Source organism: Thauera sedimentorum, assembly GCF_014489115.1.
GTDB lineage: Bacteria > Pseudomonadota > Gammaproteobacteria > Burkholderiales > Rhodocyclaceae > Pseudothauera > Pseudothauera sedimentorum.
This window is the reverse complement of sequence record NZ_JACTAH010000002.1, coordinates 275,829-387,847: the sequence shown is the minus strand read 5'-3', so window position 1 is coordinate 387,847 and position 112,019 is coordinate 275,829. Positions and strand designations below refer to the sequence as shown.

Annotated in this window: 106 protein-coding genes (2 of these 106 cut by a window edge); 51 read left to right on the top strand and 55 right to left on the bottom strand. The window is 69.0% G+C overall.

Features of this window, described 5'->3' with window-relative positions; genetic code table 11:
* The 9 genes from IAI53_RS11605 to IAI53_RS11565 form a co-directional block, all read left to right on the top strand.
* On the top strand, positions 1–754 hold the 3' portion of the coding sequence (locus IAI53_RS11605; RefSeq protein WP_187718360.1) for an acetyl-CoA C-acyltransferase. Its footprint begins 446 nt before the window's first position; 754 of the gene's 1,200 nt are visible here — the last part of the coding sequence; its start codon lies off the left edge, out of view; its stop codon occupies positions 752–754.
* A 7-nt stretch (positions 755–761) separates the two neighbouring features.
* Positions 762–1,274 (top strand): DUF4442 domain-containing protein, encoded by a 513-nt coding sequence (locus IAI53_RS11600; protein ID WP_187718359.1) that lies wholly within the window; start codon positions 762–764, stop codon positions 1,272–1,274.
* A gap of 270 nt (positions 1,275–1,544) precedes the next feature.
* Entirely contained in the window at positions 1,545–2,882 is a 1,338-nt protein-coding gene (locus IAI53_RS11595) for a Na(+)-translocating NADH-quinone reductase subunit A (RefSeq protein WP_187718358.1), read from the top strand.
* A 3-nt stretch (positions 2,883–2,885) separates the two neighbouring features.
* Positions 2,886–4,100, top strand: coding sequence for an NADH:ubiquinone reductase (Na(+)-transporting) subunit B (locus IAI53_RS11590; protein ID WP_187718357.1), 1,215 nt, complete (start codon positions 2,886–2,888; stop codon positions 4,098–4,100).
* Positions 4,090–4,881 carry a Na(+)-translocating NADH-quinone reductase subunit C gene (locus IAI53_RS11585; protein ID WP_187718356.1) on the top strand — a complete coding sequence of 264 codons (792 nt, stop codon included), beginning with the start codon at positions 4,090–4,092 and terminating at the stop codon, positions 4,879–4,881. The genes IAI53_RS11590 and IAI53_RS11585 overlap by 11 nt, the downstream gene beginning before the upstream one ends.
* Before the next feature lie 2 nt (positions 4,882–4,883).
* A complete protein-coding gene (locus IAI53_RS11580; RefSeq protein WP_222948283.1) occupies positions 4,884–5,552 on the top strand; it encodes an NADH:ubiquinone reductase (Na(+)-transporting) subunit D in 669 nt (222 codons plus the stop codon).
* A gap of 1 nt (position 5,553) precedes the next feature.
* Positions 5,554–6,162, top strand: coding sequence for an NADH:ubiquinone reductase (Na(+)-transporting) subunit E (nqrE, locus tag IAI53_RS11575; RefSeq protein ID WP_187718355.1), 609 nt, complete (start codon positions 5,554–5,556; stop codon positions 6,160–6,162).
* Between the two features lie 15 nt (positions 6,163–6,177).
* A complete protein-coding gene (gene nqrF / locus IAI53_RS11570; protein ID WP_187718354.1) occupies positions 6,178–7,401 on the top strand; it encodes an NADH:ubiquinone reductase (Na(+)-transporting) subunit F in 1,224 nt (407 codons plus the stop codon).
* 155 nt (positions 7,402–7,556) lie between these two features.
* Complete coding sequence (locus IAI53_RS11565; RefSeq protein ID WP_187718353.1) at positions 7,557–8,357, top strand: enoyl-CoA hydratase/isomerase family protein; 801 nt, start codon at positions 7,557–7,559, stop codon at positions 8,355–8,357.
* Positions 8,358–8,375: 18 nt separating this feature from the next.
* Here the strand turns inward: IAI53_RS11565 and IAI53_RS11560 are convergent, their stop codons facing one another.
* A complete protein-coding gene (locus tag IAI53_RS11560) occupies positions 8,376–9,149 on the bottom strand; it encodes a YdcF family protein (protein WP_187718352.1) in 774 nt (257 codons plus the stop codon).
* Between the two features lie 89 nt (positions 9,150–9,238).
* Between IAI53_RS11560 and IAI53_RS11555 the strand changes: the two genes are divergently transcribed.
* The 8 genes from IAI53_RS11555 (at position 9,239) to ubiA (ending at position 16,222) form a co-directional block, all read left to right on the top strand.
* Entirely contained in the window at positions 9,239–10,525 is a 1,287-nt protein-coding gene (locus IAI53_RS11555) for an O-acetylhomoserine aminocarboxypropyltransferase/cysteine synthase family protein (RefSeq protein ID WP_187718351.1), read from the top strand.
* A 7-nt stretch (positions 10,526–10,532) separates the two neighbouring features.
* Positions 10,533–11,108, top strand: coding sequence for a DUF2802 domain-containing protein (locus tag IAI53_RS11550; protein ID WP_187718350.1), 576 nt, complete (start codon positions 10,533–10,535; stop codon positions 11,106–11,108).
* On the top strand, positions 11,105–11,668 hold the full coding sequence (locus tag IAI53_RS11545) for an SPOR domain-containing protein (RefSeq protein WP_187718349.1): 564 nt from the start codon (positions 11,105–11,107) through the stop codon (positions 11,666–11,668). Before IAI53_RS11550 ends, IAI53_RS11545 begins: the two co-directional genes overlap by 4 nt.
* Before the next feature lie 73 nt (positions 11,669–11,741).
* Complete coding sequence (gene fliW / locus IAI53_RS11540; RefSeq protein ID WP_187718348.1) at positions 11,742–12,182, top strand: flagellar assembly protein FliW; 441 nt, start codon at positions 11,742–11,744, stop codon at positions 12,180–12,182.
* Positions 12,183–12,291: 109 nt separating this feature from the next.
* Complete coding sequence (locus tag IAI53_RS11535; RefSeq protein ID WP_187718347.1) at positions 12,292–12,672, top strand: RidA family protein; 381 nt, start codon at positions 12,292–12,294, stop codon at positions 12,670–12,672.
* Between the two features lie 15 nt (positions 12,673–12,687).
* Positions 12,688–14,742 carry an ATP-dependent DNA helicase RecG gene (gene recG, locus IAI53_RS11530; protein ID WP_187718346.1) on the top strand — a complete coding sequence of 685 codons (2,055 nt, stop codon included), beginning with the start codon at positions 12,688–12,690 and terminating at the stop codon, positions 14,740–14,742.
* A gap of 50 nt (positions 14,743–14,792) precedes the next feature.
* Positions 14,793–15,350, top strand: a complete 558-nt coding sequence (locus IAI53_RS11525) for a chorismate--pyruvate lyase family protein (RefSeq protein WP_187718345.1) — start codon at positions 14,793–14,795, stop codon at positions 15,348–15,350.
* 5 nt (positions 15,351–15,355) lie between these two features.
* Positions 15,356–16,222 (top strand): 4-hydroxybenzoate octaprenyltransferase, encoded by an 867-nt coding sequence (gene ubiA, locus IAI53_RS11520; RefSeq protein WP_187718344.1) that lies wholly within the window; start codon positions 15,356–15,358, stop codon positions 16,220–16,222.
* Between the two features lie 125 nt (positions 16,223–16,347).
* Here the strand turns inward: ubiA and IAI53_RS11515 are convergent, their stop codons facing one another.
* A complete protein-coding gene (locus IAI53_RS11515; protein ID WP_187718343.1) occupies positions 16,348–17,160 on the bottom strand; it encodes a hypothetical protein in 813 nt (270 codons plus the stop codon).
* A 245-nt stretch (positions 17,161–17,405) separates the two neighbouring features.
* On the opposite strand from IAI53_RS11515, the gene pyrF reads away from it, so the two are divergent.
* The 3 genes from pyrF (at position 17,406) to ubiD (ending at position 21,370) form a co-directional block, all read left to right on the top strand.
* Positions 17,406–18,230 (top strand): orotidine-5'-phosphate decarboxylase, encoded by an 825-nt coding sequence (gene pyrF, locus IAI53_RS11510; RefSeq protein ID WP_187718342.1) that lies wholly within the window; start codon positions 17,406–17,408, stop codon positions 18,228–18,230.
* A 125-nt stretch (positions 18,231–18,355) separates the two neighbouring features.
* On the top strand, positions 18,356–19,816 hold the full coding sequence (locus IAI53_RS18750; RefSeq protein WP_187718341.1) for an Ig domain-containing protein: 1,461 nt from the start codon (positions 18,356–18,358) through the stop codon (positions 19,814–19,816).
* Positions 19,817–19,879: 63 nt separating this feature from the next.
* Positions 19,880–21,370: a 4-hydroxy-3-polyprenylbenzoate decarboxylase gene (ubiD, locus tag IAI53_RS11500; protein WP_187718340.1), complete on the top strand. Its 1,491-nt coding sequence runs from the start codon at positions 19,880–19,882 to the stop codon at positions 21,368–21,370.
* A gap of 45 nt (positions 21,371–21,415) precedes the next feature.
* On the opposite strand, the gene dacB is transcribed toward ubiD, so the two are convergent.
* Positions 21,416–22,846, bottom strand: coding sequence for a D-alanyl-D-alanine carboxypeptidase/D-alanyl-D-alanine endopeptidase (gene dacB, locus IAI53_RS11495; protein ID WP_187718339.1), 1,431 nt, complete (start codon positions 22,844–22,846; stop codon positions 21,416–21,418).
* 111 nt (positions 22,847–22,957) lie between these two features.
* On the opposite strand from dacB, the gene rfbB reads away from it, so the two are divergent.
* The 3 genes from rfbB to IAI53_RS11480 are packed head-to-tail and all read left to right on the top strand — an operon-like array spanning position 22,958 to position 25,256.
* Complete coding sequence (rfbB, locus tag IAI53_RS11490; RefSeq protein ID WP_187718338.1) at positions 22,958–24,028, top strand: dTDP-glucose 4,6-dehydratase; 1,071 nt, start codon at positions 22,958–22,960, stop codon at positions 24,026–24,028.
* Positions 24,025–24,921, top strand: coding sequence for a dTDP-4-dehydrorhamnose reductase (rfbD, locus tag IAI53_RS11485; RefSeq protein ID WP_187718337.1), 897 nt, complete (start codon positions 24,025–24,027; stop codon positions 24,919–24,921). The genes rfbB and rfbD overlap by 4 nt, the downstream gene beginning before the upstream one ends.
* Positions 24,918–25,256: a hypothetical protein gene (locus IAI53_RS11480; RefSeq protein ID WP_187718336.1), complete on the top strand. Its 339-nt coding sequence runs from the start codon at positions 24,918–24,920 to the stop codon at positions 25,254–25,256. Before rfbD ends, IAI53_RS11480 begins: the two co-directional genes overlap by 4 nt.
* A gap of 40 nt (positions 25,257–25,296) precedes the next feature.
* On the opposite strand, the gene lysA is transcribed toward IAI53_RS11480, so the two are convergent.
* Both lysA and lptM read right to left on the bottom strand, forming a co-directional pair.
* Positions 25,297–26,559, bottom strand: a complete 1,263-nt coding sequence (gene lysA, locus IAI53_RS11475) for a diaminopimelate decarboxylase (RefSeq protein ID WP_187718335.1) — start codon at positions 26,557–26,559, stop codon at positions 25,297–25,299.
* Positions 26,556–26,711 carry an LPS translocon maturation chaperone LptM gene (gene lptM / locus IAI53_RS11470; protein ID WP_187718334.1) on the bottom strand — a complete coding sequence of 52 codons (156 nt, stop codon included), beginning with the start codon at positions 26,709–26,711 and terminating at the stop codon, positions 26,556–26,558. The genes lysA and lptM overlap by 4 nt, the downstream gene beginning before the upstream one ends.
* A 55-nt stretch (positions 26,712–26,766) precedes the next feature.
* Between lptM and cyaY the strand changes: the two genes are divergently transcribed.
* Positions 26,767–27,093 (top strand): iron donor protein CyaY, encoded by a 327-nt coding sequence (gene cyaY, locus IAI53_RS11465; RefSeq protein ID WP_187718333.1) that lies wholly within the window; start codon positions 26,767–26,769, stop codon positions 27,091–27,093.
* Here cyaY and IAI53_RS11460 read toward each other — a convergent pair whose 3' ends face one another.
* The gene (locus tag IAI53_RS11460) at positions 27,094–29,463 is read right to left on the bottom strand and encodes a penicillin-binding protein 1A (RefSeq protein WP_187718332.1); all 2,370 of its coding nucleotides are present in this window, start codon (positions 29,461–29,463) and stop codon (positions 27,094–27,096) included.
* 168 nt (positions 29,464–29,631) lie between these two features.
* Between IAI53_RS11460 and IAI53_RS11455 the strand changes: the two genes are divergently transcribed.
* The 11 genes from IAI53_RS11455 (at position 29,632) to IAI53_RS11405 (ending at position 44,631) form a co-directional block, all read left to right on the top strand.
* On the top strand, positions 29,632–30,708 hold the full coding sequence (locus IAI53_RS11455) for a pilus assembly protein PilM (RefSeq protein ID WP_349771923.1): 1,077 nt from the start codon (positions 29,632–29,634) through the stop codon (positions 30,706–30,708).
* Complete coding sequence (locus tag IAI53_RS11450; protein ID WP_187718331.1) at positions 30,705–31,286, top strand: PilN domain-containing protein; 582 nt, start codon at positions 30,705–30,707, stop codon at positions 31,284–31,286. Before IAI53_RS11455 ends, IAI53_RS11450 begins: the two co-directional genes overlap by 4 nt.
* Complete coding sequence (locus tag IAI53_RS11445; RefSeq protein ID WP_187718330.1) at positions 31,283–31,960, top strand: type IV pilus inner membrane component PilO; 678 nt, start codon at positions 31,283–31,285, stop codon at positions 31,958–31,960. The genes IAI53_RS11450 and IAI53_RS11445 overlap by 4 nt, the downstream gene beginning before the upstream one ends.
* Before the next feature lie 8 nt (positions 31,961–31,968).
* Positions 31,969–32,502 (top strand): pilus assembly protein PilP, encoded by a 534-nt coding sequence (locus tag IAI53_RS11440; protein ID WP_187718329.1) that lies wholly within the window; start codon positions 31,969–31,971, stop codon positions 32,500–32,502.
* The gene (locus IAI53_RS11435; protein WP_187718328.1) at positions 32,499–34,607 is read left to right on the top strand and encodes a type IV pilus secretin PilQ; all 2,109 of its coding nucleotides are present in this window, start codon (positions 32,499–32,501) and stop codon (positions 34,605–34,607) included. Before IAI53_RS11440 ends, IAI53_RS11435 begins: the two co-directional genes overlap by 4 nt.
* A 112-nt stretch (positions 34,608–34,719) precedes the next feature.
* On the top strand, positions 34,720–35,211 hold the full coding sequence (locus IAI53_RS11430; RefSeq protein ID WP_187719410.1) for a shikimate kinase: 492 nt from the start codon (positions 34,720–34,722) through the stop codon (positions 35,209–35,211).
* Positions 35,212–35,213: 2 nt separating this feature from the next.
* Entirely contained in the window at positions 35,214–36,296 is a 1,083-nt protein-coding gene (gene aroB / locus IAI53_RS11425) for a 3-dehydroquinate synthase (RefSeq protein WP_187718327.1), read from the top strand.
* The gene (locus IAI53_RS11420) at positions 36,293–37,417 is read left to right on the top strand and encodes a deoxyguanosinetriphosphate triphosphohydrolase (protein WP_187718326.1); all 1,125 of its coding nucleotides are present in this window, start codon (positions 36,293–36,295) and stop codon (positions 37,415–37,417) included. Before aroB ends, IAI53_RS11420 begins: the two co-directional genes overlap by 4 nt.
* Positions 37,418–37,664: 247 nt before the next feature.
* On the top strand, positions 37,665–42,338 hold the full coding sequence (locus IAI53_RS11415; protein WP_187718325.1) for a glutamate synthase-related protein: 4,674 nt from the start codon (positions 37,665–37,667) through the stop codon (positions 42,336–42,338).
* Between the two features lies 1 nt (position 42,339).
* On the top strand, positions 42,340–43,803 hold the full coding sequence (locus IAI53_RS11410; RefSeq protein WP_187718324.1) for a glutamate synthase subunit beta: 1,464 nt from the start codon (positions 42,340–42,342) through the stop codon (positions 43,801–43,803).
* Between the two features lie 72 nt (positions 43,804–43,875).
* Complete coding sequence (locus IAI53_RS11405) at positions 43,876–44,631, top strand: sulfite exporter TauE/SafE family protein (protein WP_187718323.1); 756 nt, start codon at positions 43,876–43,878, stop codon at positions 44,629–44,631.
* Positions 44,632–44,677: 46 nt separating this feature from the next.
* Here IAI53_RS11405 and IAI53_RS11400 read toward each other — a convergent pair whose 3' ends face one another.
* Positions 44,678–45,862, bottom strand: a complete 1,185-nt coding sequence (locus tag IAI53_RS11400; RefSeq protein WP_187718322.1) for an acetate/propionate family kinase — start codon at positions 45,860–45,862, stop codon at positions 44,678–44,680.
* Positions 45,859–47,271 (bottom strand): bifunctional enoyl-CoA hydratase/phosphate acetyltransferase, encoded by a 1,413-nt coding sequence (locus tag IAI53_RS11395; protein WP_187718321.1) that lies wholly within the window; start codon positions 47,269–47,271, stop codon positions 45,859–45,861. The genes IAI53_RS11400 and IAI53_RS11395 overlap by 4 nt, the downstream gene beginning before the upstream one ends.
* 183 nt (positions 47,272–47,454) lie before the next feature.
* Here IAI53_RS11395 and glmU point away from each other — a divergent pair, with 183 nt between their 5' ends.
* Positions 47,455–48,822, top strand: coding sequence for a bifunctional UDP-N-acetylglucosamine diphosphorylase/glucosamine-1-phosphate N-acetyltransferase GlmU (glmU, locus tag IAI53_RS11390; protein ID WP_187718320.1), 1,368 nt, complete (start codon positions 47,455–47,457; stop codon positions 48,820–48,822).
* 2 nt (positions 48,823–48,824) lie between these two features.
* On the top strand, positions 48,825–50,654 hold the full coding sequence (glmS, locus tag IAI53_RS11385; protein ID WP_187718319.1) for a glutamine--fructose-6-phosphate transaminase (isomerizing): 1,830 nt from the start codon (positions 48,825–48,827) through the stop codon (positions 50,652–50,654).
* Between the two features lie 132 nt (positions 50,655–50,786).
* Here glmS and IAI53_RS11380 read toward each other — a convergent pair whose 3' ends face one another.
* Positions 50,787–52,439 (bottom strand): isovaleryl-CoA dehydrogenase, encoded by a 1,653-nt coding sequence (locus IAI53_RS11380; RefSeq protein WP_187718318.1) that lies wholly within the window; start codon positions 52,437–52,439, stop codon positions 50,787–50,789.
* A 126-nt stretch (positions 52,440–52,565) separates the two neighbouring features.
* A complete protein-coding gene (locus IAI53_RS11375; RefSeq protein WP_187718317.1) occupies positions 52,566–53,468 on the bottom strand; it encodes a LysR family transcriptional regulator in 903 nt (300 codons plus the stop codon).
* Positions 53,469–53,568: 100 nt separating this feature from the next.
* Here IAI53_RS11375 and IAI53_RS11370 point away from each other — a divergent pair, with 100 nt between their 5' ends.
* Positions 53,569–54,213, top strand: a complete 645-nt coding sequence (locus tag IAI53_RS11370) for an NAD(P)-dependent oxidoreductase (RefSeq protein WP_187718316.1) — start codon at positions 53,569–53,571, stop codon at positions 54,211–54,213.
* A gap of 18 nt (positions 54,214–54,231) precedes the next feature.
* Here IAI53_RS11370 and IAI53_RS11365 read toward each other — a convergent pair whose 3' ends face one another.
* From IAI53_RS11365 to IAI53_RS11345, 5 genes are all read right to left on the bottom strand, one after another.
* A complete protein-coding gene (locus IAI53_RS11365) occupies positions 54,232–54,831 on the bottom strand; it encodes a DUF924 family protein (protein ID WP_187718315.1) in 600 nt (199 codons plus the stop codon).
* 178 nt (positions 54,832–55,009) lie between these two features.
* A complete protein-coding gene (locus IAI53_RS11360; protein ID WP_187718314.1) occupies positions 55,010–56,170 on the bottom strand; it encodes an ABC transporter substrate-binding protein in 1,161 nt (386 codons plus the stop codon).
* A gap of 92 nt (positions 56,171–56,262) precedes the next feature.
* Positions 56,263–57,219, bottom strand: coding sequence for a branched-chain amino acid ABC transporter permease (locus tag IAI53_RS11355; RefSeq protein ID WP_432813922.1), 957 nt, complete (start codon positions 57,217–57,219; stop codon positions 56,263–56,265).
* Positions 57,216–58,094, bottom strand: a complete 879-nt coding sequence (locus IAI53_RS11350) for a branched-chain amino acid ABC transporter permease (RefSeq protein ID WP_187718313.1) — start codon at positions 58,092–58,094, stop codon at positions 57,216–57,218. The genes IAI53_RS11355 and IAI53_RS11350 overlap by 4 nt, the downstream gene beginning before the upstream one ends.
* A 62-nt stretch (positions 58,095–58,156) precedes the next feature.
* Positions 58,157–59,125, bottom strand: a complete 969-nt coding sequence (locus IAI53_RS11345; RefSeq protein WP_187718312.1) for an NAD(P)H-dependent flavin oxidoreductase — start codon at positions 59,123–59,125, stop codon at positions 58,157–58,159.
* Between the two features lie 151 nt (positions 59,126–59,276).
* Between IAI53_RS11345 and IAI53_RS11340 the strand changes: the two genes are divergently transcribed.
* The gene (locus tag IAI53_RS11340; protein ID WP_187718311.1) at positions 59,277–59,900 is read left to right on the top strand and encodes a trimeric intracellular cation channel family protein; all 624 of its coding nucleotides are present in this window, start codon (positions 59,277–59,279) and stop codon (positions 59,898–59,900) included.
* A 253-nt stretch (positions 59,901–60,153) separates the two neighbouring features.
* Here the strand turns inward: IAI53_RS11340 and IAI53_RS11335 are convergent, their stop codons facing one another.
* The 4 genes from IAI53_RS11335 to IAI53_RS11320 all read right to left on the bottom strand — a co-directional run bounded on the left by IAI53_RS11335 (position 60,154) and on the right by IAI53_RS11320 (position 65,783).
* Positions 60,154–60,570 carry a hypothetical protein gene (locus IAI53_RS11335; RefSeq protein WP_187718310.1) on the bottom strand — a complete coding sequence of 139 codons (417 nt, stop codon included), beginning with the start codon at positions 60,568–60,570 and terminating at the stop codon, positions 60,154–60,156.
* Positions 60,571–60,581: 11 nt separating this feature from the next.
* Positions 60,582–61,790: a hypothetical protein gene (locus tag IAI53_RS11330; RefSeq protein WP_187718309.1), complete on the bottom strand. Its 1,209-nt coding sequence runs from the start codon at positions 61,788–61,790 to the stop codon at positions 60,582–60,584.
* Complete coding sequence (locus IAI53_RS11325) at positions 61,787–64,234, bottom strand: EAL domain-containing protein (RefSeq protein ID WP_225433301.1); 2,448 nt, start codon at positions 64,232–64,234, stop codon at positions 61,787–61,789. Before IAI53_RS11325 ends, IAI53_RS11330 begins: the two co-directional genes overlap by 4 nt.
* A 169-nt stretch (positions 64,235–64,403) precedes the next feature.
* Positions 64,404–65,783 carry a malonyl-CoA decarboxylase gene (locus tag IAI53_RS11320; RefSeq protein ID WP_187718308.1) on the bottom strand — a complete coding sequence of 460 codons (1,380 nt, stop codon included), beginning with the start codon at positions 65,781–65,783 and terminating at the stop codon, positions 64,404–64,406.
* A 122-nt stretch (positions 65,784–65,905) separates the two neighbouring features.
* Between IAI53_RS11320 and IAI53_RS11315 the strand changes: the two genes are divergently transcribed.
* The 3 genes from IAI53_RS11315 to IAI53_RS11305 all read left to right on the top strand — a co-directional run bounded on the left by IAI53_RS11315 (position 65,906) and on the right by IAI53_RS11305 (position 68,800).
* A complete protein-coding gene (locus tag IAI53_RS11315) occupies positions 65,906–67,603 on the top strand; it encodes a PAS domain-containing sensor histidine kinase (RefSeq protein WP_187718307.1) in 1,698 nt (565 codons plus the stop codon).
* The gene (locus tag IAI53_RS11310) at positions 67,603–68,247 is read left to right on the top strand and encodes a response regulator (protein ID WP_187718306.1); all 645 of its coding nucleotides are present in this window, start codon (positions 67,603–67,605) and stop codon (positions 68,245–68,247) included. Before IAI53_RS11315 ends, IAI53_RS11310 begins: the two co-directional genes overlap by 1 nt.
* Positions 68,248–68,365: 118 nt before the next feature.
* Positions 68,366–68,800 (top strand): two-component system response regulator, encoded by a 435-nt coding sequence (locus IAI53_RS11305; RefSeq protein ID WP_187718305.1) that lies wholly within the window; start codon positions 68,366–68,368, stop codon positions 68,798–68,800.
* Here IAI53_RS11305 and lgt read toward each other — a convergent pair.
* Both lgt and IAI53_RS11295 read right to left on the bottom strand, forming a co-directional pair.
* Entirely contained in the window at positions 68,797–69,585 is a 789-nt protein-coding gene (gene lgt / locus IAI53_RS11300; protein WP_187718304.1) for a prolipoprotein diacylglyceryl transferase, read from the bottom strand. The genes IAI53_RS11305 and lgt overlap by 4 nt on opposite strands.
* Before the next feature lie 27 nt (positions 69,586–69,612).
* The gene (locus IAI53_RS11295) at positions 69,613–70,299 is read right to left on the bottom strand and encodes a YceH family protein (protein ID WP_187718303.1); all 687 of its coding nucleotides are present in this window, start codon (positions 70,297–70,299) and stop codon (positions 69,613–69,615) included.
* A 138-nt stretch (positions 70,300–70,437) separates the two neighbouring features.
* Here IAI53_RS11295 and IAI53_RS18470 point away from each other — a divergent pair, with 138 nt between their 5' ends.
* The gene (locus tag IAI53_RS18470; protein WP_222948282.1) at positions 70,438–73,374 is read left to right on the top strand and encodes an HD domain-containing phosphohydrolase; all 2,937 of its coding nucleotides are present in this window, start codon (positions 70,438–70,440) and stop codon (positions 73,372–73,374) included.
* Between the two features lie 76 nt (positions 73,375–73,450).
* On the top strand, positions 73,451–75,301 hold the full coding sequence (ilvD, locus tag IAI53_RS11285) for a dihydroxy-acid dehydratase (RefSeq protein ID WP_187718302.1): 1,851 nt from the start codon (positions 73,451–73,453) through the stop codon (positions 75,299–75,301).
* On the opposite strand, the gene IAI53_RS11280 is transcribed toward ilvD, so the two are convergent.
* Complete coding sequence (locus tag IAI53_RS11280) at positions 75,298–76,266, bottom strand: ChaN family lipoprotein (RefSeq protein ID WP_187718301.1); 969 nt, start codon at positions 76,264–76,266, stop codon at positions 75,298–75,300. The genes ilvD and IAI53_RS11280 overlap by 4 nt on opposite strands.
* A gap of 228 nt (positions 76,267–76,494) precedes the next feature.
* Between IAI53_RS11280 and rhtB the strand changes: the two genes are divergently transcribed.
* Positions 76,495–77,118, top strand: coding sequence for a homoserine/homoserine lactone efflux protein (rhtB, locus tag IAI53_RS11275; RefSeq protein WP_187718300.1), 624 nt, complete (start codon positions 76,495–76,497; stop codon positions 77,116–77,118).
* A gap of 1 nt (position 77,119) precedes the next feature.
* Here rhtB and IAI53_RS11270 read toward each other — a convergent pair whose 3' ends face one another.
* The 5 genes from IAI53_RS11270 to IAI53_RS11255 form a co-directional block, all read right to left on the bottom strand.
* Positions 77,120–78,043 carry a metal ABC transporter solute-binding protein, Zn/Mn family gene (locus tag IAI53_RS11270; protein WP_187718299.1) on the bottom strand — a complete coding sequence of 308 codons (924 nt, stop codon included), beginning with the start codon at positions 78,041–78,043 and terminating at the stop codon, positions 77,120–77,122.
* A gap of 17 nt (positions 78,044–78,060) precedes the next feature.
* Positions 78,061–78,927: a metal ABC transporter permease gene (locus tag IAI53_RS11265; RefSeq protein ID WP_187718298.1), complete on the bottom strand. Its 867-nt coding sequence runs from the start codon at positions 78,925–78,927 to the stop codon at positions 78,061–78,063.
* Positions 78,924–79,682: a metal ABC transporter ATP-binding protein gene (locus tag IAI53_RS11260; RefSeq protein WP_187718297.1), complete on the bottom strand. Its 759-nt coding sequence runs from the start codon at positions 79,680–79,682 to the stop codon at positions 78,924–78,926. Before IAI53_RS11260 ends, IAI53_RS11265 begins: the two co-directional genes overlap by 4 nt.
* Before the next feature lie 8 nt (positions 79,683–79,690).
* Positions 79,691–79,816 carry a hypothetical protein gene (locus tag IAI53_RS18645; RefSeq protein ID WP_262407741.1) on the bottom strand — a complete coding sequence of 42 codons (126 nt, stop codon included), beginning with the start codon at positions 79,814–79,816 and terminating at the stop codon, positions 79,691–79,693.
* Positions 79,817–79,877: 61 nt separating this feature from the next.
* Positions 79,878–80,342, bottom strand: coding sequence for a Fur family transcriptional regulator (locus IAI53_RS11255; RefSeq protein WP_187718296.1), 465 nt, complete (start codon positions 80,340–80,342; stop codon positions 79,878–79,880).
* Positions 80,343–80,454: 112 nt separating this feature from the next.
* Here IAI53_RS11255 and IAI53_RS11250 point away from each other — a divergent pair, with 112 nt between their 5' ends.
* The 4 genes from IAI53_RS11250 to IAI53_RS11235 are packed head-to-tail and all read left to right on the top strand — an operon-like array spanning position 80,455 to position 83,645.
* Positions 80,455–81,042, top strand: coding sequence for a DUF2796 domain-containing protein (locus tag IAI53_RS11250; protein ID WP_187718295.1), 588 nt, complete (start codon positions 80,455–80,457; stop codon positions 81,040–81,042).
* Positions 81,039–81,770 carry an ABC transporter ATP-binding protein gene (locus IAI53_RS11245; protein ID WP_349771921.1) on the top strand — a complete coding sequence of 244 codons (732 nt, stop codon included), beginning with the start codon at positions 81,039–81,041 and terminating at the stop codon, positions 81,768–81,770. Before IAI53_RS11250 ends, IAI53_RS11245 begins: the two co-directional genes overlap by 4 nt.
* Positions 81,767–83,032, top strand: a complete 1,266-nt coding sequence (locus IAI53_RS11240; RefSeq protein WP_187718294.1) for an ABC transporter permease — start codon at positions 81,767–81,769, stop codon at positions 83,030–83,032. The genes IAI53_RS11245 and IAI53_RS11240 overlap by 4 nt, the downstream gene beginning before the upstream one ends.
* A 1-nt stretch (position 83,033) precedes the next feature.
* Complete coding sequence (locus tag IAI53_RS11235) at positions 83,034–83,645, top strand: DUF3299 domain-containing protein (protein WP_187718293.1); 612 nt, start codon at positions 83,034–83,036, stop codon at positions 83,643–83,645.
* Positions 83,646–83,793: 148 nt separating this feature from the next.
* On the opposite strand, the gene mutY is transcribed toward IAI53_RS11235, so the two are convergent.
* The gene (gene mutY / locus IAI53_RS11230; protein WP_225433300.1) at positions 83,794–84,834 is read right to left on the bottom strand and encodes an A/G-specific adenine glycosylase; all 1,041 of its coding nucleotides are present in this window, start codon (positions 84,832–84,834) and stop codon (positions 83,794–83,796) included.
* Positions 84,835–84,955: 121 nt separating this feature from the next.
* Between mutY and IAI53_RS11225 the strand changes: the two genes are divergently transcribed.
* Positions 84,956–85,456, top strand: coding sequence for a flavin reductase family protein (locus IAI53_RS11225; RefSeq protein ID WP_187718291.1), 501 nt, complete (start codon positions 84,956–84,958; stop codon positions 85,454–85,456).
* Positions 85,457–85,520: 64 nt separating this feature from the next.
* On the opposite strand, the gene IAI53_RS11220 is transcribed toward IAI53_RS11225, so the two are convergent.
* The 5 genes from IAI53_RS11220 to IAI53_RS11200 all read right to left on the bottom strand — a co-directional run bounded on the left by IAI53_RS11220 (position 85,521) and on the right by IAI53_RS11200 (position 91,136).
* Positions 85,521–86,096 carry a HupE/UreJ family protein gene (locus tag IAI53_RS11220; RefSeq protein ID WP_187718290.1) on the bottom strand — a complete coding sequence of 192 codons (576 nt, stop codon included), beginning with the start codon at positions 86,094–86,096 and terminating at the stop codon, positions 85,521–85,523.
* A 230-nt stretch (positions 86,097–86,326) separates the two neighbouring features.
* Entirely contained in the window at positions 86,327–87,676 is a 1,350-nt protein-coding gene (locus tag IAI53_RS11215) for a PAS domain-containing sensor histidine kinase (RefSeq protein WP_187718289.1), read from the bottom strand.
* Positions 87,677–87,699: 23 nt separating this feature from the next.
* Positions 87,700–89,151: a nickel-dependent hydrogenase large subunit gene (locus IAI53_RS11210; RefSeq protein ID WP_187718288.1), complete on the bottom strand. Its 1,452-nt coding sequence runs from the start codon at positions 89,149–89,151 to the stop codon at positions 87,700–87,702.
* 2 nt (positions 89,152–89,153) lie between these two features.
* Positions 89,154–90,149 carry an NADH-quinone oxidoreductase subunit B family protein gene (locus IAI53_RS11205; protein ID WP_187718287.1) on the bottom strand — a complete coding sequence of 332 codons (996 nt, stop codon included), beginning with the start codon at positions 90,147–90,149 and terminating at the stop codon, positions 89,154–89,156.
* 45 nt (positions 90,150–90,194) lie between these two features.
* Complete coding sequence (locus tag IAI53_RS11200) at positions 90,195–91,136, bottom strand: LysR family transcriptional regulator (RefSeq protein WP_187718286.1); 942 nt, start codon at positions 91,134–91,136, stop codon at positions 90,195–90,197.
* A gap of 116 nt (positions 91,137–91,252) precedes the next feature.
* On the opposite strand from IAI53_RS11200, the gene IAI53_RS11195 reads away from it, so the two are divergent.
* Positions 91,253–91,681: a TerB family tellurite resistance protein gene (locus IAI53_RS11195; protein ID WP_187718285.1), complete on the top strand. Its 429-nt coding sequence runs from the start codon at positions 91,253–91,255 to the stop codon at positions 91,679–91,681.
* 18 nt (positions 91,682–91,699) lie between these two features.
* Here the strand turns inward: IAI53_RS11195 and IAI53_RS11190 are convergent, their stop codons facing one another.
* The 22 genes from IAI53_RS11190 to IAI53_RS11085 form a co-directional block, all read right to left on the bottom strand.
* On the bottom strand, positions 91,700–92,680 hold the full coding sequence (locus IAI53_RS11190) for a sensor domain-containing diguanylate cyclase (protein ID WP_349771920.1): 981 nt from the start codon (positions 92,678–92,680) through the stop codon (positions 91,700–91,702).
* Positions 92,681–92,827: 147 nt separating this feature from the next.
* Positions 92,828–94,273, bottom strand: coding sequence for a sigma-54-dependent transcriptional regulator (locus IAI53_RS11185; protein WP_187718284.1), 1,446 nt, complete (start codon positions 94,271–94,273; stop codon positions 92,828–92,830).
* On the bottom strand, positions 94,270–95,997 hold the full coding sequence (locus IAI53_RS11180; protein WP_187718283.1) for a hydrogenase maturation protein: 1,728 nt from the start codon (positions 95,995–95,997) through the stop codon (positions 94,270–94,272). Before IAI53_RS11180 ends, IAI53_RS11185 begins: the two co-directional genes overlap by 4 nt.
* Positions 95,998–96,172: 175 nt before the next feature.
* The gene (hypE, locus tag IAI53_RS11175) at positions 96,173–97,219 is read right to left on the bottom strand and encodes a hydrogenase expression/formation protein HypE (RefSeq protein WP_187718282.1); all 1,047 of its coding nucleotides are present in this window, start codon (positions 97,217–97,219) and stop codon (positions 96,173–96,175) included.
* Positions 97,216–97,566: a hypothetical protein gene (locus IAI53_RS11170; RefSeq protein WP_187718281.1), complete on the bottom strand. Its 351-nt coding sequence runs from the start codon at positions 97,564–97,566 to the stop codon at positions 97,216–97,218. The genes hypE and IAI53_RS11170 overlap by 4 nt, the downstream gene beginning before the upstream one ends.
* Positions 97,567–97,744: 178 nt before the next feature.
* The gene (gene hypD / locus IAI53_RS11165) at positions 97,745–98,878 is read right to left on the bottom strand and encodes a hydrogenase formation protein HypD (protein ID WP_187718280.1); all 1,134 of its coding nucleotides are present in this window, start codon (positions 98,876–98,878) and stop codon (positions 97,745–97,747) included.
* On the bottom strand, positions 98,875–99,123 hold the full coding sequence (locus IAI53_RS11160; protein WP_187718279.1) for a HypC/HybG/HupF family hydrogenase formation chaperone: 249 nt from the start codon (positions 99,121–99,123) through the stop codon (positions 98,875–98,877). The genes hypD and IAI53_RS11160 overlap by 4 nt, the downstream gene beginning before the upstream one ends.
* 3 nt (positions 99,124–99,126) lie before the next feature.
* Entirely contained in the window at positions 99,127–100,251 is a 1,125-nt protein-coding gene (locus tag IAI53_RS11155) for a Kae1-like domain-containing protein (protein WP_187718278.1), read from the bottom strand.
* 7 nt (positions 100,252–100,258) lie between these two features.
* The gene (gene hypB, locus IAI53_RS11150) at positions 100,259–101,155 is read right to left on the bottom strand and encodes a hydrogenase nickel incorporation protein HypB (protein ID WP_187718277.1); all 897 of its coding nucleotides are present in this window, start codon (positions 101,153–101,155) and stop codon (positions 100,259–100,261) included.
* Positions 101,156–101,160: 5 nt separating this feature from the next.
* Complete coding sequence (gene hypA, locus IAI53_RS11145; protein ID WP_187718276.1) at positions 101,161–101,502, bottom strand: hydrogenase maturation nickel metallochaperone HypA; 342 nt, start codon at positions 101,500–101,502, stop codon at positions 101,161–101,163.
* Positions 101,495–102,625 (bottom strand): hypothetical protein, encoded by a 1,131-nt coding sequence (locus IAI53_RS11140; RefSeq protein WP_187718275.1) that lies wholly within the window; start codon positions 102,623–102,625, stop codon positions 101,495–101,497. The genes hypA and IAI53_RS11140 overlap by 8 nt, the downstream gene beginning before the upstream one ends.
* Positions 102,622–103,152 (bottom strand): [NiFe]-hydrogenase assembly chaperone HybE, encoded by a 531-nt coding sequence (hybE, locus tag IAI53_RS11135; RefSeq protein ID WP_187718274.1) that lies wholly within the window; start codon positions 103,150–103,152, stop codon positions 102,622–102,624. The genes IAI53_RS11140 and hybE overlap by 4 nt, the downstream gene beginning before the upstream one ends.
* A complete protein-coding gene (locus IAI53_RS11130; RefSeq protein WP_187718273.1) occupies positions 103,152–103,361 on the bottom strand; it encodes a rubredoxin in 210 nt (69 codons plus the stop codon). Before IAI53_RS11130 ends, hybE begins: the two co-directional genes overlap by 1 nt.
* Positions 103,354–104,262 carry a hydrogenase expression/formation protein gene (locus IAI53_RS11125; RefSeq protein WP_187718272.1) on the bottom strand — a complete coding sequence of 303 codons (909 nt, stop codon included), beginning with the start codon at positions 104,260–104,262 and terminating at the stop codon, positions 103,354–103,356. Before IAI53_RS11125 ends, IAI53_RS11130 begins: the two co-directional genes overlap by 8 nt.
* A gap of 14 nt (positions 104,263–104,276) precedes the next feature.
* Positions 104,277–104,711, bottom strand: coding sequence for a thioredoxin domain-containing protein (locus IAI53_RS11120; protein WP_187718271.1), 435 nt, complete (start codon positions 104,709–104,711; stop codon positions 104,277–104,279).
* Complete coding sequence (locus tag IAI53_RS11115) at positions 104,708–105,022, bottom strand: HypC/HybG/HupF family hydrogenase formation chaperone (RefSeq protein WP_187718270.1); 315 nt, start codon at positions 105,020–105,022, stop codon at positions 104,708–104,710. Before IAI53_RS11115 ends, IAI53_RS11120 begins: the two co-directional genes overlap by 4 nt.
* Positions 105,022–105,642 carry a HyaD/HybD family hydrogenase maturation endopeptidase gene (locus tag IAI53_RS11110; RefSeq protein ID WP_187718269.1) on the bottom strand — a complete coding sequence of 207 codons (621 nt, stop codon included), beginning with the start codon at positions 105,640–105,642 and terminating at the stop codon, positions 105,022–105,024. Before IAI53_RS11110 ends, IAI53_RS11115 begins: the two co-directional genes overlap by 1 nt.
* 351 nt (positions 105,643–105,993) lie before the next feature.
* Positions 105,994–106,701, bottom strand: coding sequence for a Ni/Fe-hydrogenase, b-type cytochrome subunit (gene cybH, locus IAI53_RS11105; RefSeq protein WP_187718268.1), 708 nt, complete (start codon positions 106,699–106,701; stop codon positions 105,994–105,996).
* Positions 106,702–106,957: 256 nt separating this feature from the next.
* Positions 106,958–108,754, bottom strand: a complete 1,797-nt coding sequence (locus IAI53_RS11100; RefSeq protein ID WP_187718267.1) for a nickel-dependent hydrogenase large subunit — start codon at positions 108,752–108,754, stop codon at positions 106,958–106,960.
* A gap of 2 nt (positions 108,755–108,756) precedes the next feature.
* Positions 108,757–109,896 (bottom strand): hydrogenase small subunit, encoded by a 1,140-nt coding sequence (locus IAI53_RS11095; protein WP_285891457.1) that lies wholly within the window; start codon positions 109,894–109,896, stop codon positions 108,757–108,759.
* A 162-nt stretch (positions 109,897–110,058) separates the two neighbouring features.
* Positions 110,059–111,693: a B12-binding domain-containing radical SAM protein gene (locus tag IAI53_RS11090; RefSeq protein WP_187718266.1), complete on the bottom strand. Its 1,635-nt coding sequence runs from the start codon at positions 111,691–111,693 to the stop codon at positions 110,059–110,061.
* A 103-nt stretch (positions 111,694–111,796) separates the two neighbouring features.
* A protein-coding gene (locus IAI53_RS11085) for a M48 family metallopeptidase (RefSeq protein ID WP_187718265.1) crosses the window boundary here: on the bottom strand, positions 111,797–112,019 show its end. Its footprint extends 302 nt past the window's final position; the window shows 223 of its 525 coding nt (coding positions 303–525); the start codon falls outside the window, past its right edge; it ends in the stop codon at positions 111,797–111,799.

The following is a 112,019-nucleotide window of genomic DNA, read 5'->3' as shown; positions in this document are numbered from 1 at the left end:
CATCGCCTACGGCATGGGTCTGACCGCCGAGAAGGTGGCCGCCAAGTGGCAGGTGAGCCGTGAGGACCAGGACGCCTTCGCGCTGGAGTCGCACCGCCGGGCCTGCGCGGCGATCGCCGGCGGACGCTTCCGCGACGAGATCTCGCCCTACGCCGTGAGCGCCCATCTGCCCGGCGAGGGCGGTACGGTGCGGGTGGTCGAGCGCGTCTGCGAGGACGACGAGGGTCCGCGCGCCGAAGCCACCGCCGAGGGGCTGGCCAAGCTGCGTCCGGTGTTCGCCGCACGCGGCTCGGTGACCGCGGGCAACAGTTCGCAGATGTCAGACGGTGCCGGTGCGGTGCTGCTGATGTCCGAGGCCGCACTCAAGCGCTACAACGCCACGCCGATTGCGCGTTTCGCCTCCTTCGCGGTGGCCGGCGTGCCGCCCGAGATCATGGGCATCGGCCCGGTGGAGGCCATCCCGCGCGCGCTGGCCGCGGCCGGGGTGAAGCTCGCCGACATCGGCTGGACCGAGCTCAACGAGGCCTTTGCCGCGCAGGCGCTGGCGGTGATGCGCCAGCTCGACATGGACCCGGCGCGGGTCAATCCGCTGGGCGGCGCGATCGCGCTCGGCCATCCGCTGGGCGCCACCGGGGCGATCCGTACCGCCACGCTGATGGCCGCCATGCAGCGCGACGCCGGCCTGCGGCACGGCATGATCAGCATGTGCATCGGCACCGGCATGGGCGCGGCCGGGGTATTCGAGCGCGTCTGAGCCGTCCGTGCGTCCCAAACTGCTGGACAGGGTGCCGCCGCGTTTCCGGGCGGCACTGCTGCGCCTGGGTTTCAACTTCTACCCGTCCTACCGCGCCACCGGTGGGCGGGTGATTCATGTCTCGCGCGACCTCACCACCATCCGGGTGATGCTGCGCCACTCCTGGCGCACGGTGAATCCGGCGGGAGCCCTGTTCGGCGGCGCGCTGTATGCCGCCGCTGATCCGATGTTCGCCATGCTGCTGGCCCTGCAGCTGGGCGACGACGTCATCGTGTGGGACAAGGCCGGGCAGATCCGCTACCGCCGCCCCGGGCGCAGCCACCTGTTCGCCGACTTTCACGTGGATGCCGCCACCGTTGAAGCGGTCCGCCGCGAACTGGCCGAGCACGGCGAGACCGAGCGGACTTTCCGTGCCGAGTTGCGCGACCGACAGGGCCGGGTGCACGTGGAGCTGGACAAGACCGTCTATTGCGCGACCAAGGCGCACTACGGCGACAAGCTGGCGCGCCTGTCCGGCTGAACGAATGACGCGCCGCCGCAAGGGCGGCGCCGGACGGAAAGCGCCGCCTGGCGCGGGCTTCCCCGGTTTTCGACGTTTCTGCACCAAGCGGGGGCGTGGAAAAAGGGTTTTTACGGGGTGGCAGCCCGTCTCATGTCTTTTATAATCCGCAGGTTTGTTCGTGCAGGGACGCCGTCCATGCACGGCCCGTCCGGGCCGTGACGGGGCGGTGCCGGCCGTCATTGGGGGACGGCCATCCTTCGGTATCCACCAGTGATTTGGGCTAGACGCATGATAAGAATCAAACGCGGACTGGATCTGCCCATCACCGGCGCACCCGCGCAGCGTATCGAGGCCGCCCGGCCGGTGCGCAGCGTGGCTGTCATCGGCTTCGACCATCACGGTATGAAGCCCACGATGGCGGTGCAGGTCGGTGATCGGGTCAAACTCGGCCAGGTGTTGTTCTCCGACAAGAAGACGCCCGGGGTTCACTACACCGCGCCCGGTGCAGGCGTGGTCAGCGCCATCAACCGCGGCGAGCGCCGCGTGCTGCAGTCGGTGGTGATCGATCTCGAAGGCGAGGAGGCCATCGACTTTACCCGCTATGACGACAGCGAGATCGACGGACTGTCCGACGAGCAGGTGCGCGAGAACCTCCAGCAGTCCGGCCTGTGGACGGCGCTGCGCAGCCGCCCCTTCAGCAAGGTGCCGGAGGTCGATGCCAAGCCGGCGTCGATCTTCGTGACCGCGGTGGATACCCATCCGCTGGCCGCCGATCCGGCGGTGATCGTCGCCGAGTACCGCGAGGACTTCGTCCGTGGCCTGAAGGTGCTCGCGCGCATTGCGCCGATCTTCGTGTGCGCCGGCGAGCAGGGCGAGGTGCCGGGCGAAGGCCTGCCGAAGGTGAAGGTCGAGCGCTTTGCCGGCCCGCATCCGGCCGGCCTGCCGGGTACCCACATCCATTTCCTCGATCCGGTCGACGCCCACAAGTTCGTCTGGCAGATCAACTACCAGGACGTGATCGCGGTCGGCAAGCTGTTCGCCACCGGCCAGCTGTGGGCCGAGCGCGTGGTCGCGCTGGGCGGCCCGGTGGTCGAGCAGCCGCGTCTGCTGCGCACCCGCCTGGGGGCCTGTCTGGACGAGCTGACCGCGGGCGAACTCAAGCCGGGCAAGAACCGGGTGATCTCCGGTTCGGTGTTCGGCGGGCGGACCGCCCGCGGCGCCTTTGCCTACCTGGGCCGCTACCACCTGCAGGTGTCCTGCCTGCAGGAAGGCGACCAGCGCGAGTTCATGCACTACCTGCGCGCCGGGGTGAACAAGCATTCGGTGCTGAACATCTTCATCTCCAAGCTCACCGGCGGACGCCTGTTCGATCTCACCACCACCACCAACGGCAGCCCGCGCGCCATGGTGCCGGTGGGCAACTACGAGGAAGTGATGCCGCTGGACATCCTGCCCACCCAGTTGCTGCGTTCCATCATCGTCGGCGACACCGAGATGGCGCAGAAGCTCGGTTGCCTGGAACTGGACGAGGAGGACCTGGCGCTGTGCACCTACGTGTGCGCCGGCAAGTACGAGTACGGCCCCATCCTGCGCGACAACCTGACCCGTATCGAGAAGGAGGGCTGATCGATGGGCGTGCGTGAATACCTCGACAGCGTCGAGCACCATTTCGACAAGGGCGGCAAGTACGAGAAGTGGTATGCCCTGTACGAAGCGGTCGATACCTTCTTCTACCGTCCGCCGAGCGTGACCCGGACCACCGCCCACGTGCGCGACGGCATCGACCTCAAGCGCATGATGATCACGGTGTGGCTGTGCACCTTCCCGGCCATGTTCTTCGGCATGTGGAACATCGGCCATCAGGCCAACAGCATCTACGCTGCCAACCCCGACCTGCTGGCGGCCCAGGACAACTGGCGCCTGGCCCTGATCTCGGTGTTCGCCGGCTTCGACCCGGGAAGCCTGTGGGACAACATGATCCACGGCGCAGCCTACTTCCTGCCGGTCTACCTGGTGACCTTCCTGGTCGGCGGCTTCTGGGAGGTGCTGTTCGCCTCGGTGCGCAAGCATGAGGTCAACGAAGGCTTCTTCGTCACCTCGGTGCTCTTCGCCCTGGCCTGCCCGCCGTCCATCCCCTTGTGGCAGGTGGCGCTGGGGATCAGCTTCGGCGTGGTGATCGGCAAGGAAGTGTTCGGCGGCACCGGCAAGAACTTCCTCAACCCGGCGCTGACCGGCCGTGCCTTCCTGTTCTTCGCCTACCCGGCGCAGATGTCGGGCGATGCGGTATGGACCGCGGTCGACGGCTACACCGGCGCCACCGCGCTGGGCCTGGGCGCCGCCGGCGGCATGGAAGCCATCGCCGCCGCAGGGCTGACCTGGTGGGACGCCTTCCTCGGCAACATGCACGGCTCCATCGGCGAGACCGGCACGCTGGCGATCTTCATCGGCGGCGCCTTCCTGCTGCTCACCAAGATCGCCTCCTGGCGCATCGTCTCCGGCGTGATGCTGGGCATGATCGCCATGAGCACGCTGTTCAACACCATCGGTTCGGACTCCAACCCGATGTTCGCCATGCCCTGGTACTGGCACATGGTGGTCGGCGGCTTCGCCTTCGGCATGATCTTCATGGCCACCGACCCGGTGTCCGCGTCGATGACCAATACCGGCAAGTGGATCTTCGGGGCACTCATCGGCGTCATGGTGGTCCTGATCCGTGTGGTGAACCCGGCCTTCCCCGAAGGAATGATGCTGGCGATCCTGTTCGCCAACCTGTGCGCGCCGCTGATCGACCACTTCGTGATCGCGGCCAACATCAAGCGGAGGCTCGCGCGCAATGTCCAGTAAGAAGGAATCGACGACCCGCACGCTGCTGGTGGCGCTTGCGGTCAGTCTCGTCAGTTCGGTCTTCGTGGCCGGGGCGGCGGTGTCGCTCAAGCCCATCCAGATCGAGAACCGCCAGCTCGACAAGCAGCGCAGCATCCTGTCCATCGCCGGACTGGGCGAAGGGCGGCTGCCTGCGCGCGAGGTGAAGTCGCTGTTCGCGGAACGCATCACCGCCCGGATCGTCGACCTGGAGACCGGCGAGTTCTCCGATGCGCACGACCCGGCCCTCTTCGATCCGCTCAAGGCGGCGCGCGATCCCGCGCTGTCCGAAGCCCTGCCGGGCGACCAGGACATCGCGCTGATCAAGCGCCGCGAGCGCTACACCACGGTGTACATGGTGGAGCAGGACGGCCGCCTGGAAACCCTGATCCTGCCGATCCGCGGCTACGGCCTGTGGTCCACGCTGCACGGTTTCATGGCGGTCAAGGGCGACCTGAACACCGTGGTCGGCATGGGTTTCTACCAGCATGCGGAGACGCCGGGCCTCGGCGGCGAGGTCGACAACCCGAACTGGAAGGCGCAGTGGGTGGGCAAGTCGCTGTTCGACGAGTCCGGCAAGCCGGTGATCGAGATCGTCAAGGGCGGCGTCGATCCGTCCAGTCCGCAGGCCGAACACCAGGTCGACGCGCTGGCCGGCGCCACGCTGACCAGCAACGGCGTCAATCGCCTGCTCCAATTCTGGCTCGGCGAGCAGGGCTTCGGCCCCTTCCTCGCCAAGCTGCGTAGCACTCAGGGGGTCTGAACATGTCCAAGCCCACGCCCAAGGAAGTCCTGCTCAATCCGGTCTTCAAGAACAACCCGATCGCACTGCAGATCCTCGGCATCTGTTCGGCGCTCGCGGTCACTTCCAACCTGCAGACCGCGCTGGTGATGTCGATCGCGCTCACCCTGGTGACCGGCTTCTCCAACCTGTTCATCTCGCTGATCCGCGCGCAGATCCCCAGCTCCATCCGCATGATCGTGCAGATGGTGATCATCGCCTCGCTGGTGATCGTGGTCGACCAGGTGCTCAAGGCCTATGCCTACAGCCTGTCCAAGCAGCTGTCGGTGTTCGTCGGCCTGATCATCACCAACTGCATCGTCATGGGCCGCGCCGAAGCCTTCGCCATGCAGAACCCGCCGTGGCTGTCCTTCCTCGACGGCATCGGCAACGGCCTGGGCTACAGCGCCATGCTGATCGCGCTGGGCATCGTGCGCGAGCTGTTCGGTGCCGGCAAGCTGTTCGGCGTGGCCATCCTGCCGCTGACCAAGGACGGCGGCTGGTACCTGCCCAACGGTCTGCTGCTGCTGCCGCCCTCGGCCTTCTTCCTGATCGGCCTGTTCATCTGGGCGCTGCGCACCTGGAAGAAGGAGCAGGTCGAGAAGCCGAGCTTCAAGATGGCGCCGCAGGTGATCGCCAAGGAGGTGTACTGATATGGAGCACTACATCAGTCTCTTCGTGCGCGCGGTGTTCATCGAGAACATGGCGCTGGCCTTCTTCCTGGGGATGTGCACCTTCATCGCCATCTCCAAGAAGGTAGAAACCGCGATCGGCCTGGGCGTTGCGGTGATCGTCGTACAGACGATCACCGTGCCGGCCAACAACCTGATCTACACCTGGCTGCTGCGCGACGGCGCGCTGGCGTGGGCCGGCCTGCCGGACGTCGATCTGTCCTTCCTCGGCCTGCTGTCCTACATCGGCGTGATCGCCGCGATGGTGCAGATCCTCGAGATGCTGCTCGACAAGTACGTGCCCGCGCTCTACAACGCGCTGGGCGTGTTCCTGCCGCTGATCACGGTGAACTGCGCCATCCTGGGCGGCACCCTGTTCATGGTCGAGCGCGACTACGGCCTGGGCGAGAGCGTGGTGTATGGCGTCGGCTCGGGCTTCTCCTGGGCGCTGGCGATCGCACTGCTGGCAGGCATCCGCGAGAAGCTCAAGTACAGCGACGTGCCCGAGGGCCTGCAGGGCCTGGGCATCACCTTCATCACCATCGGGCTGATGTCGCTGGGCTTCATGTCCTTCTCCGGTGTGCAGCTGTAAGGATGGAATGAACGCATGAATACGGAAATCGTACTCGGCATCGGGATGTTCACCGCGATCGTGCTCGCGCTGGCGGTGTTCATCATCTTTGCCCGCTCCAAGCTGGTGGCCAGCGGCGACGTCACCATCGACATCAACGGCGAACACAAGCTCACCGTGCCGGCCGGCGGCAAGCTGCTGCAGACCCTGTCCGAAAACGGCCTGTTCCTGCCCTCGGCCTGCGGCGGCGGCGGCACCTGCGCGCAGTGCAAGTGCAAGGTCTTCGAAGGCGGCGGCTCCATGCTGCCGGCGGAGGAGTCGCACTTCACCAAGCGCGACGCCAAGGAAGGCTGGCGCCTGTCCTGCCAGACTGCGGTCAAGCAGGACCTGAAGATCGAGGTGCCGGAAGAGGTCTTCGGGGTGAAAAAGTGGGAATGCACGGTGGAGTCCAACCCCAACGTCGCCACCTTCATCAAGGAACTCACCCTGCGCCTGCCGGAAGGCGAGAACGTGGATTTCCGCGCCGGCGGCTACGTGCAGCTCGAGTGCCCGCCGCACGTGGTCAAGTACCAGGATTTCGACATCCAGGAGAAATTCCGCGGCGACTGGGACAAGTTCAACATGTGGCGCTTCGTCTCCAAGGTGGACGAAACCACGATCCGCGCCTACTCGATGGCCAACTACCCGGAAGAGAAGGGCCTGGTGAAGTTCAACATCCGCGTGGCCTCGCCCCCGCCGGGACGCGACGACATCCCGCCGGGCAAGATGTCCTCCTGGGTGTTCAACCTCAAGCCGGGTGACAAGGTCACGGTGTACGGCCCCTTCGGCGAGTTCTTCGCGCGCGAGACCGACAACGAGATGGTCTTCATCGGCGGCGGTGCCGGCATGGCGCCGATGCGCTCGCACATCTTCGACCAGCTCAAGCGCCTGCACAGCAAGCGCAAGATCACCTTCTGGTACGGTGCGCGCTCGATGCGCGAGGCCTTCTACGTCGACGAGTTCAACAAGCTGCAGGAAGAGAACCCGAACTTCACCTGGCACCTGGCGCTCTCCGACCCGCTGCCGGAGGACAACTGGACCGGCTACACCGGCTTCATCCACAACGTGCTGTACGAGAACTACCTCAAGGACCACCCGGCCCCCGAGGACTGCGAGTTCTACATGTGCGGCCCCCCGATGATGAACGCGGCGGTGATCAAGATGCTGCTGGACCTCGGCGTCGAACGCGAGAACATCATGCTCGACGACTTCGGCGGCTGAGCTTCCCGCCTGCCGGCTCGCCGGCTGCACCACCCGACCCCCGGCCGGTGCGCGCCTTGCGCGTGCCCGCGCCGGGGGTTTATGTTCAGGCCTTGTCCGCGGCAGGCGCGCATGACGAAGACGCGCCGCCCGCAAGGATTCCCGGAGGAGACAGCATGGCCAATACCGTATTGCTCGAGATGCGCGACAAGGTCGCCACCCTCACCCTGAATCGTCCCGAAGCGCTCAATGCGCTGTCCGTGGAGATGATGCAGGACCTCGCCGCCGCGGTGCGCGAACTGTCCGCGACGCCGGATGTGGGCGTGGTGGTGGTCACCGGCGCTGGCGACCATTTCATGGCCGGCGGCGACCTGAAGGACTTTGCCCGCAACCTGCATCTGTCGCCCGAGGCGCGCCTGACCACCTTCCGCGCGATGATCGCGCAGTACATCAATCCCACGGTGGAAATGCTGCAGGCCCTGCCGCAGCCGGTGGTGGCCCGGGTGCGCGGCGCCTGCGCAGGCTTCGGCCTGTCGCTGATGCTGGGCAGCGACCTCGCGGTGTGTGCCGACAATGCGGTGTTCACCACCGCCTATTCGGCGATCGCCCTGTCCGGCGACGGCGGCGCGTCCTACTTTCTGCCGCGCCAGGTCGGTCGGCGCAAGGCCGCCGAGCTGCTGTTGCTGGCCGACCGCTTCGATGCGCAGGAGGCGCTGCGCCTTTCGCTGGTCAGCAAGGTGGTGCCGGTGGATGAGCTCGATGCGGAAACCGACAAGCTGGTCCGTCGCCTGATGGGCGGCCCGCGCCACGCCTACACCGAGATCAAGCGCCTGCTCGCCGCCTCGCACGACAATCCGCTGGAGTCGCAACTGCAGAGCGAGGCCGAGGCCTTCGCGCGCTGCGCCGCGACCGGCGACTTCGGCGAGGGCGTCAACGCCTTCCTCGAGAAGCGCAAGCCGGCCTTCCGCGGCGACTGATCCGTCCGCTCCTGCGGCTCAGCGGCTGAGCCGGTAGGCCAGTCGCCCCAGCCACTCGTGGGTGGCGAACCAGCCCGCGTAGGCCGCATTGGCGCTCGGCAGGAAGTCCAGTGCCTCCAGGCCGGTATCCGGCCCGCTCAGCCAGGCGGTCGGCGCGGGGATCACCGCCAGGCCGGCGGCCTCGAACTCCGCGCGGCTGCGCGGCATGTGGGCAGCGTGGGTGACCAGTGCGATGCGCCGTACGCCGGACGCCTGCAGCAGCGCTGCGGAGAAGCGCGCGTTCTCGCGCGTGTCGCGCGAAGCGCCTTCGGTCCACCGCACGGTCACGCCGTATTCGCGTTCGAGCGCCTCGGCCATCAGCGACGCCTCGGGCACTGCGCCGGTGGGCGCACCGCCGGTAACCAGCAACGGCAGGCCGGTGCGGCGCGCAAGCAGCGCCGCATAGCGCACCCGCTCCAGCGCCAGGCGGTTCAGCGTTTCGCCGCCGAACTCCGGCGCATGCTCGCGCTTGCCGGCACCGAGCACCACGATGGCCTGAACGTCACCGAGCGCCGCGGCGCTCACTGGCGGGCTGTCTTCCAGCCCGCGGGCCAGCCATCCCACGCTCGCCGGCGTGATCAGCAACAGCGCGATCGCCAGCCCGCTCCAGGCCAGTGCCCGTCCGGCGCGCGGCCGGTGCCGCAGCAGGAGCAGCCCGAGGGCGATCAGCAGCAGCGGGCCCAGCGGCGGCAGGATGGCCGCGGCCAGCAGTTTCTTGCTCCAGAACAGCACGAGCGCAAGGTCGAGGTCCATCTTCGTTGTCCTCACCGGAGGGCGCCAGTATTATCCCAGCAATTCAATGTTGCGGCCCGCACCTGAGCGCGCGCTGCCGGACGGAGCTCATGCCAGACCATCGCTACGGCCTCGAATCCCTCTGCCTGCACGCCGGGCAGCAACCCGATCCGGTCACCGGCGCGCGCGCCGTGCCGATCCACCAGACCACCTCCTTCGTCTTCGATTCGCCGGAGCACGCCGCGGCGCTGTTCAACCTGCAGACCTTCGGCAACGTCTATTCGCGCATCTCCAACCCGACCGTGGCGGTGTTCGAGGAGCGCATGGCCGCCCTCGAAGGCGGGCGCGCGGCGCTCGCCACCTCGTCCGGGCTGGCCGCGCAGATGACCGCCCTGCTGACCCTGTGCCAGGCCGGCGACGAGATCGTCGCCGCGCGTACGCTGTACGGCGGCAGCTATTCGCAACTCGATGTCAGCCTGCGCCGCCTGGGCATCAACACCCGCTTCGTCGACCCCTCGGACCCGGCCAACTTCCGCGCCGCGATCAGCGAGCGCACCAAGGCGGTCTATGGCGAGACCATCGGCAACCCCAGCCTCAACGTGTTCGACATCGCCGGCGTGGCCTCAGTGTGCCGCGAGGCCGGCGTGCCGTTGGTGATCGACAACACCCTGGCCTCGCCCTACCTGTGCCGGCCGATCGAGCATGGCGCGGACATCGTGGTGCATTCGGCCACCAAGTTCATCGGCGGGCACGGCACCACCATGGGCGGGGTGATGATCGAATCCGGTACCTTCCCGTGGGACAACGGGCGCTTCCCGCAGATGACCGAACCGTCCGACGGCTACCACGGCGTGCGCTTTTTCGAGACCTTCGGCAACTTCGGCTTCAGCATGAAGGCGCGCATGGAAACCCTGCGCACCTTCGGCCAGGCACTGTCGCCCTTCAACGCCTTCATGCTGCTGCAGGGCCTGGAGACCCTGCATGTGCGCATGGACCGCCACGTGGCCAATGCGCGGGCGGTGGCCGAGTTCCTCGCCGAGCATCCCGGAGTGGCCTGGGTGAACTACCCCGGCCTGCAGGCCAGCCCGGACTACGCGCTGGCGCGCCGCTATCTGCCCAAGGGGGCCGGCGCGGTGCTCTCCTTCGGCATCCGCGGCGGCCAGCCGGCGGGCGAGCGCTTCATCGCCGCGCTGCAGATGTTCAGCCACCTGGCCAACATCGGCGATGCGCGCAGCCTGGTGATCCATCCGGCCTCGACCACCCATCGCCAGCTTTCCGAGGACGAGCAGCGCGCCGCCGGCGTGCCGCCCGACATGGTGCGCCTGTCCATCGGCATCGAGAGCCTGGAGGACATCTTCTGGGATCTCGACCAGGCGCTGGCCAAGGCCGCGGGCTGAGGGGAACATGGTCCGCGTACTGCTCCTGCTGCTCGTTGCCGTCCTGCTGGCCTACGCGTTGTGGCAGCTGCTGCACGCCCTGCGCAACCGCCGCCGAGAGGCTCGGCCGCCGACGCCGGCGGTCGTGGCGACCGATGAAGACGCCGAGGCCGACGATGGTGACGAGCTCGACGACGGCGACGAAGTGGACGAATCCGCCTTCAACTACGCACCCGTACCGCGCCCCGACGCCCCGGTCGCCGCCGCCGCCGTCGCGGCGTCCGAGGGCGAGCAAGAGCGCTTCCAGCAGGAACTCGAACTGCAGCAACTGCGCCGCGACATCGCCCGCCTGCAGGCCCAGCACGCGGTGCAGCAGCGCGAGATCGCCGACCTCAACGACGCCCTGACCGCCCTGCGCGAACAGTTCGAGGCCAATCTGGCCGGGCAGGGCGTGTCGCCCGAGTACAACGAGGCGCTGGTGTTCGCCCGCCGCGGGCTGGAAGCCGACGCGATCGCCGAACGCTGCGGCATCTCGGTGGCCGAGGCCGAACTGGTGCGCTCGATGACCCGCCGCGGCGACACGGAACAGGAAGACCCCGCATGAAACGACGTCCTGCCGCCTTCGGCACCGTGAAGGACCCCGCGCAGGCCGGGGTGCGCCGGCCGCTGCGCCGCGCGTCGATCGCCGCGGGCGTGGCCCTGCTGATCGCCGCGGGATTGTGGCTGGTGCCGGCGGAGCGACCCGCAGCAGTGCAAGGCACGCCGATCGCGGCGCCCACCCCGGCCGCAGCACCGCTCCCCAGCCCGCCGCCGGCAAGCCCGGTGCAGGATCTGCCGCAGGACGCGGTGGCGACCGTTCAGGCCGGCGCGGCACAGCCGCAGCTGCCGGCGGACGCGGCGTCCGCCGACAAGCCGGCGGTGCCGGAGCCTGTCGTGCTGGTGAGCAAGCCGGCCGGTCCGGTGCTGCAACTGGGGGTGTTTGGCGCGCAGGACAACGCGGAGCGCCTGCGCGAGGAACTGGCCCGCCAGGGTTTCCCGGCCCGCGTCGAGAGCCGGGTGGTGCTGGGCCCCTTCCCGGACCGCGCGGCGGCAGAGGCCGCGCAGGCCGCGCTCAAGCGCGCCGGGCAGGGTGGCGGCATCGTCGTACCGCCGCGCACGCCCTGAGGAGCGGCGGTGCGCAGCGGGGCGGAACTGTTATAGTTCGCCATCAATCCAGAACGCATGGGAGGAGCGAAGGATGAAGATCGAGAGCGCGCAGTTCGGCACCTTCGAGGTCGCCGAGGACAAGTTGATCGAGTTTCCCGCCGGCCTGCCCGGCTTCGAGGACTGCAAGCGTTTCGCGCTGGTGCACGAGGAAGGTGCCGACGCGGTCGAACTGCTGCAGAGCGTCGACGACCCTGAAGTCGTGTTTGCGCTGGCCGACCCGGCCTCCTTCGGCATCCACTACGAATTCAAGCTCACCGACGATGAACAGGCGGCGCTCGGCCTGAACAGTCCCGAGCAGGCGCTGGTCGCGGTGATCGTGCGCAAGGACGAGGCGGGCGAGGGTTCGCCGGCCAGCGCCGGCCTGCGCGCCAACTTCATGGCTCCGCTGGTGATCAACGTCGAGGCCCGCCGCGGCCTGCAGAAGGTGATCAACAAGATGGAGTGCGACATCACCATGCGCGCCAAGGACTGAAGCGGCGGCGCAGCACAGGCGTTCCGTCGAGAGTCGCCCGCCGCGCGCGGGCGATTTCATTTTCGCCCTGGCTTAGAATTCCTACTCGATTTCCTCGCAGAGAACCGACATGACCCGCACGATCATCTCCACCCCCAACGCGCCCGCCGCCATCGGCACCTACTCGCAGGCCGTGCGCGCCGGCGACACCGTGTACGTGTCCGGCCAGATCGGCCTGGACCCGGCCAGCATGCAGATGGTCGAAGGCTTCGAAGCCCAGACCGTGCGCGTGTTCGACAACCTCAAGGCGGTGGCCGAGGCCGCCGGCGGCTCGCTGGCCGACGCGGTCAAGCTCAACATCTACCTCACCGACCTGTCCAACTTCGCCAAGGTCAACGAGATCATGGCGCGCTACTTCAGCGAGCCCTATCCGGCGCGTGCCGCGGTGGGCGTCAAGGAGTTGCCGCGCGGCGCGCTGGTCGAAGCCGACGCCGTGCTGGTGCTCGGCTGAGACCGTCCCCAGGGCATGGCGCGTGAAGCGGCCAGCGGCTGGCCGGGCGTCAATGCGGCGCTCGCCGGCCGGCTGGCCAAGCTCGACCTGCGCGGTCCGCGCGACCTGCTGCTGCACCTGCCGCTGCGCTACGAGGACGAGACCCGGCTGACGCCGATCGCCGCCGCGCGCGCGGGTTTCCCGGCGCAGATCGAGGGCGAGGTGACGAGCTGCGAGGTCAGTCTGCGCCCGCGCCGTCAGCTGGTGGCGCGGGTGCGCGACGCCTCCGGCACGCTGGTGGCGCGCTGGCTGCACTTCTACCCCTCGCAGCAGAAGCAGCTCGCGGTCGGCCGCCGGGTGCGCCTGTTCGGCGAGGTGCGCGGCGGCTTCTTCGGCGACGAGATGGTGCACCCGCGGGTGCACCCGGTGGCCGAGGGCGAAGGCCTGCCCGAGGCGCTCACCCCGGTCTATCCGACCACCGCCGGGGTCGGCCAGGCGACCTTGCGCAAGCTCATCGATCGCGCGCTTGCCAGCGAGCCGCTCGACGACGGGCTGCCCGAGGCCCTGCGCCGCCGCTTCGACCTGCCCGCCTTCGCCGACGCGCTGCGCCTGCTGCACCACCCGCCGCCGGAGGTTCCGGCCAGCGTGCTGGAAGACCGCCAGCACCCGGCCTGGCGACGGATCAAGTTCGAGGAACTGCTCGCCCAGCAGATCTCCCTGCGCCGCGCCTATCTGGCGCGTCGCGCCAAGTCGGCCCCGCGGCTGGCCGGCGGCGGCCGGCTGGCGCAGGCGCTGGTCGATGGCCTGCCTTTCGCGCTCACCGGCGCGCAGCGCCGTGCGGTGGCCGAGATCGGCGCCGACCTCGCCGTGCCGCACCCGATGCAGCGCCTGCTGATGGGTGACGTGGGCAGCGGCAAGACCATCGTCGCCGCGCTCGCCATGTTGCAGGCGGTCGATGCCGGCTGGCAGGCGGCGCTGATGGCGCCCACCGAGATCCTCGCCGAGCAGCACTGGCAGAAGATGTCCGCCTGGCTGGCGCCGCTCGGGCTGGAAGTCACCTGGCTCTCCGGCAGCCGCGGCAAGCGCGCGCGCGAAGCCGAGCTTGCCCGCCTGGCAAGCGGCGAGCTGCGGCTGGCGGTCGGCACCCACGCCTTGATCGAGGACCCGGTCGCCCTGCCGCAACTGGGGCTGGCGGTGGTGGACGAGCAGCACCGCTTCGGCGTGCGCCAGCGTCTCGCGTTGCGTGAGAAAGGTGGGGCGGGGGCGATGAGCCCCCACCTGCTGATGATGTCCGCCACGCCGATCCCGCGCACGCTGGCGATGAGCCATTACGCCGATCTCGACGTCTCGGTGCTCGACGAACTGCCGCCCGGGCGCAGCCCGGTGCTCACCAAGCTGGTGTCGGATGCGCGCCGCGAGGAGGTCGTCGCCCGGGTGCGCGACGGCTGCCTGGCCGGCCGCCAGGCCTACTGGGTGTGCCCGCTGATCGAGGAATCCGAGGCGCTGCAGCTGCAGACCGCGCAGGACACCTACGCCACCTTGTGCGAGGCCCTGCCGGAGCTGCGTATCGGCCTGGTGCACGGGCGCCTCAAGCCGGCGGAGAAATCCGCCACCATGGCGGCCTTCGCCGCCGGCGAGCTGCACCTGCTGGTCGCCACCACGGTGATCGAGGTCGGCGTGGACGTGCCCAACGCCAGCCTGATGGTGATCGAACACGCCGAACGCTTCGGTCTCGCCCAGCTGCATCAGCTGCGCGGCCGGGTGGGGCGCGGCACCGCGGAGTCGGTGTGCATCCTGCTCTACGCCCAGCCGCTGTCGCAGACCGGCCGCGCCCGGCTGAAGGTGATCTTCGAGAACAGCGACGGCTTCGCCATCGCCCGCGAGGACCTGCACATCCGCGGTCCGGGCGAGTTCGTCGGCGCGCGCCAGAGCGGCCTGCCCTTGTTGCGCTACGCGGACCTGGAGAGCGACGCCGATCTGCTGGAGGCCGCGCGGGATGCGGCCGAAACCCTGCTGCGCGAGGATCCACCGGCCGCCGCCGCGCTGATGGCACGCTGGCTCGGCGGCCGCGAGGGCCTGCTGCGCGCCTGAGGGACGCAGCGGCGCTGGTATCATGCGCCCGCCGCCCGAACGACCCATTCATGTACACCCGACTCCAACGCGAAACCTGGCTGCGCCATCCGCCGCGCGCCACCGTTCCCGCCGCGCTGCGCCCCTGGCTGACCGACCCCGGCTCGCTCACCGCACGCATCCGTGCGCGCTGTACGGACTTCCGCGTGCGGGTGATCTCGCAAAGGCTGAAGCGGCCGAATCGGGACGAGGCCTGGCTGCTCGGCCTGCGTGCCGGCGAACTGGCCTGGGTGCGCGAGGTGTTGCTGGTGGCCGACGGCCGGGCGGTGGTGTTCGCAAGGTCGGTGCTGCCCCGCCACAACCTGCGCGGCGCCTGGAACCTGTTCCACGGCATCGGCGCGCGCCCGCTGGGTGCGGCGCTGTTCGCCGATCCGCGCATCGAACGCCAGCCGCTGGCCTGCATCGGCCTGGACCGGCGCGATGCGCGCTATCATCGCATCGCCGCCGCCCTGGCCGGGCAAGGCCTGCCGTCCCGCGTGTGGGCACGCCGTTCGGTCTTCCTGCTCAACGGACGCGCCTTGCTGGTCAGCGAAGCCTTTGCGCCGGCGATCCTCGATCTGCCCGCCTGAACACCATGACGCTCACCGAACGCTTTCCCCTCTACTGGCGCCTGATGCGCCTGGACAAGCCGATCGGCATCCTGCTGCTGCTGTGGCCCACGCTGTGGGGGCTGTGGGTGGCCGCCGAGGGCTTTCCGCCGCTGCATGTGCTGGCCATCTTCGTGCTCGGCACCGTGCTGATGCGCTCGGCCGGCTGCGTGATCAACGACTACGCTGACCGCGATTTCGACGGCCATGTCGAGCGTACCCGGACGCGGCCGCTGGCCACTGGCGCGGTGGGTACGCGCGAGGCGCTGTGGCTGGCGGCCGGGCTGTCGCTGGCGGCCTTCGTGCTGATCCTGCCGCTGCCCGCGCTGGTGCTGTGGCTGTCGGTGCCCGCCCTGTTCCTGGCCGGCAGCTACCCGTTCACCAAGCGCTTCCTCGCCATTCCCCAGGCTTACCTCGGCGTCGCCTTCGGCTTCGGCATCCCGATGGCCTTTGCCGCGGTGCGCGGCGAAGTGCCGGCCATCGCCTGGCTGATGCTCGCCGCCAATGTGTTCTGGGCGGTGGCCTACGACACCGAGTACGCCATGGTCGACCGCCCGGACGACCTCAAGATCGGTATCCGCACCTCGGCGATCACCTTCGGCCGCTTCGACGTGGCGGCAGTCATGCTGTGCTACGCGGCAGCCTTCGCGCTGCTCGCCGTGTCCGGTACGGCTGCGGGGCGCGGGCCGGTCTTCTTCGCCGGCCTGGCGGTGGCCGGCGGGATCGCGCTCTACCATTACACGCTGATCCGCGGACGCGAGCGCGCCCCGTGCTTCAAGGCCTTCCTGCACAACAACTGGGTCGGTGCGGCGATCTTTGTAGGCCTGGTGGCGGATTACCTGTTATTCGGTTGAGCGGAACGGCTCAAGTCTCTGCACGACTCCGCTCCACCGGTGAGTTCTCTGTCGCCCCCGCGCGCGCCTGTGGATATGCGGGCCATAAGGAATGGATACTGCGCAAACCGCGGCAGTAATGATTACTATCTTTTCACCCAGTAGTCTATTTCATTGAAATACCCAAGCACGGGGCTCCATGAGAGAAGCGACATGATCAGGCGTGCCCCCCTGTCTACGACGACGACCTTGTTGCCGTTACGGTCGTCATATAAATAATGGCCGCGATCCGAAAGATACCCATTAACGGTGTCGCTGGCTGTCTGGCCGTACACGCGAACCGACATTGTTTGTCGATAGCTGGCTCCATTGACGTACATTGTTCCTGAGGCATAGAAGCCGTCGCGCCCTTCCGTATCAAGCAAGGTTCCGTCCTGCATCTGAATGGTTGCTCTTTGCAGGGAGTACTCTCCATCAAGCGTGGTAATGTCGGCAGAGCCAACGACGACGAACGTCTGTTTTGCCTGGCTCCATTCAAGAATCGTAGATGAGTCGCCATTTGGAAAGTCAGGTACGACAACAGTTTTCTGCTGGTCTCTGAGAAAAGGTACGCCCCCCGACCTGACTGTGTTGAACAGACGCTTTTCCAGAAGGGCCCCGTCGGCATAAACCGCAATTTCGTGCACACCTTCGTTCGGCTTGCTGTAGTTGTACAGCAGCGAGAACCCTGTACTCGTGTGACCGCATATCGACCCTGTGTCGCTTCTCAGGCTACCGACCCCGGATTTTCCCTGGGAAACACCGTCGATAAATACCGTTATCTCCTTGGCCGTGCAGTGCCAGCCAGAGATTACCCCGATTCCGGATTCCGTAGAGTTCGCCACGGGATTCTCAAGGTAGCCTTGGGCGAAGGAGAGCATTGGGGCAAACAATAGAACGGACAGTAGATTTTTCGGCATGCGTTTCTCCGCATCAGTGGAATATGAGGTTCGATTTCAGAAAATCGTATGTGATATGTCATTATAATCTAGGGTCTTTCGCCGTGGAAGCTGGCGTGGATGAGGCTGGCTGGCCGTCATCGACCGCTCGAAGCGATTGTTTCAGCAGCGGGCCGCCTGCTTGGCGCTGCCCCCACTCCTTTCGATGCCTCCCAGGCGAGTGATCGGGCTATCATTCGCCCCGGACCAACAAGGAACTCCCCCGCATGCACTTCATGACCGCCCTGAAGGCCGCCTGGCAGCAGCGCAACAGCCTGCTGTGCGTGGGCCTCGATCCCGATCCGGCCAAATTCCCGGCCCACCTCGCCGGCCGCCCGCAGGCCATCTTCGAGTTCTGCCGCGACATCGTCGACGCCACTGCGGATCTGGCCTGTGCCTTCAAGCCGCAGATCGCCTATTTCGCCGCACACCGCGCCGAGGACCAGCTCGAGGCGCTGATCGAACACATCCACACGCATCACCCGGCGGTGCCGGTGATCCTCGACGCCAAGCGCGGCGACATCGGCAGCACCGCCGAGCAATACGCGGTGGAGGCCTTCGAGCGCTTCAAGGCCGATGCCATCACGGTCAATCCCTACATGGGGCGCGACTCGGTCGAGCCCTACCTCGCCTATGGCGACAAGGGCGTGATCCTGCTGTGCCGCACCTCCAACCCGGGCGGCTCGGACCTGCAGTTTCTCGACGTCGGTGGCGAGAAACTGTTCGAGCGCGTCGCCCGCCTGGTGGCCGAGGAGTGGAACGCCAGCGGCAACTGCGGCCTGGTGGTCGGCGCCACCTTCCCGGCCGAGATCGCGCGGGTGCGCGAGCTCACCGGCGAGCTGCCGCTGCTGGTGCCGGGGATCGGCGCGCAGGGCGGCGACATCGCCGCCACCGTGCAGGCCGGGCGCACCATGGATGGCTGCGGGCTGATGATCAACTCCTCGCGCGCCATCCTCTACGCCGGAGTCGACGTAAATGAGGGCGAGGACTTCGCCGCCGCCGCGCGCCGCGTGGCGCAGGACACGCGCGACGCCATCAACGCATGCCGCTAGCTTGCTGAGGATCCCGACTGTTGCATTCGAGTTGCAATGGCGCAGGATATGCGGTTGAATTTGGTCCGCGTCTATCCCGGTGGGTGTGATCACTCTCCAGTAGTGAAATTTTCAGGGAGTTCATTGTGCATTTTTCGAGCATACGGGTTGTCAAGGGGCTTGCGCTGGCCGGTGTGGCAGGTGCGCTGGTTGCGTGTGGTGGCGGTGGTGGCGGCAGCAGCAGCGGCGGTCCGGGTGCATATGTGGTCACTCTGACAGCGGCGAAGACCGAACTGCCGACCAATATCATGGGTGTTCAGCCCGGCATCGGTGTGAATTCGCCCTATACGACAACGATGTACGTCTCGGCCAAACGCGCGAATTCCGGCGATCCCATTCCGGGGGGCGATGACGTCTTCGCCTGCAATGTGGTCGGCGGTCTGGATTCGGCTGTGCTGTACAAGCTCGATGGTACCGACGAGGAGGATGACGACGGCAACCCGATAGCCTCCCGTTCGCTGGTGCTTGGCGCCAATGCAGGTGCAGCGAGCTTCCACCTGCATGCAACCAACACGCCGGGAACCGCTACCGTGCGCTGCGCGGTGGATGACAACGGTACCCAGAGGGACACAACGATCAACATCGCGGTCGGACTCTCGACCGGCAAACCGTCGCAGGTGGTTGTGAATGCGGCTGCGCCGGAGTATGTCTTCGTGCAGGGTATCGGCCAGACGACCCAGATTCTGCTGCAGGCGCAGATCCTTGACGATGCCGGCGCCATTGTTCCGAATCCTGCTTCGGGCGTTAACAACCTGTACGCACGCATCGTGCCGACCGTTGGTACGGCCGACGATGACGCCAAGCTGCGCGGCACCGGCGCCGACAATACTTGGGTGAAAGCGCGCTCTGTCAGCGGTCAGGCGTCTTTCACTCTGGTGAGCGGCGCCACTACCGGTTCTGTGCTGGTCGAGGTGTTGTCCGATCGCGCTGACAATGATGTTGACAATGGTGTCAGCCAGGTAGTGTCGAACATCGTTTCCGTGCCGGTGGTTGCTGCTGTCGGGATGGAGGCGTTGGCGATTCAGGGGGCTGGGGCTTTGCCCGCGGCTACCGAAGGCAAGTCCTACGCCGCCATTGTTCAGGCCTCTGGCGGGGTGCCGCCTTACGTCTGGTCTCTGGTTCCCGGCACCAGCCTGCCTGCCGGTCTGAGCCTGTCGTCCGACGGCGTGATCTATGGAACGCCTTCCGTCGATGGCCCCTTCAGCTTCGCGCTGCGGGTCCGGGACTCGGCAACGTTGCAGCAGACCGCAGAGGCTGTCTACACGATCTCGATTGGTGCCGCGCCAGATCCCGAGCCTGCCGCACTGCAGATTGCAACCAGCTCCTTGCCGAACGGTACGGTGGGCGATCCTTACGCTGCGATACTCGTTGCGACGGGCGGCTCCGGCACGTATTCCTGGTCGGCGGCCAACCTGCCTCCGGGGCTGGCGATCAGTGCGGCTGGTGTGATCACCGGAACGCCGACCTTGGCAGGCACCTATCCGGTTGCCTTTACGGTGAGCGGCGGCGGAACGGCCTCTAGGATCGTGAATATCGTCATCAACTGATCGCATGCGTTAGCCATGTGACAGGCCCGCCGGTTTCGGCGGGCCTGTTTGTCTTCTAGAGCCATGAAATATTCCGACCTTCGCGACTTCATCGCCCAGCTCGAGGCGCGCGGCGAGCTCAAGCGCATCAAGGTGCCGGTGGACACCCACCTGGAGATGACCGAGATCGCCGACCGCGTGTTGCGCGCCGGCGGGCCGGCCTTGTTGTTCGAGCAGCCGGTGACCCGCGGCGTGCCCCAGGCCATCCCGGTGCTGGCCAATTTGTTCGGCACCCCACAGCGGGTGGCGATGGGCATGGGCGAGGACGTGAGTGATGGCGACTGGAGCACCCCGCTGCGCGAGGTCGGCAAGCTGCTGTCCTTCCTCAAGGAGCCCGAGCCGCCCAAGGGCCTGAAGGACGCTTGGGAGAAGTGGCCGGTGTTGAAGCAGGTGCTCAACATGGCGCCCAAGGAGGTACGTTCCGCGCCCTGTCAGGAAGTGGTGTGGGAGGGCGACGAAGTCGACCTGGGCAAGCTGCCCATCCAGCACTGCTGGCCGGGCGACGCCGCGCCGCTGATCACCTGGGGCCTGGTGGTGACCCGCGGGCCGCACAAGAAGCGCCAGAACCTGGGCATCTACCGCCAGCAGGTGCTGGGGCCGAACCGGGTGATCATGCGCTGGCTGGCGCATCGCGGCGGTGCGCTCGATTTCCGCGAGCACCAGCAGGCTCACCCCGGCGAACCCTTCCCGGTGGCGGTGGTGCTGGGCTGCGACCCGGCCACCATCCTGGGGGCGGTGACGCCGGTGCCGGACACCATCTCCGAATACCAGTTTGCCGGTCTGCTGCGCGGTGCCAAGACCGAGCTGGTCAAATGCCTCGGCTCCGACCTGCAGGTGCCGGCCTCCGCCGAGATCGTGCTGGAAGGCGTGATCCACCCGGACGACATGGCGCCGGAAGGCCCTTACGGCGACCACACCGGCTACTACAACGAGGTCTCCGACTTTCCGGTGTTCACCGTCGAGCGCATCACCATGCGCCGCCAGCCGATCTACCACTCCACCTATACCGGCAAGCCGCCCGACGAGCCGGCCATGCTGGGCGTGGCGCTCAACGAGGTCTTCGTGCCGCTGCTGCAGAAGCAGTTTCCGGAGATCGTCGACTTCTACCTGCCGCCGGAAGGCTGCTCCTACCGCCTGGCGGTGGTCAGCATCAAGAAGCAGTACCCGGGGCATGCCAAGCGGGTGATGTTCGGCATCTGGAGCTTCCTGCGCCAGTTCATGTACACCAAGTTCATCATCGTGGTGGACGACGACGTGGACATCCGCGAGTGGAAGGAAGTGATCTGGGCGATGACCACCCGGGTCGACGCCACCCGCGACACCACGCTGGTGGACAACACGCCGATCGACTACCTCGACTTTGCCAGCCCGGTGGCCGGCCTGGGCTCCAAGATGGGTCTGGACGCCACCAACAAGTGGCCGGGCGAGACCAGCCGCGAGTGGGGTACGCCCATCGTCATGGACGCCGCGGTAAAGGCGAAGGTCGACGCAATGTGGGACGAGTTGGGCCTGTAGGCGCGGCCTCGGCCGCGATCCGGTAGGTTCGCGCCGGGCGACGGCTCAGTGCCCCTCCCACACCCATTCGAGCAGCGCATCCTGCGCCGCCTGGCTGGCCGGCGCCTGGGGGTGGTTGACCATCATCACCACCGCGTGGCGGCGGCCGTGGCGGTCGAGCACATAGCCTGCCATCGCGCGCACGCCGTTGAGCGTGCCGGTCTTGATGTGGGCGTGGCCGCTGGCCGGGCTGCCGTTGAGACGCTTGCGTGCGGTGCCGTCCACCCCCGCCATCGGCAGCGCAGCGACGAACTCCGGCATCCACGGGCGCTGCCAGGCGGCGAGCAGCAACTGGCCGAGCGCGTCCGCGCGGATGCGTTCGATGCGCGACAGGCCTGAGCCGTTCTCGACTATCAGGCCGTCGGTGGCGATGCCGGCCGCAGCCAGCTGCGCGCGTGCGACCAGTGCACCGCCGCTCACCATGTCGGGTGCGCCGGTGGCCGAGGCGCCAAGCGTGGCCAACAGCTGGCGGGCGATGACGTTGCTCGACCACTTGTTCATGTTGCGTACCACGTCGCCGAGCGGGTCCGAATCCTCGGCCAGCAGGGTGTCCATCTGCGCTGGCGCCAGACCTGTCCGCACCCGGCCGCCCAGCCGTCCGCCGACCTCGGACCACAGCGCGGCCACCAGCGCCACACCGTAGGTCTCCGCCGCAAGGGGGGCGGCGCTCCAGTCGCGCCGTCCGCAGCTGGCCGGCAGGCGCCCGTCCAGCTCCAGGCGGGTGCCGCCGGGCGTGCTCGCCAGACGGGCTTCCAGGGCGTGGTACCACACCCCGCAGCCGCCGCCCGCGGTGAGGATGCGGTTGTCGATCGTGAGGCCGGCCAGCGGCGGATCGGCGGCCAGCGTCACCGGTTCACCGGGCCTTGCGCCCGGCACCAGCGTGAGGCGCAGGGTGTTGTAATGCAGCAGCAGGCCGTGCGGGCCGGCGTTGTACGGGCGCAGGCCGCGCCCATCGAAGGCGTCGGGGTCGTGCGGCGGCAAGGTCAGCGCCGAGCCGTCGAGCACGATGTCGCCGGCGATGCGCTCGATGCCCAGCGCGCGCAACTGGCGCAGCATCTTCCACAGCCGTTCGTAGCTGAGCATGGGGTCGCCGCCGCCGACCAGGTAGAGATTCCCCTGCAGCACGCCGCCCTGTAGCGCGCCATCGGTGCCCGCGCGGGTGGTCCAGGTATAGGCCGGGCCGAGGCGCTCCAGCGCGGCGAAGGCGGTCACCAGCTTCATCACCGAGGCGGGGTTCATCGGCCGTTCGGCATTCAGCGTCAGCGCGGGAGTCCGTGCATCCACGCCCTGCACCCAGATGGCGGTGTCCTCCAGCGGCACGCCCGCGCCTTCCAGCGCCTGGCGCACGTTGCGCGGCAGGCCGGCCGCGTTGGCGGCCGCGGTGGCCATTGTCAGCAGCAGGCAGAAGATGAGCAGGAAACGGTGGGCAAGGGACATGTGGAAGGGCAAGCGTGACGGGGCGGAGTAGAATCCCGGCATTCGCCGCCGGGCGACCGGGAGTTATTTTACGCATCCCGCGCGGCAGAACCTTCTTCGACGGATTCCGACATGATTCTCGTGACAGGCGGCGCCGGCTTCATCGGTGCCAATTTCGTGCTCGACTGGCTCGCCACTGCTGACGAACCGGTGGTCAACCTCGATGCGCTGACCTACGCCGGCAACCTGGAGAACCTCGCCCGCCTGCAGGGCGATGCGCGCCATGTGTTCGTTCAGGGCGACATCTGCGACCGCGCGCTGGTGGACCGCCTGCTCGCCAGTCACCGCCCGCGCGCCATCGTGCATTTCGCCGCGGAAAGCCATGTGGACCGCTCCATCCATGGTCCGGCCGCCTTCGTGCGCACCAACGTGGAGGGCACCTTCACCCTGCTGGAGGCGGCGCGCGCCTACTGGGGAGCGCTGGATGCGGACGCGCGGGCAGCCTTCCGCTTCCTGCACGTATCCACCGACGAGGTGTACGGCTCGCTCGGGCCACAGGATCCTCCGTTTGCCGAAACCAAGGCCTATGAACCCAACAGCCCGTACTCGGCCAGCAAGGCGGCTTCTGACCACCTGGTGCGCGCCTGGCACCACACCTATGGGCTGCCGGTGCTCACCACCAACTGCTCGAACAACTACGGGCCGTACCAGTTTCCCGAGAAGCTGATCCCGCTGGTGATCGCCAACGCCCTTGCGGCCAAGCCGCTGCCGATCTACGGCGACGGCATGAACGTGCGCGACTGGCTGTACGTGGGCGACCACTGCGCGGCGATCCGCGAGGTGCTGGCGCGCGGCCGGCTGGGCGAGACCTACAACGTCGGCGGCTGGAACGAGATGCCCAACATCGAGATCGTGCGTACCATCTGCGCGCTGCTCGACGAATTGCGTCCGGACCCCGCCGGCCCGCACGAGCGCCTGATCACCTACGTGCAGGATCGGCCGGGGCACGACCGCCGCTACGCCATCGACGCGCGCAAGATCGAGCGCGAACTGGGCTGGCGGCCGGCCGAAACCTTCGCCACCGGCATCCGCAAGACCGTCGAGTGGTACCTGGGCAACCAGGACTGGGTGGCCCATGTGCAGAGTGGCGCCTACCGCGACTGGATCGCTGCCAACTACGCGGCGCGCGGGGAAAAGGCATGAGGATCCTGCTCACCGGCGCGCGCGGCCAGGTCGGCTGGGAACTGGCCCGCAGCCTGATGCCCTTGGGCGAGGTGATCGCGCCCGGGCGGGAGCGCTGCGACTTGGCTCGCCCCGAGACGCTGGCCGCGCTGGTCGCCGAGCTGGCGCCCCAGGTGATCGTCAATGCCGCGGCCTACACCGCAGTCGACCGGGCGGAAACTGAGGAGACGCTCGCGCACCGCGTCAATGCCGAGGCGGTGGGCGAACTGGCCGTGGCAGCGCGTCGCGCCGGCGCCCTGCTGGTGCATTACTCCACCGACTACGTATTCGACGGCAGCAAAGCCGGCGCCTACCTGGAGGACGATCCGGTCGCGCCGCTCAACGCCTACGGACGCGGCAAGCTTGCCGGCGAGCAGGCGGTGGCGGCCGCCGGCTGCGACTACCTGATCTTCCGCACCACCTGGGTGTATGCGGCGCGCGGGGCCAACTTCCTGCTCACCATGCTGCGCCTGGGTGCCGAGCGCGAGGTGCTGCGCGTGGTCGCCGATCAGTTCGGTGCGCCGACCTGGGCGCGCAACATCGCGGATGCCAGCGCCCAGGCCGTCGCCCAGGCCTGCCGCGAGCGCGCCGCCGGCAACTTCCGCTCCGGGCTGTTCCACATGGCCGGAGGCGGCGAGACCAGCTGGCACGGCTTTGCCGAGGCGATTTTCGCGCACGCGCGCCGGGTGCTGCCGGACCGGGTGCTGAAGGTGGCGGAAGTGGTGCCTATCGGTAGCGCCGATTACCCGACGCCGGCCGCCCGGCCATCGAATTCCCGCCTTGACCAGCAGGCGCTGGCGGCGCGCTTCGGCCTGCGCCTGCCGCACTGGGAGCAGGCACTGCTGCGCTGTCTGGAGGAGTTGGGCGGGCGATGAGCGGTTTTGGCCATTTCGACCGTGACGCCCAGGAGTTGGAGCGCGAGATCATCCGGCGCGGCATCGCGCTGGGGATAGACTGGGACGACGCGGCGGCAGTGCGGGCCCTGGCGCGCGAGGCGCTGGATTGCGATCCGGCGTGCAACCTGGAGGCACTGCGCAGCCCGGACCGCCAGCGGCGTGCACGCGCCGAACTGTTCGCGCTGGCCGAGCTGATGCTCAGGACGATGAAGCAGAGCGCCGAGTTCGGCGTGCATACTCACGGCGGGCCGGTATGGAAGGCCTTCGGCCGTGCGTTGATCGAGGAAGCGGAGCGCGGAGCAGGGGAGCCCTGAGCGACGGCCCCGGCCTTTCGGCCGGGGAGGGGGGGCGGGCTCAGTCCAGCGGGCGTTCGCCGGCGTACAGCTGCTCGACCGCCTCGCGCGCGCGCGCCAGATGGACGCGCTCGCCATCGACGATCAGCTCCGCGGCCCGCGGGCGGGTGTTGTAGTTGGAACTCATCGCCATGCCGTAGGCGCCGGCCGACAGCAGGGCCAGCAGGTCGCCGGGTTCGACCGCCAGTTCGCGGTCGTGGGCGAGGAAGTCGCCGCTCTCGCAGATCGGGCCGACGATTTCATAAGGCCGCGACGCCGCCGCGCGCGGCGCGACCTCGACCACGTCGTGCCAGGCGTCGTAGAGCGCCGGACGGGCGAGATCGTTCATCGCCGCATCCACCACGGCGAAGTTCTTTTCCACGCCCGGCTTCAGGTACTCGATGCGGGTCAGCAGCAGGCCGGCGTTGCCGACCAGCGAGCGCCCGGGTTCGAGCAGCAGTTCCTCGCGCCGGCCTTCGAGCAGCGACAGCAGCGGGGCGAGGTATTCGGCCACCGCCGGCGGGTTCTCGTCGCGGTAGCGGATGCCCAGGCCGCCGCCCAGATCGATGTGCTCGAGCACGATGCCTTCCGCCGCCAGGCGGTCGACCAGGCCGAGTACCTTCTCGGCGGCTTCCACCACCGGGGCGCCGTCGAGCAGCTGCGAGCCGATGTGGCAGCCGATGCCGGCCACCCGCAGCCCTGGCAGGGCGGCGGCGCGGCGATACAGCGTGAGCGCTTCGTCGAAGGCCACGCCGAACTTGTTGCTGCGCAGGCCGGTGGAGATGTAGGGATGGGTCTTGGGGTCGACGTCCGGGTTGACGCGCAGGGCGATCGGCGCGACCTTGCCCATCTGCTGCGCGACCGCGGACAGCCGGTCCAGTTCGGCGGCGGATTCGACGTTGAAGCAGCGGATGCCGGCATCCAGCGCCTGGCGCATTTCGGCCTCGCTCTTGCCTACACCGGAGAACACCACCCGCGCCGCATTCCCGCCGGCTGCCAGCACGCGCGCCAGTTCGCCGCCGGAGACGATGTCGAAGCCTGCGCCCAGGCGGGCGAAGGCCGACAGCACGCCGAGGTTGGAGTTGGCCTTGACCGCGTAACACACCAGCGCCGGACGGCCGGCGAGCGCGTCGCGATAGGCTTCGAAGGCAGCGCTCAGCGCAGCCAGCGAGTACACATAGGTCGGGGTGCCGTGTGCGGCGGCAATGTCAGCCAGCGCCACGCCTTCCAGACGCAGTCCGCGCTCGTCGCGCGACAGGGTGGGAACGGGGAATTCTTGCTTCATTGGGTCGGCGCCTGCTTGGGGTCGTCTTTGCTATGATCGGCGCCCGCAGCCGGCGCGGCCGGTGGCTCGGGCAGGTAGAGCGAGCCCTTGATGCCGCAGGCGGAGAGGATGAGCGTGCTGGCGAGCGCTGCGAGAAGAGTCGTGTTGCGCATGGCTGTAAGGCCGTCGGGCCGCTAAAAGACGGGAATGCTAACAGAAGGAGGCAGCATGGAAGAGTCGATGTTCAATGCACTCGCCGAGGCGGAACTGACCCGCATCGAGGCGGCGCTGGAGGCCTGCGGGGCGGAGATCGATGTCGATGCCCGGCCCGGCGGCATTCTCGAAGTGGAGTTCGAGGACGGCAGCAAGATCGTCATCAACCGCCATAGCGCGGCGCGCGAGATCTGGGTGGCGGCCCGCTCGGGCGGCTTCCACTTTCGCCCCCAGGACGGGCGCTGGATCGCCGGCCGCGACGGCGCTGAACTCTACGAGCTGCTGTCGCGGGTGGTCGGCGAGCAGGCCGGCGAGGCGGTCAGCCTGCGCCCGACCCGCTGATCAGGGCGAACCGAAGGAGCGTTCGACGACGGGTGCCGGCGCGACCGGTGCGCTTGGCGGCGGCGCGGGCGGCACCGGCGGCAGCGCTTCCTCGGGCGATTCGGTGGCCGGAGACAGGTCGAACGGCAGCGACGGATAAACCGGCGGCTCGGGCGGCATGTTCTCGCGGTAGACGAATTCGGCGCGGGTGCTGTCGGGCAGGTGGATCTCCAGCAGTCCGTCCGGGCGCGGCCGGGGCTGCTCCGGGATGTCCTTGAGCGCGGTACGCATGTAGTCCACCCAGATCGGCAGCGCGGCAGAACCGCCGGTTTCGCCGCGTCCGAGGTTGCGCGGCTGGCTGTGTCCGAGCCAGGTCACCGCGACCAGGTCGGGGTTGTAGCCGCAGAACCAGGCGTCCACGTAGTCGTTGGTGGTGCCGGTCTTGCCGGCAAGGTCGCCGCGCTTGAGCGCGCGCGCGCGGGTTGCGGTGCCGCGCTGCACGACGTCCTGCATCATCGAATCCATCAACCAGGCATTGCGCGGGTCGATCACCCTCGGGGCGCTCTGGCCGGCCACCGGGGGATCGACCTTTGCCACCACATTGCCTTCGCCATCGATGATCTGCGAGACCACGTAGGGCTCCACCCGGTAGCCGCCGTTTGCGAACACCGCGTAGGCCGAGGCCATCTCCCACGGCGTCGCGCTGCCGGCGCCCAGCGCGAGCGTGAGATAGGGCGGATGCTTGGCCGCCTCGAATCCGAAGCGGGTGATGTAGTCCTGCGCGTACTGCGGCGTGATCGACTGCAGCATGCGGATCGACACCATGTTCTTCGAGCGCGCCAGCGCGTCGCGCACGGTCATCAGGCCGTCGAACTTGCCGTCGTAGTTGCGCGGCGTCCAGTCCTGCGAGCCGGTGACGCCGGCGGGGAAGAACAGGGGTTCGTCCTCGACCAGGCTGCTGGGCGAAAAGCCTCGTTCCAGCGCGGCGGAAAAGATGAAGGGCTTGAAGCTGGAGCCGGGCTGGCGCAGCGCCTGGGTAACGTGGTTGTACTTGTTGCGGTTGAAGTCGAAGCCGCCGACCAGCGCCCGCACCGCACCGGTCTTGGCGTCGAGGGAGACGAGCGCCGCCTGGACCTCGGGCAGTTGCAGGATCTCCCAGCCCTGGTCGCCGTTCTCCCTGATGCGGATGATCGCGCCGGGACGGATGCGCCGCGCCTGCGGCGCATTGGCGGCCAGCATCGGGGCGGCAAAGCGCAGGCCCTTGCCTTCGATGGTCAGCGTCTGTCCGCGGCGATATACCCGCACCGCCTTGGGCGAGGCCTCCAGCACCACCGCGGCGAGCAGGTCGCCGACGTCATCGACGTCCGACAGCAGCTCGTCGAGCTGCTCGCCCTTGGTCTTGTCGATGCCATTGAGGTCGGTGAAAGTCTCCGGGCCGCGATAGCCGCGACGCCGGTCGTAGGCCAGCACCCCGTCCTGCAGGGCGCGCCGCGCCGCCATCTGGTCTTCGCGCCTCACCGTGGTGATGATGCGGATGCCGAGATGGTAGGCCTCCTCGCCGAACTGTTCGACGGCAATCTGGCGGGCCATCTCGGCGACGTAGTCGCCCTGGGCCACACTGTCGCCGCGTTGTGGTCGCGCGGTCTGAAGCGGCGTGTCGGCCGCGGCGCGATATGCTGTCTGGTCGATGAATCCGGCCTCCAGCATGCGGCGCAGCACATACTGTTTGCGCAGGTCCGCGCGAGCCGGGTTGACCACCGGGTTGTAAGCGGACGGGGCCTTGGGCAGCCCGGCGAGCACTGCGGCCTCGGCCAGCGTGACCTGCCCGAGGGGCTTGCCGAAATAGGTCCGCGCCGCAGCCGAGAAGCCGTAGGCTCGCTGGCCGAGATAGATCTGGTTGATGTACAGCTCAAGGATCTGATCCTTGCTGAGATTCTGCTCGATCTTCAGCGCGAGCAGGATTTCGTACAGCTTGCGGTTGTACGTCTTTTCCCGGGTCAGGAAGAAATTGCGCGCCACCTGCATGGTGATGGTGGACGCGCCCTGTCCGCGCCCGCCGGAGGTCAGGTTGGCCAATGCGGCACGTAGAATGCCGATGGGATCGATGCCGGGGTGCTCGTAGAAGCGCTCGTCCTCGGCGGCGAGGATCGCCTGCTTGAGCACTGCAGGCACCTCGCCGATGCGTACGACCGAGCGGCGCTCCTCGCCGAACTCGCCAAGCAGGTGGCCGTCCGCCGTGTATACTCGGAGCGGGATTCTGGGGCGGTAGTCGGTGAGCGTTTCCAGCGACGGCAGGTTCGGCCACGCCAGCGTGGCGGCTGCAGCGAGGGTGGCGAGGCCGATGACGATCAGTACGAGGATGAAGGCCAGGGGGTAAAGGACCCAGCGCATTGGCAGTCCGTCCGGAGGTTCGAGGGCGCGATTATACGGGCGCGCAAAGGGGTGCTCCACTCCGGTTTGTCAAGGGATGTTGCTTTACACTTGACAATGTTGTTGCTAGGATCTCAGAAGCTTATTCAGCAAGTAAGCCTAACATAAAGAAATTTAAGGACTTTCTTTGTGATCGACTTCGCGATGTTCAGTCCTAAAGCGCGACAGTTGGCCGGTCTGGATATTTCATCTTCATCGGTCAAGCTGGTCGAGTTGTCGGGCTCCGAAAAGGAGGGGTTCCGGGTCGAGCGCTATGCGATCGAGCCCATGCCCCGTGATGCGGTGGTCGATGGCAACATCGCCAACCTGGAAGCGGTAGGCGAGTCGGTCCGACGTGCGGTTCGCCGCATGGGCGCGGGGCTGAAGAATGTCGCCGTCGCGCTTCCAGCCTCCGCGGTCATTACCAAGAAGATCATCCTGCCCGCGGGATTGCGCGAGCAGGAGATGGAAGTTCAGGTCGAGTCGGAGGCGAACCAGTACATTCCGTTCGCGCTCGATGAGGTGAACCTGGATTTCCAGGTCATCGGGCCACTGGGCGACAGCCCCGACGAGGTCGAGGTGCTGATCGCCGCCTCGCGCAAGGAGAAGGTCGAGGATCGCGTGGCTGCGGTCGAGTCGGCCGGTCTCAAGGCACTCATCATGGATGTCGACTCCTTGGCTGCGCAGTCGGCTTTCGAGTTGATCAGCCGCCGCCTGCCCGAGCAGGGGCGCGACAAGATCATTGCGCTGATCAGTATCGGCGCAAGCGTGACGACGGTTACCGTGTTGCGCAACGGCCAGCAGATTTACAGCCGGGAACAGGCGTTCGGCGGCAATCAACTGACCCAGGACATCGCCCGCCAGTACGGGATGAGCGTGGAGGAGGCGGAGGCAGCGAAGCGCAGCGGAAGCCTGCCGCAGGACTATGAGGGCGACCTTCTCCGCCCCTTCCTCGACAGCCTCGCTCTCGAGGTGTCGCGGGCCCTGCAGTTCTTCTTTACTTCCACGCAGTACAACCAGGTCGATCACATCGTCCTCGCCGGAGGGTGTGCGGTGTTGCCCGGTCTGGCTGACATGGTCGGTGGACGAACCCAGATCCCGACGGTTATCGCCAATCCGTTCGAAGGCATGACACTGTCTTCGCAGGTACGGCCGAAGGCTCTGCTGGCAGACGCGCCGGCCATGATCGTTGCGTGCGGGCTGGCCATGCGGAGGTTCGACACATGATCCGTATCAACCTGTTGCCGCACCGCGAGATCAAGCGGAAGGAACGCCGCCAGCAGTTCTACGTCCTTTCCGGGCTGATGATCGTACTGGGCCTGGCGATCGCCTTCGTGGTGCACACCGTGATCGCCGGCTATATCGAGGGCCAGGAGCGCAAGAATCAGATATTCAAGACGGAGATCGCCAAGCTCGACAAGGAGATCGCCGAGATCAAGCGCCTGCGGGAGCAGATCGACGCCTTGTTGGCGCGCAAGCAGGTGATCGAGTCGCTGCAGAGCGATCGTGCTCAAACGGTGCATTTGCTCAATGAAACGGCCAAGCAGATTCCCGAGGGGATCTATCTCAAGTCCATCAAGCAGTCGTCCAAGCGTGTCACCCTGGTCGGCTACGCACAGTCGAACGCGCGCGTTTCCCACTTGATGCGGGCGCTCGATGAGTCGCCCTACCTGACCCAGCCCCAACTGGTCGAAATCAAGGCGGCAACGGTCGATGGTCGCCGTGTCGGCGAGTTCACCCTCAATATCACCATCGAACAGCCGAAGGCGGAAGAAGAGGGTGGCGGCAAGGAGGTGCGGGGATGAAGCCGAATCGAACCCACCGTGGTGCGAAGGGTATCGACTTCAATCGCCTGGCTCAGGATTTCAAGGGGCTGGATACGAATGACCCGGGACAGTGGCCGACCGCGCCGAAGGTCGCTGTGTTCATCGGACTGCTTGTCGCCACTGTGGCGGCGGCATGGTGGTTCGATTGGCGTGAGCAGATCGAGACGCTCGGCCAGCGTGAGGCCGAAGAGGTCACCTTGCGCGAGCAATGGACTTCGAAGAAGCGCCAGGCGGTGAACCTCGACGAGCACAAGCGCCAGTTGGAGGAGATCGACCGGCAGTTCGGTGCCCTGCTGCGGCAGTTGCCCAACCGGGCCGAGATGGACTCGCTGCTCGCCGAGATCAACCAGGCCGGTCTTGGGCGCGGCCTTCAGTTCGAGCTATTCAAGCCCGGCTCGGACGTGGTCAAGGATTTCTACGCCGAAATGCCGATCGATATCCGCGTGCTCGGCGGCTATCACGACCTGGGCGCCTTCGCCGGTGACGTTGCCAAGATGTCGCGTATCGTCACGCTCAACAACATCGCCGTAGAGGGGACGCGGGACGGGCGCTTGAAGCTCGAAGCCAAGGCGGTGACGTATCGCTATCTCGACGAGGCTGAGCTCGCTGCCCGCAGGCAGGCAGAGCAGAAGAAGCCCAGGGGACGCAGATGAGGGGCCGAATGAAACTCACGTCGTCAGTGATTGCGTTGGCTGTCGTGATGCTCGGCGGGTGCACGAGCGAAGAAGAGAACATCCAGGCGTGGATGGCTCAGCAGGCCAAGGGAATGAGGGGCTCGGTCAAACCGCTGCCCGAGATCAAGCCTTTCCCCGTCGTCGAATATGACGCCGAAGCCTTGCTGACTCCGTTCAGCAGCGAGCGCATCGTGCCCGAACAACGCTCCGCGACTGGAGGCGGGAGTGGGATCAAGCCGGATCTGGATCGGCGCCGCGAGCCGCTCGAGGCCTATCCGCTCGAGTCCCTGACGATGGTCGGTGTGATCACGCAGAACAAGCAGGCCGAGGCGCTCATCAAGGTGGACAATGTCATTCATCAGGTGCGGGTCGGCAACTATATGGGTCAGGATTTCGGTGTAGTGACCGCGATTTCCGAAACGGAAGTGACGTTGCGCGAACTCGTCGAAGACGTGAACGGCGACTGGACAGAACGAAGCAGTTCGCTGCTATTGCAGGAGCAGCAGGGGGGTAGGAAATGAAAGGCAGAATCGCGACGCTGCTGCTCGCAGCCATCTTCACAGGGCCGGGCTACTGGGCTGTAGCACATGCACAGAATGCCGCCGAGCAGGCACAGGTGCCAGCCAACAGTATTGAAAACCTGGAGGTTGCGCAGCAAGGCGGGGCCGTTTACGTCAAGCTGACCATGCAACAGCCGCTGGCCGCTGCGCCCGCGAGTTTCAGTGTGGCAAACCCCGCGCGTATCGCCTTCGACTTTCCGGCGACAGCGAATGCGCTTGGACGCAGCGCGCAGGCTATCAATGCCGGCGACTTGGTTAGTGCGAACATCGTTCAGGCCGGGGACCGTACGCGTCTGGTGCTGAATCTGTCACGCATGGCCCCGTACGAAACCCGTTTGGACGGAAACGCTCTGATCATCACCCTCAGTCCGATTCCGCAAGAGGCTGTCGTTCAGGCGACGGCGGAGCAGCCCATCGCCAACTTCGCGGCATCGTCTTCTGCTGCGGCACTGGCAAGCAAGAGCATCCGCGATGTCAATTTCCGAAGAGGAAAGGAAGGCGAAGGGCGAGTCATGGTCGAGTTGTCGAGCCCGGACACGCCGATCGACATCCGCAAGCAGGGTCCGAACCTGATCGTGGAGTTCATCAAGACGTCGTTGCCCGAGCATCTTCGCCGCCGCTCCGACGTGGTGGATTTCGGCACGCCGGTCAGTGCCATCACTGCGCAGCAGCAGGGTGACAATGTTCGTCTCGTGGTAACGCCCTCGGGCCTCTGGGAGCACAACGCCTATCAAAGCGACAACATGTTCGTGCTCGAGGTCAAGCGTGTCACCGAAGATCCGAACAAACTGGTGCAAGGTACTCCGCGTGGCCAGTACGGGGGCGAGCGGCTTTCGCTCAACTTCCAGAACATTGACGTAAGGGCGGTGCTGCAGGTCATCGCCGATTTCACTGACTTCAACATCATTACCAGTGATTCGGTGAGCGGAAACCTCACGCTACGGCTGAAGGATGTGCCCTGGGATCAGGCGCTCGACATCATCCTGCAGTCGAAGGGTCTGGACATGCGCAAGAATGGCAACGTGATCTGGATCGCCCCAAGTGACGAGTTGGCCACCCGCGAGAAGCTGCAACTCGAAGCGCTTGCGCAGATTGGTGACCTCGAGCCGCTGCAAACCGAGAGCTTCCAGATCAACTACCACCGGGCCAAGGAAATCTATGATTTCCTCAAGAGCAAGGATCAGACAATCCTCTCCAAGCGCGGCAGCGTGGTGGTGGACGACCGGAGCAACAAGATCTTCGTGACGGATGTTGCGAGTCGCCTGGGGGATCTGCGTCGATTGATTGGTGAGATAGACCTCGCACCGAAACAGGTCTTGATTGAAGCCCGTATCGTCGAAGCGAACAAGGATTTCGTGCGCGATCTCGGGGTGCGAATGAGTTTCACTGACAACGCAGCAGTCAATCTTGGTGGTGGGACCCGCCTTGGTATGGGGCAAATACCGGGCGTGGGCGGAGCTCTGACAGGGACCGGCGCGCAGAGCGGTGGAGCCACTCCGGTGGCGTCGTTCTCGACACTCAATCTCGCTCTGTTCAATAGCGCGGCTACACGATTCCTGAATCTCGAACTGTCGGCTTTGGAAACCGATGGCAGGGGCAAGATCGTCTCGAGTCCGAGAGTGCTGACTGCAAATCAGGTCGAAGCCGCGATTGAGCAAGGGACGGAGATTGCGTACCGCAAGGAAACGAGTTCCGGGGCAACCAGTGTCGAGTTCAAGAAGGCCGTGCTTTCCTTGAAGGTAAAGCCCATGATTACGCCGGATGGTCGGCTCCAACTGCAGGTCGAGGTCAACAAGGATAGTCCCGTTTTCCCGGCTGGTTTCCTGGAGCCAGCGATCGATACGAAGAATGTGAAGACCGAGGTCTTGGTCGAGAACGGCGGAACGGTAGTGATCGGTGGAATCTACGAAGAATCGGAGACAAATAACGTCGGGCGCGTCCCCGTACTCGGCGAGATTCCGGTCCTCGGTGCGCTGTTCCGAAATACGAAGCGCGAAACCAGCCGCCGTGAATTGCTCGTGTTCATTACTCCGCGTATCGTAAGCGACGTACTGACGCTGCGCTGATCAATCCATTACTGCCAAGACAGGGGCTGGGGTTCCATCTTATTGATGGATCTCCGGCCCCTGTGCTTCCAAACTGTACGACATTTGCGTGGATCGAATCGTTCTGATCGGCATGATGGGCGCCGGTAAAACCACCATCGGACGTGAACTGGCGAGGCGTTGCGACATGCGCTTCGTTGACTGCGATCACGAAATCGAAGCGCGTACCGGCGTTAAGATTCCCACCATTTTCGAGATCGAGGGGGAGGAGGGCTTTCGTCGACGCGAGACCCAGGTCATCGATGAACTGACCCGCGTGAAAGGCGTAGTAATCGCTACTGGCGGAGGTGCGGTACTTGATCCCGCAAATCGTGCCATGCTCGCGGAACGCGGTGTGATCGTATACCTCAACGTACCGCCGCAGGTGCTATGGGAGCGGACCCGCAATGACCGCAACCGGCCCCTGCTTCAGGTGCCGAACCCTCGCGAGCACATTGCCACCTTGTACCGCCAGCGCGATCCCCTATATCGAGAAATCGCCGACATCATCGTAGATGGCGGCCGGGGCAACCCCGGCGGGACGGTGCGGCAGATCCAGAAAGCTCTCGAGACCTGCGAGAAATGACCATGCATACCCTCGATGTCGCGCTCGGCGACCGCAGCTATCCCATTCACATTGGACGCGGCCTGCTCGACGACCCGTCTCTGATCCTCGCCCGGCTCAAGAGCCCGCGGGTGGCCATCGTCACCAACGACCGGGTCGGACCGCTCTATCTCGAGCGCCTTGAACGGGGGCTGCAGGCGAATGGCGTGCGCACCGCTGCAGTGGTGCTGCCCGATGGCGAGGCGTACAAGGATTGGCAGACGCTCAATCTGATATTCGATGCCTTGCTGACTTCGCGTTGCGAACGCTCGACCACGCTGATCGCGTTGGGGGGCGGGGTGGTGGGCGACATGGCCGGGTTCGCCGCGGCCACCTATCAGCGCGGCATGCCATTCATCCAGGTGCCGACGACGCTGCTCTCGCAGGTCGATTCCTCGGTGGGTGGCAAGACTGCCATCAACCACCCGCTGGGCAAAAACATGATCGGCGCCTTCTACCAGCCCCGGCTGGTGATAGCGGACACGGCCACGCTCGACACCCTGCCCGAGCGCGAACTGAAGGCGGGAGTGGCCGAGGTCATCAAGTACGGCCTGATTCGCGACCTCGCCTTCTTCGAATGGCTGGAAGCGAACCTCGAACGCCTCCTCGATCGCGACCCCGCGTCGCTCGCCTACGCCATCGAGCGCTCCTGTCGCAACAAGGCCGAGGTGGTGGCCGCCGACGAAACCGAGCGCGGCGAGCGCGCCCTGCTCAATCTCGGACATACCTTCGGACACGCGATCGAAGCCGGGCTCGGCTATGGCGAATGGCTGCATGGCGAGGCCGTGGCGGCAGGTACGATCATGGCTGCACGCCTGTCGTGCAAGCTCGGCTGGCTGGACGAGGCGGCGTTCGAGCGGGCGGTGGCGCTGTTCCGTCGCGCAGGGCTGCCTGTGCAGGGGCCGGCGCTGGGCGCGGCGCGATACCTCGATCTGATGGCTCATGACAAAAAGGTGGAGGATGGCCGTCTGCGCCTGGTGCTGCTCAAGGGGCTCGGCAGCTCGGTGGTGAGCGACGCGGCCACGAGCGAACAGATTGCCGCCACCATAGAGGCGTGCTGCGCATGAGTGTGCTGGCGCCCTACGCGGTCGATGAGCGCCATTCCCGGGGGCGTGTGCATGCCGAACCGCCGCCTGCCGAGCGCAGCGAGTTCCAGCGCGACCGCGATCGCATCGTGCATTCCACCGCCTTCCGGCGTCTTGAGTACAAGACCCAGGTCTTCGTCAATCACGAAGGCGACCTCTTCCGCACCCGGCTCACCCACAGCATCGAGGTGGCGCAGATCTCGCGCAGCATCGCCCGCATTCTCGGGCTCAACGAGGATCTCGCCGAGGCGATCGCGCTGGCCCACGACCTCGGTCACACTCCCTTCGGTCACGCCGGGCAGGAGGCGCTCAACGCCTGCATGAAGGCGCATGGTGGCTTCGAGCACAACCTGCAGTCGCTGCGCACCGTCGATCTGCTCGAGGAGCACTACGCCGCCTTCGACGGGCTGAACCTCAGCTTCGAGACCCGTGAGGGCATTCTCAAGCACTGCTCGCGCGCCAACGCCGCGCAACTCGGCGAGCTCGGTCAGCGGTTCCTGGACGGCACCCAGCCTTCGCTCGAAGCGCAACTGGCCAACCTTGCGGACGAGATCGCCTACAACAACCACGACGTCGATGACGGGCTGCGTTCCGGTTTGATCACCCTGGAGCAACTCGATGCGGTGCCGGTATTCGCCGACAACCGGCGCGAGGTCGAGCGTGCCTGGCCCGGTCTGGGCGGGCGCAGGCTGATCCACGAGACCATCCGGCGGATGATCAACCAGATGGTGCTAGACCTGATCGCCCGCACCCGCGCAAACATCGCCGCAGCGCAGGTCCGGACGCTTGCCGAGGTCCGCGCCGCGCCGCGGCTGGTGGCCTATTCGGACGAGCTGAGTCCGCGCCTGCACGAGCTGAAGGTCTTCCTGCGCGACAGTCTCTACCACCACTATCAGGTGCTGCGCATGACCGACAAGGCGCGGCGCATCATCGGCGACCTGTTCGGTGCCTTCATGGCCGACCCCCGCCTGCTGCCCCCGCAGTATCAGGTCCGTGCGCGCGATGACAAGCCGCGCGCCATTGCCGACTATATCGCCGGCATGACCGACCGCTACGCCATCAAGGAACATCGTCGCCTGTTCGCGGTGGGCGAAATCCACTGACCGATCATAGATTTGCCGCAGCGCAAAAAAATCTTGAACGATGCAGGGCTGGGGGGTATATTCGTCGACCGCTCTGCAAAAAGTAAGATGCGGGCGCCTGTGTGCGCGACAACAAAAACCGCCGGTGCCCGAGGACCGGCGTTTTTTTGCGCGATGCACTATTTTGGTGCGTTTATTGCTTCGGCTGGCAGCTGCCTGATTCGTGCCGGATTCGTCCGGCGAACGTGTTGTTTCGAGGAAGAACGAGATGGATCTCCCCCAGAAGCAGGGTTTGTACGACCCGGCAAACGAACACGACGCCTGTGGCGTGGGCTTCATTGCCCACATCAAGGGCCGGAAGTCCCACGACATCATCCTGCAGGGCCTCGAAATCCTGAAAAACCTGGATCACCGCGGCGCGGTGGGCGCGGACCCGCTGCAGGGCGACGGTGCCGGCATCCTGATCCAGATCCCGGACCAGCTCTATCGCGAGGAAATGGCGGAGCAGGGCGTCACCCTGCCGGACGCCGGCGAATACGGCGTGGGCATGGTGTTCATGCCCAAGGAGCAGGCCTCGCGCCTGGCCTGTGAAGAAGAGATCGAGCGCGCGGTGCGTGCCGAGGGCCAGGTGGTGCTGGGCTGGCGCGACGTGCCGGTCAACGGCGACATGCCGATGAGCCCGACCGTGAAGGCCAAGGAGCCGGTGATCCGCCAGGTCTTCGTCGGCCGCGGCCCGGACATCATGGTTACCGAGGCGCTGGAGCGCAAGCTGTACGTGGCGCGCCGCCGCGCGGCCAACGCCATCAATGCGCTGCATCTGAAGCACGGGCAGGAGTTCTACATGGTCTCCATGTCCGCGCGCACCGTGAACTACAAGGGCCTGCTGCTCGCCGACCAGGTTGGCGAGTACTACCTCGACCTGGTCGACCCGCGCGCCACTTCGGCGCTGTCGCTGGTGCACCAGCGCTTCTCGACCAACACCTTCCCGAAGTGGAACCTCGCCCACCCGTTCCGCTACATCGCGCACAACGGCGAGATCAACACCCTGCGCGGCAACTACAACTGGATGCGCGCGCGCGAGAAGGGCGTGTCCTCGCCGCTGCTCGGTGCCGACCTCGAGAAGATCTGGCCGCTGATCTACCCCGGCCAGTCCGACTCGGCCGCTTTCGACAATGCGCTTGAGCTGCTGGTGATGAGCGGCTACTCCATGGCCCACGCGGTGATGATGATGATCCCCGAGGCCTGGGAGTCGCACACCCACATGGATGAGCGCCGCCGTGCGTTCTACGAGTACCACGCCGCGATGATGGAGCCGTGGGACGGCCCCGCCGCGGTGGCGTTCACCGACGGCCGCCAGATTGGCGCCACGCTGGACCGCAACGGCCTGCGCCCGGCGCGCTACCTGGTCACCGACGATGACCTCGTGGTGATGGCCTCCGAATCCGGCGTGCTGCCGATTCCCGACAGCAAGATCGTCAAGAAGTGGCGCCTGCAGCCGGGCAAGATGTTCCTGATCGACATGGAGCAGGGCCGCATCATCGACGACAAGGAGCTCAAGGAGTCGCTGGCCACCGCACGTCCTTACTCCGAGTGGCTGAGCCGCATCAACATCAAGCTCGACGGTCTGGATGCGCCCGCCAAGGCGGCCGCACCGGAAAGCGCGGCGAACCTGCTCGACCGTCAGCAGGCCTTCGGCTTCACCCAGGAAGACATCAAGTTCATCCTCGAGCCGATGGGCAAGGCCGGCGAGGAAGCCACCGGTTCGATGGGCAACGACTCGCCGCTGGCGGTGCTGTCCGGCAAGGAAAAGCCGCTCTACAACTACTTCCGCCAGCTCTTCGCGCAGGTCACCAACCCGCCGATCGACCCGATCCGCGAGCAACTGGTGATGTCGCTGGTGTCCTTCATCGGCCCGCGTCCCAACCTGCTCGAGATCAACGAGATCAACCCGCCGTTCCGTCTGGAAGTCTCCCAGCCGGTGCTGGATTTTGCCGACATGGCGAAGATCCGCAACATCGCGCGCTACACCCACAACAAGTTCCGCTCGGCCGAACTGGACATCTGCTATCCGGCCGCCTGGGGCAAGGAAGGCGTCGAAGCGCGCCTGGCCTCGCTGTGCGCCGAAGCCGAAGACGCGGTGCTGCAGGGCTACAACATCCTGGTGGTGTCCGACCGCAAGGTCGATGCCGACAACGTTGCCATCCCGGCACTGCTGGCGCTCTCCGCCATCCACCAGCACCTGGTCACCAAGGGCCTGCGCACCCGCGCCGGCCTGGTGGTCGAGACCGGCACCGCGCGTGAGATCCACCACTTCGCGGTGCTCGCCGGCTACGGTGCCGAGGCGGTGCACCCCTACCTGGCGCTGGAAACCCTGCAGACCCTCGCGGGCGATGCCGAAACGGCCGAAAAGTACGTCAAGCACTTCGTCAAAGCGGTCGGCAAGGGACTGATGAAGGTGATGTCCAAGATGGGCATCTCCACCTACATGTCCTACACCGGCGCGCAGATCTTCGAAGCGGTCGGTCTGCAGCAGGCGCTGCTCGACAAGTACTTCACCGGCACCACCAGCCAGGTCGAAGGCATGGGCGTGTTCGAGGTCATGGAAGAGGCCATCCGCCTGCACAAGAAGGCTTTCAGCCCCGATCCGGTGCTCGCCAACATGCTGGATGCCGGCGGCGACTACGCCTACCGCGTGCGCGGCGACGAGCACATGTGGACCCCGGACGCGATCGCCAAGCTGCAGCACGCCACCCGCTCGGGCAAGGCCGACACCTACAAGGAATACGCCAAGCTGATCAACGACCAGACCAAGCGCCACATGACGCTGCGCGGCCTGTTCGAGATCAAGCCCGCCGCGCCCCCGGTGCCGCTGGACGAGGTCGAGCCGGCCAAGGAGATCGTCAAGCGTTTCGCCACCGGTGCCATGTCGCTGGGCTCCATCTCCACCGAGGCGCACACCACGCTGGCCGTGGCGATGAACCGCATCGGCGGCAAGTCCAACACCGGCGAAGGCGGCGAGGACCCGATGCGCTTCAAGCCCATCGTCAAGGCGATGAAGCTGTCGGAAATCATCGGCCAGGGCCGTATCGAGCGCGACATCGAACTGTCCGCCGGCGACTCGCTGCGTTCGGCCATCAAGCAGGTGGCCTCCGGCCGCTTCGGCGTTACCGCCGAATACCTGGTCAATGCCGACCAGATCCAGATCAAGATGGCCCAGGGCGCCAAGCCCGGTGAAGGCGGCCAGCTGCCGGGCCACAAGGTGTCCGAGTACATCGGCTTCCTGCGCCACTCGGTGCCGGGCGTCGGTCTGATCTCGCCCCCGCCGCACCACGACATCTACTCGATCGAGGATCTGGCGCAGCTCATCCATGACCTGAAGAACGTCAATCCGCTCGCCAGCATCTCGGTGAAGCTGGTGTCCGAGATCGGCGTCGGCACCGTGGCCGCGGGCGTGGCCAAGGCCAAGGCCGACCACATCGTCATCGCCGGCCACGACGGCGGCACCGGCGCTTCGCCGTGGAGCTCGATCAAGCACGCCGGTTCGCCGTGGGAACTGGGCCTCGCCGAGACCCAGCAGACCCTGGTGCTGAACCGCCTGCGCTCCCGCGTGCGCGTGCAGGTCGACGGCCAGATGAAGACCGGCCGCGACGTGGTCATCGGCGCGCTGCTGGGCGCGGATGAATTCGGCTTCGCCACCGCGCCGCTGGTGGTGGAAGGCTGCATCATGATGCGCAAGTGCCACCTCAACACCTGCCCGGTGGGCGTGGCCACCCAGGACCCGGTGCTGCGCGCGCGCTTCCAGGGGCAGCCCGAGCATGTGGTGAACTACTTCTTCTTCGTTGCCGAGGAAGTGCGCGAGCTGATGGCCCAACTGGGCATCCGCAAGTTCGACGACCTGATCGGCCGTGCCGACCTGCTCGACATGAAGAAGGGCATCGAGCACTGGAAGGCTCGCGGTCTCGACTACTCGCGCATCTTCTACCGCCCCAACGTGCCGGCCAGCGTGCCGCGCCTGCACACCGAGAACCAGGACCACGGTCTCGACAAGGCGCTGGACAACCAGCTCATCGAGCTGGCCAGGCCGGCGCTGGAGAAAGGCGAGAAGGTCCATATCGACCTGCCGGTGCGCAACATCAACCGTACCGTGGGCGCCATGCTCTCCGGTCGCGTCGCACAGGCCTACGGCCATGCGGGCCTGCCGGCCGACACCATCCACGTCAAGCTGAACGGTACCGCCGGTCAGGCCTTTGGCGCCTTCCTGGCGCGTGGCGTGACCATGGAGCTGGTCGGCGAAGGTAACGACTACGTCGGCAAGGGCCTCTCCGGCGGCCGTATCGTCGTGCGTCCGCAGGCCGAGTTCCGCGGCACCACCGCCGACAACATCATCGTCGGCAACACCGTGCTGTACGGCGCCACCGAGGGCGAGGTGTACTTCGCCGGCGTGGGCGGCGAGCGCTTCGCGGTGCGCAACTCCGGCGCCACCGCGGTGGTGGAAGGCGTGGGCGACCACGGCTGCGAGTACATGACCGGCGGCACCGTGGTGGTGCTCGGCCAGACCGGCCGCAACTTCGCCGCGGGCATGTCCGGCGGCGTGGCCTACGTGCTGGACGAGGACGGCAGCTTCGAGCAGCGCTGCAACATGGCGCAGGTCGCGCTCGAGCCGCTGCCCGACGAGTTCGAAGCCCGCAAGGGTTCCGAATCGGGCGACGATCTCGAGTCCCACGGCCGGGTGGACATCGACCACCTGACCATGGGCGACGAGCTGATCCTCAAGGGCCTGATCGAGCGCCATGCCCGCTTCACCGGCAGTCCGCGCGCACGCATGATCCTCGACGACTGGGCCACCTGGCGCGGCCGCTTCGTCAAGGTCTTCCCGCATGAATACCGTCGCGCGCTGGCCGAGATGGCCGCGCAAAAGCAACAGCAACTGGAGGCCGCTTGAGATGGGCAAGCCCACCGGATTCCTCGAACACCAGCGCCTCTCCGAGGCATACAAGCCCGCGGCCGAGCGGGTCAAGGACTACCGCGAGTTCACCGTCCGCCTCAATGACGAGCAGGCCGCGGTGCAGGGCGCGCGCTGCATGGACTGCGGCATTCCGTTCTGCAACAACGGCTGCCCGGTGAACAACATCATTCCGGACTGGAACGACCTGGTGTACCGCGGCGACTGGCAGAACGCCATCCAGGTGCTGCACTCCACCAACAACTTCCCGGAGTTCACCGGCCGCATCTGCCCGGCGCCCTGTGAGGCGGCGTGCACCCTCGGCATCAACGTTGATCCGGTCGGCATCAAGTCGATCGAGCGCGCGATCATCGACAAGGCCTGGGAGCAGGGCTGGGTCCAGCCCCAGCCGCCGGCGGCCAAGACCGGCAAGAAGGTTGCCGTGGTCGGCTCCGGCCCCGCGGGCCTGGCCGCCGCGCAGCAGCTGGCGCGCGCCGGCCATGACGTGACCGTGTTCGAGAAGAACGACCGCGTCGGCGGCCTCCTGCGCTACGGCATCCCCGACTTCAAGATGGAGAAGCACCTGATCGACCGCCGCGTCGAGCAGATGGAGGCCGAGGGTGTGACTTTCCGCACCGGCGTGCTGGTGGGCGCCAAGGAAGTTCCGGCAGGCATCATCAACGACGCCACGGAAGTGGTCTCCGCCGAGGAGCTGAAGAAGTCCTTCGACGCGGTCATCCTGGCCGGCGGCGCGGAAGTGCCGCGCGACCTGCCGGTGCCGGGGCGTGAGCTCGCCGGCGTGCATTTCGCGCTGGAGTTCCTCATCCCGCAGAACAAGCAAGTCGCCGGTGGTGCGGCCAACCCGATCTCCGCCAAGGGCAAGCATGTGGTGGTGATCGGCGGTGGCGACACCGGTTCGGACTGCGTCGGTACCTCCAACCGTCACGGCGCGCTGTCGGTCACCCAGCTCGAGCTCATGCCCATGCCGCCGGAGCAGGAGAACAAGGCGCTGACCTGGCCCTACTGGCCGATCAAGCTGCGCACCTCCACCTCGCACCAGGAAGGCTGCGAGCGCGATTTCGCCGTTGCCACCAAGGAGTTCATCGGTGAGAACGGCCAGGTCAAGGCGCTCAAGGTCGTCCGCCTGGAGTGGAAGGACGGCAAGATGAGCGAGGTGCCGGGTTCCGAGTTCGAGCTCAAGGCCGACCTGGTGCTGTTCGCCATGGGTTTCACCAACCCGGTGGGTGGCGTGCTGGAAGGCTTCGGCGTGGAGAAGGACGCCCGCGGCAATGCCAAGGCGACCACCGACGGCGAGGGCTGCTACGCCACCAACGTGGCCGGCGTGTATGCCGCCGGTGACGTGCGTCGCGGGCAATCGCTGGTGGTGTGGGCGATTCGTGAAGGCCGTCAGTGCGCCCGCGAGGTCGATGCCTTCCTGATGGGCGAGAGCGTGCTGCCGCGCTGAGCCTGCCGGATTGAGGCGATAGCGAAGGCGGCCTGCGGGTCGCCTTCGTTTTTTCCGAAGCTGAGGACTATCGTGGGACTCGACCTCGCAGGCTGGATCGTTACCGCGATTGCCATCCTGCTCACCGGCATCTCCAAGTCCGGCCTTGGCGGCGCGCTCGGCGGACTGGCGGTGCCCTTCATGGCGATGTGGATCTCGCCGCGCGATGCGGTGGCGGTGGTGCTGCCGATTCTGATCGCGATGGACTTCGTCGGTATCCGCGCGTGGCGTGGCAAGGCGGCCTGGAGCGAGCTGCGCATGCTGATCCCGGCCGCGCTGCTGGGCATCGGCCTGGGTACGCTGGCCTTCGGCGTCATGCCGGACCGCGTGGTGGTCGGCGTGCTCGGGGCGATCTCGGTGGCGTTTGCCGCCCACCGCCTGCTGTTCCGGCGGGTAAGCGTGAGCGGCGAGGGCAGCCCTGCGCCATCGCCCGCCTGGGCCTGGCTGTGCGGCGCGGGCGCGGGCTTCACCAGCACGCTGGCGCATGCGGGCGGGCCGCCCTTGCTGATCTACCTGCTGGGGCGCGGCCTGCCGCGCGAGCGCTTCGTCGCCACCACGGTGTTCTTCTTCGCGGCGATCAACCTGGCCAAGCTGCCCTTCTACCTCGGCCTCGGGCTGTTCCGCACCGACACTCTGCTGATGTCGGCCGTGCTGCTGCCGCTGGTGCCGCTCGGCGTCTGGCTGGGCATGCATCTGCTCAAGCGTATCCCTGAGCGCCCCTTCTACCTGTTCTCCACCGCGGCGCTGGGCCTGTCGGGCATCAAGCTGTTGTGGGACGCGCTGGTCTGAGCCGAACGTCGGCCGCGGCGGGGGCCGCGGCCGGTTTCATGGAGCTTCAGCGACCGAGCAGCTCCATCGTATAGCGCGCGATCATGCCTTCCTCGTTGGTCGGCACCACTGCCACGGCTACCCGGCTGTCGGCGCTGTCGATGCGCAGTTGTTGCGCATCGTTGGCTGAGACGTCGATGTCCACGCCCAGCCAGGCGGCCATCTCGGCCACCTTGGCGCGCACGGGCGCGGCGTGCTCGCCGATGCCGCCGGTGAACACCAGCGCATCGAGACCGCCGGCCGCCGCGGCCAGCGAACCGAGCTCGCGCGCGATGCGGTAGCAGAACAGATCCACCGCCTCCTTGGCCTCCGGGGCCGGCGAGGCGAGCAGGGTGCGCATGTCCTGGCTGATGCCGGACACGCCCAGCAGGCCGGATTCCTTGTAGAGCAGCTTGGTCAGCGCCTTGGCGTCCATGCCCTTCTGCTCCATCAGGTAGAGCAGAACGCCGGGGTCCAGGCTGCCGGTGCGGGTGCCCATCATCAGGCCCTCGACCGCGGTGAAGCCCATGGTCGAGGCCACGCTCTTGCCGTCGCGCAGCGCGCACATCGACGCACCGTTGCCCAGATGGGCAATCACCACCGCGCCGCTGGCGCGCTCGCCGACCACCTCGGGCAGCTGGCGGGCGACGTAGTCGTAGGACAGCCCGTGGAAGCCGTAGCGTTTGACGCCTTCGGCGCTGATCGCGCGCGGCAGCGCGAAGGCCTGAGCGAGCGCCGGCTGGGTGCGGTGGAAGGCGGTGTCGAAGCAGCCCACCTGCGGGATCTCGGGCAGCAGCGCCGCCACCGCGCGTACCGCACGCAGGTTGTGCGGCTGGTGCAGCGGGGCGAGCGGCACGAACTCGTCGAGTTCGCGCAGCACCGCCTCGCTCAGGCGCACCGGGGCGCTGTAGCGTTCGCCGCCATGCACCACGCGATGGCCGGCGGCGACGATCTCCAGGTCCGGGTTGTGCGCGGCCAGCCAGCGGAACAGATGGGTGAGCGCGTCGCGATGCTGTTCGGCCTGCTCGCCGGTGGTGGTCACCGGCTCCTGGTAGCGCTTGCCGGCGGCGTCGCGGGCGGACAGTTCAGGCGTGGCGCCGATGCCTTCGATCTGCCCGGCCAGCGCCGGCTGCTCGGCCAGGGCCGGCTCGGTGGCGAACAGCGCGAACTTCAGGCTGCTCGATCCGGCGTTGAGAACGAGGATGGCCTTCATCCGAGCATGGCCTCCCGCTTGCGGTGGGCCATCAGCTGGACGATGGCGCAGGATGCCGCGCGCGTCTCAGCGGTGTCGGCGCGGCTGGTCAGCACGATGGGCACGCGCGCGCCCAGCACCACGCCGGCCATCAGTGCATCGGCCAGGTATTCGAGCTGCTTCGCGACCATGTTGCCGGACTCCAGATCCGGCACCACCAGGATGTCGGCGTTGCCGGCGACTGCGGAGCGGATGCCCTTGGTCTTGGCGGCGACCAGCGACACCGCGTTGTCGAAGGCCAGCGGGCCGTCGAGCAGGCCGCCCTTGATCTGGCCACGGTCGGCCATCTTGCACAGCGCGGCCGCCTCGATGGTGGAGCGGATCTTGGGCGTGACGGTCTCCACTGCCGACAGGATGGCCACCTTGGGTTCGGCCAGGCCGAGCACGTGGGCCAGGTCGATGGCGTTCTGGATGATGTCGACCTTGGTTTCCAGCGAGGGCTCGATGTTGATCGCCGCGTCGGTGATCATCAGCGGATGTGGGTAGGTGGGCACGTCGGCCAGGAACACATGGCTGATGCGACGCGCGGTGCGCAGGCCGCCTTCCTTGGAGATCACCGCGCTCATCAGTTCGTCGGTGTGCAGCGAACCCTTCATCAGCGCCTCAGCGCCGCCGTCGCGGCACAGCGCCACGGCGGCCTCGGCCGCGGCATGGCTGTGCGGCACATCGACGATGCGGAAACCGCGGATGTCGATGTCGTGCTCTTCGGCTACCGCGCGGATCTTGGCTTCCGGGCCGACCAGGATGGGCTCGACCAGCCCGGCACGTGCGGCCTGGATGGGGCCGCGCAGGGATTCGGCGTCGCACGGGTGGGCCACCGCGATCGGAATCGGCGACAGGCCCGAACTCACCGACAGCAGATGGCTGTAGCGCAGCTCGCGATCGGAGATGTGCACCTCGGGCAGATTCACCCGCGTGCGCTTGATCTTCTCGGTGGGCGCCAGCACCTCGGCGGTGCCGTCGATCACCTTGAGCCCGTCCTGGTTCACCGCCAGGCAGTCGAACACGATGTGGTGGTTGTGCTCGTACTTCTCGTGGCAGGTCACGGTGATGGTCAGCGTGTCGCCGATGGTGATCGGCCGCCAGAAGTTGAGGCCTTGCGACACGTATACGGTGCCCGGGCCGGGGAACTCGGTGCCGAGCACGGTGGAGATCAGCGTGCTGCCCCACATGCTGTGGCCGACCACCTCGCGGAACTGGCTGGAGCGGGCGAACTCGGGATCGACGTGGGTGGGATTGACGTCACCGGACATCACCGCGAACAGGTGGATGTCCTCGGGCTTGAGGGTGCGGACCAGCTGGGCGAAATCGCCCACCTGGATCTCGTCGAAGGTACGGTTCTGGATGAACTGCTGGACTGCGTGCTCCATGGGGGCTCCGGCTATCTGTAAGCGTTGCGACAGGACGATTCTAACCACGATCAATGACCATCATTAGACAATGGTCAACGAATGTGTGCAGTGCAACATGAACTTCGTGTAACACGTCCGCGCCGGTGCCGGAGGGGGCGATGTTAGAATCGCCGCCGTTTCCCCGACGTCCCCGGAGTTCTCATGGAAGTGGTCGTTCTTGCCGCCGGGCAGGGCAAGCGCATGCGTTCCGCGCTGCCCAAGGTGCTGCAGCCGATCGCCGGGCGCCCGCTGCTGGCGCACGTGCTCGATACCGCGCGCAGCCTGCAGGCCGCGCGCATCTGCGTGGTGTACGGCCACGGCGGCGAAACCGTGCGCGAACGGCTCGACGCCCCCGACCTCGCCTGGGCGCTGCAGGCCGAGCAGCTCGGCACCGGCCACGCGGTGCAGCAGGCGCTGCCGCAGCTTACCGACGGCGACACCGCGCTGGTGCTCTATGGTGACGTACCGCTGATCGGCGCCGCCACGCTGCGCCGGCTGTGCGCTGCGGCAGGCGAGACGCGTCTCGCGCTGCTCACCGTCGAGCTTGACGACCCCACCGGCTATGGCCGCATCCTGCGCGACGCCGACGGGCGTGTCACCCGCATCGTCGAACAGAAGGATGCCAGCGCCGCCGAGCGCGAAGTGCGCGAGGTCAACACCGGCATCCTGGTCGCTCCGGTCGCCCGCCTGCGCGACTGGCTCGGGCGTATCGGCAACGCCAACGCCCAGGGCGAGTACTACCTCACCGACATCATCGGCCTGGCGGTGGCCGACGGCGTCGAGGTGGTCACCGAGCAGCCGGACGCCGTCTGGGAGACCCTGGGCGTGAACAGCAAGCCGCAGCTTGCCGAGCTCGAACGCCTCCATCAGCGCAACATCGCCGACCGCCTGATGGACGAGGGCGTCACCCTGATCGACCCGGCCCGCCTCGACGTGCGCGGCGAACTGGTCTGCGGGCGCGACGTCGAGATCGACGTCAATTGCGTCTTCGAAGGCCGCGTTGAACTGGCCGACGGCGTGCGCATCGGTGCCAACTGCGTGATCCGCGATGCGGTCATCGGGCAGGGCAGCCGCATCGCGCCCTTCTCCCACGTCGAATCCACCCGCATGGGCGAAGCCTGCGTGATCGGCCCCTACGCGCGCACCCGCCCGGGCACCGAGCTGGGCGCGGACGTGCACCTGGGCAACTTCGTCGAAGTGAAGAACAGCCGCATCGCCGACCATTCCAAGGCCAACCACCTGGCCTACGTGGGCGACGCCGACGTCGGCAGCCGGGTGAACATCGGCGCCGGCACCATCACCTGCAACTACGACGGCGCCAACAAGTACCGCACGGTGATTGAGGACGAGGTCTTCATCGGCTCCGATACCCAGCTCGTCGCCCCGGTGCGGGTCGGCCGCGGCGCCACCCTGGGCGCCGGCACCACCCTCACCAAGGACGCGCCGGCCGGGCAGCTCACCGTGTCGCGCGCCAAGCAAGTAAGCCTCGCCGGCTGGCAGCGGCCGGTCAAGAACAAGCAAGGAGCCTGACCATGTGCGGCATCGTCACTGCCATCTCCACCGCCGACATCGTGCCGGTCCTGCTCGAAGGCCTGCGCAAGCTCGAGTACCGCGGCTACGATTCCGCCGGCCTGGCGGTCATCGCCGACGGCCGCCTGCGCCGGCTGCGCTCGGCCGGCCGGGTGGCCGACCTCGCCGCGCTTGCTGCCGGCGACGGCGCCAGCGCCCGCATCGGCATCGCCCACACCCGCTGGGCCACCCACGGCGTGCCCTCCGAGCGCAACGCCCATCCGCACATCTCCGGCGGGCTGGCGGTGGTGCATAACGGCATCATCGAGAACTTCGAGGCCATCAAGGGCGCGCTGCAGGCCAATGGCTACGTGTTCGAGTCCGACACCGACACCGAAGCGATCGCCCACCTGATCCACAGCAAGCTCACCGCCGGCGCAGACCTGTTCGACGCCGTGCGCCAGGCCTCCAACGAGCTCTCCGGTGCCTACGCCATCGGCGTGGTCGCCGAGGCCGAGCCGGATCGCCTGGTGGTCGCGCGCAGTGGCGCACCGCTGCTGCTCGGCGTGGGCGAGGAGGGCATGTACGCCGCCTCCGATACCGCCGCGCTGCTGCAGGTCACCCGCAAGGTGGTCTACCTGGAAGACGGCGACGTGGCCGAACTGCGCCTGGCCGGCTACCGCATCGTGCGCCCGGACGGCAGCGCGGTGGAGCGCGAGGTCCACGTGTCCAGCCTGTCGGCCGACGCGGTGGAGCTGGGCCAGTTCCGCCACTACATGCAGAAGGAAATCTTCGAGCAGCCCCAGGCGCTGGCCAACACGCTGGAAACCATCGCCGGCGGCGGCTCGGTGGCGGCGCAACTCTTTGGCGCCCGTGCGCCGGAAGTGTTCGCCGGGGTGAAGCGCGTGCTGGTCATCGCCTGCGGCACCAGCTATCACGCCGGCCTGGTCGCGCGTTACTGGCTGGAATCGGTCGCCAGGCTGCCCTGCGCGGTGGAAATCGCCAGCGAGTACCGCTACCGCGAGTCCGTGCCCGACCCCGACACCCTGGTGGTGGTCATCTCCCAGTCGGGCGAGACCGCCGACACCCTGGCCGCGCTCAAGCACGCCACCGCGCTCGGCATGAGCCGCACGCTGGCGATCTGCAACGTGCCCGAATCCGCCATCGTGCGCGAAGCCAGCCTGCGCTTCATCACCCGCGCCGGCCCGGAGATCGGCGTGGCCTCCACCAAGGCCTTCACCACCCAGCTCGCCGCGCTCGCGCTGCTCACCCTCACGCTCGCCAAGCTCGCCGGCCGCCTGTCGGCCGAGGACGAGGCGCGCCACCTGCAGGGCCTGCGCCACCTGCCGGTGGCTGTGCAGAAGGTGCTGGAACTCGAACCGGAGATCGAACGCTGGGCGCAGCGCTTCGCCGCCAAGCAGCACGCGCTCTTCCTCGGCCGCGGCCGCCACTGGCCGATCGCCATGGAAGGCGCGCTCAAGCTGAAGGAGATCTCCTACATTCACGCCGAAGCCTACGCCGCCGGCGAACTCAAGCACGGCCCGCTGGCGCTGGTCGACCGCGACATGCCGGTGATCGCCGTCGCCCCGGCCGACGAGCTGCTGGAGAAGCTCAAGTCCAACCTGCAGGAAGTGCGCGCGCGCGGCGGCGAACTCTACGTGTTCGCCGACGCCGGCAGCGAGATCCCGGAATCCGAGGGCGTGCACATCCTGCACATGCCGGAGCACTACGGCATGCTCTCCCCTGTGCTGCACGTCATCCCGCTGCAGCTGCTGTCGTATCACGCGGCGCTGGTGAAGGGGACGGATGTCGACAAGCCGCGCAACCTGGCCAAATCCGTAACGGTGGAGTGAGCCTCGCCCGGCGGAGCGTTCAGGCGTCTTCGCTATCGCATATCGACGACGCCCGGCGATGTGCCGGGCGTTATCGTTGCTAGCGGGCCAGGCAGGGGGGCGGGCACGCCATGCGGATAGCTCCGCCCGGCATCATCCCCTCCAAGACCGCGCCAGCAGCTTCTCCGCGACTGCGGCGTCCCCCAGCAGGCCCGGCACCTGTCCGGCCGGTCGTGCGAACCGGCTGGCGATGAAGGTGTCGGCGACTTCGGCCGGGGCGTGGCGGCGCAGCAGGCAGGCCTGGGTGATCAGGACGAGCTGGCTGGCAATGTTGCGCGCCTGCCATTCCATGTCGCCGATGGACTGCAGCTGGGTGGTGAGCGCATGCAGGGCATGGGTGAGCAGGGGTTCGCCGGCGCAGCCCTGGGCGAGGTCGTGGAGCAGCAGGGCGGCGGAATCCGGTTCGCGGGCGATGGCGCGCAGCACGTCCAGGCACATCACGTTGCCGGAGCCTTCCCAGATGGAGTTCACCGGTGCCTCGCGCAGCAGGCGCGGCATGGGACCGTCCTCGACGTAGCCGTTGCCGCCCCACACTTCCATGCATTCCGCGGTGAAGGCGATGGCGCGCTTGCACACCCAGAACTTGGCTGCGGGGGTGAGGATGCGGCGGCGGGCGCGGGCCAGGGCGAGCCGCTCGCCGTTGTCGCGGTCGGCATCCACGGCAGCGGCCAGATGCATCGCCAGGACGACGGCGGCTTCGCTCTCCAGTGCCAGGTCGGCCAGTACGTTGCGCATCAGCGACTGCGCCTCCAGCGCGCGGCCGAAGGCGTGGCGGTGGCGGGCGTGGTGCAGGGCCTCGACCAGGGCGCGGCGCATCAGCGCGGCGCTGCCGAGCACGCAGTCCAGCCGGGTGTGGGCGGCCATCTCGATCAGCGTGGGGATGCCGCGGCCGGGTTCGCCGACCAGGATGCCCAGCGCGTCGTGGAACTCGACCTCGGCGGAGGCATTGGAGCGGTTGCCGAGCTTGTCCTTGAGGCGCCCGATGTGCACCGCGTTGAGCTGGCCGTCGTCCAGCCAGCGCGGCACGAAAAAGCAGGACAGGCCTTCGTCGGCGCGCGCCAGCACCAGATGCGCGTCGCAACTCGGAGCCGAATAGAACCACTTGTGGCCGCTCAGGGTGTATTCGCCGCCGCGCCCGCCTCCCGCCACCGGCAGTGCGCGCGCGGTGTTGCTGCGCAGGTCCGAGCCGCCCTGGCGCTCGGTGAGGCCCATGCCCAGCGTGGCCGAGCGCTTCTGCGCCAGCGGCAGTTCGCGTGGGTCGTACTCGCGCGCCGCCAGGCGCTCGGCGAGCAGCCCGTAGAGCGCCGGTTCGCGGCGCAGCAGCGGGATGGCGGCAAAGGTCATGGTCACCGGGCACAGCGACCCGGCCTCCACCTGGCCGTGCAGGTAGAAACTGGCTGCGCGGGCCACGTGGGCGCCGTGCTGCGGGGCCATCCATGCCGAGCAGTGCACGCCATCGGCGTACAGCAGGCTCATCAACTGGTTCCAGGCCGGATGGAAGTCGATGCGGTCGATGCGCCTGCCACGGGTGTCGTGGGAGACGTGCTGTGGGGGGTGACGATTGGCCTGTTCGCCCAGCTGCAGCGTGTCCGTACGGCCCAGGGCTTCGCCCTGGGCATGCAGCGCGGCGGCCGCCCAGCCGGCGCCTTCGCGCATGACCGCCTCCTGCAGCGCGGGGTCGCTGGCGTAGAGATTCCAGTCCGCCAGCGGCGGCACCTGGTTGAAGAGGTCACGCGGGTCGTGCACGGCGAGGGCCTGAAGACGTTCATCTCGTGGTCGCCACCCGGGGCGGGCGGGGCGCCGCGCCGGGGAGCGTCTCCCGCAGTGTAGTCAGCCGATGCGGCCATCGCCATGCACGGCCGGCGGCGCGGCTCAGGCGTGGGCGCCGGGCGTGTCGCGCAGGTAGTCCTGCAGCGCCGCGATGGCGTGGCGGACCTTGGCGGGCTGGGCGTCGCGTTGCGGGGTGACCGCGAGGATGGGGATGGCGGGCAGCGTCCAGCCGGGCAGCACCGGCACCAGGCGCCCGCTGCGCAGGTCGTGCTCGATGTCGGGGCGCACCATGGCCGCGATGCCCAGTCCGGCGGCGCACATCTGCTGCAGGCTGAACTGGTTGTTGCTGGTCACGCGCGGGGTGACTTGCACCGCGACGGTGGCGCCGTCCGCGCTACCGAGGGTGAGCGCCACGCCGGCGCCGTCGCGTGGCGAGCCCAGCCAGCGGTGGGACGCCAGCTCGACCGGCGTACGCGGCGTGCCGTGGGCGGCCAGATAGGACGGGCTGGCGCACAGCACCATGTCGAAGGCGCACAGCCGCCGCGCGGTCCACGACGAATCCGGTAGCCGGCCGGCACGCAGCGCGAGGTCGATGCGCGCTTCGACCAGGTCGATCATCTCGTCGGCCACCAGCAGGTGCAGGTCGAGCCCGGGGTGGCGCTCCAGCAGCGGCGCGAGTGCGGGCCCCACGTGGCGGGCGAAGCCGACCGGGGCGGCGATGCGCAACTGGCCGACCGGTGCCTCGTGCGCGAGCTGGAGCTGCGCCTGCGCCTGTTCGGCCGCGCTCACCATGGCCAGGCAGTGCGCGGCGAAGCCTTCCCCGGCGTCGGTGAGGGTGAGCTTGCGGGTGGTGCGATGGACCAGGGTCACGCCGAAGGCCTGTTCCAGCGCGCGCAGATGCTGGCTGACCGCCGAGGTGCTGATGCCCAGCCGTCGGGCGGCCTGGCTGAGGGAGCCGTGGCGGACCACGGCGGCGAACACGGCCATGCGGCGATAGTCGAGCATTGTGAAGTTCATCTTCAAGGTGAAGTCACAGATTAGCGACTGCCGCGCGAATTGTGAAGACCGTATCGTGTGCCCACCTCAATCACAGATGGAGCACGAGATGAACATCGCCCTGATCGGCGGCACCGGCTTTGTCGGCACGGCCGTCCTCGACGAACTGCTGCAGCGCGGCCATGCGGTCACTGCGCTGGCCCGCAACCCGGAGCGCTACGCGGCCCGCGCGGGGCTCACCGTGTTGCGCGCCGACGCGCTGGATGCGTCCCAGGTGGCCGAGGCGGTGCGCGGGCAGGACGCGGTGGTGAGCGCCTATAACCCGGGCTGGGGCGAGGCGCGGATCCACGAGCTGTTCCTGCGCGGCACCGCGGCCATCCTGGCCGGCATCAAGGCGGCCGGTGTGGCCCGCGTGCTGGTGGTGGGCGGCGCCGGCAGCCTGTACGTGGCGCCCGGCGTGCAGCTGGTCGATACCGAAGGCTTCCCGGCGGCCTACAAGGACGGCGCGCTCGCCGCCCGCGAGGCGCTCGAGCGCATCCGCGGCGAGCAGGATCTCGAATGGACCTTCCTGTCGCCGCCCGCGCTGCTCGCGCCGGGCGAGCGCAGCGGTCGCTATCGCGTGGGTGCCGACCAGCTGCTGATGGACGGCGCGCAGCCGGCCGGCATCTCGGTGGCGGACCTGGCGGTGGCGATCGCTGACGAGCTCGAACGGCCGCAGCACCTGCGCCGGCGATTCACCGTGGCGGCGGCCTGACGAAGCCGCGGGCGCTGCTCAGAAGCCCGAGCCGGGTTGGCTGAGGAACTCGGCTTCTTCGGCGGTGGAGCGGCGGCCCAGTGCAGCGTTGCGATGCGGAAAGCGCCCGAAGCGTTCGATGATGGCCTGGTGGCGGCGCGCGTAGTCTAGGTAGTCGTCGAAGTGGTGGCGCAGGCGCGGCGGCACGCAGCCGGCCAGTGCGGCGAACAGGCGCACCGCCTCGGCCTGGTCGGCGAGGTCCTCGGAGTGTTCCAGCGGCAGGTAGAGGAAGACGCGCTCGACCGGGCGGCAGGCCTGGTCGGCGCCGCTGCGGATGGCCTGCAGCGCCCAGCGCCGCGCCAGGTTGTCGAAGGCAAAGGCGGCCGCGCTGCCGCGCCAGATGTTGCGCGGGAACTGGTCGGTGAGCAGGATCAGCGCGAGCCGGCCGTGAAGCGAGGCGAGCCAGTCGTCGTGCGCGCCGGCGGCCGCCTGGCCTACCAGCGGTGCGAAGCGGCGGCCGATCTCGGCGTCCACCTCGGGGTGCTTCTTCCACCACAGTGCCGACTGGCGGGCGATGACCTCGCCGTCGTCGGCGTAGCCGCCAAACCAGAATGCGTGGATGGTCTCCGCGGTTTCCATGGCTGCTCCCCCTGCGGCGGGCGACCTGCGCCCGGGTGTCGGTGCAGCCTAGTGTAGCGCGCCCCGCGCCCGGCATCCCCGGTAGGAGCGGCCTTGGCCGCGATTGCGGCGTCCGTTTTCTCACCGCCGAATCGCGGCCAAGGCCGCTCCTACATGGCGTTCGGCCGGATCATGCGGCTCAGCGCAGGTAGTCGGTCAGCAGCTGCCAGCGTCCTTCGCGGATCTGCGCCAGCCGGCCGTGACGGTTGCCGAGGTGGTCGTCCGGGGTGAAGCGATAGACCGGACCGCCGAAGATGTCCGGCGTGCTGTGCAGTTGCTCCAGCGCGCCGACGAAGCGCTCTGTATTCAGCTCGGAGCCGGCCTGCTGGGCGGCCTGCACGAAGAGGTCGGCCACGGTGTAGCCCATCACGCTCCACACGTTGGGGGCAGTGCCGAAGCGCTCACGGTAGCGCTCGATCCACGCGGCGAGCGCCGGGCTGGCCCCGTCCACGTAGGGGTGGGGCAGCACCGAGACGCCGTAAAGGCCCTCGACCGCGGCGCCACCGAGCTCGTGGGTCTGCGCCGAATAGCCCGAGGCGGTGACCAGCATGTCCACCTTCCAGCCCAGCTTGCGCGCTTCGCTCATCGCCGCGACCGTCTCGCGCACCACGGTGGCCAGCACCACCAGCTCGCAGTCGGCTGCGCGCAGGCGGGCGATCTGGCTGGAGAAGTCGGTGGCGCCGCGCTTGTAGCTGGTGCGCTCGGCGAGCGGCTTGCCGAGCTTCTGCAGGGCGGCTTCCACGCCCTTCATCACTTCCAGGCCGTAGTCGTCGTCCTGGTAGAGCAGGCAGCTGCGCGCATAGCCCTTGGATTCCACCATGTGGCGAGTGGCGGCTTCCATGTAGTCCTGGTAGGGCGCGAACATCTGGAACTTGAGCGGGTGTAGCGGCGCGTAGGTCGATTCGTGCGGCGAGAAGGGGAAGAGGTGCGGGCGTCCGGCCTCGACGATCATCGGCATGGTGGCCATTACCACCGGGGTGCCGAGGTTGGCGAGAAAGGCGAACACGTTCTCGCGCTGGACCAGCTTGCGCGCGGCCAGCACCGCCTTCTTGGGGTCGTAGCCGGCGTCTTCGACCGCCAGGCGCAGCTTGCGGCCGTGGACGCCGCCAGCGGCGTTGGCGTCCTCGAAGCGCAGCAGCATGCCGTCGCGTACCGGCGCGCCGAGCATGGCGATGGGGCCGGACAGGTCCTGGATGCTGCCGACGACGATCTCGTCGCGGCTCACTCCGGGCGTCTGGGCCGTGGCGGACAGTGCCAGCAGGCCCAGGGCGGCGACGAATAGGGAACGGAAACGGATCATGGCGGACCTCGACGTGTTTCTACACCGAAGGTCGTATTATCCAGTAATTCATAATTATGACTAGCGCCGGCATGCCCGCGCGGGGCGGAAGGCTAGCTGTCCGCCAGTCCCTGCGGGCGCCACAGCACCACCGCCACCAGCACCGCGCCGAACAGCAGCAACTCCAGCCCCGCGGTGGCGGCCAGGCCGGCGGGCAGCACGTCGCGCAGCACGGCGATCACCTGCGGGATGGCGACGATCACCAGCGCGCCCCACAGCGCGCCGGCCAAGTGGCGGGCGCCACCGATGAAGGCCAGCATCAGCAGTTCGAAGGACAGCATCAGGCCGAACTGCTCCGGGCTGAGGAAGCCGATCCAATGCGCGTAAAGCGCGCCGGCCAGCCCCGACAGGCCGCCGCCGATGGCGAAGGCCGCGCTCTTGGCGCGCATGCAGTCGATGCCGCTGGCCGCGGCCGCGCCCTCGTCGGCGCGCACCGCCCGCCAGGCGCGGCCCAGGCGCGAACCCACCCAGCGCCGGCAGGCGAACCAGGCCAGCGCCAGCGCGAGCGCGCTGACCAGCGCCTCGCCCGCAGCGTTGTCTGCAGCGAGCGGGCCGAGGGCCAGCGTGGGCACGGTGACGCCCGCGGCGCCGCCGGTCAGTGCGCTCCAGCGCACCAGCGTTTCCTCGACGATGAGCGCGAAGGCCAGCGTGCTCATGGCGAAGTACAGCCCGCCCAGGCGACGCGCCGGCAGGCTGGCGAGCCAGCCGCCACCGGCGGCCACCGCCACCGCGAGCGGCAGCGACAGCGGTGCAGGCACGCCCTGGCGGGCGAGCAGGCCCTGGGTGTAGGCGCCCAGAGCGAGCAGCGCGCCCTGGCCCAGGGAAATCTGCCCCGCCTGGCCGACGATCAGCACCACCCCGAGGCCGGCGATGGCGAAAGTGGCGACGAAGGCGAACTGGCCCAGGGTGTAGTCCGCGCCCATGGTCGCCGCCAGCCCGGCCGTGGCGGCCAGCAGGAGTGCGGCGCGGGTGCGGCGGGAGAGATGGGGCAGGCGGAAGCCCGGGTTCATCCGCGCAGTCTCCCGAGCGCCGCGCCGAGGCCGCCAGGAAAGAGCAGCAGCGCGGCCATCAGCAGCAGGTAGGGCACCATGTCCTTGACGCCCTCGGGCAGCACCAGGCCGGCAAGGGCCTCGGCCACGCCGAGGAAGATGCCGGCGACCAGCGCGCCCGGCAGACTGGTCAGCCCACCCAGCACCGCGGCCGGAAAGGCCTTGAGGGCGATCAGCCCCATGCCCAGGTGAACAAAGGTGACCGGCGCCAGCAGCAGGCCGGCGAAGGCTGCCAGCCCGGCGCCCAGCGCCCAGGCCAGGGTGTGCATGGCGGCAACCGGCACGCCCATCAGCGCGGCGGCGCGGGCGTCCTCCGAACAGGCGCGCAGCGCGAGGCCCACGCGGGTGTGGCGGAAGAACAGGGGCAGCGCGACCGAAACCGCCAGGGTGGCGGCGATGACCGTCAGATGGGCCGGCGCCAGGGCCAGGCTGCCCAGACGCAGCGGCTCCTCGCCGAAGGGCAGGGCGAGACGGTGCATGGAGTGGCTGGCCTCGGGGATCGTGGTCACCGCACCGCGCAGCATCAGGCCGATGCCGAAGGTCAGCAGGACCGCGGTGAGATGCGGCTGGCCGAGCGCGCGGCGCAGCACGCTGCGCTCCAGCCCGGCCCCCAGGGCGACCATGCCGGCCAGGCCGACGGGCACGGCGAGCGCCAGCGGCCAGCCGGCGCCGACCTTGAGCGCCAGCACCGCGAAGGCGCCGAGCATCAGCAGTTCGCCCTGCATGAAGCTCACCGTTTCGGTGGCCTTGTAGATCAGCACGAAGGACAGCGCCACCAGCCCGTAGATGCAGCCGATGGCGATACCGCTGGTGAGAACCTGGAGGAAGCTGAGCATGAGGCCGAAGGATAGCCGATCCCGCGCGTGCGGGATCGGCAGGAGCGGCGCCCCGCAGGGATTCAGGCCACTGCGGCGCTGGGCGGCAGGGCGCAGGCGGTGCGGTATTCGGCGGCCAGGCGGCCGACCAGCTCGGCCACCGGCGGCACGTCGTGGATGGTGGCCACGCCGTGACCGGCGCTCCACACGTCGCGCCAGGCGCGCGCCTCGTCGGCAATGCCGTGGATCTTGCCCTTGCCGAAGCCCACCGACAGCTGTTCGCGGTCGAAGCCGGCGCGCTCCAGGCTGGGCCACAGGAAGTTGGCGTTGGTGCCGGAGATCGCGTCGGTGTAGACCACGTCGCTCGCGCCGCTGTCGACCAGCATGGTCTTGTAGGCATCCTGCGCCATCGATTCGCGGGTGGCGATGAAGCGCGTGCCCATGTAGGCGAAGTCCGCGCCCATGACCTCGGCGGCGCGCACGCTGGCGCCGTCGGAGATGCTGCCGGCGAGCACCAGCGCGCCGTCCCAGAATTCGCGGATCTCGCGGATCAGGCTGAACGGGCTCTGGGTGCCGGCGTGCCCGCCTGCGCCGCCCGCGACCGCGATGATCCCGTCCACCCCGGCTGCGGCGGCCTTCTTGGCATGGTAGGCGTGGATGATGTCGGAGAACACCAGCCCGCCGTAGGCGTGCACGGTCTTCACCACCTCGCCGGGGTGGCCGAGGCTGGTGATCACGAAAGGCACGCGATGCTTGGCCAGCAGCGCGAGGTCCTCCGGCAGGCGCTCGTTGCTCGGGTGGAGGATGAGGTTCACGCCGTAGGGGGCCACCGGGGCGCCGGGGTGGGCGGCGCGATGGGCTTCCAGTTCCGAGTTGATGCGCCCGAGCCATTCGTCCAGCTGGGCGGCGGGGCGGGCGTTGAGCGACGGGAAGGTGCCGGCGACGCCGGCCTTGCAGGCCTCGATCACCAGGTCGGGGCCGGACACCAGGAACATCGGCGCGGCGATCACCGGCACGCGCAGGTTGCCGCGGAAAGCGTTCGGTACGGACATGCTGTCTCCTCGTTGTCAGTGGCGGGCTTGTCGGCTGCGCCCGCATCGGAGCCGACTCTAGCACGCCGCGGGAACAAGTCAAACGATCGTTTGAATTGTGCTGCCGGGCGAACCGTGCCGCTTCCGGGAGGCGGTGCTATGCTCCCGCGGCATGTCGATCTCGCTCACGACCCTGATCTACGGCATCGGCCTCGCCGGTGTGGCGGTGAACGCCGCGGCCGGCGTGCTCGAGGCCGGACGCAAGCCCTTCGACCTGTTCGGCATGGTGGTGGTGGCGCTCGCCGCGGCGCTGGGCGGCGGCAGCCTGCGCGACATGCTGCTCGACCGCACGGTGTTCTGGGTTGCCGACCAGAGCTATCTGCTGGCGGCCATGCTCGCCGGGCTGGCGACCTTTGCGCTGGTGCGCGTGGTGCGCCTGCCGCCGCGGCTCTTCCTGCTGCCGGATGCGGTCGGCCTGGCGCTGTTCACGGTGAGCGGCACCCAGGCCGCGCTGGCGCTCGATGCGCCCTGGCTGGTGGCCAGCCTGATGGGGGTGATCACCGGTGTGTTCGGCGGCATCGTGCGCGACGTGCTGTGCAACGAGGTGCCGCTGGTGTTCACCGGCGAGCTCTACGCCACCGCCTCGTGGCTGGGCGCCCTGCTGCTGGTGGCGCTGCACGCCGCAGGGGTGTCCGCCGGCTGGTCGGCGCTGGCCGCCGCCGCGCTGGTGCTGACGATCCGCCTGCTGGCAATCCGCTTCCGCTGGCGCCTGCCGGTATTCACCGCGAGGTTGTGAGGCGCCAGCGTAGCGGTGCGCGATTGGCGGCGCTTGAGTTGGCCGCCTCGGCGTGTTCCGGCGGCCCTGCGCTCAGGAGGAGCGTAGGAGCGGCCTTGGCCGCGATGCGGCGAGCGGGAAAACGTACATCGCAATCGCGGCCAAGGCCGCTCCTACAGGGGATGCCGTGCGCGTCGGCGTGCAGGGTGCGTTCCGATGCGCGCCAATCTCCAGCTTCCCGACTTGCCGGGAACAACCTGTTGCAACTCAACACCTAGGGCAGGCGGAGCAGGACGCGCAGCCCGTCGGTGGTTTCGTTGTCGGGCAGGTAGCCGATGGCCGTGGGAATGCCGGCGACCCAGCGGCGCAGTTCGGCGCCGTCGGCTGCCTCGCGCGGCGGCAGCGCGCGGCCGGAGAACACCTGGCGCGACCACCATGCCCGGATCTGCCCGGCGTTCTTGCCGGTGAGCAGCAGATAGAAGCGGTCGCGCGGGGCGCCGGCGGGCAGGTCGATCAGGGTGGCGGGGCTGCCGTCGGGCAGGGTGTTGCGCCGCCCGAGATAGAGCTGCTGCGCTTCTTCGCGACTCAGGCTGCCGATCGGCCCGTCCGGGTGGCCGACGACGACGAACTCGGCATGTGCGGCGGCGCACAGCAGGAATCCGCCCAGTAGTGCGAGAAGCGCTGCGGGCATGGCGATGCGCCTCAAAACACCAGGTCCACGGAGATGCCCAGCAGGTGCACGGTGCGCCCGCCCGGCGCCTCCTGGCCGCGCGGGAAGAAGCTGCCCCAGGCGTCGCGGGCGACGCGCACGCGGCTGAACTCCGTCTTGAGGGCCGCATTGCGGGCGAAGTCCCAGCGCAGGCCGACGGTAACGCTGCGCTGCGCGCCGCTGCGCGAGGCGAGGTAGGCGTCGAAGCCGGCAGCGAGCGTGGGGTCGGCGATGACGGCCTGTGCGACCGGGCGCTCTTCGGTCTGGCGTGCGAGGGTGAGGAAGGGCGTGAACGCGCCGATGCGCCGGCCCGCGGTGAGCTGCCATGCACGGGCGCTGTTCACATAGCGGTCGGCGCGCCTGCGGACGATCTCGCCGATTGCCAGCCATTCGCCGTTGTCCCACTGCAGGCCGGCGGCGCTGAAGCTGGCGCGGCCTCTCCGCCCGGACAAACGTGCGGGCAGGGCGGCGAGCTCGCCTCCCGCGAGCCCCAGGCCCGCCACCAGCGTCCGGTGACCGCTGTCGCCCCAGCGGACCTGCAGGCGCCCCTCGCCATGGCCGAGGTAGAGGTTCAGTTCGTCCTTGAGCAGGTTCACGGTGAGGCCGCGCACGTCGCGCAGGCGGGCGCTGCCGCCGTCGGCCACGTCGATCCGACCGCTGCCGAAATAGGGGCGGAACTCCAGATCCGCGCCGTTCAGCGGCACGCGCACCAGCAGGTCGGCGCCGTCGATCTCGCTGAACGGATTGAGCCCGTAGACCTCCTGGGGAGGACGGATCCACGGGTTGGCGTAGTTCACGTAGAGCGAGTCGGAGTGCATGAAGAAGGGCACGCGCAGGCGTCCGACACGCAGGGTCAGCGCGGCGTTGGGGTTGTAGCGCCAGAACGCCCAGCTGACCCGCGGATCGTAGTCGCCGCGCGGGGTCTCGCTCGCCATGATCTGCAGCGTGAAGTCGCTGCTGTCCCCCAGGCGCAGGCTGCCTTGCACCCCCGCCAGCGTGTCGGTGCCCAGGTCCACGCGGTTCTTGCCCGGCGCGTTGACGCCCGAGCGGTAGAACCACAGGTCGCTGCGGTCGGGGACCAGCGCGCCCAGGGTGGCGAAACCGGACAGCTGCACCGGCGGCGGCGTCTGGGCAGCGGCCGGAACGACGAGCGCCAGCATTGCGGCGACGCCGGCGAGGGTGGCGAGCAGGCGCGCGCTCATCGGGTGTCTTCCTCCAGCGGCGGGATGTCGTGCAGCAAGGCTTCCATGGCGTCGGCGCCGAGCGGGCGGGCGTACAGGTAGCCCTGGCCGAAGTCGCAGCCCATGGCCTGCAGCAGCGTGTGCTGCTCTTCGGTCTCGATGCACTCGGCGACCACGTTGATGCCGAGATCGTGGGCCAGCTCGATGCTGCGGCGGACGATCGCGCCCAGCCGGGCGTCGCCCGCCAGCGTACGCACGAAGGAGCCGTCGAGCTTGAGTGTGTCGCAGGGAATGGTGTGCAGGTAGCCGAGCGCCGAGTAGCCGGTGCCGAAATCGTCGATCAGGATCTTGATGCCGGCGCGCTGCAGTCGTGCGAGGGTGGCCGGAGCAGGGCTGTCCGGCGTGGCCGCCGCGCTCTCGGTGACCTCCACGCGGATGGCGCCCGGTGGCAGGCCGTGGCGGGCCAGCGTGTCCAGGAGTTGCTGCGGCAGGTCGGGCACGAGGAGCTGGCGCGCCGAGAGGTTGACGCTGACCGGCACGACGCCTCCGTCCGCCTGCCAGCGTACGATGTCGGCGCAGCAGCGCTCGAGAACCTGCATGCCGAGATCGTGGATCAGCCCCAGGGTTTCGGCCAGCGGCACGAAGGACTGCGGACCGAGCAGGCCGTGCTCGGGGTGGGGCCAGCGCACCAGCGCCTCGAGGCTGGCGATCCGCCGGTCGGACAGCCTGACCACCGGCTGGTAGTGCACCGCCAGGGCGCCGGCCTGCAGGGCCGCCCTGAGGTCGGACTCGAGCCGCAGGGTGTGCAGGGTCTGGGTATGCATGCCCGCTTCGAAGATCGTCACCGCTTCGTCGCTGCTGCGCCGCGCGCGATGCAGGGCGTTGTCGGCATCGCGCAGGATGGCCTCGGCGTCGTCGCGGTAGTCGTCGGACAGGGCCACGCCGATGCGCACGTGCGGATGCACGGTGTGGCCGGCCAGCGCCGCCGGGCGTGCGAGTTGTTCGCGCAGGTCCGCGGCAAAGCGCGGTGCGTCGGTGCGCGCCTGGATGCCGTTGAGCAGGATGGCGAACTGGTCGCCGCCGATGCGTGCCGCCACGTCGCCGCCACGCAGGCGCTGGGCGATGCGCTCGGCCACGCGCCTGAGCAGTTCGTCGCCGGCGACATGCCCGAAGCTGTCGTTGATCAGGCGGAAGCGCTCGAGGTTGATGGTGAGCACCGCAAAGCGGTGCTGGTCGTTGCGCCGCCGCTGGCCAAGCGCGCTCTTCAGGTGCTCGATGAACAGCGCGCGGTTGGGCAGGCCGGTCAGGCCGTCGTGCAGTGCGTCGTGGGTCAGCCGCTGCTGGGCCTGGCGGCGGGCATGGACGTCGGCCATCGAACCTGCCATGCGGTAGGCTCGCCCGTCCGCATCGCGCAGCGCGACCCCGCGGGTCAGCACCCAGCGATAGCTGCCGTCGGGCAGCCGGATGCGGTGCTCGAGCATGAGCTGCGCGCTCTCGCCCTTGAGATGCTCGCGCAGCTGGTCCTGGTAGCGGCCGGCGTCGTCCGGGTGCAGGTAGCGCGGGATGTCGGCCGGGGTGATGTCGAGGCCGCTCATGTCGCGGCCGGCGATCTCCGAGAAGCGCGGCGACAGGTACAGGGTGTCGGCCACGATGTCCCAGTCCCAGATCCCGTCGTTGGCCCCGCGCATGGCCAGGGTGTAGCGCTCCTCGCTGGCGTGCAGGCGGGCGGCGGTGTCCTCCAGTTCGCCGATGCGTGCCTGCAAGCGCTCGGCCATCAGGTTGAAGCGCTGCGCCAGGCTGGCCAGTTCGTCCAGGCCGTCCTCGGGCAGGCGGTGATGGAGTTGCCCTTCGGCCAGCGCCTGGCTGCCAGCCAGCAGGTGGCCCAGCTTGCGGGTCAGCAGGTAGCCGATCGCCGACAGCAGGATGAAGGTCAGCACGATCTCGGCCAGTGCGATCACGCCGCCCTGTTCGAGGATCGCGCGGCGGGCGGCGGTGAGGACCGACACCGAGACGCCGAACTGCAGGAAGCCGACCTCGTTGCGATCGAGCAGCAGCGGGCGGCGCACGTGGATCAGGTCATCGCCGGGCGTGGCCTGCGGGCGCCCGTCGGCGTCGGTGTACGGCGGCGGCAGCGCCTGCATGGTGGGCAATCCGGCGCTCACCAGCAGGCTGCCGTCCGGGCGGCCGATGCGCACGTACACCAGCCCTTCGTCCGCATCGGCGAGCAGTTCGCCGAGCACATCCTGCAGGGTGACGTAGTCGTCGTGCTGGCCGTAGGCCGCCGCCACGGTGTGCAGCATCACCGCATTCTGCGTGACCAGGGTGTCCAGGCTGGCCGAGGCGGCGTTGTCCATCAGCCTTACGCTGTTGGCCAGCAGCAGGGTAAGGAGGACGACCTGCACCACCGTGCTGGCGAGCAGCAGGCGGATGCGGATGGAGTGTAGGCCGAACGGCTGTCGTCGCAAGCGATAAGCCCCTGTCGGTGAGTCGTTCCGGCGGGGCGCCGGCTTGCGCTCAACCCGTGGTCATGTGGCGCAGATAGTGCCGCATCGCGTGCGCCATGACCAGCATGTAGGCGTATTACCTACGTATCGAGGGCGTGTTTGTTGCGTCGAAGCCGCTGCGGCGTTCCGTTCAGCGACGCGCCAGGCGCTTGACCGCGGTGGCTGCGTCGATCCGTCCCTCGCTGGCAAATGATTCCAGGTTGTCCTCGATGCGGTCCGGGTCGTAGAGGTAGTTCACCATCAAGCCCCAGGACTGTTCCAGGCCCTTGGCCGAAGTGTCGGCCAGCCAGTTGAGCCGTTCGACGCGCGCGCCGTTGCCAAGGTGGAAGCGCGCCACCGGGTCCACCGGCTTGCCCTCGCGCCGCGCATTGAGCAGATAGTCGGCCGCCACGCGAGAGAGCGGTGCCTGCAGCGCGCGGGCCAGGGCTTCGTCATCCTGCCAGCCCGGCTTGCCGCCGAGCACTTCGCGCAGTCGCGGCGACTCGGGGCCGTCGACCCCGGCGGCGGCCAGGCGCTTCCAATCGGCATCGGTGAAGGCCGCGGCCACCTCCGCGGGATGTTTGCTCGCCCAGCGCGCCAGCCCCGGGATCGGCGACAGGGTGGCGAAGGTCTTCAGCTTGGGGAAATCGCGCTTGAGGTCGTCCACCACCCGCTTGAGCAGGAAGTTGCCGAAGGACACGCCGCGCAGGCCGCTCTGGGTATTGCTGATGGAATAGAAGATCGCGGTGCTGGCGCGCGAGGCGTCGAGCACCGGGGCGTGTTCGTCGAGCAGCTGCTGGACGTTGTCGGCCAGCTCCTCGACCAGTGCGACCTCTACGAAGATCAGCGGCTCCAGCGGCATGCGCGGATGGAAGAAGCCGTAGCAGCGGCGATCCGAATCGAGCCGGTTCTTGAGATCGGTCCACGAGCGGATCTCGTGCACCGCCTCGTACTCCACCAGCTTTTCCAGCAGCGCGGCGGGCGAATGCCAGGTGATGCGCGCGAGTTCCAGGAAGCCGACGTCGAACCAGGCCGACAGCCGCGCTTCGAGCTCGCGGTCGAGCGACTGCAGCTCCTTGTCTCCCGGCAGGAAGCGCAGCAGGTCGGCGCGCAGGTCGACCAGGAACTTGACCCCCTGGGGGATGGCGTTGAACTGGGTGAGGATGCGGATGCGCGCCGAGCGCATCGCGGCGCGCAGCTGCGCCTCGGCGTCCCATTGATGCGGGGTGCCCACCGCCGCCTGGTAGGCCTCGTGCGCGCGGGCGATGCGCTTGGGCTCGGGGCCGAACTCCAGCGCGATGATGCGCAGGAAGGCGTGGCGCCCGGCGTCGTCGAGGCCGAGATAGGTGTCCGCCAGGCGCGCCGCGCGCTGGCGGGTCGATACCTCGCCGCCGCGCCCCTCGGCGCATTCGTGCAACTGCCGGCGGATGCGCTCCAGGGTCTTCTCGGAGGGTTCGTCCTTGCGTCCGGTGGCGCTCGCCACGATCTCGCGCATCTTGTCGAGGCTGCGTGACATCAGTCCTGGGGCCATGCGTGCTTCCTGCGGGTTGGGGATGTGCCGATCATACCGCGCCTGCGGGTTCTGGTCGGCCGGCAAGGCGAGTAAGATTGACGTTCGCGTATGCGGTCATCCCTTTTCCATACGGTCTGCCCATGCCCCACAGTCCCCCGCCGAACGTGCCCCGCCCCGGCCGCCTGGCCCTGGGCATCGCGCTGCTCTACGCGGCGCTGGCCACCGCGTGGATCATCTACTCGGACCGCCTGCTGGCGGTGTGGGTACAGGACCCGGCGCGCATCACCGAGCTGCAGACCTGGAAGGGTCTGTTCTTCGTGCTGTCGACCGCCGCGCTGGTGTGGTTGATGATCCGGATCGGTTTCTCCTCGCTGTGGGGCCTGCAGCAACGCCTGGCCGAGCGCGAGGCGGCCTTCCGGGTCGCCCTGCATGCGACCCGGCTGGGCTTGTGGGACTACCGTATCGACAGCGGCGAGGTGGCCACCGACGAGGCGGTGGCGCGCATGCTGGGGTATTCGCCCGAGGGTTTCCACGAGACGGTCGAGGCCTGGGTCGGACGCCTGCATCCGGACGACCACGACGAGGCGCGCAGCCGATTCCGCAACTACCTGGACGGACTGCGGCGCGACTACATCAGTGAGTACCGCATGCGCATGGCCGACGGCAGCTACCGCTGGTTCCGCGCCTCGGGCGAAGTCGTGGCGCGCGACCCCAACGGACGTCCCACGCGGGTGATCGGCACCTACCTGGACATCCACGAGCAGGTGGAGGCCTATCGCAAGCTCGCAGAAAGCGAGGCGCGCGCCCGCCTGTACCTGGAACGCATGCCGATCGGCTGCATCGTCACCGACACCGACTGGCGCATCGTCGACTGCAATCCGGCCTTCGAGCAGATCTTCGGTTTCCAGGCCGCGGAGCTGATCGGCCGCAGCACCTTCGACACCATCATTCCCGAGACCGAGCGCGGCCAGACCGAGATGGTGCTGGCCCGCCTGCGCAATGGCACCTTCGACGCGCACAACGTCAACGAAAACCGCACCCGCGACGGGCGCCGCATCCTGTGCGAGTGGTTCAACACGCCGATCCGCGACGCCGACGGCAAGGTGGTGCAGCTGCTGGCGATGGCCATCGACATCACCGCGCGCCAGGCCACCGACAAGGCGCTGGCCGACAGCCATCGCCATCTGTCCGACCTGTCGGCGCGGCTGATGCAGATCCAGGAAGAGGAGCGCGGCCGCCTGGCGCGCGAGCTGCACGACGAGATCGGCCAGCAGCTCACCGCGGCCAAGTTCAACCTGCATGCGATCGGTCAGGATGCGCTGCAGGAGGCCTCGCGGCTGCGCCTGGACGAGTGCATGCAGATCATGGACCAGACCATAGGCCGCATCCGCGACCGGGCGCTCGACCTGCGTCCGTCCATGCTCGACGACCTCGGGCTGGGGCCCGCGCTGGCCTGGTACTGCCAGGGGCAGGCCGAACGCACCGGCGTTGCGGTGGACCTGTGCGGTGCCGACGGCCTGCCGCGCTTTGCCGAGCCGGCGGAGACCGCGGCCTTCCGCATCGTCCAGGAATCGGTGAACAACGCCCTGCGCCACGGCGGTCCGACGCGCATCGAAGTGCGGGTCGAGCACAGCGACGGGCTGCTGGAATTGCGGGTCAATGACGACGGCTGCGGCTTCGACCCGGGCGCGCAGCCCGACGGGCGGGCCAGCCTGGGCCTGGTGGGCATGCGTGAGCGGGCGGAGCTTGCGGGCGGGCGCTTCGAGCTGGCCTCCGCGCCGGGCGAAGGCACCCGCGTGCTGGCCTGCCTGCCGGTATTGCCGCGCAGGGAGGCCTGATGCCGCGGAGCGACAAGCGCGTGCTGCTGGTCGACGACCATGCCCTGGTGCGCGGCGGCCTGCGTGCGCTGATCGGCGGTTTTACCGGCTTCACCGTGGTGGGCGAGGCGGCCGATGGTCGCGAGGCGCTGGCCCGCGTGGCCGAATTGACGCCCGACATCGTGGTCATGGACCTGTCCATGCCCGGCCTCAACGGGCTGGACGCCACCGCACGCATTCACGCGGAGCACCCGGACTGTGCGGTGCTGGCGCTGTCCATGCACACCGCGGCGCACTACGTCGGCGAGGCCTTGCGCGCCGGCGCCGCCGGCTATCTGATCAAGGACTCGGCCCCCAAGGAGCTCGAGCATGGCCTGAGGGCGGTGGCAGCGGGGCAGCGCTATCTGTCGCCGCAGGTCGCCGGCCAGCCGCCTGCCGCCGGCGGCGCGCCGTCCGGCGCGGAGCCGCTCACCGCGCGGCAGCGCGAGATTCTCCAGCTCATCGCCGAGGGACGCAGCACGCGGGAGATCGCCACGCGGCTGTTCATCAGCGTCAAGACGGTGGAAACGCACCGGGCGCAGATCATGCAGAGGCTGGGTATCTTCGATGTGGCGGGGCTCACCCGTCACGCGATCCGCATCGGCCTGGTGTCGTCCGAGGAGTGATGCGGCGGGCCTGCCGGGCGGAAGCATGTCACGGCAGGATGCGAATCAGGGATTCCCTGATGTCATTTACGCCATGATTGAGGCATTATCCCGGCATACCTCGAAGTGGTGTATGTCGATGATCCCGCAAGCCGTTCCTGCCGCGCAGTCAGCCGTACGTTCCAGCGATGCTCGTGGCGCATCCGCCCTGCGCGTGCTGCTGGCCGCGCCCACGGATGTGCGCAGCGGGCGGCTGGAGGCCCTGCTGACCGAATCGGCCGATGTCGAACTGGCCGGCTGGACCGACAGCGAGAGCCGCGCAATGCAGCTCTTCTTCCTGCTCACCCCGGATGTCACCGTGCTCGACTGGCGGGTGTCGGTGTCCGAGCCGGCGCGCTTCGTCGGCCTGCTCAAGCGCGTGGCGCCCTATGCGCGCATCGTCTCCGTGGTGCCTGCCCACGATTCCATGCCGGCGCGCGCGGCGCGCGCCCTGGGGGCGGATGCGGTGGTCACCAGCGATGAACTGCCCGCCATGCTGCAGGCCCTCGCCGCCGATCGCGGCAACACGCCTTAAGGCGTCCTGCGGGAAGCAAACAGCAGCCAGACGCCTGCCGCCATCATCGGCACGCACAGCCATTGCGCGGTGGACAGGCCGAGCGACAGGGTGCCGAAGATGCCCGGGTCCGGCGTGCGGAAGAACTCCGCGGCGAAGCGCAACACCCCGTAGCCCAGCAGGAAGGCGCCTGATACCGCGCGCAGCGGGCGCGGACGGGCGGCGAACAGCCACAGGATGACGAACAGCAGCAGGCCTTCGCCGAGCGCCTGGTAGATCTGCGAGGGATGGCGCGGCAGCGCGTCCACCCACGGGAAAACCATCGCCCAGGGCAGGTCCGGGTCGGCCGGGCGGCCCCACAGCTCACCGTTGATGAAGTTGCCGATGCGCCCTGCCGCCAGGCCGGTGGGCACCAGCGGGGCGATGAAGTCGGTGACCTGCCAGAACCCCTTGCCGCTGCGCCGGCCATACAGCCACATCGCCACCAGCACGCCCAGGAAGCCGCCGTGGAAGCTCATGCCGCCCTTCCAGATGGCGGGGATTTCCAGCGGGTGGCTGAAGTAGTAGCCGGGCTGGAAGAACAGCACCTCGCCCAGCCGGCCGCCGATCACCACGCCGAGCACGCCGTAGAGCAGCAGATCGTCGACCTGCGGGCCGTTCCACCCCAGTTCGGGGCGGCGTCTGGCGTGCACGCGGCCGAGCACCATGAAGAGGGTGAAGGCGAGCAGGTACATCAGGCCGTACCAGTGCACCGAGACCGGGCCGAGCGAGACGGCGACCGGGTCGAACTGCGGATGGGTGAGCATGGGTGGTGGGGGTGTCCGTGTCGGGGCTTACTCGAACTGCGCGCGGAACTTCTCGAACTCGCCGCGCAGCCAGTCCACTTCCTGGCGCAGACGGCGCACCTCCTCTTCGAGTTCCGTCATCCGTCCGCGCGCCGCTCCGCCGCCACCGGCGTCCGCGCTGCTGGCTTCGGCCTGCATCGCCAGGCCTTCGGTGCCGCCCAGCAGGTGAGCCCAGCGCGCTTCCTTGGTGCCCGGCGCGCGCGGCAGGGCCACGGCCATCGGCGGATACTTCTCGGCCAGGTGCTCCAGCACCGCCTCGACCTCGGCGATCTCGCCGAAACGGTGCATGCGCTCGCAGCGCTGGCGGATCTCGCCAGCGGTCTGCGCGCCGCGCAGCAGCAGGGTGGCCAGCACCGCCTGCTCGCCCGGCGGCAAGGAATGGCGCAGGCGCACCAGGTGCTCGTACTTGGCTACCCGCGCGCTGGCCTGGTCGCGGCGCGACACCAGGCGGCGCTCCATCAGGCTGTCGACCGCGCCCTGCACCGCCTCCTCGGACAAGTCCATCACCGGCTCGCGCCCGGTGAGTTGGTTGCAGCCGGCCATCAGCGCGTTGATCGACAGGGGGTAGCTGTCGGGCGTGACGAAGCTCTTCTCGATCAGTACGCCGAGTACGCGCAGCTCGAAGGGATCGAGGTCGAAGCCCGGTTCGTCGGGGTGCTGGTCCTGTGAGTCCATGGGTGGGGGCCGAGGTTGCTGTGGAGGGGCGATGATAGCGCAGCATGCCGCACGCGCCGCGGCGGGTTCGACGCTATAGTACGAGGGCATTTCCTCTTTCCCGCCCCGCATTGCAGCGGGGCCGCCGGAGTGCCCGCGATGCTGCGAACCGTGAAGTTCCGCGTACATGTGGTCGCCACCTTCCTGCTGGCGACCTTCGTCATCACGCTGGTCGCCGCCTTCCTGCTCTCGGCCTTGGGGCGCTTCGAGCGCATGGCGGAGGAGAGCGCGCAGGCCATCTTCGACCAGATGGCCGTGGCCAATGCCCGCCAGCTCGAGGCCCTGGTGCACTCGGCCGGCCGCGTGGTGGAAGCCGGCGCCCGCCTGGCGCCCGCGGCCTATGCGGCAGATGGACGGGTCAGCGAGAGCCTGCGCGAGTACCTGCTGGCCACGGTCGACGTCCAGCCCCCGCTCTACGGTCTGTACTTCGGTCTCGACAGCGGCGAGTTCTTCCAGGTCATCGGCGTGCGCGGCGACGAGGCGGTGCGCAAGGCGCTGGATGCACCGCAGGGGGCCGCATTCGCGCTGCGCACCATTGCAGCCGCCGCGGACGGGCGCATCGAGCACTGGTGCTTCGTCGGCCGGGATGGAAGCCTGCTGGGCGAGCGCAGCAGGGCGGCGATCTACGATCCGGTGCGGCGGGGCTGGTACGGGCGCGCCCGCGAGCGCGACGAAACCGTACTGGTCGAGCCCTACCTGTTCGAGTCCTCCGGGCAGCTGGGCGTCACCCTGGCCCGCCGCATCGCCGGCGTGGATGGCGTGATGGGCGCCGACCTGTCGCTGGCCTCGCTGGCCGACTTCGTGGCCGCCTCCACCGCAGGCCAGCCGGGCGGGGTGGTGGTACTCGACGCCCAGGACCGGGTGCTGGCCTTTTCCGGTGCCGAAGCGGTGCGCGCCGCCGGGGCGGTGGAACTGCTGGCCCCGCTTGCCGCGGCGCGCAACCCGTACCTCGCCGCGCTGGCCGGTGCGCTGGCCGGGCAGGCACCGCAGAGCGGCAGTCTCGCCCTGGCCGGCGAACCGCACGTGCTGGCCCTGCGCGCCGTCGAGGTGGCGCCCGGCGTGGCCTACCGGGTGGCAGCCTTCGCGCCGCTCTCGGCCTTCTCCACCCACATCGTGCGTGCGCGCGACCAGGTGGTGCTGATCTCCCTGCTGGTGCTGGGCATCTCGGTGCCGGCGGCCTATCTGATGTCGCGTCGCGCATCCCGCGCGCTGGCCAACCTGGCGAGCGACTCCGAGCGGGTCAAGGCGATGGACTTCAGCGGCGAGGTGCGGGTCGATTCGATGTTCTACGAACTCGATGTGCTCGGCGAGGCGCACCGCACCATGAAGCAGTCGATCCGCGAGCGCACCGAGGCGCTGCGGCAGGCCCGCGACAAGCTCGAGAGCCTGGTGGAGATCGGGCTGGCGCTGTCCTCGCTGCGCGAGCGCGACCCCTTGCTGCGGCAGATCCTCGCCAGCGCCACCCGCCTGGCCAGCGCCGGGCGGGCGACCCTGCTGCTGACCACCGAGGCGGACACGCTGCGCCCCGCGGCCGATACCGACGACATGGCGCAGGAGGCGGAGCTCGCCCTGCGAGCGGCCGACGGCGGCGCCTCGCGCTCGGCGCATCCGGCGGTGCGGGCGGTGCACGAGCGCCATACGGTATGCAGCGACGGCATGTTCGCCGACGCGGGCGGCCGCTTCCGCCCGTCCATGCTGGCGGTGCCGCTGATCACCGCGTCCGGCGAGGTGCTCGGTGTGCTGCAGCTGGCCGACGCCCATGACCCGGCCGACGGGCGCGCCGTGCCCTTCGATCCGGAGATCATTCCCTTCGTCGAGGCGCTGGCGGCGCAGGCGGCGCTGGCGCTCGACAACCAGAACCTGGTCGAGGGCCAGCGGGTGATGCTCGACGCGGTGATCCGCCTGGTGGCCGGCGCGATCGACGCCAAGAGCGCCTACACCGGCGGGCACTGCGAGCGCGTCCCGGAGCTGGCCCTGATGTTGGCCGAGGCTGCCTGCGCGGTGGACGAAGGCCCGCTGGCCGGCTTCCGCTTCCGCGACGAGGACGAGTGGCGCGAGTTCCGCATCGGCGCCTGGCTGCACGACTGCGGCAAGGTCACCACCCCGGAATACGTGGTGGACAAGGCCACCAAGCTGGAGACCCTGTACAACCGCATCCACGAGATCCGCATGCGCTTCGAGGTGCTCTTGCGCGACGCCGAGATCGCGCGCCTGCGCGCCGTGCAGGAGGGCGCCGACGCGGCCGCCGCACAGGCCGCCTTCGAGGCGCGGCGCGCGCAGCTGCAGGAGGACTTCGCCTTCGTCGCCGAGTGCAATATCGGTGGCGAGTTCATGGCCGACGAGCACATCGAGCGGCTCGCGCGCATCGCCGGGGAAACCTGGCTGCGCCACTTCGACGACCGCCTCGGCCTGTCGCACGAGGAACTGCGCCGGCGCGACGCCACCGAACTCGAAGACCTGCCGGCGGCGGAAGCGCTGCTGGCCGACAAGCCCTGGCACCGCGTGCCGCGCACCGAGCAACAGCAATACGAGGCGCGCCACGGCATCCGCATGAAGGTGCCGGAGCTGCTGTACGACTTCGGCGAACTCCACAATCTCACGATCCGCCGCGGCACGCTCAGCGACGAGGAGCGCTTCAAGATCAACGAACACATCATCCAGACCATCATCATGCTCGACCAGATTCCGCTGCCGCGCCAGCTGCGCCGCGTGCCGGAGTACGCCGGCACTCACCACGAGACCCTCACCGGCAGCGGCTACCCGCGCGGGCTCACCGAGGAGCAGCTATCGGTGCCGGCGCGCATCATGGCGGTGGCCGACATCTTCGAGGCGCTGACCGCCGCCGACCGGCCCTACAAGCGGGCCAAGACGCTGTCCGAATCGGTCGCCATCCTGGCGCGCTTCCGCGACGACCGCCACATCGACGCCGACATCTTCGAGCTCTTCCTGCGCAGCGGGGTGTACCGGCGCTATGCCGAGCGTTTCCTGCGTCCGGAGCAGATCGACGAGCTCGACATCGAGTCTTACCTGCGCTGAGCCCTTGCGTCTGCCGACGCGGCGTCGACGGCGTTACAATCGACTTCTTTCCCTCGCAGCATCCGCGGAGTCAGTCATGCCCCAGTACCGTTCCCGTACCTCCACCGCCGGCCGCAACATGGCGGGTGCGCGCGCCCTGTGGCGCGCCACCGGCATGAAGGACGCCGACTTCGAGAAGCCGATCATCGCCATCGCCAACAGCTTCACCCAGTTCGTCCCCGGCCATGTGCACCTGAAGGACCTCGGCCAGCTGGTCGCGCGCGAGATCGAGGCCGCCGGCGGCGTGGCCAAGGAATTCAACACCATCGCGGTGGACGACGGCATCGCCATGGGCCACGGCGGCATGCTCTATTCGCTGCCCAGCCGCGAGCTGATCGCCGATAGCGTCGAGTACATGGTCAATGCCCACACGGCGGATGCGCTGGTGTGCATCTCCAACTGCGACAAGATCACCCCGGGCATGCTGATGGCCGCGCTGCGCCTCAACATCCCGGCGATCTTCGTCTCCGGCGGACCGATGGAAGCCGGCAAGGTGAAGTGGGAAGCCAAGGTGATCCCGCTCGACCTGGTCGACGCCATGGTCAAGGCCGCCGACAAGAACTGCTCGGACGAGGAAGTGGACGCCATCGAGCGCTCGGCCTGTCCGACCTGCGGCTCGTGCTCGGGGATGTTCACCGCCAACTCGATGAACTGCCTGACCGAGGCGCTCGGCCTGTCGCTGCCGGGCAACGGCACCACGCTGGCCACCCACGCCGATCGCGAGAAGCTGTTCAAGGAAGCCGGCCGGCGCATCGTCGATCTGGCCAAGCGCTACTACGAGCAGGACGATGCCTCGGTGCTGCCGCGCTCGATCGCCAGCTTCCAGGCCTTCGAGAACGCCATCAGCCTGGACGTGGCGATGGGCGGCTCCACCAATACCGTGCTGCACCTGCTGGCTGCGGCGCGCGAGGGCGGTGTCGACTTCACCATGAAGGACATCGACCGCATCAGCCGCCGCGTGCCCTGCCTGTCCAAGGTCGCGCCGGCGGTGCCGGACGTGCATATCGAGGACGTCCATCGTGCCGGCGGCATCATGGCCATCCTCGGCGAACTCGACCGCGCCGGCCTGCTGCACCGCGACGTGCCCACCGTGCACAGCAAGACCCTGGGCGAGGCGCTGAGCCGCTGGGACATCATGCAGGCGCACGACAAGTCGGTGTTCGACTTCTTCCTGGCCGCGCCGGGCGGCGTGCCCACCCAGGTGGCCTTCTCGCAGAACCGCCGCTGGAACGAGCTCGACATGGACCGCGTGCACGGCGTGATCCGCAACAAGGCCAATGCCTTCACTGCCGACGGCGGCCTCGCAGTGCTCTACGGCAACATCGCCGAGAAGGGTTGCATCGTGAAGACCGCCGGGGTGGACGAGTCCATCTGGCAATTCACCGGCAAGGCGCGGGTGTACGAGAGCCAGGAAGACGCGGTCGAAGGCATCCTCGGCGAACAGGTGCAGGCCGGCGACGTGGTGGTGATCCGCTACGAAGGCCCCAAGGGCGGCCCCGGCATGCAGGAGATGCTCTACCCGACCTCCTACCTCAAGAGCCGCGGCCTGGGCGCGCAGTGCGCCCTGCTCACCGACGGGCGCTTCTCCGGCGGCACCTCCGGCCTGTCCATCGGCCATGCCTCGCCGGAAGCGGCGATGGGCGGGGCGATCGCGCTGGTCGAGGACGGCGACACCATCGAGATCGACATCCCCAAGCGCCGCATCCATCTCGCGGTGAGCGACGAGGAACTCGCCCGCCGCCGCGCGGCGATGGAAGCCAGGGGCGCCGCGGCCTGGAAGCCGGTCAACCGCCAGCGCGCGGTGTCGGCCGCGCTGCAGGCCTACGCTGCGCTCACCACCAGCGCCGACACCGGCGCGGTGCGCGACGTCAGCCAGGTGCAGCGCTAGGTCCCGACCTCGCCGGCCGCCTTGGTGCGGCCGGCCGTGCTCATCGACGGGCGTCCCGCGGGGGCGCCCGTTTTCGTTTCGGCGCCGATGCCATACACGGCCATCGCCAGGCCGGCCACCAGGTCGGTGCACGCACTGTCGCGATCCCAGGGCAGCAGCACCGCCGCCTGCGGCATGCCCAGGCTGGCCAGCTGGTGCGGCACGCCCCAGCCGTGGCGCAGGTGGCCGCTGCCGATGATGCCCACCACCAGGGCCTCAGGCCGGGTGTGGCGTGCGGCGACGATGGCTTCGGCCATGGCGCGGTCCCAGACCAGCTGCGCTTCGACGAAGCGGCGCCGGGCCTGCTCGCCGCCGTCGGCTCCTTGCGGGTGATGGGCGCGCTGGATGGCGTGCAGCCAGTCGGCGTAGGCCGGTGAGGGTTCCGCGGGGCGGCCCACGCCTTCGCGCTCGTTCTCGGGTACCGCGTCATAGCCGGCGCGGCTCACTGCCCGGGTCAGGCCCTGGTCCACGTTGAGCGCCTGCAGCGGGATGCGGTGGTTGCGGGCGAAGCGGAAGATGTCCATGTAGAGCGCGGCATCCATGCGCCACACCTTCGCCCAGTCGCTGCGCGCGAGGAACTCGTCTTCGTCGAGCTCGCCGCGCACCCAGGCGTCCAGGGCCGGCTGCACCCGGCGGGGGAACATCTCCAGGCCGATCACCATGTCCGGCTGGCGCGCGTAAAGCGCGGCCAGGGTGTCGAGCTGCCAGCGGTGGTGCGCCATGCTGTCGTGGCGTTCGCCGAGCAGGACCACGCCGTTGCGCGCCAGGCCGTCGAGCAGCAGTCCGTGGTCCAGCTGGCCGCCGCCCGGGGCGACCCAGGCGGCGTCGGGTACGCAGGCCGCGCCGCGTATCGTGGCGTCGTCGGTGGGTACGGCGCTCATGCAGGCGGTCGCGAGCAGCAGGGGGACGAGCAGGATCGCTTTCATCGGCACTCCTCGCCGCCGCAGGCGCGCGTCATGGTGACGTGGTCGAGTCCGGCGGTGCGGCACTGTCCGGGGCGTGTGCCCGGTTCGTAATGTCTCGGAGTCCGGTGCGGGCGATCGGTTCCGCCTGCCGGCGCCGCTGCCGGCTCTTGCGCACTGCGGCAAAAGGGACGATGCTCGCGGGATCGTGGCGTCCGCGGGACGCCTCATGCATTTCCGAGGAGTTGCATCATGAGCTGGAGCCTGTGGGTCGCCTTTCTGGTCGCCGCCATCGTCATCGCGGTGAGCCCCGGACCGGGCGCCGTGCTGTCCATGGCCACCGGCCTGCGCCATGGCTACCTGGCGGCGCTGCGTTCCATCCTCGGCCTGGAGCTGGCCCTGCTGGTGCAGCTGGCCGTGGTGGCGCTGGGTCTGGGGGCGGTGCTGGCGACCTCGGCGACCGCCTTCCTGGCGCTGAAGATCGTCGGTGCCGCCTATCTGATATGGCTGGGGGTGCAGAAATGGCGCGCGCGCCCCGAGCCGCTGGACACGCCCGCCGAGGATGGCGCCATGCGCAAGCGCGGCGGGCTGGTGCTGCAGGGCCTGCTGGTGAACCTGACCAACCCCAAGGCGATCATCTTCATGGCGGCGCTGGTGCCGCAGTTCATCGACCCGCGCGCGGCCCAGCTGCCGCAGTTCCTGATCATTGGCGCCACCATGGTGGCGGTCGATACCGTGGTGATGTCCTGCTACGCGGGCCTGGCCACCCGCTTCCGGCCGCTGCTGCGCGACCCGCGCGCGCTGCGCCTGCAGAACCGGGTGTTCGGCGGCCTGTTCGTCGGCGCCGGGGCGGCGCTGGCGGCCTCGTCGAAGTAACTCAGTCGGCCGTGAGGCCGCCGAGCAGGGTGGCGAGGTTGTGGCGCATCATCGCCACGTAGCTGGGGGCCGGGCCGTCCGCGGCCGACAGCGCGTCGGAATACAGCGTGCCGCCCAGCCTGGCGCCGCTCTCGCTGCGGATGCGCTCGACCAGGCGCTGGTCCGTCACGTTCTCCAGAAAGGCCGCCGGGACTTTCTCCGCGCGGATCTGGCGGATCAGCCGGGCGATGCCCTTGGCGCTCGGTTCGGCCTCGGTGGCCACGCCCTGCGCGGCGAGGAAGCGCACGTCATAGGCCCGGCCGAAGTAGGCGAAGGCGTCGTGCGAGGTGATCAGCTTGCGCCGTTCGGCCGGCAGCGCGGCAAGTGCGCTGCGGATCTCGGCATCGAGCGCCTGCAGTTCGGCGACATAGCGCTCGGCGTTGGCGCGATAGCTGGCCGCGGCGTCCGGGTCGGCCGCCGAGAGCCCTTCAGCGATGTTGCGTACATAGACGATGGTGTTGGCCACGTCCTGCCAGGCATGCGGATCCACCCCGTGCGCGTGCTTGTGCCCATGGTCATGGTCGTGTGCCGACCCGTGATCGTTCCTGAGCTCGTGGATGCCCCGCGAGGCGACCAGCACCGGACGCTGGTGGCCGGCGGAGCGCGCCAGCCGCTCCATCCAGCTGTCGAAGCCCAGGCCGTTGGCCACCACCAGGGTGGCCGCGCCGATCCGGCGTGCGTCCGACGGGCGCGGCTGGAAGCCGTGCGCGTCCTCGTCCGGGCCGACCAGGGCATGCACGCTGACATGCTCGCCGCCGACTTCCGCAACCAGATCGGCGAGGATGGAGAAGCTGGCCACCACCTCCATCTTGCCGGCCTGGGCCGCGTGCGGTGTGCCGGCGAGAAGCATGGCGGACAGGGCGATGAAGCTGAAGAACTTGCGCATTGGACGACTCGGAGGGATCAGGATTCGAGATGGCTGCGCGCCGGCAGGCGGGCGGCGAGCATGCCGTCCGGGGCGAGCAGCAGCGAGGCGAGGTAGGCCAGACCGCACATCAGCACGATGGCCGGGCCGGCCGGCACGTCGGCATGGAAGGACAGCAGGAGACCGCTGGCTGCGCTGGCGAAGGCGACGGTCGATGCGGTGGCGAGCAGCGGCCCCAGGCGCCGGCTCCACAGCCGCGCGGCCGCCGCCGGCAGGATCATGATGCCCACCGCCATCAGCGTGCCCAGTGCATGGAAGCCGGCCACCAGGTTGAATACCACCAGCGCCAGGAAGCCATAGTGCGCCACCGGCGACAGCCGGCTCACCCCGCGCAGGAAGGCCGGGTCGAAGCATTCGAGGGCCAGCGGGCGCAGCAGCAGGGCGAGGCCGAACACGGTCACGCTGGCGATCGCGGCGATCAGCAGCAGCGAGGCGTCGTCCAGCGCCAGCACCGAGCCGAACAGCACGTGCAGCAGGTCGAGGTTGTTGCCGCGCAGCGAGACGATCATCACCCCGGCGGCCAGCGACAGCAGGTAGAAGGTGGCGAGGCTGGCATCCTCCTTGAGCACCGAGCTGCGCGTGACCAGGCCGGCAAGCAGCACCACAGTGAGGCCAGCGAGGATGCCGCCCACCGTCATCGCGCCGAGCGACAGGCCGAAGGCGAGATAGCCGAGCGCGGCGCCCGGCAGGATGGCGTGACTCATCGCGTCGCCCATCAGGCTCATGCGGCGCAGCATCAGGAACACGCCCACCGGCGTGGCGCCGAGGGCGAGCGCCAGGCAGCCGGCGAGCGCGCGGCGCATGAACTCGAAGTCGACAAAGGGCATGACCAGGAAGTCGATCATGCGTGCACCTCGTCGGCGTGGGCGTGCTCGTCGCGGTGGCACACCGCGGCCTGCTCGTCGAAGGCCTCGGAGAGTTGCCGTGCGCGGGTGAGCAGCGGTTCGGTGAGCACCTCGGCGGTGGGGCCGTAGGCCACCGGCTCGCGGGCCAGCAGCAGGCAGGTGGGGAAGTGGCGGCGTACCTGGTCGAGGTCGTGCACCACGGTGAGGATGGTGCGCCCCTCGCGATGCCAGGAGAGGATCAACTGCATCAGGTCGGCCACGGTGCGCGCGTCGAGCGCGGCAAAGGGTTCGTCGAGCAGGATCAGCGGCGCGTCCTGCAGGATCAGGCGGGCAAAGCGCACGCGCTGCATCTGCCCGCCGGACAGCGAGCCGATCGGCCGGGACTCGAAGCCGGACAGGCTCACCGCGGCGAGCGCCCGCTCGATGCGGTGCACATGCGATGCGCGAACGCGGCCGAAGGCGCCGATCTCGTGCCACAGGCCCATGGCCACCATCTCGAACACCGATACCGGAAAGCTGGTGTCCAGCTCGCCGCGCTGCGGCAGGTAGGCGATGCGGGCGTCGGGCTCGCCGCTTCGCCGGATATGGCCGCCGAGCGCGCGCAGTTCTCCGGCCACGCCCTTGAGCAGGGTGGATTTGCCGGCGCCGTTGGGGCCGACCACGGCGACCAGCGCGCCGGCAGGGACATCCACGTTCAGGTGGTGCACCGCCGGATGGCGGTCGTAGCCGAGGGTGAGATCTTCCAGGCGGAGCATCGGTGGCCTTATCGCGACAGTGCCCAGAACACCGCTGCCCACAGCAATGCGCTGGCGGCCGCGGCGATCGCCAGGCGCTGCGCCAGGCCGGTGCCGAGCAGGTTGCCGCGGGGAATGTGGTGGTGATGTTTCATCGCGTCGACGGGTGGTGGAACGTGAAAAGGAGGTGCAACAGTGTTGCGAACTGGCTGTGCCTCAGCGCGCGGCCCGACCGTCGTTGCACGCCGGACAGGCGCCGTGCAGCACCAGTTCGGCCTGGTCCAGGCGGTAGCCCGCCGGCAGTGCCACGGCAATGGCGGGTTCGATGGTCTCGAGGCACAGTACGCGACCGCAGGCGTCGCAATGGAAATGGGCATGGCGATGGCCGTCATGCCTGACCGCCTCGAATTTCCATGCGCGGTCCTTGCCCGGCACGCGGGTCGCGATGCCCCTGTCGACCAGCCAGTCGAGCGCGCGATAGACGGTGACGCGGTCGTGGTGCTCGCCGCTGGCGGCGAGATCGGCGGCGATCTGGTCGTGGTTCAGCGGCTGGTGGCTGGCCAGCAGGCATTCCAGCACCGCCACGCGGGTGCGCGTGACGCGGCCGTGCGCTGCGATGGTCGTTTGCGCCGCGCTGGTGGCGCCCGATGCTGGGGGAGGCTGGAGACTGCTTGATGCCATGGCGAAGGTGTTTGCCGGATTCAAGTGCAACATTGTAGCATCTTGTCCGATCGACGAAACGCCGGCTGCGCACAGCGTGGCGTACCGGAACCATACGTAGGGAGTGAGCAGCATGAGGAAACTGGCGGCGGCCCTGGTGGGCCTGGGCATCACCTTTACGGCCTTCGCGCAGGGTGGGCATGAGCACGGGGTCGCGCGCCTGCAGGTCGCCATCGACGGCGGGCTGCTGGCCGTCGAGTTGCAGAGCCCGCTGGACAATCTCGTCGGCTTCGAGCACGAACCGAGTACCGAGGCGCAACGTCGCGCACTCGCCGACGCGGAGGCCAGGCTGCGCGACTTCGGCGCGCTGTTCGTCCTGCCGGCCGGCGCGGGCTGCGTGCTCTCCGAGGTCGAACTGGAGTCGCCATGGCATGCCGGGCATGATGAGGCCCACGACCACGACCACGACCACGACCACGACCACGACCACGAGCACGAGCACGAACAAGATCACGAGCACGATCATGACCACGAAGAGGCTCACGGCGAAATGCATGTCCGTTACCTGCTGAACTGCGCCACCCCGGAGGCGCTGACCGGCATGACCGTCAAGCTGGCCGAGGCCTTCCCGCGCACCGCCCGCATCCGTGCCGAGACCGCCACCCCGCGCGGCCAGAATGCCCTGACGCTGACCCGCGGCAAGGACAAGCTGCCGCTGTGATCGAGGTGGACGCAGCCGCGGCGGTGCCGGCAGTTTCCCTCGAAGGGTTGCGCTTCGCCTGGCCCGCAGCGGACGTGCCTTGCGTGGCCATGGAACGCTTTGCCGTGGCTGCCGGCGAGCGCGTGTTCCTGTGCGGCCCCAGCGGCAGCGGCAAGACCACCCTGCTGTCGCTGATCGGGGGCGTGCTCGAAGCGCAGGCCGGCCGGGTGGTGGTGTGCGGGCAGGACCTCGGCGCCCTGCGTGCCGGTGCGCGCGACCGCTTCCGCGCGGACCACATCGGCTTCGTGTTCCAGCTCTTCAACCTCATCCCCTACCTCTCCGCGCGCGACAACATCCTGCTGCCCTGCCGCTTCTCGGCGCTGCGCAGCCGGCGGGTGCGCGAGGCGGGCCGCAGTCCGGAGGCGGAAGCCGAGCGGCTCGCCGCGCACCTGGACCTCGATCGCGGGCTGCTCGACCGGCCGGCCGCCGAACTGTCGGTGGGCCAGCAGCAGCGCGTGGCCGCCGCGCGCGCGCTGATCGGCCGGCCGCCGCTGGTGATCGCCGACGAGCCGACCTCGGCGCTGGATGCCGACCGCCAGCGCGGCTTCCTCGAACTGCTGCTGGGCGAATGCGCGGCGGCCGGCGCGGCGCTGCTCTTCGTCAGCCACGACGCGCGGCTGGCCGCGCACTTCGACCGGGTGGTGGCGCTGGACGAGATCAATCGTGCCACCGGGGGAGGTGGGGCATGAAGGCGCCGCTGTGGCACCTGACCTGGCGCAGCATCGCCAACCGCCGGCTCACCGCGCTGCTCACGGTGATCTCGGTGGCGCTCGCGGTGGCCCTGCTGCTGGGTGTGGAGCGCCTGCGCCATGACGCGCGTGCCGGTTTCGCCGCCACCATCTCCGGCACCGACCTGGTGGTCGGCGCGCGCAGCGGGCCGGTGCAGCTGCTGCTGTACTCGGTGTTCCATATCGGCAACGCCACCAACAACGTGTCCTGGCAGAGCGTCGAGGCCATCGCCGCGCTGCCGGATGTCGACTGGCTGGTGCCGCTGTCGCTCGGTGATTCGCACCGCGGCTTCCGCGTGGTCGGCACCACGGCGGGCTTCTTCGAGCATTACCGCCACGGGCGCGACCAGGCGCTGGCGATGGCCGCCGGCCGCCCGTTCGGCGAGGTGTTCGAGGCGGTGGTCGGTGCCGAGGTGGCCGAACGCCTCGGTTATCGCGTCGGCCAGTCCATCGTGGTCAGCCACGGCAGCGGCGAGGTGAGCTTTGCCGAGCACGACGACAAGCCCTTCACCGTGGTCGGCGTGCTGGCGCGCACCGGCACGCCGGTGGACCGCTCGGTGCTGGTGAGCCTGGAGGGCATCGAGGCCATCCATGTCGACTGGGCTGGCGGCGCCCGCCTGCCGGGCGTGCGGATCGCCGCCGAGCATGTGCGCAAGTTCGACCTGTCGCCCAAGAGCGTGACCGCCGCGCTGGTCGGGCTGAAGTCGCGGGTCGCGGTGTTCCGCGTGCAGCGCCGGATCAACGACTGGCCCGCCGAGCCTCTGCTGGCGGTGCTGCCCGGCGCCACCCTGCAGGAGTTGTGGGGCGTGGTGGCGGTTGCCGAGCGCGCCTTGCTGGCGGTGTCGGCGCTGGTGGTGGCGGTGGGGCTGGCCGGGTTGGTGGCGGTGGTGGTCGCCAGCCTGGGCGAACGCCGGCGCGAACTGGCCATCCTGCGCGCGCTGGGCGCCAGCCCGGGGCAGGTGTTCCGCCTGCTCGCGCTGGAGAGCCTGATGCTCAGCCTGGCCGGCTGCGTCCTCGGTATCATGCTGCTTTCCGCCGCGGTGGCCGTCGTCGGGCCGTGGCTGGGGGCGCACTACGGTCTGCCGCTGTCCGCCGGCTGGCCCTCGGTTGCGGAGTGGCGCCTGCTGGGCGCGGTGCTCGCCGTGGCCTTGCTGGCCAGCCTGGTGCCGGGCTGGCGCGCCTACCGTTACTCGCTTGCCGACGGCATGACCATCAGGATCTGACATGCGTTTCCCGCGCCTTGCCCTTGCCGCCTTGCTCACCCTCTGCGCCGCCATGTCTGCCGCTCACGCGCAGAAGGCCGCCGGCCAGCCCGGTTATCAGGTCGGTGACCGCCTGGCGCCGGCCGCGGGCGCCGACAAGGCCGGCTTCACCGAGATCGAATGGGACGACCTGCTGCCCGCCGACTGGAATCCGCAGGCCCTGTTCGACGATGTGAACCTTGACGCCATGGAGGACAACGATCCGCGCGCCATCGACCTGATGCGCCGGCTGCGCGAGGAGTGGGACCGCGCCCCGGTGGTGCAGGCCATGAACGGCCGGCGCATCCGGCTGCCCGGTTTCGTCGTGCCGCTGGAAGGCGACGGCAAGACGGTGCGCGAGTTCCTGCTGGTGCCCTATTTCGGCGCCTGCATCCACGTGCCGCCCCCACCGGCCAACCAGCTCATCCACGTGATGCCGGACCAGCCGATCCCGGGCGAGTGGAACATGGTGCCGGTGTGGGTCAGCGGCGTGCTCACCGTGGCGCGCATCGAATCGGAACTGGGTAACGCGGGCTATCAGCTGCGCGCGATCAAGGTGGAGGAGTACGTCGAGCCGGCGGCGAAAGCCAGATAGGAGTCCCAGCGGGTGACCGTGGTGCAACGGCAGGCAGGGTCATGTAGGAGCGGCCTTGGCCGCGATACGGCCGATGACGAAACGACGCCGCAATCGCGGCCAAGGCCGCTCCTACATGAGGTGTCGCGCCAAGGATCGGCGGCCCGCCTTAGCCTTGTCGCAACCCCCGCAGGATGCTGCGCACCGGCGTCGGCAGCGGCGCCTCGTCCAGGGCGTCCAGCGCCTGCCAGTGCAGGCTGCCGTCGGCGGCCAGGGGCGGTGTGCCGGGCAAGTCCACCAGCCAGGGGCGGATCTCCAGCACGAAGTGGGTGAAGGCGTGGGTCAGCGGGGGCAGTTCGCTTCCGCCCGCCACCTCGCCGAAACGCTGCGCCACCCAGGCCGCGGCGCCGTCCTCGCCGGCTTCCGGCAAGGCCAGCAGGCCGCCCCAGATGCCCGCGGGCGGGCGGCGTTCGAGCAGCACGGCGTCGCCCGCGCGCACCACCACGACCTGAGCACTGCGCCGTGGCGGCGTCTTGCGCGGGCGGGCGGCGGGCAGTTCGGCAGTGCGTTCCTCCCGGCGGGCCACGCAGTCGTCGGCCAGCGGGCAACGTCCGCAGGCCGGGCGGGTGCGGGTGCATACCGTGGCACCCAGGTCCATCTGCGCCTGGATGTAGGTGTCTACCCCGCTCTCCGGCAGCAACTCCGCGGCCAGCGACCACAGGCGCTGCTCGACTGCGCGCTCGCCCGGGAAGCCGTCGACGCCGAAGGCCCGGCACAGCACGCGCTTAACGTTGCCGTCGAGGATGGGCACGCGCTCGCCGAAGCAGAATGCGGCGATCGCCGCCGCGGTGGAGCGGCCGATGCCGGGCAGGCGGGCGATGTCCTCGGCGCGGCGCGGGAACTGCCCGCCGTGCTCGGCCATCACCACCTGCGCGGCCTTGTGCAGGTTGCGCGCGCGGGCGTAGTAGCCCAGCCCGCTCCACAGGCCCAGTACCGCCTCCTGCGGTGCGCCGGCGAGGTCGGCGAGCGCGGGAAAGCGCGTCAGGAAGCGCAGGTAGTAGGGGATCACGGTGTCCACCTGCGTCTGCTGCAGCATGATCTCGGACAGCCACACCCGGTAAGGCTCGCGGCTGTGCTGCCAGGGCAGGTCGTGGCGGCCGTGGCCGGCCTGCCAGGCAATCAGGCGCCCGGCAAAGTCTTGCTTGGACAAGGGTTTGGTCCTGTTTTCCGGGCTGCACGCGGGGTCGACGGAAGTCGTCCGCGCAGCCATAATCCGTCGATTGTCCAGACCGGTGCCGGGCGTATCGCCCCGTGCCGCACACCCGAAGGCCATGTCCGCACAGAACTATTACACGCACGAAGACTTCACCCGCAATTTCCGCAATGCCCTGGGCATGTTCGCCACCGGCATCACCGTGGTCACCACCCGCGCCGCCAATGGCGCGCCGGTGGGGCTGACGGTGAACTCCTTCAACTCGGTCTCGCTCGATCCGCCGCTGGTGCTGTGGAGCCTGTCGGCCAACCTGCCCAGCGTGCCGGTGTTCGAAGCCTGCGAATACTACGCCATCAACGTGCTGGCGGAAGACCAGCAGGAACTCTCGCAATTGTTCGCCAGCCGCTCCGACGACAAGTTCGCCGGCCTGGAATTCGACGAAGGCCTGGGCGGCGCGCCGCTGCTGCGCGGCTGTTGCGCGCGCTTCGAGTGCCGCAACACCCACCGCTACCCGGGCGGCGACCACATCCTGTTCGTCAGCGAAGTCGCCAACTTCGACCGCGAGGACCGTCCGCCGCTGCTCTTCCACGGCGGCGCCTACCGCCGCCTGGCGCCCTGATCCGGGCGCTCCGGTAAACGCAAAAGAGGTGGCCTCGGCCACCTCTTTTGCTTGATGCGGCCGTTCAGGCGCCGAGGAAGACCGCGCCCGCGCCGGCGATCAGCGCGCCGGCAGCGCGCTGCAGGCGCTGTGCCCACAAGCTTTGCGGCAGCCAGCGGCCGACCAGATAGCCCGCAGCGTGCAGCGCCGCGGTGGCCAGCGCAAAACCGGCCGCGTAGGCGGCCAGCGTGCCGTCGCCCATCTCGGCATGGTGGGCGTGGCCGTGGAACAGCGCGAAGGCCGCCACCAGCGGCAGCGCGGCGGCTACCGGCAGGCGCGCGGCGAAGGCGATCAGCAGGCCGAGCACCAGCACCGAGGCGGCGATGCCGGCTTCCACCGCGGGCAGCATGATGCCCAGCGCGCCCAGCCCGGCGCCGGCGAGCATCGCCAGCACGAAGCTTGCAGGCAGCGCCCAGCGCTGGCGGCCGGCCTGGCGCGCGGCGTAGAGGCCTACCGCGAGCATGGCCAGCAGGTGGTCGGCGCCGCCCAGCGGGTGGCCGAGGCCGGAGAAGAAGCTGGCCGATTCGTGGCCCGGATGAGCCAGCGCGGAGCCGCTGGCGAGGACGAGGCCGAGGGTGGTCAGCGCGCGGTTCGGGTGCATGGTGCCTCCTGGGATTCCGGATGTGGATGGATGTTCGGTAGGAGCGGGCTTGCCCGCGACGCGGCCTGCGGGAGAACTGCCGCCGCATCGCGGCCAAGGCCGCTCCTACAAATACCTTGTCGACGATGGCAGGGTGCAATCAAGTTGCGTGCCAGTCCGTTGCACGCGCCGGGAGGCGGTATGTGCATCGGGTGCTGGTCGCGTTCCTGCCGGCAGCGCATGCGCAGTGGTCAGTCGCTGACCGGTAGCTCGATCACCAGCTCGGCGCCGCCGGCCGGGTGGTTGCGGGCGGAGAGCTGGCCGCCGTGGCGCTCGACGATGCCGTAGCTGATCGACAGCCCCAGGCCGGTGCCCTTGCCCACCGGCTTGGTGGTGAAGAAGGGGTCGAAGACGTGCGCCAGGTGCTGCTCGGCGATGCCCGGGCCGTTGTCGTGGAAGCGGATGGTGGCGCGCGTGCCTTCCACCTTGCCTTCGATGTCGAGCCAGGGTTCGGGCAAGTCGCTGGTGGCGTCCCAGGCGTTCTGCACCAGGTTCATCATCACCTGCTGCATCTGCCCGGGCGAGCCTCGCACCGGGATCTGCGCCGGCAGGCGGACCTGCACGCGGAAGCCCTCGCGGGTGGCCTTGCACACCCAGCGCACCGCGCGCTCGATCACTTCCGTAAGGTTGAAGGACTGCTGCTCGTCGCGGTCTATGGCGGAGAAGCGCTTCAGGCCGTCCACGATGTCGCGGGTGCGCTCGGCGCCCTCGATCGTGCCTTCGATCAGTGGCGGCAGGTCGGCGAGGATCCGGTCGATGCGCAGCTCTGCGCGCAGTTCTGCCAGCCTTGCGGGCGCTTCCCCGGCGTGCAGTGCGGCCAGGTAGGACTCCAGCCGCCCGGCGTAGCGCTGCAGCGCATGCACGTTGCCGAGGATGAAGCTGATCGGGTTGTTCAGCTCGTGTGCCACCCCGGCCACCAGGCGGCCGAGCGAGGCCATCTTCTCGGAGTGCAGCAGTTGCTGCTGGGTGCGCTTGAGGTCCTCGTGGGCCTGCCGCAAGGCCTGGTAGGCGCGGCGCAGCTCGCCCACCGGACGGCCGGTGACCACCATGCCGAGCGACTTGCCCACGGCGTTGTAGCGAGGCGTGCAGTTGAGCGACACCGGCACCGCCGAGCCGTCGCGCGCGCGCAGGGGCAGCTCGCAGTCGTGCACGCTTTCCTCGCCGTACAGGGTGAGCAGGTGGCGGGCCTGGGTGCGTGCCACGTCGTCGGCGAACAGCTCGAACACCGTGGTGCCGCGCAGCTCGTCCAGCTCCTTGCCGGTGAAGTCGAGCAGGGAGCGGTTCACGTCCTCGATGTTTCCATTGCGGTCGCACACCACCAGGATGTCGGACATCGAGGTGAGCACCGAGAGGATGAACTGTTGCGACTCCTCCAGCTTGGCGTTCTTCTGTTCGAGGGCGACCTCGTACTGCAGCAGGTCGGAATACACCTCGTCCATCTTGTGGATGACGTCCATCCACACGTCCTCGCCCACGCCCACCAGTTCGCCGGGGTGGCCGGTGTGCTGCAGGGGAAGGTTGGGCTTGGGCTGGTCGCTCATGGTGGGGCCGGAGTGTACGCCGCTCAATGCACGGTGCATACCATGCAGGGGTCGAAGGAGCGCACCACGTGCTGCACCGCGAGCGGCACGCGGGCGTCGTCCGCAGGCAGGCCGACCAGGGCCTGTTCCAGCGCGCCGGGGGTGCCGGCGGCGTCGCGCGGGGAGAAGTTCCAGGTGGTGGGCGCGATGATCTGGTAGCCGGCGATGCGCCCGTGGCGGATCACCAGCCAGTGGCCCAGCGCGCCGCGCGCAGCTTCGACCAGGCCGCAGCCCATGGCCTCGTCGGGCAGTGCGCCCTGGGCGCAGAAGGGCTCGCCGGGCTGCAGGGCCTGCACCCAGGCCTCCATGGCGGGGACTACGCGGGCCAGTTCCAGCAAGCGGCACACTACGCGTGCCAGCACGCTGGCGCCATCGCGTGCGACCAGGTTGCGCGCCAGCGGATGGCCGTCCACCACCTGACGGGCCAGCGCACCGCATTCGACCACCCGGCCGGCGAGGCGCGGGGCCTTGCACCAGGAGTAGGCGCCGTCCTTGTCTGCGTCCGGCTCGGTCAGCCCGCGCCACGGGTGACGGGCCTCGCCCTGCATCCAGGCGTGGCTCAGATCCTCGCGGATCTCGTCCGGATCGAAGGCAGCGACCGTAGCGGTTTCCGGCTGCCAGACCCCGCGTGCAAACAGCGGCGTGCCGGCCAGCGGATAGGCGCCGTGGCTGATGAAGCGGTCTGTGGCGCGGCCGATGCGGGCCAGCCCGAGATCGTCGGCGATCTCCAGGAACAGGCGCAGGTCGGAGCTGGCCGGCGCGCGCGCTGCGGCCCAGGCGGCCAGCGCGTCGGCCGAGTCGAGCGCCGCGATCGTCTCCAGCGTATCGCCGAAGGTGTGGCGCTCCAGCCAGCGGCGGAACTCACGCAGCAGCGCGTACAGGCGGATCTTCTCCGCCGCACTGACCGCGCGCGCCGAGCCACCCGGCTGCAGCGAGAGCGTATGCGGCCACTTGCCGGCGAGGATGCCGGTGAGCTGCAGGAAGGCCGCGCGCGCCGGCACGGCCTCTGCCGCGGCGCTGCCGTGCACGGCCTTGAAGCGCGCGCGTGCGGCGTCGAACCACGGCCGCCCGGCATAGGCCTCGCGGGCGAAGTCCGGCATGAAGAAGAGGTAGAAATGGGTGAAGTGGTCGGCCAGGTTCTCCGCCGCCAGCACCAGGTTGCCGGCCAGCTCGCCGTTGGCTGGCACCGCCAAGCCCATGGCCTCGCGCAGCGCGGCGGCGGCGGCCGCCGACTGCGACACCGAGCAGATGCCGCAGATGCGAGGCACCAGCACCAGCGCGTCGCGCGGGTCCTTGCCACGCAGGATCTGCTCGAAGCCGCGGAACAGCGGGGAGTTCACATAGGCTGCTGCCACCCGCCCGTCGGCCACCTCCAACTGCACTTCGAGGTCGCCTTCGACGCGGTTGAAGGGGCCGAGAACGATGCGCTCGCCCATGCTCACTTCAGCCCGGTACGGCGGATCGCCGGCGTGACCGCAAGGTGGTCGGCCACCGCGTTGTCGCGCACCCGGCGCGGGGTGGCGGATTTGGACAGCGCGGCGAGCGCCACGAACCAGGCCTTGGGCATGTCCGAGGGCAGGCCGATCGGGATGCCGGCCACCTTGGGGGTCTGCACGAAGGGGTGGCCGGGCTCCTCGAAACCCGGCTCGGTACAGGAGATGCACGCATAGCCGCCGCGGGTGCACGAGCCGCTGCCGTTCCACGGCCGCAGGTTGCAGTCGGCGTGGGCCTGGGTACCCTTGCAGCCCATGTTTTCCATCAGGCAGCCCTGGTCGGAGGGCTTCTCGGCGCTGGCCTTGAATTCGTAGTATTCGTTGCGGGCGCAGCCGTGGTGCACCAGCTGGTCGGCGTAGAAGCGCGGGCGGGCCAGGGCGTCCAGCGCGTCGCCGTCGAACTGGCCCAGCGCCAGCGCCATCAAGGTTTCGACCACCCAGCCGGGGTGGGTGGGGCAGCCGGCGACGTTGATCACCGGCAGGCCGGCGGCCGAGCGGTAGTCGGCGCCGAGCAGGCCGCCCGCGGCTTCGCCGTCGTATTGCAGGCCGCAGGCGCCGGCCGGGTTGGGGCCGGCGGCGGTCACCCCGCCCCAGGCCGCGCAGGAGCCGATCGCCAGCGTGTAGCGTGCGCGTGCGGCGAGTTCCTGCACCCAGGCGATCATCGGCCGTCCGCTACCGCCCAGCATGTGGAAGCGCCCGCTGCCGTCCGGCCCGCGCAGCAGCGATCCCTCGACGCACAGCAGGTCCACCGGGAGGTCGCCGGCCGCACAGGCGGCCAGCAGGTCGAGCGCCTCGGCGCCGCTTTCCTCGGACAGCGAGGGGTGCCACAGGATGCGGATGCCGGCGTCGGCGAGGCTGCCGAGCAGGTCGCTGGAATCGGCGCACAGCAGCGACATGGTGCAGCCGCCGCAACCGCCGGACTGGAGCCAGAGCAGGTTCATGGGCGTATTGAACCACCGCGGCGCGCAAAAGGCGATGCGCGGGGATCAGCTGCGGTGGTCGTTGCGCCGGCGGCGTGGCACGGCATCGTTGCCGAACAGGGTCAGGCGCGCTGCTTCCTGCATGGCCAGCATGGCCGGATGGGCGATGCGGCGTTCGGTGGTGATCAGGAAGATCTGCGCGGTGACCTCCGCGATCTGTCCCAGGCAGGCCACGCCGTACTGGCGGCAGATGGTGTCGGCCAGCGCGTGCGGCGCGACGAACACGCCTTCGCCTTCCTGGCCGAGCGCCTTCAGCAGGGCCATGTCGTCGCATTCCGCGACGATGCGCGGCGCCAGCCGGCGGTCGGCCAGCCAGCGCGCCAGGGGGGCGTGGAAGGCAACGTCTTCGCCGGGCATCAGGAAGGGCGCTCCGTCGAGCAGGGCGGGAAATTCGCCCGTGAGGCGGTCGCGCAAGGCCGGTGCGCAGAAGGCCGCCAGCGGGCTACTGCCCAGCAGGTGGCTGTAGGCGCGCACGCTGGTGTCCGGCGGCATCGGGCGATCGGCGACCACCGCTTCCAGGCGGTGGATGGACAGCTCGGCGAGCAGGGCGGCCAGCCGGCCTTCGCGGCATTCCAGGCGCGGCGGCTGGTCCAGCTGCAGCACCGCGCGCAGCAGCTGTGTGGCCACCGACTTGGGCACCGAATCGGTCACCCCTATTGCGAAACGGCGGGCCTGGCGGGCGTCCGGCCGGCGCAGCATGTCCAGCGCCTCGTCGCCCAGCGCGAAAATGTCGTCGGCGTACTCGAGCAGGCGGTGCCCGGCGTCGGTGAGCACCAGGCGGCGCCCGCGGCGTTCGATGAGCTGTACGCCGAGCGTCGCCTCGAACTGGCGCAGCTGGCCGCTGATGGCGTGTGCGCTCAGGTGCAGGGCTTCCGCGGCGCGGGCGGCGCTGCCCAGGCGGGCGACGGTCCAGAAGTAGCGCAGGTGCTTGTAGTTGAGCGCGGGCATGGTCCTTGATCCTCGAGAAAATCGATTGCTTACGGGCAGACATTCGATTTTTCTGCCGGTTTCAGGCGGGCTAGGATCAGCTCCACATTCACAGCCACAAAGGAAGGAGACCCAGCATGCGCCAATACGTGGAAGACAGCGGCCCCGCGGTGGCCCGTGTCCTGTCCCTTGCGCTGATGGCCGACGGCGCCATCGACGCGAGCGAGCTCGATTGCCTCCGGCGCCGTCAGGTGCTGGAGCGCTTCGGTCTCGAGGAAGCGGACTTTGATCGCGTGATGCGGGAGTTCTGCGAGGACCTGAATCTCAGCCTGGGCTACTTCGATGCGCTGCAGTGCCGGCTGCACACCGAACTGGTCGACGCCATGCTCGACGAGATCAAGGACCCGGCGCGCCGCCGCGCGCTGCTCGACGCGATGATGGCGATCACCTGCGCCGACGGTGCGCTGGGCGAAGGCGAGCGCCTGCTGCTGGCGCGTGCGGCGCTGCGCTGGGAAGACGAGAACGACTGGCCGGTGCGCATCCGTCCGGCGACGGACGATGCCTGACGGACCGACTGCGGGCGCTCAGGCGGCGGCCAGGCAGCTGCGGTTGCGGCCGGTGCGCTTGGCGCGGTAGAGCGCCTCGTCGGCTGCGGCCACCAGGGCGCCGGGCGTGCTGCCCGGTTGCGGGATGGCAGTGGCCACGCCGATGCTCAGCGTCACGCAGTCGGTGACGTCCGATGCACAGTGCGGGATGGCCAGCGCCCGCACCGCCTGGCAGATGCGCTCGGCCACCGCGTGGCCGCCGTCGGGTTCGGTGCTGGGCATGATCACCGCGAACTCCTCGCCGCCATAGCGCGCCGCCAGGTCGGCCGGGCGATACACCGCGCCGCTGATCGCCTCGGCCACCGAGCGCAGGCATTCGTCGCCCTTCTGGTGACCGTAGGTGTCGTTGTAGCGCTTGAAATGATCCACGTCGGCGAGCATGAAGGTGATCGGCGACGCGGTGCGCTGGCCGCGCGCCCATTCGGCGTTCAGGCGCTCGTCCAGCGAACGGCGGTTGGCCACGCCGGTGAGGCCGTCGCGGGTGGCGAGGTTGTGCAGGGCGATCTCGGCCTGCTTCTGCGCGGTCATGTCGCGCAGGGTCTCGACCACCGCGACCAGCTTGCCCTGGTCGTCGAAGATGGGGCCGGCGTCCACCGCGAGGTAGAGGCGCTCGCCCAGGCGGGGCATGGTGCACCAGTTCTCGGCGCGCAGGCCGAGGCCGAATTCGCCCGGTTCGGCATGGGCGGAGTAGAGCGTTTCGAGCTGGTCGGGCTTGTTCAGGGCGACGACGTCGGCCAGGCAGTGGCGTTCGTGGTTGTAGAAGGCCTGCCAGTGATTGCGCGTGCCTATCATCTCGCTGGCCGGGCAGCCGGTGAGGCGTTCGCAGGCCTTGTTCCAGATCGCCACGCGACGCTCGGTATCGAGCACGAAGGTGGGCACGACAAGGTGCTGCATCAGCCGGACGGCCATGCTGTGGCCGCCATCGAGCATGGGCAATCGATGGTCTAGAACGGACTCCACGCGCGTCTCCTCAGCGAGTTCTTGTTGTTGCGCAGGGGTGGCAAGGTGGAATCTTAGTGGGGTGATGCGCCTGTTACAAGATGTTTGCGTATGACGACTTGCGTATGACCAAGGGCATGGCGGCGGATGCTCGCCCGGCGGCAGTGCTCAGCCGCCGTCCAGCCCGTAGCGCGCCAGCTTGGCACGCAGGCCGACCCGCGACAGGCCCAGTTCCTGCGCGGCGCGGGTCTTGTTCCAGCGCAGGCGGATCAGCGCCTCCTTGAGGATGCGCGCCTCCAGCGCGTCCAGCCGGGTCTTGAGATCGCCCTGCAGGCCGTCGATCAGTTCCAGCGCCGCCTCCTGTTCGCTCTCCGCAGCGCGCAGCACGCGCGCGCTGAGGTGGGCGGCGGAGAGCGTGTCGCCGTCGGCCAGTGCCGCCATGCGCAGTACCTCGTTGCGCAGTTCGCGCACGTTGCCCGGCCAGCGCCAGGCGGTGAGGCAAGCGACCAGCTCGCGCGACAGCGGGGCGAAGCGGCGGCCGAGGGCGGCGCCGGTTTCGTCGGCCAGGCTCTGCGCGATCAGCGGAATGTCCATCGGCCGCTCGCGCAGCGGCGGCACATGCAGGGTGAAGGCGGCGAGGCGGTAGTAGAGATCCTCGCGGAAGCGCCCGGCGCGTACTTCGGCTTCCAGGTCGCGGTTGGTGGCGGCCACCACGCGCACGTCCACCGCCTGGGTGCGGCTGCTGCCCAGCGGGCGGATCTCGCCTTCCTGCAGGGTGCGCAAGAGCTTCACCTGGAAGGCGGCGGAGGTCTCGCCGATCTCGTCGAGCAGCATGGTGCCGCCGTCGGCCTGCCTGAACAGGCCCACGCGGTCCTCGAAAGCGCCGGTGAAGGCGCCGCGCTTGTGGCCGAAGAGCTCGGATTCGAGCAACTGGTCGGGCAGCGCGCCGCAGTTCTCCACCACGAAGGCCTGTTCGGCGCGCGGGCTGTCGTAGTGCAGCGCGCGGGCGAGTAGTTCCTTGCCGGTGCCGGATTCGCCGGTGAGCAGCACCGGGATGTCGAGCGCGGCGAGGCGCTCGACCATGGCGCACAGCGCGTTCATCGGCGAATCGGGCGCGCGCACCAGGCGATCGAGGGCATAGCGTTGCGCCAGCTGGCCGCGGCGTTCGCCGGCGCGTGCGGCGAGCACCGGCGCGGAAGCCTTGAGGTCCACCGCCAGGCGCTGGTTCTCGGCCTGCAGGCGCGAGAGTTCGGCCGCGCCGCGCAGGGTGAGCAGCAGCTGCTCGGGCTGCCAGGGCTTGAGCAGGTACTGGTAGATGCCGGCCTCGTTGACCCCGGCGATGATGTCCTCGGAGTCGGTGTAGCCGGAGATGATGATGCGCACCGCGTCCGGCCAGCGCTCGCGCACCTGGCGCAGCAGGGCCACGCCCGAGGTGCCGGGCATGCGCTGGTCGGTGAGCACGATCTGTATCCACTCGCGCTCCAGGATCGCCAGCGCCTCGTCGGCGCCCGAGGCGGTGAACACCTCGAAGTCCTCGTCCAGCGTGCGACGCAGCGCTTCCTGCGAGCGCACCTCGTCGTCGACCACCAGTACGGTGGGCAGGCGCTTGATCATGCGGCCTCCGGGGTGGCGACGCGCCAGCCGGGTTCGCGGTGGCGGGCGAGGTGGCGGGGGGTCCAGGAATGCGGCGTCTTCATGACGAAATGGTAGCGGGCGACATGGTAGCTGGGGTCGAAGCCGTAGAAGTTGCGCCGCATTGCGGCGAGCTCCTCGGTGCGGTAGGCGGAAAGCGGCTTGTCGGCCTCGTCGGCGGCGCGCTCTGCGGCCTTGGCGGCGATGCGGTCTTCGATGGCGGTGGCGGCGAGATCATCGGCATGGCGCTGCAGTTCGGCTTCGAAGGCGTCGACCGTGGCGCCGAACACGCGGTCGACGAGGCCGCGTTCGGCCGCCAGGCGGGCGGTGAGCGGCAGGCGCTCGCGCATGATGCGCGCCGCACCCTCGTCGCCGACCCGGCGTGGCAGCAGATAGGTCCAGTATTCAGAGCCGAACAGGTTGCCCATGTTCTTGTAGTGCGGGTTCATCACCACACCGTCGCGCGCCCACACCTCATCGCAGGCCAGCGCCAGGAAGCAGCCGCCGGCGCCGGCGTTGCCGCGCAGCGCGGCCACGGTCAGGCGGTCCGTGGTCTCCAGCAGCGCGAGGCAGAGGTCGTCCATGGCGTTGATGTTGCGCCAGGATTCGTCGGCTGGCGATGCGGCGGCCTCGATGCGGCCGAGGTGGATGCCGTTGGACCAGAAGTCGTGCCCGCCAGTGAGCACCAGCACCTGGGTGGGGCGGGCGCGTGCGGCGTGCACCGCGGCGGTGAGACGTTCGCATTCGGGCGTGCCCATGGCGCCGTTGTAGAAGTCGAAGGCGAGGAAGCCGATGCGCCCGTCGGCCGATTCGCGGTAGGCGATGTCCGGGCAGGCGGGCTGCGCATCGTCCAGTTCGGGCAGGCCGGCGGCCTCCGCGGCGAAGGCCAGCGCGGCCGGCAGCTTGAAGGGGTGGGCGTGGTCGGCGCGGCGCACATGGCCGATCCATACGCTGGCATCCCGGGTGGCGCGCAGCAGCGCGTCGTGGCGGCGACCGACCACCGTGCCGGGCGTGGCGTCCGGGACGCAGGGGCCGGGGTGGGCGTCGAACAGCCGGCAGGGCAGGCCGAACAGGGTGTCGAGCACGCCGGGAAAGCCGTCGGCGGCGTGCATGCGGGCGAGGATTTCGCAGGTCGACATGGCGGCCCAGTCGAGGGCGCGGTCGGCTTGGGTCATCGGTGCATGCGGGCGGCCGCGTACCGCCGGGTCGGCGTAGTCCTGCGCGCGCGGCTGCCAGCGCCCGGCGCGCCAGTCGGGGTAACGCGCCAGCGCCTCGCGCACCGCGGTCAGTGCGGCGGTGGTGACTTCGTTGCGGTAGGTGCTCGCCTTGGTGGCGCCTGCGCGCAGGGGGAATTCGGCATGCCCCCACACCGGACCGGCGTCCATCTCGGCCTCGGCCTGCAGCACGGTCACGCCCCAGTCGGCGAGCCCCTGCTGGATGGCGTGGTCGAGCGCGGCCGGGCCGCGGTCGCCGACGATGCCGGGGTGCACGATCAGCGTCGGCACGCGGCGCCACACCGATTCCGGCACCGCGCGCTTGAGGAAGCTGGCCAGCACCAGGTCCGGGGCGAACAGCGCCACCGCCTCTTCGGTGACGCTGTCGGCGATGTCGAACTCCACCGACAGCTCGTGGCCGTCGGCGATGAGTTCCGCATGCAGGCGCTGGGTCAGGCTGTTGAAGCTGTGGGTGAGGAGCAGGATGCGCATGGTCACCGCCTTGCCGGGCGTAGGGGAAGGAATGCGGTCCGCGCAGCTGTAGGAGCGGCCTTGGCCGCGATCGCGGCTTTCGTTCCGCCGATCGGACGTATCGCGGCCAAGGCCGCTCCTACAGGGGGCGGCACGGGGCAGCGGGGCGGGTAAGCCTCGGTCACGTCCATCCTCCTCAGCAGATGCGCGGCAGCGGTTCGCCGGACAGCCAGTCGAGCATGCGCTGGCCGCCGAAGGCGGTGCGCACCTGGACGAAGTGATGCGGGTCGGCGGTGGCGCTGCCGATGCGTGCGGCGGCGCCCCCGAGCGGGTGGGCACGCAGCGCGGCGAGCGCGGCCTCGGCGTCCTCCGGCGCACAGACGACCACCAGCTTGCCTTCATTGGCGAGATACAAGGGGTCCAGGCCGAGTAGCTCGCAGGCCGCGGCGACCTGGCGGTTCACCGGAATAGCCGCCTCATCGAGCTGCATGCCGACGCCCGACTGGCGGGCGATCTCGTTGAGCGTGGTGGCCAGCCCGCCGCGGGTGGGGTCGCGCAGCACGCGCACGCCGGGCACCGCGGCGAGCAGGGCGTCGATCAGGCCGTGCAGCGCGGCGCTGTCGGAGACGATCTCGGACTCGAAGGCGAGCGATTCGCGCTGCGCCAGGATGGCCATGCCGTGGTCGCCCATGCTGCCCGAGACCAGCACCGCGTCGCCCGGGCGGGCGAGTGCGCCGCCCAGCTCGCGCCCGGCGGGCAGCGCGCCCAGGCCGGTGGTGGAGATGAACACGCCGTCGCCCTTGCCCTGCTCGACCACCTTGGTGTCGCCGGTGACCACCGGCACGCCGGCAGTGCGTGCGGCAGCGGCCATCGATTGCACGATGCGGGCGAGATCGGCGAGCGGGAAGCCTTCCTCGAGGATGAAGCTGGCGGTCAGGTACAGCGGGCGTGCGCCCATCACCGCGACGTCGTTCACCGTGCCGTGCACCGCCAGGCTGCCGATGTCGCCGCCGGGGAAGAACAGCGGGGTCACCACATGGGCGTCGGTGGCCATCACCAGGCGCTCGCCTGGCGCGGGGGCGGGCAGCACCGCGCCGTCGTTGCCCTGGCCGAGATAGTCGTTGGCGAAGGCGCGCGCGAAGAGCTCCTCGATCAGCTGTGCCATGGCACGGCCGCCGGCGCCATGGTTGAGGTCGACCCGGCCGTTGCGCAGATCGAGGGGGCGGACGTAGTTCGGTTTCATGGATTGAGGCGGAAGAGGTCGGGTTGCGACTGGCGGTAGACGCGCAGCCAGTTGAGGGTGAGCGGCGCTAGCTCGCGTACCGCCACCCATACGGTCAGCGGCCCGGCGCTGCCGGCGGCGAGCTCCCGGCCGAGTTCCTGCCAGCGCGCCCAGTCGATCTCGGCGATGGTGCTGCGCGCGCTGTCCGGCAACTCGCCGGCGGCCTGGGCGATGGCCTTCAGGCGCTTGACGGTCTCGGCGTGGGTCAGGCGGCTGCGGAAGAAAGCCGCCTCGTCGACCTCCTCGGTGAGGGTGAGGATCTCGGTACAGGCTTCGTCGATCAGGCCGAGCAGGGCGGCTTGCAGCATGGGAGCGTCTCTGGACGGTTGCGGGAGCCCGGCGCAGTCGCGGCCAAGGCCGCTCCTACGGGGGCTGGGGGGAACTCCGGACGCCGCATCGCGGCCAAGGCCGCTCCTACAGGGGGGCGCGGGGTTTGGTAGGAGCGGCCTTGGCCGCGATGCGGCGCTGTTGGCAGGCACATCGCGTTCATGCCGCCGCATGGTCGCGGAAGCGGCCGTAGTTGTAGTGCGCGGCGCAGGCGCCTTCCGAGGACACCATGCACGAGCCCATCGGGTTCTCCGGCGTGCACACCGTGCCGAACAGCTTGCAGTCGGTGGGGCGCTTCACCCCGCGCAGGATGGCGCCGCATTCGCAGGCCTTGTGGTCCGGCACCGAGCGGTAGTCGAGGCCGTACTTGGCCTCGGCGTCCCAGGCCGCAAAAGGCGCGCGGATCCGCAGCGCGGAGTAGGGCACTTGGCCGAGGCCACGCCACTCGAAGGCGCGGCGCAACTCGAAGACCTCGGAGACCAGCGCCTGCGCCTTGAGGTTGCCCTCGCGGCTCACCGCGCGGGTGAATTCGTTCTCCACCTCGGCGCGCGATTCGTTCACCTGGCGGATCAGCATGCGGATGGCCTGCATCACGTCGAGCGGCTCGAAGCCGGCGATCACCACGGGTTTGCGGTATTCCTCGGCAAAGAACTCGTAGGGCCGGCTGCCGATGATGGTGGACACGTGCGCCGGGCCGATGAAGCCGTCCAGCGGCACGGTGCCCAGCTGGCGCACCTCGGGGCTTTCCAGAATGGTCTGGATGGCCGAGGGGGTGAGCACGTGGTTGCACATCACGCTGAAGTTGGCCAGCCCCAGCGCGCGCGCCTGCTGTAGCACCAGCGCGGTGGGCGGCGTGGTGGTCTCGAAGCCGATGGCGAAGAACACCACCTCGCGCGCCGGTTCGCGCTGCGCCAGGGCGAGCGCGTCGGCCGCCGAATACACCATGCGGATGTCCGCGCCGCGCGCCTTGGCTTTCAGCATCGACAGCCCGTTGGAGGCCGGTACGCGCAGGCAGTCGCCGTAGGTCAGCACGGTGACGCCGCGCTCCAGCGCAAGCTGGATCGCGAGGTCGATGCGGCCGATCGGCAGCACGCACACCGGGCAGCCGGGGCCGTGGATCATGCGCACGTTGGCGGGCAAGAGATCGGTGACGCCGTAGCGCGAGATGGCGTGGGTGTGGCCGCCGCAGAACTCCATGAAGGCGTAGCGCCGCGTGGGGTCGGCTTCGGCGCGGATGGCCGCGGCCAGCCCGCGGGCGACTTCGCCATCGCGGAATTCGTCGACGTACTTCATGCGGCCCCCTCGCCGCCGGCGGGCTGGAGCAGTTCGCCGGCCTCGCGGAACAGCGCCAGCGTGGCTTCCGCCTCTTCGGGGTCGAGGCGGGAAAGCGCGTAGCCGACATGCACGATGACGTAGTCGCCCAGCTCGACGCCGTCGACCAGCGCCAGCGAGACCTGCTTGCGCACGCCGCCCAGGTCCACGACGGCCTGGTCGTCGGCGGCGAACTCCACCACGCGGGCGGGGATGGCGAGGCACATGGTTCAGTTTCCTTCGAGGATGCGTTGCGCGACCCAGGCCTGGCCGGCGGCCAGCCCGGCGTCGCCCGGCGGCAGGCGTTCGGGGCGCAGCACGACGAGGCCGGCGGCGGCGAGGTGTTCGAGTAGTGCGGCGGTGAGCAGGCGGTTGTGGAAGCAGCCGCCGCCCAAGGCCACGGTGCGAATGCGCTGCGCGGTGGCGGCAGCGGCGAGCCAGTCGGCGCAGGCGGCGGCCAGCGTGGCGTGAAAGCGTGCGGCGCCGCGGGCGGCGTCGGTCTCGTCGGCGAGGCGCACGAGCAGCGGCAGCAGGTTCAGCGTGCCGTCGGCGGTGACGCGCCATGCGTCCGACTCGGGCGCCACCGGGCCGTGAGCGCGCGCGGCCGACTCCAGCGCGATGGCGGCCTGCGCGCCGGTCTCATTCACCTCGCACAGGCCGAGCAGCGCGGCGGCGGCGTCGAAGTGGCGGCCCAGGCTGGTGGAGGGCGGCGACAGGTGCGGGCGGTCGATGATCTGCACAAGCTGCGCGGCGGCGCCGTGCCGGGCGAAGCGCGCTGCGATCTCCTCGCCGCGCCCGGCCAGCTGGAGCGCCGCGGCGGCCATGCGCCAGGGCTCGCGCGCGGCGCGGTCGCCGCCGGGCAGCGGCAACGCACGCAGGTGGCCCAGCCGGGTACAGGCGGCGCCATCGACCAGCAGCAGTTCGCCGCCCCAGGCGGCGCCGTCATCGCCCAGACCGACACCGTCGGCGGCGATGCCGAGCGCCGGGCCGGGGTGGCCATGTTCGGCCAGCACCGCGGCAAGATGCGCGTGGTGGTGCTGCACGGCGATGGCCGGCACCTGCAGGCGCTCGGCCAAGGCGCGGGCGGCGCGGGTGGATTGAAAGTCCGGGTGCAGGTCGTGGGCGATGGCCCGCGGCGGCTCGCCGGGCAGTTCCAGCAGGGCGTCGAGCGCGGCGTCGAAGCGCCGGCAGGCTTCGGCATCGATCAGGTCGCCGGCGCTGGCCGCACGGTGCAGCCGGTCGCCGGCCACCCGCGCCGGGGTGCTCTCGAACCAGGCGCCGGTCGCCAGAACCGGCGGGCCGGGCAGGGCGAGCGGGCGGTCCGCGACGGCTGGGGAGGCGGTGCAGGCCTGCATCGTTATCTCAGGCTTTCTGTGCCTGCGCTACGCCGGTCCTGATCCAGCCCAGCCAGTCGTCGAAGCCCTCGCCGCTGGTGGCCGAGCAGCGGATCACCTGCAGCTTCGGGTTCACCCGCCGTGCGAAATCGATGGCGCGTTCGGCGTCGAAGTTCAGGTGCGGCAGCAGGTCGACCTTGGAGAGCAGCATCAGGTCGGCGGCGGCGAACATGTCCGGGTACTTGAGCGGCTTGTCCTCGCCTTCGGTGACCGAGAGGATCACCACCTTGTGCGCTTCGCCGAGGTCGAAGGCGGCCGGGCACACCAGGTTGCCGACGTTCTCGATCAGCAGCAGGCCGCGTTCGGGCAGCGGCAGTTCGCGCAAGGCGCGGCCGACCATGTGGGCGTCCAGGTGGCAGCCCTTGCCGGTGTTGATCTGCAGCGCGGGGGCGCCGGTGGCGCGGATGCGCTCGGCGTCGAACTCGGTCTGCTGGTCGCCCTCGATCACCGCCACCGGCATGCTGCCGGCGAGCCGGCGGATGGTCTCGACCAGCAGCGTGGTCTTGCCCGAGCCGGGGCTCGAGACGAGGTTGAGGGCGAACACGCCCAGGTTGGCCAGATGCTTGCGGTTGGCCGCGGCAAAGGCATCGTTCTTGCCGAGGATGTCCTGCTCGATACGCAGCATCTCGGTCTGCGACAGCCCCGGGGCGTGCGCATGCGCCGGGCCGTGGCCGAAATGCAGGTGGCCGGGCGCGGCGGTCGGTTCGGTGTCCGGCGTCGCTTCACCCAGGCGCGGGGCGTCGGGGGCGGGCGCACGCCAAGTGTGGGTGGCCGCCTTGGCGCGTGCCTTGGCCGGCGCGCGCATCGGCATCGCCTGGCCGTTGATCCTCAGTTCTCCGCTACCGCAACCGCACACCGTGCACATCTCGTCTACTCCAGTTCCAGTTCCTTGACCCGCATCTCGGTGCCGCCGGTGGGCTGCACCTGGTAGCTGCCGCACTGCGGGCAGGCGTCGTACAGTGCCGCCACCGGCACCGTGGCGGCGCACTGCATGCACCAGCCGGTGCCGGGCACCGCCTCGACGTCGATGCGCGCGCCTTCGGCCACGGTGCCGCGCAGCACCACTTCCAGGCAGAAGGTGAGCGCCTCGACCTCGACTGCGGCGAGTTCGCCGATCTCCAGCACCACCGCGCCGACCCGGCGCCCCTCATGCGCGCGGGCGGCGTCCTCGACGATGCCGCGCACCCCTTCGGCGAGCGACATCTCATGCATGGCCAGACTCCGTGAGCTTCACTTCGAAGGGCACGCACGGGTTGAGCCCGAGCACCAGCGCGGTGAGGTGGCGGCGCGCGCTCTCCAGGTCCGGTGCCTGCCAGCCGCTGCCTTCCAGTGCAAAGGCGCCGGCCGGATGGAAGTTCCATTCGGTGGGGGCGACGATGGCGTACTCGGCCACGGTGTCGCCGTCGAGCCGTACGGCATGGACCAGCACCCCGCGCGCGGTCTCGCAGCGCGCCAGGCCCGCGCCCTCGCCCAGCGGGGCGGCGTCGAGCACTACCGGCATGTCCTCGGCGAGCGGATGGCGCAGGCGGCTGGCCCAGTCGGACAGATCCACCACCTCGGCAAACAGGCGGGCGGCCACCGGGTGGCCGCGCTGCACCAGCAGGCGGACCAGCATCGAATCCTGGTGGCGGGCCAGTGCCCCGGTCTCGGCCGGCGCGCCCTGCCAGGTGGGGGCGCGGCAGAAATCCTCGTCCGGCACGCCGGCAAGTGCCGCCGCCCACTCGGCGGCGCTGGCGCAGGGCAGCAGCGTCGCCATGCCGCGCGGCGGGGCGTAGGTGCCCATCTCCAGCAGGTCGCCGAGCGCGGCGCCCACCGAGCCGCCACGCCGTGCGCGGCTGGCGAACTCGGCCAGGCTGGAGGGTTCGCGCGCCACGGTGAAGAAGCCGGCCAGCAGCTCCGCGGCCACCAGGTCGAGGATCTGCCCGCCCACGTCGCGCGCGCTGTCGGGGCCGTTGCCGGCCACGCGGGCGAGTTGGCGGTGCAGTTCGGCGAAGCGTCCGCGGCGCGGTTCGTAGCCGAACAGCGCCGGCCAGTCGAGCAGCAGGCGCCACAAGTGCTCCTGCGCGGCCTCCGCGGCGATCGCGCGCTCGGCGGCGATGCGCGCGGCCTCGTCCGGCGCCGCTTCGCCGCGCGCCGCGGCCACTACGGCCTGGGCGGTGAGCGCCTGGGCGCGCCCGCACAGCGAGAACAGCGCCGGCACCAGGGCCAGCGCCTCATCGACCGTGCGCCCGACCAGCAGCCTGGCGGCCTGCGGGCGGCTGTTGAGCGCGCGGGCGACGGGGACGCCGCGACCGTCCCACTCGGCTTCGATGAGCAGCTGGCCGGCAGGGTTCATCGTCCACCTCCGAAGGGGCCGCCGCGCAGGAAGTCGCGCCGCGAGAGCGGCTGGGCGATGGCCGAGCCGCCAGCGAGATGCGCGCCCTCTGCGCTGGCGGGCGGCTGCGGCGGGGCGGCCAGCAGGGCATCGAAGGCGGCCAGCGCAAAGGCTTCCGCATCCGCCTGGGTAGGGAAGTCGAAGGCCGGCGAGGCCAGCGAACAGCTCTGGTAGTGGCCCAGGCCGTCCTCGCGGTTGCCGAGGAATTCGTAGCGCCCGGAGGGGAAGTCCCACCACTGCGCGCCGCCCACCTCGATGGCGCGGAAGCGCCCGCCGGGGCCGGGCAGGATGACCAGGTTCACCGCCCACGGGGTGACCAGCACGCCCAGCCATTCGCCCAGCCAGGCCTGCATCGCCGGCACCGCCACGCTGAGCGCGGGGTTCACCACCGGCAGCCCGGCCATGCGGGTGGCGGCGATACAGGCGAAGCGCTCGGCCAGCTGCTGCTGCGGGTTGCGGGCGTGAGGCGGACAGGCTGTTGCGGACACTAGTCGTTGACCACCAGGAACTTGTGCTTGGGGGCGTCGCAGTTCGGGCAGGTCCAGTCGGCGGGCAGGCGGGAGAAGGGCGTGCCGGGCGGCACCTGGCCGAGCTCGTCGCCTTCGGCCGGGTCGTACACCCACCAGCAGATGCCGCATTCGAGCCGTGCATCGTCGGTCAGCGCGTCGTCCCTGCCCAGGTAGCTGCCTTCAAACATCGTCCGCCCCGTCCGCCAGACCTTCCCGCAGCGTAGCGACCCATTCGGTCAGCCGCAACAGGCTGTCGGCGAAATCCTCCGTGGCGGCCAGCGCCACCTCCGGGATGTCGGTGACTTCGACGGTGTCGAGGATCAGCTTGTCGTCGTTGTTGAAGTACTGCACCCGCCAGGTGGCCGGCAGGCCGGTGGCGGTGATGCGGCAGTTGCCATAGCCGCGCGACAGCACGGTGGCCGGGCCGTCGCCGAGCGCCGCGCCCAGCCAGGCGAGGTCGGCCGGGGTCATCGGCAGCAGGCTGAGGTTGACCACGTGGGCGGCGTCGCCCGGGCGGTGGGCGCGGGCGGCGGCGAAGAGCTCGAAGAGCACCGGCTGGGCGTTCATCACGCCGTCGATCAGCGGCGGCTGGGCGCTGTCGCTGGCGGGGTGCGCAGCGGTGGCTGCGGCGGCCGGCACCGCTGCGGGGATGGCGCCGGCCTCCAGCATGTCGGAGAGCAGGCGGCCGTCGGCGTCCACCGCCTGGACGCGCCACAGGCCGGCGAACACGGTCTCCTGGATGTGCAGTGCCGGGCTGCCGCGCACGATGGCGGAGACCTCGCCCTGGCCGAGGGCGTCATTCACCACCGCCAGCGCATCGGCGTCCAGGGCGGAAAGGTCGAACAGCGGATTGCTGCCTTCGCCGAAGCGCCAGCCCTGCAGGCCGGCGAGCACGGTTTCCAGCGCGGCGATGGCCGCGGCGGTGGCCGCCGGGTCGGTGGCCTCGGGCATGCGTGGCAGGTCGAAGGTGTGCATGCCGGACGGCAGCGGCAGGTAGTCGAAGCCGTCCTCTTCGGCCGGCTGGGAGTCACGGCCGACCCGTGCGGAGATGGCGTCGAGCGAGACGAGCGGGATGGGAAAGACCTTCATGATCTCGGGCTCCGTCAGTGGCAGGAGGAGGTGGTGGCGGCGCGCACCGGGATGCCGATGCCGGGACGGCGCGCGGTGGGGGCGGCGAGCATGGCGCCGAGCGCGGCCACCAGGCGCTCCCACTCGAACATGCCTTCCAGCTTGCCCACCCAGGCGCCGTCGCGCTGGAAGAGCATGGCCGGCAGCTGGCCGGCGCCGAAGCGCGCGGCGATCTCGCGGCTGGCGGCCGGGTCGGCCACGCCGGGGCGGAAGCGCCCCGGCCAGGCCTTGAGCGCCTCGGGCAGCACCAGGGCCATGTCCCAGGCCTCGGGGCAGGTCTGCGGCTCGTCGGTCAGCAGCAGCAGGCTGTCGCCGGTGGCGGCGAAGGCGTCTACCTCGTCGGCGGCGAGGCGCAGGAAGCCGTGGCGGGTTTCCAGGCGTTCGAGCTGGGTGGCGAAGGGCGTGCTCATGGGGTGGTGTCCTTGCGCAGGAAGTCGGGCAGTTGCGGGCCGCGCTCGATCAGGTCGGCGAAGGCGGCGTCGATGTCGGTGCTGCGTCCGGAGAGCAGGTCGCCGAGTGCATCCACCGCGGCGCCGATCTGCGCGGCGCGTTCGGGGTCGAGCACTTCGCGCGCGGCGCCGAGGAAGGTCAGCAGCCAGGTGCCGGGCGGCTGGGCGCCGGTGAGCAGCAGGTCGATCCAGGTTTCGCTGCCGTCACGGCCGCGGCACAGCGCGCGGGTGTCGTCACCGCGCACGACCTGCATGGGGATGCCGACGCACATCAGCGCAGCGCGTCCGGATGGAAGCGCAGGTCGCCCATGCGCCAGGCTTCGTCGGCGGCCGGGCGGCCGGCTTCGTAGCCGTCCAGCGCCAGCGCGTGGTCGTTGAGCACCGCGGTGGGGGTTTCGGCAGGGAGCAACTCCACGCCCCAGTCACGCAGGCGCTGCGCGGCCAGCTCGAGGGCCTCGGGTACGCGCGCGCGTACCGCCGGGCGCAGGCTGCCGCCATAGTCGTCCAGTTCGGCGGGCTGCACGCCGATCAGCAGCATCTCCTCCGGCAGCTGGCCGAGCAGCTCGGCCGAGGCCAGCACCTCCTGGAAGCCGGTCTGGTGCAGGCTCATCTTCTTGACGCCCATGAAGCGCGGTACCTCGGCGTTCTCGACCCGCCGCAGGGTGCCGGCCGGCAGGCCGTAGTCGATGGCGTCGAAGATGATCAGGCGGCGTGCGGCGGCCAGGTAGGGCAGCAGGTACAGGCCCTGGGTGCCGCCGTCCATCACGGTGACGTGCTCGGGTACCTTCCAGCGCGCGCTGAAGGCCTCGACGCAGCGCACGCCGAAGCCTTCGTCGGCCCACAGCAGGTTGCCGATGCCGAGGAGCAGGATGGGGTCGGGCTGAGTGTTCATGGCGGCGCTCGGGGTCGGGACGGTCGAAGTTCAGCAGGGACCGTGCCAGTGCGCCGTGGGTGGAAATGCAGCGGCGGATCAGGGGGTTGCGGGTGTCAGTGCATAAGGTTGGCGGATGAAGTGGAAATTAACATTCCAGAGTGGAAAGTCGGTATCCGCCTCCGGCCAGGTGCGTACGCCGGAGATTTCGGGTGTAGGAGCGGGCTTGCCCGCGATGCAGTCCGGGATGAAACGAACGCCGCATCGCGGCCAAGGCCGCTCCTACATTGGCAGCTGCTGGCGCATCGATCGGGGGCGGCATACGGCAACGGCCCGGTAAATGCGCCGGGCCGTTCGGAGGACGGGCGGGCGTCAGTCCTTGAACATCCGCCAGCCGCTGATCATGGTGCTAATCAGGCTCTGGCGGCTCATGATGTCCTCGCGGATCGCGGCATACACATGCACGATGACGAAGCACAGCGTCACCCACATGCCCAGGCGGTGCAGGCTGTGCACCTGCATGCTGTTGCCGCCCAGCACCGCGATCACCCAGCCGAACATCTCGTCCGCCCAGCTACCCGCGCCCAGGCCTTCGCCGTAGAGCGCGAAGCCGGTGAGGATCATGTACACCGCGCCGACGGTGAAGAACAGGAACATCATCAGCTGCGCCAGCGGGTTGTGGCCGACGTACTTCTTCGGCTCCTTGACCAGGAAGAGGTACCAGCGCAGCTCGTAGAACACTTCGCCCCACCAGTTGGGGTTGAAGATCGGCAGCAGGAAGAGCTGGCGGGCGTGGTGGTTGCCGACGAAGGCCCAGTAGATGCGGCCGAGGAAACCGATGGCGAAGATGTAGGCCGCCGAGAAGTGCAGGAAACGGATCCAGCCCATCAGGTACTGCGCGCTGGTGTCGCCCGACAGCGCCGGCAGCGGCTTGCCGATGAAGTAGCCGGTAACCGCCAGCACCACGATGGCGAGCGCATTGACCCAGTGCCACAGGCGCAGGGGTGCTTCATAGACGTACACCGCCTTGACCATGCGCGCGCTGCGCTCGGCTTCGAAGGCATCCTGTTCAGCAAGCATGATGTTCTCCAGTTATCCAGGTTCGGCGCGGCGAGCGGGTGAAAGCGCTTCGGTTCGCCTGCGCCCTCCCCTTCAAGGGGAGGGTCGGGGTGGGGATGGGGTTGTCTCCCCGAACCGAAACCCATCCCCCACCTGTCCTCCCCCTTGAAGGGGGAGGGACGCCGGGTGCACCGGCTATGGGTCTGTCAGCGGCAGGGCGGCGGGGCGCGTCGAAGGAGAAAACCGGCCGCCGCCCTGCCGTGACAGAACTCGCGCTTCAGCGCACCTTCACCTGCGTCATTTCCTGGCCGTCCGGGCTCATCACGTGCGTCGAGCAGGCCAGGCAGGGGTCGAAGGAGTGCAGGGTGCGCAGGATCTCCAGCGGCTCGTCCGCCTTCGCCAGCGGCGTGTCGAGCAGGCTGGCCTCGAAGGCGCCGATCTGGCCCTTGTGGTCGCGCGGGCTGCCGTTCCAGGTGGTGGGCACCACCGCCTGGTAGTTGTCGATCTTGCCGTCCTTGATCTTGATCCAGTGGCCCAGCGCGCCGCGTGGCGCCTCGGTGAAGCCGGCGCCCTTGGCCTCCTTCGGCCAGGTCTCCGGCTCCCACTTGTCGATGTTGGCGGTGGTCAGGTCGCCGGCCTTGAGGTTGGCCATCAGCTTGTCGAACTGCTCGACCTGCAGGTTGGCGCAGTACAGCGTCTCGATGCCGCGCGCCGCGGTGCGGCCCAGGGTGGAGAACAGCGCCTGCACCGGCACGTCGAGCTTGCCGAGCACCGCGTCGATGGTGTCCTTGATGAAGGGGTACTGCTGCGGCTGCAGGTAGCCCAGCACCATGCGAGACAGGCAGCCGACTTCCATGGCGTGGCCGCGCCAGCGCGGGGCCTTGATCCACGAGTACTTGCCTTCCTCGTCGAGCGACTCGATCGCGGTCTTGCTGCCCTTGGTGTTCTTGCCGAGCACGAAGTTGGGCTCGGTGACACCGTCCCAGGGGTGCAGGCCTTTCGTTTCGTCGGCGTACTTGTACCAGGAGTGGGAGACGAACTCCTGCACCTGCTCGGGGTCCTTGATGTCCACCTCGTGGATCTTGGACAGGTCGCCGTTGATGATCGCGCCGCGCGGCAGCAGCAGGTTGGGCGCGGTGTAGTCGTTGGCGCGTTGCGGGATGTCGCCGTAGGACAGCATGGCCTGCGAGGACAGGCCGCCGCCGTGCAGCCAGCCCTTGTAGAAGGAGGCGATAGCCAGCAGGTCGGGGATATAGACCTGCTCGATGAACTCCTTGGTCTGGTCGATGATGCTCTTGACCAGGTTCAGGCGCTCCATGTTGATCGCGCCCACCGCGCCCACGCCGTCGAGGTTGATCGCGCACGGCATGCCGCCCACCAGCCAGTTGGGGTGCGGGTTCTTGCCGCCGAAGATGGTGTGCACCTTGACGATTTCCTTCTGGAAATCGAGCGCTTCCAGGTAGTGGGCGACCGCCATCAGGTTGGCTTCCGGCGGCAGCTTGTAGGCCGGGTTGCCCCAGTAGCCGTTCATGAAGGGGCCGAGCTGGCCGCTCTCGACGAACTTCTTCAGGCGGTTCTGCAGGTCGCGGAAGTAGCCCGGCGAGGACTTCGGCCAGCTGGAGATGCTTTGCGCGAGCGCCGAGGTGGCCTTGGGGTCGGCCTTGAGCGCGCTGACCACGTCCACCCAGTCGAGCGCGTGCAGGTGGTAGAAGTGCACCAGATGGTCGTGAACGTAGAGGTTCAGCTGCATCAGGTTGCGGATGGTGTTGGCGTTCTCGGGGATGGCGATGCCCAGCGCGTCCTCGACCGCGCGCACGCTGGTCAGCGCGTGGGTGCCGGTGCACACCCCGCAGATGCGCTCGGTGAAGGCCCAGGCGTCGCGCGGGTCGCGGCCGCGCAGGATGACTTCCAGGCCGCGCCACATGGTGCCGGTGGACACCGCGTTGCGGATCACGTTGTTCTCGTCGAGGTTCACCTCGACCCGCATGTGGCCCTCGATGCGGGTCACCGGGTCGACGACGACGCGCTTGCCGGTGTTGTCGAGCTTGAAGCCCTGGGTTTCGTACACGCCCATGATCAGTTGTCCCCTTGCTTGACGTCGATGCCGGTCTTGTTGCGCGCGCGCGCCAGGGCGGTCACCGCGGCGTGCGCCGCGACGCTGGCGCCGACGATGCCGGCAGCGGTGGCGCCCACCTTGTCGGCGTTGGATTCGATGCCGAACTGCTTGATGTCGGTGACCCGGCTGTAGAAGCTGCCCTTGTCCCAGAAGCCGTCTTCCGAGCAGCCGATGCAGCCGTGGCCGGACTGGATGGGGAAGGACACGCCCTCGTTCCAGCGCACCGTGGAACAGGCGTTGTAGGTGGTCGGGCCCTTGCAGCCCATCTTGTAGAGGCAGTAGCCCTTGCGCGCGCCCTCGTCGTCCCAGCTCTCGGCGAACTGGCCGGCGTCGAAGTGCGGGCGGCGGTAGCACTTGTCGTGGATGCGCTGGCCGTAGAACATCGCCGGGCGGCCCATGCGGTCCAGCGTGGGCAGGCGGTCGAAGCTCAGCATGTAGGTGACCACCGCGGTCATCACCTCGGGGATGGGCGGGCAGCCCGGCACCTTGATCACCGGCTTGTCGGTGATCACCTTGTGCACCGGGGTGGCGCGCGTCGGGTTGGGCTTGGCGGCCTGCACGCAGCCCCAGGAGGCACAGGAGCCCCAGGCGATGATGGCCTTGCAGTCGGCGGCCATGTCCTTGAGTTTCTCGACGAAGGGGCGCCCGCCCTGGAAGCAGTACATGCCGTCCTCGTTGAGCGGCGGGTTGCCTTCCACCGCGAGGATGTACTGGCCCTTGTACTTGCGCTTGACCTCTTCGAGGATGGCCTCGGCCTGGTGGCCGGCGGCGGCCATCAGGGTGTCGTCGTAGTCGAGGGAGAGCATCGACAGGATGACGTCCTTGGTCAGCGGGTGCGCAGAGCGGATGAAGGACTCGGTACAGCAGGTGCATTCCAGCCCGTGCAGCCACACCACCGGGGTGCGCGGCTTGGTCTCCAGCGCGTGAGCGATGCGCGGCGCGGCAGCCGAGCCCAGGCCCAGCGAAGTCGCGGTGAGACTGCAGAACTTGAGGAAGCTGCGCCGGGTAATGCCCTGGCGGCGCAGCACGTCGTAGAAGGTTTCGATCATCGAGGCGTCTCCCCTGTCGCGGATGCCGTCGGCCCCGGGCGGGGCGGGCATGGTGGGAGGGCCTCTACAACTTCCGTGCCAGGGGCGTCAGGGCGCGCAAACCCCTTGCCGGCTCAGGGGATTGCGCGCGCCGTTCAAGCGCACTGCGTGGGCAGGGTGAAAAGCGATCTTCCGGATTGCCGGGGAGGTGGAAGCGGCTTGTCCGGCGCCGCCTCAGGCGCCGGCGGCGGCCGCTTGCGGCGTGCTGCAGCCGTCCTGGGCGACTTCGCCGGCCGGCTTGATTCGGCGCGAGATCTTCACCGGCGACATCGCCGCGATCGCATCGGCCTGCAGCTCCGGGCTGAGGTAGGGCTTCAGGCCCTGCGGCTGGCGCGGATGGGGGGCAAAGTTCTGCTTGGCCGCTTCCAGCTGTTCCTTGTTGGCGCTGAAGTAGCGCGCGGCCTGGATGACGCGCGGCAGGTTCTTGACCACGTGCCACAGGCTCCAGCGGTGCTGCCAGAGCTTCTTGCTGAAGCGCCGGCGGTAGGCCTTGCTGTCGTAGTAGCGGCGCACATGCCAGTTGTAGAGCGCGTCCATCTCCTCGCGCGACTCGAAGCCGGCCGGCTTGTAGACGAAGTTCAGGCAGTTCATCAGCCGCCAGTCCTCGATGAAGTCGCCTTCCTTGCCGGAGACGCACTCGTCCCAGATCGGCGCGCCGTACATCGGGCTGAACTTGGTCATGTTCATCTCGTCGAGGTCCAGCGACAGGATGAAGTCGCTGGTGGCCTTCACCGTCTCGGGCGTCTCGCCCGGCAGCCCGAAGATGAACAGGCCCTTGGCGCGTAGCCCGGCGGCGTGGATCTGCTCCACGGTCTTCTTCACCGCCTCCAGGGTCACCCCGGTCTTGTGGCGCTCCATCATGCCCGGGTCGGCGGATTCGATGCCCATCGACACCATCAGCGCGCCGGCGCGCTTGAGCAGCGCCAGCATCTCGTCCGAGGTGTGGCCGGTGCGGATCGCGCAGTTGAAATCCACCCCCAGCGGCTTGGCGATCAAGAGTTCGCACAGCTCGTGGATGCGCTTCTTGTGCGCGGTGAAGAGGTCGTCGTAGATGTTGATGTGGTGCACGCCGAAGCTGTCGCGCAGGTGGCGGATGTGGTCGTGCACGTACTGCGGCGAGTTGTACTTGTAGAGGCGCTCGTACACCGTGCGGTCGCAGAAGGAGCAGGTGTAGGGGCAGCCGCGCGAGGTGATCATGGTCGCGCCCCAGCGCTTCTCGTAGGAGAACAGCGGCAGGTGGTAGCCGTGCGGGAAGCCGGCGAGCTTCTCGTAGGCCGGGAAGGGCAGTTCGTCGAGATCCAGGATGCGCGCGCGGCGCGGGTTGATCACCGGGTTGCCGCCGCCGTCGCGGTAGATGATGTTGGCGACGTCCTTGTCGGCCATGCCTTCGGCGATGTCCAGCATCGCCCCTTCGCCCTCGCCGATGCACAGGTAGTCGATCTCGGGGAAGTGGTCCAGCAGCGGTGCGCCGATCGAGGACACATGCACGTTGCCGAAGAAGATCTTCACATGCGGGCGCTTGGCCTTGATGTAGGCGGCGATGTCCACCGCGTCCATGAAGCCCGAGGTGGTGGCGGAGAAGCCGACCAGCTCAGGGTCGGTGGCCAGCACCTGCTCGGCGTTGGCCTCCAGCGAGGCCGGTGCGTAGGGGCCGAGGCAGTCGTGCACCTGCGTCGGGTGGCCGTGCTTCTCCAGCCAGGAGGCGAGCTGCAGGATGCCGATCGGCGCCATGCGGTTGGCCAGCACGGAGAAATCCGGCTGGCCGGGCACGAAGTTGAAACCGGCGGGATGGACCAGGGTGACGCGCATGGCGGGCTCTCTCTGCGGGTTCGTCGCGTTTTTTGGGCCCGATTGTGCGGGAAAACCTCGGTCTGTGTAAGGGCAAAAGCCCGCATCGCTGCCCGTCGGCGGCTCAGTTGCCGCCCCACAGGGGGTCGCCGCCGGCCTCCAGGTGGCTCAGATACACCCGCAGGTCGAACTCAAGCTGGTGGTAGTTCGGCTCCATGTGGCAGCACAGCTGGTAGAAGGCCTTGTCGTGGTCCGGTTCCTTCAGGTGGGCCAGCTCGTGCACCACGATCATGCGCAGGAAGTCTTCCGGCATGTCGCGGAACACCGTGGCGACGCGGATCTCGCGC

Coding starts and splice junctions, on each gene's coding strand:
- nqrE (WP_187718355.1), top strand. CDS start 5,554: ATGGAGCACTACATCAGTCTCTTCGTGCGCGCGGTGTTCATCGAGAAC.
- IAI53_RS11295 (WP_187718303.1), bottom strand. CDS start 70,299: ATGGACTCACAGGACCAGCACCCCGACGAACCGGGCTTCGACCTCGAT.
- cyaY (WP_187718333.1), top strand. CDS start 26,767: ATGGAAGAGTCGATGTTCAATGCACTCGCCGAGGCGGAACTGACCCGC.
- IAI53_RS11265 (WP_187718298.1), bottom strand. CDS start 78,927: ATGATCGACTTCCTGGTCATGCCCTTTGTCGACTTCGAGTTCATGCGC.
- lysA (WP_187718335.1), bottom strand. CDS start 26,559: ATGAAGCAAGAATTCCCCGTTCCCACCCTGTCGCGCGACGAGCGCGGA.
- IAI53_RS11130 (WP_187718273.1), bottom strand. CDS start 103,361: ATGTTTGAAGGCAGCTACCTGGGCAGGGACGACGCGCTGACCGACGAT.
- IAI53_RS11115 (WP_187718270.1), bottom strand. CDS start 105,022: ATGTGCGTCGGCATCCCCATGCAGGTCGTGCGCGGTGACGACACCCGC.
- IAI53_RS11310 (WP_187718306.1), top strand. CDS start 67,603: ATGCCGCGGAGCGACAAGCGCGTGCTGCTGGTCGACGACCATGCCCTG.
- IAI53_RS11100 (WP_187718267.1), bottom strand. CDS start 108,754: ATGGGCGTGTACGAAACCCAGGGCTTCAAGCTCGACAACACCGGCAAG.
- aroB (WP_187718327.1), top strand. CDS start 35,214: ATGCATACCCTCGATGTCGCGCTCGGCGACCGCAGCTATCCCATTCAC.
- IAI53_RS11410 (WP_187718324.1), top strand. CDS start 42,340: ATGGGCAAGCCCACCGGATTCCTCGAACACCAGCGCCTCTCCGAGGCA.
- IAI53_RS11255 (WP_187718296.1), bottom strand. CDS start 80,342: ATGGCATCAAGCAGTCTCCAGCCTCCCCCAGCATCGGGCGCCACCAGC.
- IAI53_RS11550 (WP_187718350.1), top strand. CDS start 10,533: ATGGTCCGCGTACTGCTCCTGCTGCTCGTTGCCGTCCTGCTGGCCTAC.
- IAI53_RS11585 (WP_187718356.1), top strand. CDS start 4,090: ATGTCCAGTAAGAAGGAATCGACGACCCGCACGCTGCTGGTGGCGCTT.
- IAI53_RS11250 (WP_187718295.1), top strand. CDS start 80,455: ATGAGGAAACTGGCGGCGGCCCTGGTGGGCCTGGGCATCACCTTTACG.
- glmS (WP_187718319.1), top strand. CDS start 48,825: ATGTGCGGCATCGTCACTGCCATCTCCACCGCCGACATCGTGCCGGTC.
- IAI53_RS11445 (WP_187718330.1), top strand. CDS start 31,283: ATGAAGCCGAATCGAACCCACCGTGGTGCGAAGGGTATCGACTTCAAT.
- IAI53_RS11170 (WP_187718281.1), bottom strand. CDS start 97,566: ATGCTGCAAGCCGCCCTGCTCGGCCTGATCGACGAAGCCTGTACCGAG.
- IAI53_RS18470 (WP_222948282.1), top strand. CDS start 70,438: ATGCTGCGAACCGTGAAGTTCCGCGTACATGTGGTCGCCACCTTCCTG.
- cybH (WP_187718268.1), bottom strand. CDS start 106,701: ATGCTTGCTGAACAGGATGCCTTCGAAGCCGAGCGCAGCGCGCGCATG.
- IAI53_RS11305 (WP_187718305.1), top strand. CDS start 68,366: ATGATCCCGCAAGCCGTTCCTGCCGCGCAGTCAGCCGTACGTTCCAGC.
- IAI53_RS11160 (WP_187718279.1), bottom strand. CDS start 99,123: ATGTGCCTCGCCATCCCCGCCCGCGTGGTGGAGTTCGCCGCCGACGAC.
- IAI53_RS11350 (WP_187718313.1), bottom strand. CDS start 58,094: ATGCTCAGCTTCCTCCAGGTTCTCACCAGCGGTATCGCCATCGGCTGC.
- IAI53_RS11200 (WP_187718286.1), bottom strand. CDS start 91,136: ATGCCCGCGCTCAACTACAAGCACCTGCGCTACTTCTGGACCGTCGCC.
- IAI53_RS11565 (WP_187718353.1), top strand. CDS start 7,557: ATGGCCAATACCGTATTGCTCGAGATGCGCGACAAGGTCGCCACCCTC.
- pyrF (WP_187718342.1), top strand. CDS start 17,406: ATGCACTTCATGACCGCCCTGAAGGCCGCCTGGCAGCAGCGCAACAGC.
- IAI53_RS11555 (WP_187718351.1), top strand. CDS start 9,239: ATGCCAGACCATCGCTACGGCCTCGAATCCCTCTGCCTGCACGCCGGG.
- lgt (WP_187718304.1), bottom strand. CDS start 69,585: ATGCTCACCCATCCGCAGTTCGACCCGGTCGCCGTCTCGCTCGGCCCG.
- IAI53_RS11270 (WP_187718299.1), bottom strand. CDS start 78,043: ATGCGCAAGTTCTTCAGCTTCATCGCCCTGTCCGCCATGCTTCTCGCC.
- IAI53_RS11395 (WP_187718321.1), bottom strand. CDS start 47,271: ATGGAGCACGCAGTCCAGCAGTTCATCCAGAACCGTACCTTCGACGAG.
- IAI53_RS11140 (WP_187718275.1), bottom strand. CDS start 102,625: ATGAACCCTGCCGGCCAGCTGCTCATCGAAGCCGAGTGGGACGGTCGC.
- IAI53_RS11315 (WP_187718307.1), top strand. CDS start 65,906: ATGCCCCACAGTCCCCCGCCGAACGTGCCCCGCCCCGGCCGCCTGGCC.
- IAI53_RS11320 (WP_187718308.1), bottom strand. CDS start 65,783: ATGGCCCCAGGACTGATGTCACGCAGCCTCGACAAGATGCGCGAGATC.
- IAI53_RS11375 (WP_187718317.1), bottom strand. CDS start 53,468: ATGCTCGACTATCGCCGCATGGCCGTGTTCGCCGCCGTGGTCCGCCAC.
- hypB (WP_187718277.1), bottom strand. CDS start 101,155: ATGTGCACGGTGTGCGGTTGCGGTAGCGGAGAACTGAGGATCAACGGC.
- IAI53_RS11440 (WP_187718329.1), top strand. CDS start 31,969: ATGAAACTCACGTCGTCAGTGATTGCGTTGGCTGTCGTGATGCTCGGC.
- IAI53_RS18645 (WP_262407741.1), bottom strand. CDS start 79,816: ATGAAACATCACCACCACATTCCCCGCGGCAACCTGCTCGGCACCGGC.
- IAI53_RS11335 (WP_187718310.1), bottom strand. CDS start 60,570: ATGCCCGCAGCGCTTCTCGCACTACTGGGCGGATTCCTGCTGTGCGCC.
- IAI53_RS11240 (WP_187718294.1), top strand. CDS start 81,767: ATGAAGGCGCCGCTGTGGCACCTGACCTGGCGCAGCATCGCCAACCGC.
- IAI53_RS11370 (WP_187718316.1), top strand. CDS start 53,569: ATGAACATCGCCCTGATCGGCGGCACCGGCTTTGTCGGCACGGCCGTC.
- IAI53_RS11235 (WP_187718293.1), top strand. CDS start 83,034: ATGCGTTTCCCGCGCCTTGCCCTTGCCGCCTTGCTCACCCTCTGCGCC.
- IAI53_RS11090 (WP_187718266.1), bottom strand. CDS start 111,693: ATGCGCGTCACCCTGGTCCATCCCGCCGGTTTCAACTTCGTGCCCGGC.
- IAI53_RS11095 (WP_285891457.1), bottom strand. CDS start 109,896: ATGCCCGCCCCGCCCGGGGCCGACGGCATCCGCGACAGGGGAGACGCC.
- IAI53_RS11185 (WP_187718284.1), bottom strand. CDS start 94,273: ATGATCAAGCGCCTGCCCACCGTACTGGTGGTCGACGACGAGGTGCGC.
- IAI53_RS11560 (WP_187718352.1), bottom strand. CDS start 9,149: ATGGACCTCGACCTTGCGCTCGTGCTGTTCTGGAGCAAGAAACTGCTG.
- IAI53_RS11345 (WP_187718312.1), bottom strand. CDS start 59,125: ATGTCCGTACCGAACGCTTTCCGCGGCAACCTGCGCGTGCCGGTGATC.
- IAI53_RS11110 (WP_187718269.1), bottom strand. CDS start 105,642: ATGAACACTCAGCCCGACCCCATCCTGCTCCTCGGCATCGGCAACCTG.
- ubiD (WP_187718340.1), top strand. CDS start 19,880: ATGAAATATTCCGACCTTCGCGACTTCATCGCCCAGCTCGAGGCGCGC.
- IAI53_RS11355 (WP_432813922.1), bottom strand. CDS start 57,219: ATGAACCCGGGCTTCCGCCTGCCCCATCTCTCCCGCCGCACCCGCGCC.
- fliW (WP_187718348.1), top strand. CDS start 11,742: ATGAAGATCGAGAGCGCGCAGTTCGGCACCTTCGAGGTCGCCGAGGAC.
- IAI53_RS11460 (WP_187718332.1), bottom strand. CDS start 29,463: ATGCGCTGGGTCCTTTACCCCCTGGCCTTCATCCTCGTACTGATCGTC.
- IAI53_RS11210 (WP_187718288.1), bottom strand. CDS start 89,151: ATGGGCGAGCGCATCGTTCTCGGCCCCTTCAACCGCGTCGAAGGCGAC.
- IAI53_RS11545 (WP_187718349.1), top strand. CDS start 11,105: ATGAAACGACGTCCTGCCGCCTTCGGCACCGTGAAGGACCCCGCGCAG.
- IAI53_RS11205 (WP_187718287.1), bottom strand. CDS start 90,149: ATGAACCTGCTCTGGCTCCAGTCCGGCGGTTGCGGCGGCTGCACCATG.
- IAI53_RS11330 (WP_187718309.1), bottom strand. CDS start 61,790: ATGAGCGCGCGCCTGCTCGCCACCCTCGCCGGCGTCGCCGCAATGCTG.
- IAI53_RS11420 (WP_187718326.1), top strand. CDS start 36,293: ATGAGTGTGCTGGCGCCCTACGCGGTCGATGAGCGCCATTCCCGGGGG.
- ubiA (WP_187718344.1), top strand. CDS start 15,356: ATGACGCTCACCGAACGCTTTCCCCTCTACTGGCGCCTGATGCGCCTG.
- IAI53_RS11260 (WP_187718297.1), bottom strand. CDS start 79,682: ATGCTCCGCCTGGAAGATCTCACCCTCGGCTACGACCGCCATCCGGCG.
- IAI53_RS11400 (WP_187718322.1), bottom strand. CDS start 45,862: ATGAAGGCCATCCTCGTTCTCAACGCCGGATCGAGCAGCCTGAAGTTC.
- rfbB (WP_187718338.1), top strand. CDS start 22,958: ATGATTCTCGTGACAGGCGGCGCCGGCTTCATCGGTGCCAATTTCGTG.
- IAI53_RS11480 (WP_187718336.1), top strand. CDS start 24,918: ATGAGCGGTTTTGGCCATTTCGACCGTGACGCCCAGGAGTTGGAGCGC.
- IAI53_RS11215 (WP_187718289.1), bottom strand. CDS start 87,676: ATGAGCGACCAGCCCAAGCCCAACCTTCCCCTGCAGCACACCGGCCAC.
- hypE (WP_187718282.1), bottom strand. CDS start 97,219: ATGAAACCGAACTACGTCCGCCCCCTCGATCTGCGCAACGGCCGGGTC.
- nqrF (WP_187718354.1), top strand. CDS start 6,178: ATGAATACGGAAATCGTACTCGGCATCGGGATGTTCACCGCGATCGTG.
- IAI53_RS11365 (WP_187718315.1), bottom strand. CDS start 54,831: ATGGAAACCGCGGAGACCATCCACGCATTCTGGTTTGGCGGCTACGCC.
- hypD (WP_187718280.1), bottom strand. CDS start 98,878: ATGAAGTACGTCGACGAATTCCGCGATGGCGAAGTCGCCCGCGGGCTG.
- IAI53_RS11220 (WP_187718290.1), bottom strand. CDS start 86,096: ATGCACCCGAACCGCGCGCTGACCACCCTCGGCCTCGTCCTCGCCAGC.
- IAI53_RS11180 (WP_187718283.1), bottom strand. CDS start 95,997: ATGCGCATCCTGCTCCTCACCCACAGCTTCAACAGCCTGACCCAGCGC.
- ilvD (WP_187718302.1), top strand. CDS start 73,451: ATGCCCCAGTACCGTTCCCGTACCTCCACCGCCGGCCGCAACATGGCG.
- IAI53_RS11360 (WP_187718314.1), bottom strand. CDS start 56,170: ATGATCCGTTTCCGTTCCCTATTCGTCGCCGCCCTGGGCCTGCTGGCA.
- rfbD (WP_187718337.1), top strand. CDS start 24,025: ATGAGGATCCTGCTCACCGGCGCGCGCGGCCAGGTCGGCTGGGAACTG.
- hypA (WP_187718276.1), bottom strand. CDS start 101,502: ATGCATGAGATGTCGCTCGCCGAAGGGGTGCGCGGCATCGTCGAGGAC.
- IAI53_RS11450 (WP_187718331.1), top strand. CDS start 30,705: ATGATCCGTATCAACCTGTTGCCGCACCGCGAGATCAAGCGGAAGGAA.
- IAI53_RS11435 (WP_187718328.1), top strand. CDS start 32,499: ATGAAAGGCAGAATCGCGACGCTGCTGCTCGCAGCCATCTTCACAGGG.
- IAI53_RS11120 (WP_187718271.1), bottom strand. CDS start 104,711: ATGAGCACGCCCTTCGCCACCCAGCTCGAACGCCTGGAAACCCGCCAC.
- dacB (WP_187718339.1), bottom strand. CDS start 22,846: ATGTCCCTTGCCCACCGTTTCCTGCTCATCTTCTGCCTGCTGCTGACA.
- IAI53_RS11515 (WP_187718343.1), bottom strand. CDS start 17,160: ATGCCGAAAAATCTACTGTCCGTTCTATTGTTTGCCCCAATGCTCTCC.
- IAI53_RS11125 (WP_187718272.1), bottom strand. CDS start 104,262: ATGAAGGTCTTTCCCATCCCGCTCGTCTCGCTCGACGCCATCTCCGCA.
- IAI53_RS11580 (WP_222948283.1), top strand. CDS start 4,884: ATGTCCAAGCCCACGCCCAAGGAAGTCCTGCTCAATCCGGTCTTCAAG.
- IAI53_RS11340 (WP_187718311.1), top strand. CDS start 59,277: ATGTCGATCTCGCTCACGACCCTGATCTACGGCATCGGCCTCGCCGGT.
- IAI53_RS11535 (WP_187718347.1), top strand. CDS start 12,292: ATGACCCGCACGATCATCTCCACCCCCAACGCGCCCGCCGCCATCGGC.
- rhtB (WP_187718300.1), top strand. CDS start 76,495: ATGAGCTGGAGCCTGTGGGTCGCCTTTCTGGTCGCCGCCATCGTCATC.
- recG (WP_187718346.1), top strand. CDS start 12,688: ATGGCGCGTGAAGCGGCCAGCGGCTGGCCGGGCGTCAATGCGGCGCTC.
- IAI53_RS11225 (WP_187718291.1), top strand. CDS start 84,956: ATGTCCGCACAGAACTATTACACGCACGAAGACTTCACCCGCAATTTC.
- glmU (WP_187718320.1), top strand. CDS start 47,455: ATGGAAGTGGTCGTTCTTGCCGCCGGGCAGGGCAAGCGCATGCGTTCC.
- lptM (WP_187718334.1), bottom strand. CDS start 26,711: ATGCGCAACACGACTCTTCTCGCAGCGCTCGCCAGCACGCTCATCCTC.
- IAI53_RS11280 (WP_187718301.1), bottom strand. CDS start 76,266: ATGAAAGCGATCCTGCTCGTCCCCCTGCTGCTCGCGACCGCCTGCATG.
- IAI53_RS11415 (WP_187718325.1), top strand. CDS start 37,665: ATGGATCTCCCCCAGAAGCAGGGTTTGTACGACCCGGCAAACGAACAC.
- IAI53_RS11595 (WP_187718358.1), top strand. CDS start 1,545: ATGATAAGAATCAAACGCGGACTGGATCTGCCCATCACCGGCGCACCC.
- IAI53_RS11590 (WP_187718357.1), top strand. CDS start 2,886: ATGGGCGTGCGTGAATACCTCGACAGCGTCGAGCACCATTTCGACAAG.
- IAI53_RS11430 (WP_187719410.1), top strand. CDS start 34,720: ATGATGGGCGCCGGTAAAACCACCATCGGACGTGAACTGGCGAGGCGT.
- IAI53_RS11525 (WP_187718345.1), top strand. CDS start 14,793: ATGTACACCCGACTCCAACGCGAAACCTGGCTGCGCCATCCGCCGCGC.
- IAI53_RS11155 (WP_187718278.1), bottom strand. CDS start 100,251: ATGCAGGCCTGCACCGCCTCCCCAGCCGTCGCGGACCGCCCGCTCGCC.
- IAI53_RS11195 (WP_187718285.1), top strand. CDS start 91,253: ATGCGCCAATACGTGGAAGACAGCGGCCCCGCGGTGGCCCGTGTCCTG.